Below are 89,460 nucleotides of genomic sequence, written 5' to 3' on the forward strand. Positions count from 1 at the left end.
AGGGTATTAAATGAAAGCAGTATTAAGTATATCAAATCTTAATACAAACGAAGATGTTATTAGCATTAAAGATGTTATAGCTCACAGTGAAGGTACTATTGCTTGTGAAGTTAATGTAAATAAGAAGGAAGTAAGTGTAGTTTACGATGATAATACTATATCTCTAGATGCAATAATAACAGCAATTGAAGAACTTGGATATAGCGTTATATAAAATATATTAAAGATAAATTATTTAGAAACCTTTTAAATTTTTAATTGATATGTTAAAATGGACTAGGAATAAATTCATAATATTAGGAGGTGCTAATTATGGCATTTAAGATTGAAGATTCATGTATAAACTGTGGTGCATGTGCTGCAGAATGCCCAGTTGATGCTATAAGTCAAGGAGATACTCAATTCGTTATTGATGAGGATGTTTGCATAGATTGTGGAAACTGTGCAAATGTTTGTCCAGTAGGAGCTCCTGTACAAGCATAATTTTACATAAGGAACCACTAATTTAGTGGTTCCTTATTATTTTCTTTCAATAATATTACTGTTGGAGTACTACTTAATGGAAGCTCGTTAGTATATATGGTATTAGTATTATAATAAATGATGTTATCTAGAGAAGATAAAAATTTTAATGGACCATCTAAATAAAAATATTCTGAAGATGTTTTAAATGACATTGGAATTATATATTTTGGCTTTAGTGATTCAATAAGCTTAGCTGCTAAATCTCCATCTAAACAAAAATGACCTCCAATTGGAATAAATAAAAAATCCAAATGATTTAACTTGCTTATTAACTCATCATTTAATAAATGTCCTAATGAACCTAAGTGACAAAGTTTAACTCCATCAATTTCTAAAAGGTATATAATATTTTCACCTCTTCTAAATCCAGAAAAGTTATCCCTATAACTATTAAAAGCCTTAATAATAAAGTACTCATTTTCAAAGTATGTAGTATCATTAATAATAATATTATTATTAATAAGACAATCATTAATAAATTCATTGTTATGTGAGTGACTAAGAGTAATTATATCTGCTTTTAAATCATATTTTTGTATATAGGGATATATTTGCATTGGATCTATTAAAACCTTTTTCCCTAATAAGTTTTTAATTAAAAAACAAGAATGGCCAATCCACTTAATTTCCATATTAATCACCTCATTTATAGTTTAAACAAAAGGAATTTTATAATTCTTATTGTATGAAAATTTAATATTGGACATATTAAGACTTATAATATATAATGAAAGTCAAAGAAGGTCTAATTTAAAAAATAAGTTTAAGAAGGTGAAATTATGGCAAGAATTTCAGATACAATAGAAAATTTTATAAAAGATATGTTAAATGAAGAAAGAGAAAGACAAGTTTTAATTCAGAGAAACGAGTTAGCAGATAAATTTTCCTGTGCGCCATCGCAAATTAATTATGTATTAACAACAAGATTCACATATGAAAAAGGATATATAATTGAAAGTAAAAGAGGTGGCGGTGGATATATAGTTATAAGAAAAATAACATACGATGATAAAGCTGAAAGATTAAATTTAATTAATAATTCCATAGGTGAAAGCATAACTTATGGAAATGCTTTATCTATTTTAGAACATTTAAATGATACTAAAGTAATTTCAAATAAGGAGTTTGAAATTATTAAGATAACTTTAAATGATAGAACTTTAGCATCTGTTGAAAATAAAAATAAATTAAGAGCAGATATGTTAAAGGGAATATTAGCAGTTGTATTATCTTAAAGTATGTTATATATCTATAGTTTATCTGTGTGGTGTAATTTAGCAATAGGGTATGGAGGTATTTATGGTTTTCGGTAAATTTACAGAAAGAGCACAAATAGTACTTGTAGAAGCTCAAAAAGAATCACAGTATTTTAAGCATGGGTATATAGGAACGGAGCATATTCTTTTAGGAATATTAAAAGAATGTGGTTTTGCTAATAGAGTTTTATATATTAGTGGAATTACTGTAGATAAGGTAAGGAATCTTATAGAAGACTACTTAGGCTTTGGTGATGTAGATGTTTCTATAGGAGAAATGCTATTAAATCCTAGAACTAAAAGAGTATTTGATGATAGTTTAGCTAAGGCGATGATGTATAATCATAATTATATAAATCCAGAGCATATTTTATTGGCTTTACTAGATGATGTTGAAAGTATAGCTTATACTATAATTTCAAATTTAAAAGTAGATTTAAAAGGAATAAAAACTGAAATTATTAATTATATCAATAAAAATGATATAAATGATGCAAAGCAGTTAGAAGATAAAAAGAAAAATCCAAATAAAACTCCAATGCTTAATCAATATGGTAAAGATTTAACTACTTTAGCTAAAGAGGGAAGACTTGACCCATTCATAGGAAGAGAAAGAGAAAGTAAAAGAATACTAGAAATATTGTGTAGAAGAAACAAGAATAATCCATGTCTTATAGGAGAACCTGGAGTTGGTAAAACTGCAGTTGTAGAAGGATTAGCGCAAATGATAGTTGAGGGAAGAGTTCCAGATATCTTAAAGGATAAATATATAATATCTTTAGATTTAACAGCTATGATAGCAGGAGCTAAATATAGAGGAGAATTTGAAAATAGATTAAAAAAGGTTATGGATGAAATAATAAGTTCTCAAAACGTAATAATATTTATAGATGAGATTCACACAATAGTTGGAGCTGGTGGAGCAGAGGGGGCTATTGATGCCTCTAATATATTAAAGCCGGCATTGGCTAGAGGTGAAATAAAATGTATTGGAGCAACTACTATTGATGAATATAGAAAGTATATTGAAAAGGATTCAGCTTTAGAAAGAAGATTTCAACCTGTAATTGTAGATGAACCTTCAAAGGAAGAAACTCTTGAAATACTTAAGGGGCTTAGAGAAAAATATGAACTTCACCATATGGTAAAAATAGAAGATGAGGCTTTAGAAGCTGCTATAGAGTTATCAGACAGATATATATGTGATAGGTTTATGCCTGATAAGGCAATTGATTTAATAGATGAGGCATCAGCAAAAGTTAGAATTGAAAATCTAAGTTCACCTCCAGAAATAGGAGATTTAAAAAGGAATTTAGAAATGCTATCAAAAGATAAAGAAACTGCAATTAAAAGTCAAAGCTTTGAGAAAGCAGCTTATTTAAGAAATGAAGAAATAGAGATTAAAAATAAGTTAAATATATTAACTGTTAATTATAATACTTTAGAGTTTAGTAATATTGTAAGTAGAACTGAGATAGCAAAAGTAGTTTCAGTTTGGGCTAAGATACCAGTTGAAAAATTAACAGAAGAAGAATCAGAAAGGCTTTTAAGACTTGAAGAGGTTATTCAGGAAAGAGTTGTTGGGCAGAAGGAAGCTGTAACAGCAATATCTAAAGCTGTAAGAAGAGCTAGGGTTGGACTAAAAGATCCTAATAGACCAATAGGGTCATTTATATTTTGTGGACCAACAGGAGTTGGAAAAACAGAACTTTCCAATACTTTAGCTGAAGTTATGTTTGGAGATAGAAAAAGCTTAATAAGAATTGATATGTCAGAATATATGGAAAAGCATTCAGTATCAAGGCTTATAGGAGCTCCTCCAGGATATGTTGGATATGAAGAAGGGGGCCAATTAACAGAGGCTGTAAGGCGTAGCCCTTATTCTGTAATATTATTAGATGAAATAGAAAAGGCTCATCCTGATGTATTTAATATACTACTTCAAATAATGGAAGATGGTAAACTTACAGATAGTAAGGGAAGAACAGTAAATTTCAAAAATACCATAATAATAATGACTTCTAATGTAGGTGCCCATGACATAAAAAAACAGAATTCAGTTGGATTTATAAATCAAAGAAATATAGAAAATACTGAATTTGAAAATATGAAAAAAATGATTATGGAAGAAGTGAAAAAACAATTTAAACCAGAGTTTTTAAACAGAATAGATGAAGTTATCGTATTTCGCAAGCTAGTTGATAACGATATCTTAAAAATTGTTAATCTTATGTTAAATAGTACTATAAATAAATTGAAGGAAAGAAAAATAATAATTAATTTAAATGAAGATAGTAAAAAGTTTTTAGTAAATAAGGGTGTAGATATAAATTATGGGGCAAGACCTTTAAGAAGAATAATAGCTAAAGAGTTAGAAGACAAATTAAGTGAAGAAATGCTTAAGGGTTGTATTAAAGGTGGAGATAATTTAGAAATTTATTGTGATGGTGATGAACTTTGTATTAAGCATATATCATAATATATGGAGCTGTGGTAGCAGCTCCTTAATTTTATATTATTTACTTTACATTGTAAGATAGTATCTTTGTTTAATATTTATAATATATCATTAATATTTTTGTATAAAAATGGATAAGTATATTCAATTAATAAAAATTATTATATAAAATAGTTGCATTTTTAAAATCAGAAGCATATAATTAATACAAAGAATATACCCCTAGGGGGTAGGAGGAGATATGATGGGCAAAGAAGTAAAACATAAAGAATTGATAATAATCGGCGGGGGCCCTGCTGGCTTAACTGCTGCTATATATGCAACGAGAGCGAAATTAGACATGCTTTTATTAGAAGATCAGATATTAGGTGGTCAAGTAAGAAATAGTTATACGATTGAAAATTATCCTGGATTTAAACAAGTTTCAGGAACTGAACTTGCAGATTTAATGCAACAACAAGCAGAAGAACTTGGAGCTGAAATAGATGAATTTGACATGATAGAGAGAGTTGATTTTAGTGGAGATGAAAAAATTATCGAAACTAATAATTATATATATAAAACAGATTCAGTAATAATAGCAACAGGAGCAACTCCAAGAAAATTACCACTTCCAAATGAAGAAAAATTTTCAGGAAAGGGTATACATTATTGTGCAGTATGTGATGGAGCAATGTATGATGGCAAAATAATAGGAGTAGTTGGTGGAGGGAACTCTGCTTTAGAAGAGGCTTTATTTTTAACTAAATTTGCTACTAAGGTATATATGATAAGAAGATATGATTATTTTAAAGGTGAAAAAGCTACTGTTGAAGAAGTTATGAATCACCCTAAGATAGAAGTATTATTTAATGAAGATCTAATCAATGTGGAAGGTGAAAACTTCGTACAAAAGGCAATTATAAAAAATACAAAGGATGGTTCAGAAAAGGAAATAGATATTGATGCAGTATTTGGATTTATTGGAACTGAACCAAAAACAGAATATTTTAATGATTATATTGAATTAACACAAGGTGGATATATAAAGACTGATGAATGTATGCGAACAAATGTTAAGGGTGTATTTGCTGCTGGAGATGTAAGAGAAAAAGAATATAGACAAATTACAACAGCAGTTGCTGATGGAACAATAGCAGCATTAGAGGCGGAAAAAGTAATAGTTGAAAAAAAGAAAAATAGGAAATAATAATAGCATTATAATACAGTAAGGAGAGATAATATGATAAAAATATATTCAACATCATGGTGCCCAGCGTGTATTAAGGCAAAAAAATTCTTCGATATGAAGGGCTGGGAGTATAAAGAAATTAATGTAGCTGATAAACACGAAGATAGAGAAGAAGTCTTTAAAGTTTCAGGGCAAAGAACTGTTCCTGTAATAGATATAGACGGAGAAATTATAGTAGGGTTTGATAAAAATAAAATAGAATTGGCAAAGAAATAAGAGGGGGGATAAAATGTTTAGTTGTATAAGAGGAGAAGAGTTAACTTTTAAGAATTTAGTGAATGGTGAATGGGTAACTAGCAATAGCAATAAATATATAGAGATATATTCACCTATTGGAAATTGTTTAGTAGGTAAGGTTCCTGCAATGACAAAGGAAGAGGTAGACTTTGCAATAAAGAATGCAAAAGAAACACAGATATCTTGGAAAAATGTACCTGTAAATAAAAGGGCTGAAATATTATATAAGGCAGCAGATTTACTAATTGAAAAATCAGATGAAATGTCAGATATAATGATGAGGGAAATTGGAAAAGATAAAAAGTCATGTGAGTCAGAAATATTAAGATCAGCAGATTATGTTAGATTTACAGCAGATACAGCTAAGAATCTATCAGGAGAGAGTATTCCAGGAGATAGCTTCCCAGGATTTAAGAAAAATAAGATTTCTCTAGTAACTAGAGAACCGTTAGGAGTGGTTTTAGCTATTTCTCCATTTAATTATCCAGTAAACTTAGCATCTTCAAAGATTGCACCAGCTTTAATTGCTGGTAATTCAGTAGTATTAAAACCTGCTACTCAAGGAAGTTTATGTGGATTATATTTAGCAAAGATATTTGAGCAAGCAGGAGTTCCTGCAGGTGTATTAAATACTGTTACTGGAAGAGGTAGTGAAATAGGGGATTATATAGTAACTCATCCTTCTATTGACTTTATAAACTTTACTGGAAGTACAGAAGTAGGTACAAGAATCTCAAAAATAACTAGTATGGTACCATTGCTAATGGAACTTGGAGGAAAAGATGCTGCTATTGTATTAAAGGATGCAGACTTAGATTTAGCAGCTTCTAATATTGTTTCAGGAGCATATTCTTATTCCGGACAAAGATGCACAGCTGTTAAAAGAATATTAGTTGTAGAAGAAGTAGCAGATAAGTTAGTTGAGAAAGTTAAAGAAAAAGTTGAAAAATTAAAGGTTGGAAATCCTCTAGATGGAGCTGAAGTTGTTCCTTTAATAGATAATAAGGCAGCAGATTTTGTTTGGGAACTTATTGATGATGCCAGAGAAAAAGGTGCTCATTTATTGGTTGGTGGAAAGAGAGAAGAAAACTTAATTTATCCAACATTATTTGATAATGTAACAACAGATATGAGATTAGCTTGGGAAGAACCATTTGGTCCAGTTCTACCTATAATTAGAGTTAAAGATAAGGATGAAGCAATTGAAATTGCAAATAAATCTGAATATGGATTACAATCATCAGTATTTACTGAAAATATTAATGAAGCATTTTATGTTGCAGATAAATTAGAAGTTGGTACAGTTCAAGTTAATAATAAAACTGAAAGAGGACCAGACCATTTCCCATTCTTAGGTGTTAAGGCATCTGGAATTGGAACTCAAGGTATAAAGTATTCAATAGAAGCTATGTCAAGACCAAAGGCTACTGTTATTAATATAGGTAGATAGATTGGTGTTTTAAAAATATAATTGAATAATTAATATGGAGCTGCTTCAACAGCTCCATTAAATTTATAAAAAAAGAAGTAGTCAAATTATAACTACTTCTTTTTAACTATATAATAATAGATTAAATTTTAGATATTTATGTTTTAAATATTATTTATTTAATGCTTTATCTATAGCATTTTTATCAAAACCAACTATAACAGTACCATCTATATCTAAAACAGGAACTCCCATTTGTTTTGATTTATTTATCATTTCATCTCTAGCATTCATATCTTCTTGTACATTAAATTCTTCAAATGCTACACCTACTGATTTTAAGTAATTTTTTGCTTTTACGCACCATGGACAAGCGTTTGTACTATAAACTTTAACCATTTGTAATCCTCCTTTTAATTATCAATAGATAATTAATATTATATAATATTAATTCTACATTATTTTATAAGTAATTTCAATATTTAAAGTATATTTTATTAAAAATAAAGAATGTGGTAGTATATAATATAAATACAAATTATTTAATAAAATTTTGATTGTCTAAATTAGAATTAATAATCATGTTATCTAAAGAAGTATCTTGAGAATTAAAAAACAATTCTTTAGATAAATTTTTGGTTTTATCTTCACGTATTATATTTTTTGAAGGTAAATTAGAAAAATAATTTCTATTAAGCATTATATCATCTCCTTTTATAATTATGAAATTATTTTTCCAAAAAAATTATTATTTATAACACTTTAAGAAATTAACGAACTGGTCTAGACATCTATAACGATTTTTAATATAATATTTTTAGGAGGATTAACAATGATAGATAAAAGTAGCCCAATTCCTGTATATTACCAATTGAAGAATGATTTAATCTCAAAGATTTCAGAAGGAGTGTGGAAGCCTGGGGATTGTATATCAAGTGAAAGAGAACTTTGTGATATATACGGGGTTAGTAGAATGACCATTAGACAGGCTATTGGTGAACTTGTACAAGAAGGAATACTTCTCAGAATTAAAGGAAAAGGAACTTTTGTATGTGAGCAAACATTTAAGCAAAAGGATATGATGAGCTTTACTGAAATAGTAAAACAAATGGGGAAAAAATTAAGATCTGAAATAGTTGAATTTGAGAAAGTCTCAACCCCAGAAGATTTAACTGATATCTTTTTGTTAGATGAATTATATAAGATAACTAGAAAGCGTATAGTTGATGATGAATGTGTTGCAATAGAAAAAGTTTATATACCTGTAGATTACTGTGGGTACATAGATGAAGAAATGCTAAAGGGATCTTTATTTAAAATTTTAGAGAGTTTTGGTTATAAGGTAGATTATTCACAATCCTCAATGGTTTCAGTTATTATGGATAATGAATTAAAAGAAGCATTCAATGTTAATCAACAAGTGCCTATGCTAAAGATTATTAGTAAAACTTATGATTCAAATAATAAGTTGATATTTTTAGAAGAGGCTATATATAGATCAGATAAATTTATTTTAGAAGTTAATATATCACGAAGAGAGGGGAAGATACGATGAAGGTTATAGTAACAAAGAATTATGATGAGTTAAGTAAGGTAGCTGCAAATGAAATGGCAATGGTAGTGAAAAATAATCCAAAAGCTATATTAGGATTAGCAACAGGTGGATCACCAATTGGTATGTATAAGGAATTAATTAGAATGAATAAAGAGGGGGAAATTGATTTCTCTAAGGTAACTACTGTTAACCTAGATGAATATGTTGGATTAAGTGGAGATCATCCTCAAAGTTACAGATACTTTATGAATGAAAATTTATTTAATCATATAAACATAGATAAGAAAAATACTTATGTTCCAAATGGATTAGCAAAAAATATTGAAGAAGAGTGTAAGAACTATGATAATAAAATAGAGAATTTAGGTGGTACAGATGTTCAGTTATTAGGAATTGGTAACAATGGACATATAGCCTTTAATGAACCAGATGAAGATTTAGTATCAGGAACACATTTAACTAATTTAACACAAGATACAATACAAGCAAATGCTAGATTTTTTGATTCAATAGATGAAGTTCCAAAGACAGCATTAACAATGGGGCTTGGTGGAATAATGAAATCTAAAAAAATAATAGTTATAGCAAGTGGAGAATCTAAAGCAGAGGCAGTAAAAGCTATGGTAAATGGAAAAATAAGTACAAAAATGCCAGCATCTATGTTACAAATGCATAGAGATGTTGTAGTTATAGTTGATGAAGCTGCTGCTAAATTATTATAAAATCAAAATAAGGTTTAATTTTTTAAAAGAATTGCAATAATGTAAATATTGTAGTTCTTTTTTTACATATTAAGTTATATAAAAATTGGTTTTTATATTTTCTTGTGATATAGTATTTATAGTAATTTAATAAGGATTTTTATAATAAAATAAATAGAATTGGTAGGTAAATTATATGGCAAAGATTAAATCCATATTTGTGTGTCAAGAATGTGGATATGAGTCCCCTAAATGGCTAGGGAAATGTCCAGATTGTAATAAATGGAATACTTTGGTTGAAGAAATTAAAGAAACACATAAAGAAGTAAAAGCTAAAGTAAATAATATTAGAGTAATAGAAAATATGCCAAAGAGTATAAGAGATATAAAGTCAGGAGAAAAGGAAAGATATGATACTGGCTTAAAGGAGCTAAATAGAGTTTTAGGTGGTGGGTTAGTAAGAGGTTCTTTAACATTAATATCAGGTGACCCTGGTATAGGGAAATCAACACTTCTTCTACAAACTGCAGATTCTATTTCTAAAAATTATGGGAAGGTTTTATATGTTTCTGGAGAGGAATCTGAAGAACAAATCAAAATTAGAGGGGATAGGTTAGGGGTCAATGCAGAAGCTCTTTATATATTATCTGAAACTAATTTAGACCTAATAGAAGCATATATTAATGAAATAAAACCTGTATTTGTAATTATAGACTCTATTCAAACTGTATATAAGGAATCTATTACATCAGCACCAGGAAGTGTATCTCAAGTTAAAGAATGTTCTAATGCTATTATGAGAATAGGAAAAAATCAAGGGATACCTTTATTTATAGTTGCTCATGTAACAAAACAAGGGGAGTTAGCAGGGCCAAGAGTCTTAGAACACATGGTTGATACTGTTTTATATTTCGAAGGTGAACGTACAGAAGAATTTAGGGTTCTTAGAACTATGAAAAACCGTTTTGGTACTACTAGTGAGATTGGTGTTTTTGAAATGGCTGAAGAAGGGTTAAAGGAAATATATGATCCTTCGAGAATATTTCTAGAGGATACTAATTTTAATCAAGAGGGTTCTGTAGTAATAGGGATTATGGAAGGAACCAGGCCTATATTAGTTGAAATGCAAGCTTTAGTTAGTGAAAGTAATACCCATTTAGCTAGTAGAACTGCAGTAGGTATAGATAACCAAAGGCTAAGGCTTATACTAGCAGTATTAGAGAAAAAGTTAAGAGTACCTTTTTATAAATATGATGTTTATGTAAATGTAGTTGGAGGACTTACCTTAGATGGAACTACAGGAGATTTAGGGTTAGCATTAGCACTATTATCTAGTGTGAAAAATGCAGGATTAAAACTTAAGAGAACTGTTATAATCGGAGAAGTGGGATTAACAGGAGAAATTAGGCCTATAGCTTCTTGCGAAAGATTAATTAAAGAAGCTGAAAAAATGGGATTTGAAAATGCAATTATTCCTGAGAGAAATAGGGATAAAGTAAATAGTAGTAATATAAATATAATAGGTGTAAGTAATTTAAGAGAGGCTATAAATAAGATATTCTAACGGATTGGGTGAGTGTATGAGGATAAAAGATGACGAAGAAATAAAAGGTATATTAAAGCTTATGAGTCCAGGAACAGCATTAAGAGAAGGTTTAGAAAATATCTTAAGAGCTAAGACAGGTGGTCTTATAGTTATAGGTGATAACGAAGAAGTTATGAATATAGTAGATGGTGGATTTAATATAAATTCAGAGTATTCACCAGCTTATGTTTATGAATTAGCAAAAATGGATGGTGCTATTGTATTAAGTAGCGATTTAAAAAGAATAATTTATGCTAACACACAACTAGTTCCAGATCATACTTTAAGCACATATGAAACTGGTACTAGACATAGAACTGCAAATAGAGTTGCAAAACAAACTGGTAATATAGTAATAGCAATCTCTCAAAGGAGAAATATTATTACCATATATAAGAATGATTTAAAATATGTACTTCAAGAAAGCAGTGTAATTTTAGCTAGAGCAAATCAAGCGATACAGACATTAGAAAAATACGTAAATGTTCTAGAGAGAGTAATAAATAATCTTAATTTATTAGAGTATCAAGATTTGACTACTATCTTTGATGTAGTTACAGCTATTCAAAGAACTGAAATGGTTATGAGAGTAGTAGAAGAAATAAAAAGATATATAGTGGAACTTGGAAATGAAGGAAGATTAATATTAATGCAATTAAGTGAGCTTATAAGATTTATTGAAAGAGATGGAATATTGTTAATAAGAGATTATTGCAAAGAAGGTATGGATTATAATGAAATATATAGAGATATTCAAAGGCTTACCGCAGAAGAATTGGTAGATTTAGATTTGATAGCAAAACTATTAGGGTATCCTTCACTTTCATTAACTGATACATTAATTTCACCAAAGGGATATAGAATACTATTTAAGGTTCCTAGGGTACCTGTTTCGGTAATAGAAAATCTTGTAAAGCATTTTAAAGAGCTTAAATTTGTTATTGCAGCGGATACTAATGCCTTAGATCAAGTAGAAGGTATTGGAGAAGCAAGAGCTAAGGCCATAAGAAGTGGCCTTAAGAGAATAAAAGAACAGATATACTTAAAAAATGAGATTTAGTATTTTTATGTATAAAAGTGAAATAAATAGATAATAATAAAAAAGCAGGAGGTAACCTGCTTTAAACTTATCTAAATGTAAACTTTCCTAATAGATTTATTTTATTTTCTTCTTTTAAGAATATGTCGTATAAATTTAAATCTAAACAATTGCATAAGGAAGTAAGGTAAAATATATTATTTCCTATTTCGGTCTCTATAGTGTCGCGACAATTATTGCAAAGAGTTCCTTGAATTTCATTACTCAAAGAATGATTTAAACTATTTTCATCATTAAAAGTAGTCTGCTTTTTAGCCGAAATTTCAATACAACCGCAATTAGTTACTGATTTAACTAATGCCCTATTAATTCTAGCATTTGATTCATTTAACTTGGTCATTATGTCAAGTATGCTTCTATGACGTAATAAAGATTCATCAACATCATTCTGAAAATTATCAAAAATTATATCTTTCATATGCATCAACTCCTTAAGGTTTACGGCTGTTGTTTATGATTTTTATAGTGTCGAAAGGAATAGTAATTAACTTAAACTTATAATAAATTAATTACATAATTATTTATAGGGGGTATTTTAAATTAATAAGATTTTAATAAATATTCATTTTGGATAATACCTTTATATGGTATAATTAATAAAAAATAAAAAAATTAGGAGGTGAAAAAATGTTAAAAAAGATTATAAGGGTTATATTTACCATAATAGGCCTAATAAGTGGTTATATATTAAGTGGAATCTTATTAAATATAAAGCTTATAGGAGATCTATCTTTTTTATCGAAAACTACTGCAATTATATCTTTTCGTGTTATTTTAACTTTATTAATTGGAATTATTCTTTATTTTATTTCTCCGAGTATATATGACTCTATTTTGAAATTTATTGAATATATAGAAAGAAATATTCAAAGATTCACAGCAAGTGAAATTATATATGGAATATTTGGAGCAACCATATCTTTAATAATAACATCATTAATAGGATTACCTTTAAATAGAATAGATTTATTTGGATTAGGACCAATACTATTTGTGTTAGTAAACCTAATATTTGCAATAATATTTGCTAACATTTTTATAGAAAAAAGGGACGATATATCTAATGTTCTTGCTAATTTAAGAAAGAATAGTATTAAGGACAAGAAATCTAAGATAATAGTTAAGAATAATCCTAAGGTATTAGACACATCAGTAATAATAGATGGAAGAATTTTCGATATATGTCAAACTGGTTTTATAGAAGGACCATTAGTTATACCGAACTTTGTTTTAGATGAGTTAAGACATATATCAGATTCAGCAGATTCTCTAAAAAGAAATAGAGGGAGAAGAGGGCTTGATATATTAAATAAGATTCAAAAGGAATTAGATATCGAAACCCAAATTTGGGAAGGTGATTTTCCGGAAATTCAAGAAGTAGATAGTAAGCTATTAAAACTTGCTCAATTATTAAAGGGAAAAGTAATAACTAATGATTTTAATTTAAATAAGGTAGCTGAGTTTCAGGGAGTTCCAGTACTTAACATAAATGAACTTGCTAATGCAATTAAGCCAATAGTTCTTCCAGGAGAAGAAATGAAGGTAGTAGTAGTTAAAGATGGGAAAGAAGCAACTCAAGGTATTGGATATCTAGATGATGGAACTATGATAGTTGTAGAAGGTGGAAGAAGGCATATGGGTGATCAAATTATAGTTATAGTAACATCTGTACTACAAACTGCTGCTGGAAGAATGATATTTGCAAAACCAAAAGATGAATAAGTAGGTGTTTAAATGATTAGTGCTATAATTTTGGCTGGTGGAAAAGGTACGAGAATGGGTGCTAACATTAGCAAACAATATATAAAACTTAAGGGGAAACCAATTTTATATTACACAATAAAAAGGTTTTCTGAGTCTAAAGATATAGATAAGATTATTTTAGTACTACCGAAGGATGAAATAGATTATTGTAAAGAAAAAGTACTAGATAAGTATTCGTTACATGTGGATTTAATAGTTGAAGGTGGAAAAGAGAGACAAGATTCTGTTATGAATGCCCTAAACGAGCTTATTGATGAGGAAATAGTATTAATTCATGATGGAGCAAGACCCTTTGTTTCACAAAGAATTATAGATGAAGGTATAAAATATGCAAGGCTTTATGGTGCATCAGCCCCTGGAGTTATGCCAAAGGATACCATAAAGATAAAGGGGGACAATAACTTTGCTCTCTCTACTCCAGATAGAAATACATTGGTAGCTATTCAAACGCCACAAGTATTTAAATTTCGCATAATCAAGGAATGTCATAAAAAAGTTAAAGAAGAAGACATTAAAGTTACTGATGATACTATGGTAGTTGAAACATATGGTAATAAGGTTTACTTATATGAAGGTGATTATACTAATATTAAGGTAACAACTCCAGAAGATTTAATATTAGCTGAAAAGCTTATATAATTATGGAATTTAGTATGTTGACATAATTTTTACAAGAATATATAATTAATTAAGCTATAATTAAATAGGTTTTAAAGCAGTGAAGAAGAATAGTAGAATCCGCTTTTTCAGAGAGAAAATTCATGGGCTGTAAGATTTTCAATAGGATTTGAACCAGCTTTGGAGTATAGGTAAAAACTATCGGTTTAATATCGTTAAAATTATTAGAGCACAAATTTAGGTGGTACCGCGATATAAGTTCGCCCTAATTAATTAGGGCGAGCTTTTTTATTTAAAAATTTAGTTGATAAAAAATGATTTTTAAATTTACTTTTATATTTATATAAATGGATAGATACTATATAAGATAATTTATTAGAAATATTACCTAAATATTTATCTACGTAATATTGTCTTGAATATAATGATAAAAATACAGGAGGAATCAAAGATGAAAATGTCTAATATGTTAATATCAACATTAAGAGAGGTTCCAGCTGAAGCGGAAATTAATAGTCATAAATTGATGCTAAGGGCTGGGATGATAAGAAAGATGGCATCAGGAATATATAACTACATGCCACTAGGATTAAGAGTTCTAAAAAAGGTAGAAGATATAATTAGAGATGAAATGAATAATGCAGGGGCTCAAGAATTCTTAGCTTCAGCAGTTTTACCAGCAGAACTTTGGCAGGAATCTGGAAGATGGGATGTTTATGGAGAAGAAATGTTTAGACTTAAAGATAGAAATAATAGAGATTTCTGTTTAGGACCAACTCATGAAGAAGTATTTACAGATATAGCTAGAAATGAAATTAAGTCTTACAAGCAACTACCAGTAAATCTTTATCAAATACAAACTAAATACAGAGATGAAAGAAGACCAAGATTTGGAGTTATGAGATCTAGGGAATTTATAATGAAGGATGCTTATAGTTTTGATAAAGATCAAGAAGGATTAGATATTTCTTATAACAAAATGAGAGAAGCATATATTAAAATATTTAATAGATGTGAACTAGAGGCTAAACCAGTTGAGGCTGATTCAGGAGCAATTGGGGGTTCAAATTCAGCTGAATTTATGGTTAAATCAGAAGTAGGGGAAGATGATGTAGTTTTCTGTACATCTTGTGATTATGCAGCTAATATAGAAAAAGCTCCATCAACTGTAGAAAAAGCACAATCAGAAGAATTAAAAGACTTAGTTAAAACTGAGACGCCAAATATTAAGACAATTGAAGAATTAGTTAAATTCTTTAATACAACAGAAAAGAAATTTGCAAAAACTCTAATATTTAACGGAGATGATAAAATAGTTGCAGTTATGGTAAGAGGAGATAGAGAGGTTAATGAAGTTAAGGTAACAAATGCCTTAGGTGGAGTAGTTAATTTAAATATGGCAACACCTGAAGAAGTATTTAAAGCAACTAATGCACAAGTTGGTTTTGCAGGACCTATAGGTATAAAGGTAGATACTTTATTAGTTGATGAAGAAGTTGCTAATATGTATAATTTCATAGTTGGAGCAAATGAAACAGGATATCATATTGAAAATGTTAATTATGGTAGGGACTTTGAAGGCTTAGTGGGCGATTATAGAAATATAACTGAAGGTGAAAGTTGTCCAGTTTGTGGTGGAAAAGTAACCATATCAAGAGGAACAGAAGTAGGTCATATTTTTAAGCTTGGAACTAAATATTCAGAATCTATGAATGCTACTTTTATAGACGAAAATGGTAAAGAAAAACCATTTATAATGGGATGTTATGGAATAGGTGTAACTAGAACTATGGCATCAATAATAGAACAACATAATGATGAAAATGGTATAATTTGGCCTTTAGCTGTAGCACCATATCATGTTAATGTAATACCAGTTAACATAAAAGATGAAGAACAAATGAAGATTGCTAATAAGATTTACGAAGAATTAAAAGAAATAGGTATTGATGTAGTTTTAGATGACAGAAATGAAAGAGCAGGAGTTAAATTCAAGGATTCTGACCTAATGGGAATACCAATGAGGGTTACAGTAGGAAAGAAAATCTCAGAGGGAGAAGTTGAATTTAAACTTAGAACATCTGATATGGAAAATGTTAAAATTGAAGATGTAATAGTAAGGGTAAAAGAAGAGTTTAAAAAAAATAAATTATCTATTAGATAAGGAGGTAACTAAATGAAAATTTATAATAGCTTAACGAGAAGAAAAGAGGAATTTGTATCAATTACTCCAGGAGAAGTTAAGATGTATGTTTGTGGACCTACTGTTTATAATTATTTTCATATAGGTAATGGTAGAACTTTTATAGTTTTTGATACTATAAGAAGATATCTTGAATACAAAGGATATAAAGTTAATTATATTCAAAACTTTACAGATATAGATGACAAAATGATTAAAAAAGCTAATGAAGAAGGAACTACAGTAGCTTGTGTTGGAGACAAATATATAGATGAATATTATAAAGATGCAGATGGGTTAAATATAAAAAGAGCTTCTACTAATCCAAGAGCTACTGAATATATAAAAGATATTATAGAATTTATAGAGGGGCTTATAGATAAAGGATATGCTTATGAAGTAGATGGAGATGTTTATTTTAGAACTAAGCAGTTTAATGGATATGGAAAGCTTATAAAGCAAAACTTAGAAGATCTTCAATCTGGAGCTAGAATAAATATAGATGAAAGAAAAGATGATCCTATGGATTTTGCGTTATGGAAGGCTCAAAAACCAGGTGAACCTGCTTGGGTAAGTCCTTGGGGATTAGGAAGACCAGGATGGCATATAGAATGTTCATGCATGGCAAAAAAATTACTTGGAGAGACAATAGATATTCATGCAGGAGGTATGGATTTAGCATTCCCACATCATGAAAATGAAATAGCTCAAAGTGAAGCTTTAACAGGTAAGCCTTTCGCTAATTACTGGATGCATTCAGCTTATTTAAATGTTAATAATCAAAAAATGTCTAAGTCTTTAAATAATTTTTTAACAGCAAGAGATGCTCTTGAAAAATATGATTCAGATGTAATTAGATTCTTAATGTTATCTGCACATTATAGAGTACAATTAAATTTTAGTGATGATTTATTAGAATCTGCAAAAGCTTCAGTAGAAAGATTATATAATACTGTAGCAAATCTTGAAAATTTAATTGATGAAGTTAAGAAAGAAAAGATTGATAGTGAAGAAGAAAACTACTTAAAATCTTTAGATGTATATAGACAAAGATATATAGATAAGATGGATGATGATTTTAATACAGCTGATGCGATTACAGCTATATTTGACCTAATTAAGGATATAAATACTAATATATCTATAGAATCATCTAAAGAACTTTGTGAAAAAGCTTTAGCTTTAATTAGAGAACTTGGAAATCCATTGGGAATACTTCAAAAATCAACTAAGGGAAGCTTAGAAGAAGAGGTGGAAAAGTTGATTGAAGAAAGACAACAAGCTAGAAAAAATAGAAATTTTGCTCTAGCTGATAAAATAAGAGATGATTTAAAAGCAAGAAATATAATTTTAGAAGATACACCTCAAGGTGTTAGATGGAAAAAAATAAATTAATATAAGGGCTGCATTTTGCAGCCTTTATTTAAAGGAGAGAAGTATGTTAGAGGATTTAAGAATTAGAGAATTTAGTAAGGAAGAGGCTAGGCGATTAAATCCTTTACAATTAGCACTCATAGGGGATGGAGTATTTGAAATGTATATAAGAAATTTTATACTTTCAAATAATACAGAACTCTCTGCCCATAAGATGCATGTAAAAGCTATTGGATATGTAAAGGCAAAGAGTCAGTCTACGATAATGCATAATATAGAAAATGATTTAACAGAAGATGAAATGTATATTTACAAAAGAGGTAGAAATGCTAAATCTGCTACCGTTCCTAAGAATGCAAATGTAATAGATTATAGAAATGCAACAGGATTTGAAGCTTTACTAGGTTTCTTATACTTGACAGGAAATAAGGAAAGACTATTTAATATATTGGAGAAGTCTACTGAAATATAGTTAACATAAGATAAGAAAAGTATATAATATAGATAAGGAGTGATTATTATGACTAAAGGAACAAGAGAAGCTAGAATGAGAGCTAGAATAGAAAGAGAAATGTTAGAAAATAATCAAAAACCCCCTAAAAAACAATTTTTCAAAGGAAGTAGAAAAATAGTAGGGGATAGAGAAAATGAAATAAATCAAGTTGAAACTAGAGAAGATTTAATTATTGGCAGAAATGCTGTTATGGAAGTAGTAAAGAGTGATAGAACTATAGAAGCAATATATATTTCTAATACACATATGGAAGGATCTATAAAAGCTATAATTAATATAGCTAGAGATAAAGGGTTAGTATTAAAAGAGGTAGATAGAAAGAAACTTGACTTAATGAGTGGAAGTACTAATCACCAAGGTGTAATAGCTCAAGTAACTCCATATAAGTATTGTGAAATTGCTGATATTCTTAATTTAGCAAAGAAAAGAGGTCAAGAGCCATTTGTAGTTATATTGGATGAAATTGAAGATCCTCATAACTTAGGCTCTATAATAAGAACAGCTGAATTATGTGGTGTACATGGAATTATTATACCTAAGAGAAGAAATGTTGGTATTACATCTACAGTTTATAAATGCTCTGTAGGAGCTATAGAACATATGAAGATTGCAAAGGTAACAAATATAAATGCAGCTATAGATGAATTGAAAAAGGCTGGCCTATGGATATATGGAGCGGATATTGCTGGAGATGAGTATAGTTATGAAGTTAACTTCAATGGTCCATGTGCAATGGTTATTGGAAGTGAAGGAAGAGGTATATCTAAGCTTACCTTGAAAAAGTGTGATAAATTAGTTAAAATTCCTATGGTGGGAAAAATAAATTCTTTAAATGCTTCAGTTGCAGGTGGTATAATGATGTATGAAATATTAAAAGGAAGGCTAGTAAAATAGATTAGCCTAAAGAGGTACCATGTGAAGATAATGTTTATTGATGGGTATAATGTTATAAATAGCTGGCCAAATTTAAAGATTCAAAAAGATTATAGTTTTGATGGAGCCAGACAAACTTTAATAGATAGTTTACATAATTATTCAGTTTATGAAGGATGTAAAATCATAATAGTTTTTGATGCCCATAATGTAAATAGAAGCATTGAAAAGAAGGAAGATATAAATAATAATGTGAGTATAGTTTTTACCAAGGATGGTGAAACAGCTGACTCTTATATAGAAAGAGAAGTTCATAATTTAGGAAGAAGATTTGAAGTTTATGTTGTTACTTCAGATTGGCTTGAGCAACAAACTATTTTTCAAAGGGGAGCTGTAAGAATTTCTTCTATTGAGTTTTATAATGAAGTACTCGATACAGAGAATAGAATTAAAAGCAAAGCACTAAAAAACACTAATTTATCAAACAGAAATAATTTACTTGATAATGTAGATGATGATATATTAAGGAAATTGGAATCTATTAGACGAAGTAAATAGTAAATTTATAATATGGGAATTTATAATATGGGAATTTATAGGCAATAAAAGGGGTGGTATATAGTGGAGAGCGCTAGAAGTGAAGAAAGATTGTTTGTTGAATTTGATGATAAACTAGATGAAGAAGTAGTTTATGAGGCCAAAAAAGGTGACTGTAGAGCTCAAGAATACTTAATTTCAAAATATGAAAACTTTGTGAAAGCTAAAGCAAAATCATATTTTCTTATTGGCGCTGATAAAGAAGATATTTATCAAGAAGGTATGATAGGATTGTATAAGGCTATAAGAGATTTTAAGGCTGATAAACTGACCAGTTTTAAAGCTTTTGCAGAGATTTGTGTTACAAGACAAATAATAACGGCTATAAAGACTGCCACTAGACAGAAGCATATACCCCTCAACACATATATATCTTTAAATAAGCCTATATATGAAGAAGATTCTGATAGAACATTAATTGATGTTTTATCGGAACTAAAGATAACTGATCCAGAGGAACTTATTATAGGAAAAGAGCAAATAAAGCATATTGAGGGAGAGATGGCAAAGGTTCTTTCTGATCTTGAGATGGAAGTTCTCCAATCTTATTTAGATGGGAAATCATACCAAGAGATAGCTTGCGATTTAGATAGGCAGGCTAAGTCTATAGACAATGCCCTTCAGAGAGTAAAGAGAAAGTTAGAAAAATGTCTTTATTATGAAAAATAAGTATCTAAATTTTTATTGACAAATTTTTTGAATAATAGTAAAATTTATAATTGGTATATTAAAATGAAAACCAAAATTAAGATGGAAATGCTCACGTAGCTCAGTAGGCAGAGCGTCGCCTTGGTAAGGCGGAGGTCGTCGGTTCAAGCCCGATCGTGAGCTCCAATATAGTTGAGCGCTCACTAATTGTGATTATTGTCATTAAGTTGCTTTGATCTTTGTAGTGGGCTCAATATATTAACCAAAAAGCTAGAAAACGCTAGGCAAAGTTTATTACAAAGATTAAAGGAGGATTTTACAATGGCAAAGCAAAAATTCGAAAGAAGTAAACCACACGTAAACATTGGAACAATCGGTCACGTTGACCACGGTAAGACAACTTTAACAGCTGCAATCACAACAGTTTTAGCAAACAGAGGATTAGCAGAATCATTTAAATATGATGAAATTGATAAGGCTCCAGAAGAAAAAGAAAGAGGAATCACAATTAACACAGCTCACGTTGAATATCAAACAGACAACAGACACTATGCTCACGTTGACTGTCCAGGACACGCTGACTATGTTAAGAACATGATCACAGGAGCTGCTCAAATGGATGGAGCTATCTTAGTTGTTTCAGCTGCAGATGGTCCAATGCCACAAACAAGAGAACACATCCTACTAGCATCAAGAGTTGGAGTTGACTACATAGTAGTATTCTTAAACAAAGCTGATATGGTAGATGATGAAGAATTATTAGAATTAGTTGAAATGGAAGTTAGAGAATTATTATCAGAATACAACTTCCCAGGAGATGACATTCCAGTAATTAAGGGTTCAGCTTTACAAGCATTAGAAAACCCAACAGATGAAAAAGCTATAGCACCAATCTTAGAATTAATGGATGCTGTAGATAGCTACATCCCAACTCCAGAAAGAGCAACAGATAAGCCATTCTTAATGCCAGTAGAAGATGTATTCACAATCACTGGTAGAGGAACAGTTGCTACAGGAAGAGTTGAAAGAGGAGTTCTTCATGTAGGAGACGAAGTAGAAATCGTTGGATTAGCAGAAGAAAGCAGAAAAGTAGTAGTAACAGGAATAGAAATGTTCAGAAAGTTACTAGACGAAGCGCAAGCTGGAGATAACGTTGGAGTTCTTTTAAGAGGAGTTCAAAGAACTGAAATTGAAAGAGGTCAAGTATTAGCAAAAACTGGATCAGTTAAGCCACACAACAAGTTCGTAGGTCAAGTATACGTACTTAAAAAAGAAGAAGGTGGAAGACACACTCCATTCTTTGATGGATACAGACCACAATTCTACTTCAGAACAACAGACGTTACTGGTTCAATCAAATTACCAGAAGGAATGGAAATGGTTATGCCAGGAGACCACATCGATATGAACGTTGAATTAATCACTAGAGTTGCTATGGACGAAGGATTAAGATTCGCTATCAGAGAAGGTGGAAGAACTGTAGGTTCAGGAGTTGTTACTAGCATAATTGAATAAGTAATAGGCAAGGTAAGTATTACATAGGGCTGGGTTTCATTACCGAGTCCTTTGTAAGGCTGATATATTGACATAATACCTGTTTTGTGATAATGTGTTTAAGTAATTAACGAAAACAAATTAACATAAAGTAGTAGATTTTTATATTATTTACGGTAAACTGGAGGTGCAGACTGTGAGAGTAAAGGTAACTTTAGCATGCACAGAGTGTAAGCAAAGAAATTACAATTCAATGAAAAACAAAAAGAACAACCCAGACAGATTAGAAATGCATAAATACTGCAAGTTCTGTAAAAAACATACACTTCATAAAGAAACTAAGTAATTAGCTGATATAGTGTTGACATATACTCACAATGATTAAGGATGTGAAGTAATGGCTGTTAAGGAAAATGTAAATTTAACTAAGAAATCACCTAAAAAAGGTGGAATATTTAAATTTTTTAGAGAGGTTAAGGCAGAAGTTAAAAGAATAACTTGGCCTTCTAAAAATGAAACTAAAAAAGCGTTAATTGCAGTTGGCGTAGTTGTGCTAATATATGTAGTATTAGTAGGCGGGTTAGATTATATTTTTCAAAACCTCTTTGAGTGGATTTTCAAATTTAAATAAAAGGAGGTTTAGGCGATATAGCCTATAAGAAAATATGAGCGAAAGAGCAAGATGGTATGTTGTACACACATACTCAGGCTACGAAAACAAAGTTAAGGCGAATCTTGAAAAGACCATTGAAAATAGAAATCTTCAAAACTTATTACAAGACATTCAAGTGCCTATGGAAGAAGTTGTAGAAGAAAAAGATGGCAAACAAAAGATTTCACTAAAGAAGAAGTTTCCTGGATATGTGTTAGTAAAAATGCTAATGACTGATGAGTCATGGTATGTTGTTAGAAACACAAGGGGTGTAACAGGTTTTGTTGGCCCAGCTTCTAAACCGGTACCCTTAACCGATGAGGAAATTGAGTCTATGGGTGTAAAAGAAGCACCAGTAGAAATAGATTTAGAAGTAGGGGAAAGTGTAAGAGTTATCTCAGGGCCACTAAGAGAATTCGTGGCTACAATTCAAGAGATAAATCTTGAAAAACGCAAGGTTAAAGCGTTAATTGATATGTTTGGCAGAGAGACTCTAGCTGAACTAGATTTTACACAAGTTGAAAAATTAGTTTAATATAAGCTAATGTTTTAGTAAAGTGGGAGGACAAAAGTCCGTATTACCACAGTATAGGAGGAATATTAACATGGCTAAGAAAGTAACAGGGATGATTAAACTTCAACTTCCTGCAGGTAAGGCAACACCAGCACCACCAGTAGGACCAGCATTAGGTCAACATGGTGTTAATATTATGGGATTCTGTAAGGAGTTTAATGCAAAGACTGCTAATCAAGCTGGATTAATAATACCAGTAGTAATAACAGTTTACCAAGATAGATCTTTTAGTTTTATACTAAAAACTCCACCAGCAGCAGTTCTTATAAAGAAGGAATTAGGAATCGAAAGTGGTTCAGGTGTTCCAAACAGAACTAAGGTTGGTAAATTAACAAAGGATCAAATAAGAAAAATTGCTGAGTTAAAAATGCCTGACTTAAATGCAGCAAACATCGAAACTGCTATGAGCATGATCGAAGGTACTGCAAGAAGTATGGGAGTAACTGTTGAAGAGTAATTCGTAAAAAAGTGGGAGGTAAAAACCGTTAACACCACAAAGGAGGCAAATTATGGGAAAGAATTATATTGAAAGTGCAAAATTAATAGATAAGAGTGCATTATACACTCCATCTGAAGCTTTAGATTTAGCTGTAAAGACTGCTAAAGCAAAGTTTGATGAAACTATAGAATTACATGTTAGATTAGGGGTAGATCCTAGACACGCAGATCAACAAGTTAGAGGAGCTGTTGTTCTTCCAAACGGAACAGGTAGAACTGTAAGAGTTTTAGTATTCGCTAAGGGTGAAAAGGCTAAAGAAGCTCAAGAAGCAGGAGCTGATTTCGTTGGAGCTGAAGAACTAGTTCAAAAGATCCAAAGTGAAAACTGGTTTGACTACGATGTAGTTGTAGCTACACCAGATATGATGGGTGTTGTTGGTAGAATCGGTAGAGTTTTAGGACCTAAAGGATTAATGCCAAATCCAAAATCAGGTACAGTAACATTTGATGTTGCTAAAGCAATAGCTGAAATCAAAGCTGGTAAAGTAGAATATAGAGTTGATAAAACTGCTATAGTTCACTGCCCAATCGGAAAGAAATCTTTTGGAGTTGAAAAACTACAACAAAACTTCCATGCTTTAATGGACGCTTTAATAAAAGCTAAACCAGCAGCTGCTAAGGGACAATACGTTAAATCAGTATCAGTTTCAAGCACTATGGGACCTGGAGCAAAAGTTAACCCAACAAAAGTTTTAGATTAGTATTGACAATTAAAAGATTATTTAATATAATCTTAACTGTTGAAAAAAAGAATACTAATTCCAAAGACAGTAGGTGCCGAAAGGTTTAAATGATTGCCTACCGAGGAATGCCAAGGTAAGTAATTATTATTGGTCTTCCTATGTCTATGGGAAGGCCTTTCTTAATATAAAATTGCAGTTAAAAACTGTGAGGAGGTGGACACACAGTAATGAATAAGAATAGACAAATTAAAGAAGCTAAGGTAGCTGAAATAAAAGAAAAGTTAGAAAAAGCTCAAGGAGTTGTTCTAGCAAACTATCAAGGTTTAACAGTTGAAGAAGACACAGCTTTAAGAAAAAACTTAAGAGAAGCAGGTGTTGAATACAAGGTTTATAAAAATAACCTAGTAATATTAGCTGCTAACGAATTAGGAATTCAAGGTCTTGATGAATACTTAGAAGGACCAGTTTCTATAGCATTTGGTTATGAAGATGCAACTGCTCCAGCAAGAGTATTACATACATTTGCTAAGGATCACAAGAAATTAGAATTAAAAGCTGGTATGGTAGATGGTACTATATACAACAAAGAAGAAGTTGAAAAACTTGCTACAATACCATCAAAGGAAGTTCTTATCGCAAAACTTCTTGGAAGCTTCAAAGCTCCATTATCAAACCTTGCATATTTATTAAATGCAATTAAAGAAAAAAAAGAATCAGAATCAGCTGAATAATAACTGATAAAAATTTGGAGGTGCAATTAAAATGACAAGAGAAGATATAATTCAAGCTATAAAAGAAATGACTGTTTTAGAATTAAACGAGCTAGTTACAGCTTGTGAAGAAGAATTTGGTGTAAGCGCAGCTGCTCCAGTAGCAGTAGCAGGTGCTGTTGCAGGTGGTGCTGCAGCTGCAGAAGAAAAGACTGAATTTGATGTAGTATTAGCTAACGCTGGTGCTCAAAAGATCAAAGTAATAAAAGTAGTTAGAGAATTAACTGGATTAGGATTAAAGGAAGCTAAGGAAATAGTTGACGGAGCTCCTAAGACAATTAAAGAAGGCGTTTCAAAAGAAGAAGCTGAAGACATGAAAGCTAAGTTAGCTGAAGTTGGAGCTGAAGTAGAAGTTAAGTAATTAACTTTAGAAATTAAAAAAAAGGTGCTATAATGGCACCTTTTTAATTGCTTAAATAAAGCTATATAAAATATCATATTCCTGGGATACTTTATATAGTTTTATTAATTTAATAAGTTTTATAAAAAATTATAGATTACATAAGTTATTATATAAAATAATTGACATTAAAAGCATAATGTGATAGTATCAATAAATGTACTATTCATTATGGGTACGTATATATTCATATGAAAAAAGTGTATAATAGCTTATAAGCTGGTTATACTAATTAGTGATGTTGTCCGAAAACATAAAGTCCTTAGGGAAAGTGTGTTTTTGGTTATTTTAGTTTTATACAAGGGGTGAAAATTCATGGTACATCCTGTCCAAGTCGGAAAAAGAACTAGAATGAGTTTTGGCAAAGTTAAAGATGTAACAGAAATGCCAAATCTTATTGAGGTACAATTAGATTCATATCAGTGGTTTTTAAAGGAAGGTCTTCATGAAGTATTTGATGACATAAATCCAATCACAAACTTCACAGGTAATCTTGTTCTGGAATTTGTTGATTATAAACTTGATATGGATAACATTAAGTATTCAGTGGAAGAGTGTAAAGAGAGAGATTCAACTTATGCTGCACCACTAAAGGTTTCTGTAAGGTTACAAAATAATGAAACCGGAGAAATCAAAGAACAAGAAGTATTTATGGGTGACTTCCCATTAATGACTGAACAAGGAACTTTCATCATCAATGGTGCTGAGAGAGTAATTGTAAGCCAATTAGTAAGGTCACCAGGAGTTTATTACAGTTTTAACGTTGATAAAACTGGTAAAAAATTATATTCTTCTACTGTGATTCCAAATAGAGGAGCATGGTTAGAATATGAAACAGATTCAAATGATATTATCTATGTAAGAATAGATAAAACAAGAAAGCTTCCTATATCTATATTAGCTAGAGCTATGGGATTTGGAAGTGATGCAGAGCTTTTAGACTACTTTGGAGAAGACGAAAGATTTAAAGCTACAATAGAAAAAGATAATACTAAGACTAAGGAAGAAGCCCTATTAGAAATATATAAAAGACTAAGACCGGGTGAGCCACCTACAGTCGATAGTGCTATATCTCTTATAGATTCATTATTCTTTGATGCAAAGAGATATGATTTATCTAGAGTTGGTAGATATAAATTTAATAAAAAATTAGCATTAAATTTAAGATTAGTTAACCAAATTGCTGCAGTAGATATAGTTAATCCTCTAACAGGAGAAATTATAGTAGAACAAGGCAAGAAAATAGGTAGGTCTTCTGCTGAAGAAATACAAAATGTTGGTATAAATTCAGTTGATATTTTAGTTGAAGATAAAGTTGTTAGAGTAATTGGTAATAACTTTGTTGATATAAAGAATTTTGTATCTTTTGATATAAAAGACTTGAATATTAAAGAAGCTGTTCACTATCCAACACTAAAAGAAATTTTAGATAACTATGATGATGAAGAAACAATTAAAGAGGAAATTAAGAAAAACATAAATAGACTTATTCCTAAACATATTGTTAAAGATGATATATTTGCAACTATAAGCTACGAATTAGGATTACCTTATGGAGTAGGATATGTTGATGATATAGATCATTTAGGCAATAGAAGATTAAGATCAGTTGGAGAGTTATTACAAAATCAATTTAGAATTGGTTTATCAAGAATGGAAAGAGTAGTTAAGGAAAGAATGACTATTCAAGACCAAGAATCTATAACTCCACAAATGTTAATTAATATTAGACCAGTTGCAGCTTCTATCAAAGAATTCTTTGGTAGTTCACAATTATCACAATTCATGGATCAAACAAATCCACTTTCAGAATTAACTCATAAGAGAAGATTATCAGCTTTAGGACCTGGAGGGCTTTCAAGAGAAAGAGCAGGTTTTGAAGTAAGAGACGTTCACCATTCACATTATGGTAGAATGTGTCCGATTGAAACTCCTGAAGGACCAAATATAGGTCTTATTAACTCTTTAGCAACTTATGCAAAGGTTAATGAATATGGATTTATTGAAACACCATATAGAGTTGTTGATAAAGAAAAAGGAATAGTAACAGATGAAATAAGATATTTCACAGCTGATGAAGAAGATCTATATCTTGTAGCTCAAGCAAAAGAGCCAATTGGAGAAGATAGAAAGTTTGTTGATAGTAGAGTTACTGTTAGAAGCAAACATGATATATTAGTTGTTAATGCTGACGAAGTTGATTTAATAGATGTATCTCCAAGACAAATTGTATCAGTAGCTACAGCTATGATACCATTCCTTGAAAATGATGATGCTTCAAGAGCACTGATGGGATCAAACATGCAACGTCAAGCAGTTCCACTATTAAAGCCACAAGCACCAATAGTTGGTACAGGAATAGAATTTAAAGCAGCAGTAGACTCTGGAGTACTTCCAAAAGCTAAAAATGCTGGAAAAGTTGTTTACGTAAGTTCTAATGAAATAAGAATTAGAAGAGATGTAGATGGTGGATTAGATACTTATAAACTTCTTAAATTTAAGAGAAGTAACCAAGGTACATGTATAAACCAAAGACCTTTAGTTGATAAGGGTGAAATAGTGTTTAAGAATCAAGTATTAGCTGATGGTCCATCAACTGATTTAGGTGAGATAGCTTTAGGTAAGAATATAAGAATGGGATTCATTACTTGGGAAGGGTATAACTACGAAGATGCTATGCTTATTTCTGAGGAATTAGTTAGAGAAGATGTATTTACTTCAATCCATATTGAAGAATATGAATGTGAAGCTAGAGATACTAAACTAGGACCAGAAGAAATAACTAGAGATATTCCTAATGTAAGTGAAGATGCATTAAAAGATATAGATGATAGAGGTATAATAAGAATAGGTGCTGAAGTTAGATCGGGAGATATTCTTGTTGGTAAGGTTACACCTAAGGGAGAAACTGAATTAACTGCTGAAGAAAGACTTCTAAGAGCGATATTCGGTGAAAAAGCTAGAGAAGTAAGAGATACTTCTTTAAGAGTTCCTCATGGAGAAGCTGGTATCATCGTTGATGTAAAAGTATTTACAAGGGAAAATGGTGATGAATTAAATCCAGGAGTTAATGAGCTAGTAAGATGTTATATAGCTCAAAAGAGAAAAATATCTGTTGGAGATAAAATGGCTGGACGTCATGGTAACAAAGGGGTTATATCTAGAGTTCTTCCAGAAGAAGATATGCCGTTCTTACCAGATGGAAGACCATTACAAATATGCTTAAATCCATTAGGGGTTCCATCTCGTATGAATATCGGTCAGGTACTAGAAGTTCATTTAGGATGGGCAGCAAGTCAATTAGGATGGCATATAGCTACTCCTGTTTTTGATGGAGCAACTGAAAAAGATATTGAAGAATGCTTAGAGAAAGCAGGATATAATGCAAATGGAAAAACTGTTTTATATGATGGTAGAACAGGAGAGGCTTTCGATAACGAAGTAACTGTTGGTATAATGTATATCTTAAAACTAGCTCACTTAGTTGATGATAAGATACACGCAAGATCAACAGGACCATACTCATTAGTAACTCAACAACCTCTTGGTGGTAAGGCACAATTCGGTGGTCAAAGATTCGGTGAAATGGAAGTTTGGGCATTAGAAGCATATGGTGCAGCACATACACTACAAGAAATATTAACTGTTAAATCAGATGATGTTGTAGGTAGAGTTAAAACTTACGAAGCTATAGTTAAGGGTGAAAATATTCCAGAACCAGGAGTTCCGGAATCATTCAAGGTTCTTATAAAAGAACTTCAAGCTTTATGTTTAGATGTTAAAGTTTTAAATGGAGATAACCAAGAAGTAAAACTTAAAGAGTTTTCTGAAGAAGATATGGAAGATTTAGAAGTTAACATTGAAGGAACAGAAGATGTTGTTTCTGATGATGTGAATATAGATGATAGTTATACAATGTTAGAGGAAGAAGTTGAGGAAGAAGTAGAGTTTGATAACTTTGCATTAGAAGGCTTCCATGAAGAAGACTTAGAACTTGATGATTTTGTAAATGATGAACACTAATTTTGAAGGGAGGATGTACCCTTGTTTGAATTAAATAATTTTGATGCTATACAAATAGGTTTAGCTTCACCAGATCAAATAAGAGAATGGTCAAGAGGTGAGGTTAAAAAACCTGAAACAATAAACTATAGAACCTTAAAACCAGAAAGAGATGGGCTATTCTGTGAAAGAATTTTTGGACCTATCAAAGACTGGGAATGTCATTGTGGTAAGTACAAGAGAGTGAGATATAAGGGCATAGTTTGTGATAGATGTGGAGTAGAGGTTACTAAAGCTAAAGTAAGAAGAGAAAGAATGGGGCATATTGAACTGGCTGCCCCAGTTTCTCACATTTGGTACTTCAAAGGAATTCCATCAAGAATGGGATTACTTTTAGATATGTCACCAAGAGCTTTAGAAAAAATATTATACTTTGCTTCATATGTTGTAATAGATCCTAAAGAAACACCATTATTAAAGAAGCAACTTCTTAATGAAAAAGAATATAGAGAAGCTGCTGATAAATATGGTGAAGAAAGCTTTATAGCTGGTATGGGAGCTGAAGCAGTTCAAGAATTACTTGGAGAAATCGACTTAGAGTCACAATCAAGAGATCTTAAAGAAGAATTAAAAGTAAGCACTGGACAAAAGAAAGTTAGAATAATAAGAAGACTAGAAGTTGTTGAATCTTTTAGAAAATCAGGAAATGATCCAAGATGGATGGTTATTAATGTAATACCTGTAATACCACCTGATTTAAGACCAATGGTTCAATTAGATGGTGGAAGATTTGCTACTTCAGATTTAAATGACTTATATAGAAGAGTTATTAATAGAAATAACAGATTAAAGAAGTTGTTAGATTTAGGTGCACCTGATATCATTGTTAGAAATGAAAAAAGAATGCTTCAAGAAGCAGTTGATGCACTAATAGATAATGGTAGAAGGGGAAGACCTGTAACAGGTCCTGGAAATAGACCTCTTAAGTCATTATCAGATATGCTTAAAGGTAAGCAAGGTAGATTTAGACAAAACTTACTTGGTAAGAGAGTTGACTATTCTGGTAGATCAGTTATAGTTGTTGGACCAGAATTGAAGATGTACCAATGTGGGCTTCCTAAGGAAATGGCTTTAGAATTATTTAAGCCATTTGTAATGAAGAAGTTAGTTGAAGATGGTGTAGCACATAATATTAAGAGTGCAAAAAGAATGGTTGAAAGAGTAAATAATCAAGTATGGGATGTACTTGAAGAAGTTATTACTGATCATCCAGTATTATTAAACCGTGCACCTACTCTACATAGACTTGGTATTCAAGCTTTCCAACCAATTTTAGTAGAAGGTAGAGCTATAAAATTACATCCATTAGTATGTACAGCATATAATGCTGACTTTGATGGAGACCAAATGGCTGTTCACGTTCCATTATCAGTAGAAGCACAAGCAGAAGCAAGATTTTTAATGTTAGCTGCTGGTAATATAATGAAACCTTCAGATGGTAAACCAGTTTGTGTGCCTACACAGGATATGGTTTTAGGTTCTTACTATCTAACTATGGATAAGTCTGGAGCTAAAGGTGAAGGAAAAGTATTTGCTTCTAAAGATGAAGCTATAATGGCTTATGAAGTAGGAGAAATAGGAATACATGCTGAAATAAAAGTAAGAATGTCTAAAGAAGTAAATGGAGAGATAAGATCAGGAATTATTACTACAACTGTAGGTAAAATAATATTCAATGAATCTATTCCTCAAGATTTAGGATTTGTAAATAGAGACAATAAAGATGACGAGTTCAATTTAGAAGTTGATTTCTTAATAACTAAAAAGTCACTAGGAAAAATAATAGATAAATGCTATACTGTTCATGGTCCTACAAATACTTCTATAATGTTAGATAAGATAAAAGCTTTAGGATATCATTATTCATCAATTGGAGCTGTAACAGTAGCAGCATCTGATATGATAGTACCTGAAGCAAAATATACACTTTTAAAAGAAGCTGATGAAACAGTTGAAAAAATTGAAAAGATGTATAAGAGAGGTTTCATATCAGAAGAAGAAAGATATGAAAGAGTTATAGAAAAATGGACTAAGACAACTGAAGATGTAGCTGATGCACTTATGGATAGTTTGGATAAATTTAATCCTATATTCATGATGGCTGATTCTGGAGCCAGAGGTTCTAAATCTCAAATTAAGCAATTAGCTGGTATGAGAGGACTTATGGCGAGTCCAACTGGTAAGATTATAGAATTACCAATCAGAGCTTCATTTAGAGAAGGACTTGAAGTATTAGAATACTTTATTTCTACACACGGAGCTAGAAAGGGTAATGCCGATACAGCTCTTAAGACAGCTGACTCAGGATACTTAACAAGAAGACTTGTTGACGTATCACAAGATGTTATCGTAAGAGAAATAGATTGTGGTACAACAGAAGGTATTTATGTTTCAGAAATTAAAGAAGGTAATGAGGCAATAGAAGGATTAGCTGAAAGACTTTATGGTAGATATACAGCAGAACCAATAATAAATCCAGAATCTGGAGAGGTTATGGTGGAAGCTGATCAATATATGGACTTAGCTACTGCTGAAAAAGTTGCAGCTACTGGAATTAAAAAAGTTAAAATTAGATCTGTATTTACATGTAAATGTAAGGTTGGAGTATGTTCTAAATGTTATGGTATGAACATGGCAACAGCACAAAAGATAAATATAGGAGAAGCAGTAGGAATTATTGCAGCTCAATCAATCGGGGAACCTGGTACTCAGCTTACAATGAGAACATTCCATACAGGGGGAGTTGTTGGAGCAGATATCACACAAGGTCTTCCAAGAGTTGAAGAGTTGTTTGAAGCTAGAAAACCAAAAGGATTAGCAATAGTAACTGAAATTTCAGGTACAGTAAGAGTTGAAGAAACAAAGAAGAAGAGAACTGTATTTGTAACATCTGAAGATGGTGAAGAAAGAAGTTATGAAATTCCATTTGGATCAAGATTAAAAGTATCAGATGATGATATTATCGAAGCTGGTGATGAAATTACTGAAGGTTCAGTAAATCCTCATGATATTGCAGCTATTAAAGGTATAGATGGTGCAAGAAAATATCTATTGTCAGAAGTACAAAAAGTTTATAGATTACAAGGTGTTGACATAAATGATAAGCACTTAGAAGTAGTTGTTAGACAAATGACAAGAAAAGTTAAGGTGTTAGATTCAGGTGATACTGATCTACTACCTGGAACTATGATAGATATGTTCGACTTTGAAGAAGAAAATGCTAGAGTAAGAGAGTTTGGTGGAGAAGAAGCTAAAGGAGAACAGGCTTTACTTGGTATAACTAAAGCAGCTTTAGCTACAGATAGTTTCCTATCTGCAGCTTCATTCCAAGAAACTACTAGAGTTCTTACTGAAGCAGCTATCAAAGGAAAGATAGACCCATTAGTAGGATTGAAAGAAAATGTTATTATTGGTAAGTTAATACCAGCTGGTACTGGAATGATGAGATACAGAAACTTAAAGCTAGATGTTGAGGACGTTCCAGTAAATAATGAAGTTTTAGATTCAATTGAATAAAGGGATTCAATTTTATTGACATGTGTATACTTAAATGATAAAATACGAATTGTGTGATTTTTAAGATACACATCAATATAATTGTCTGCATGATGTCATGGAGGCAAAGTTAATAGCTCTGCCTCTATGATATTTTATATAATTAATATTCTAATTACATAAAATATTGCAAATAATTATTAAAAAATGTTAATTATATATATTTTTTTAAAATTTTTTTTGTGAAAATATATATTAAAATTGTTATTATTACAAATGGAAATATTACTTTTGTTTTAATAATTTATAACAATGCTTTTATCTTAAATATTAGATATAGAGATAAAAAAATTTCAGGAGGTGAAAAAATGCCAACTATTAGCCAATTAGTAAGAAAAGGCAGAAAAACTGTTATCAACAAGTCAACAGCACCAGCACTTAATGAGTGTCCACAAAGAAGAGGGGTTTGTACAGTTGTTAAAACAACTACTCCTAAGAAGCCTAACTCAGCTTTAAGAAAAATCGCAAGAGTAAGACTTACAAATGGATTCGAAGTAACTGCATACATTGGTGGTGTAGGACACAACTTACAAGAACATAGCGTTGTTCTTATAAGAGGTGGTAGAGTTAAGGACCTTCCTGGTGTTAGATACCATATCGTAAGAGGAGCACTTGATTGTGCTGGAGTAGCTAACAGAATGCAAGGAAGATCAAAGTACGGTGCTAAAAAGCCGAAGGCAAAAAAGTAGTTTAAACTATAAGCTACACTAGTGCTTGTCTTCAGCATTTACATAGATTTATAAATTAAGTTTATATAGATGAAGAGGCGAAGCACTTTACGGCAATATTTTATTGCAGAGTACCAATGAACTTAAATTTATTATGTTAAGGAGGGAAGAAAAGTGCCAAGAAAAGGACATATCGCAAAAAGAGATGTATTACCAGATCCAATATATAATTCAAAAGTTGTTACAAAGTTAATAAACAACGTTATGGAAGACGGTAAAAAAGGAGTAGCGCAAAGAATATGCTACGATGCGTTTGAAATAATGGCGCAAAAAACAGGCAAAGATGCTTTAGAAGTATTTGAAGAAGCTATGAACAACGTAATGCCTTTATTAGAAGTAAAAGCTAGAAGAATAGGTGGTGCTAACTACCAAGTTCCAATAGAAGTTAGAGCTGAAAGAAGACAGACTTTAGGAATTAGATGGCTTTTAGATGCTTCAAGAAAAAGAGGCGAAAAGGTAATGGCTCAAAGATTAGCTGGAGAATTAATGGATGCAGCTAATAATACTGGAGCAGCTGTTAAGAAGAGAGAAGATACTCATAAGATGGCTGAAGCAAATAAGGCATTTGCTCATTACAGATACTAATAAACAAACTGTTTTGGCTCTTTGCCAAAACAGTTTTGTCGAATTTAAAATTACTCGTTGAGAGGAGGACTATAGATGGCAAGAAAATATCCATTAGACAAATTCCGTAACTTTGGTATAATGGCTCACATAGATGCTGGTAAAACAACAACAACTGAGCGTATACTATTCTATACAGGAAGAAGTCATAAGATAGGGGAAGTTCACGAAGGTGCAGCTACAATGGACTGGATGGTTCAAGAGCAAGAAAGAGGTATAACAATTACTTCTGCTGCAACTACTTGTTCATGGAAAGATCATGAACTAAATATAATAGATACTCCAGGTCACGTAGACTTCACAGTAGAAGTTGAAAGATCACTAAGAGTACTAGATGGAGCTGTTACAGTTCTAGATGCAAAGAGTGGTGTTGAACCACAAACTGAAACTGTTTGGAGACAGGCAGACAAATATGGTGTACCAAGAATGATATATGTTAATAAGATGGATGCTACAGGAGCAGACTTCTTTAGATGTATAAACACTGTAAGAGATAGATTAAAGGCTAACGCAGTTCCAATACAAATTCCAATTGGTTCAGAAGATCAATTTAAAGGAATGGTAGACTTAATAACAAATAAAGCTATTATGTTCTATGATGATTTAGGAAAAGACGTTAGAGAAGAAGAAATTCCAGCAGATTTAGCTGATCAAGCTGAAGAGTACAGAATGGCTATGATTGAAGCTATAGCTGAAACAGATGAAGAATTAATGGAAAAGTATCTTGAAGGAGAAGAATTAACTAAAGATGAGTTAATGACTGCTTTAAGAAAAGCTACTATAGCTAATGAAATAGTTCCATGTATTTGTGGATCATCTTATAAAAATAAAGGTGTTCAACAAATGATTGATGGAGTTGTTGCATTCTTACCATCACCATTAGATATTCCAGCTGTTAAGGGAACTACTTTAGAAGGCGAAGAAGACACAAGAGAAGCTTCAGATGATGCTCCAATGTCAGCTTTAGCATTCAAAATAGCTACTGACCCATTTGTTGGAAAGCTTGCTTTCACAAGAATTTATTCAGGAATTATGCAAAGCGGAACATATGTATTAAATTCAACTAAAGGCAAGAAAGAAAGAATTGGAAGACTTGTTAAGATGCATGCTAACCACAGAGAAGAGGTTGAAGCATTAGAAGCAGGTGAATTAGGAGCAATTATAGGATTAAAGAATACTACAACAGGGGATACTCTTTGTGTAGAAAATGCTCCAATAATATTAGAATCAATGGAATTCCCAGAACCAGTTATATCTGTAGCTATAGAGCCAAAGACAAAAGCTGGTCAAGAAAAGATGGGATTAGCACTTGCTAAATTAGCAGAAGAAGATCCAACATTCAGAACTCATACAGATCAAGAAACAGGCCAAACAATTATAGAAGGTATGGGAGAACTTCACTTAGAAATCATAGTTGATAGATTAACTAGAGAGTTTAAAGTTGAATGTAACGTTGGAGCTCCTCAAGTTGCTTACAAGGAAACAATCAGAAAAGCTGTTAAGGCTGAAGCTAAATATGCTAAGCAATCAGGTGGTAAAGGACAATACGGTCACTGCGTTATTGAAATGGAACCAACTGAAGGAGAATACACTTTTGAAAATGCTATCGTTGGAGGAGCTATTCCAAAAGAATATATTCCAGCTATAGACAATGGTATCCAAGAAGCAGCTAAGAATGGTATAATAGCTGGATATGAAACTATTAACTTTAAAGTTAAATTAGTTCATGGATCATACCACGAAGTTGACTCATCTGAAATGGCATTCAAGATTGCAGGATCTATGGCATTTAAAAATGCTATGACAAAAGCAGATCCAGTATTACTTGAACCAGTAGAAAAGGTTGAAGTTACAGTTCCAGAAGAATATATGGGAGATGTAATGGGTGATCTTAACTCAAGAAGAGGAAGAATTGAAGGTATGGAAGCTATAAACGGAGCTCAAATAATAAGAGCATTCGTTCCACTTTCAGAAATGTTTGGATATGCAACTACTTTAAGATCAAGAACTCAAGGTAGAGGAACTTATTCAATGGTATTTGACCACTTTGAAGAAGTGCCAAAGAGCATTCAAGAAAAAATTAAAAGTGAAAGAAACTAATTCACGTTAGTTATAAATTTCAGTAATGTTGCTCATAATTAATTTATGAGTAGCATTACTACATGAAAATTCGTATAAGTATAGAAAAATAGGATTAAATTAGATATAATAACTAAGAAGGTTATAATAATTTGATTTCTATAAAAGGAGGATTTTACAATGGCAAAGCAAAAATTCGAAAGAAGTAAACCACACGTAAACATTGGAACAATCGGTCACGTTGACCACGGTAAGACAACTTTAACAGCTGCAATCACAACAGTTTTAGCAAACAGAGGATTAGCAGAATCATTTAAATATGATGAAATTGATAAGGCTCCAGAAGAAAAAGAAAGAGGAATCACAATTAACACAGCTCACGTTGAATATCAAACAGACAACAGACACTATGCTCACGTTGACTGTCCAGGACACGCTGACTATGTTAAGAACATGATCACAGGAGCTGCTCAAATGGATGGAGCTATCTTAGTTGTTTCAGCTGCAGATGGTCCAATGCCACAAACAAGAGAACACATCCTACTAGCATCAAGAGTTGGAGTTGACTACATAGTAGTATTCTTAAACAAAGCTGATATGGTAGATGATGAAGAATTATTAGAATTAGTTGAAATGGAAGTTAGAGAATTATTATCAGAATACAACTTCCCAGGAGATGACATTCCAGTAATTAAGGGTTCAGCTTTACAAGCATTAGAAAACCCAACAGATGAAAAAGCTATAGCACCAATCTTAGAATTAATGGATGCTGTAGATAGCTACATCCCAACTCCAGAAAGAGCAACAGATAAGCCATTCTTAATGCCAGTAGAAGATGTATTCACAATCACTGGTAGAGGAACAGTTGCTACAGGAAGAGTTGAAAGAGGAGTTCTTCATGTAGGAGACGAAGTAGAAATCGTTGGATTAGCAGAAGAAAGCAGAAAAGTAGTAGTAACAGGAATAGAAATGTTCAGAAAGTTACTAGACGAAGCGCAAGCTGGAGATAACGTTGGAGTTCTTTTAAGAGGAGTTCAAAGAACTGAAATTGAAAGAGGTCAAGTATTAGCAAAAACTGGATCAGTTAAGCCACACAACAAGTTCGTAGGTCAAGTATACGTACTTAAAAAAGAAGAAGGTGGAAGACACACTCCATTCTTTGATGGATACAGACCACAATTCTACTTCAGAACAACAGACGTTACTGGTTCAATCAAATTACCAGAAGGAATGGAAATGGTTATGCCAGGAGACCACATCGATATGAACGTTGAATTAATCACTAGAGTTGCTATGGACGAAGGATTAAGATTCGCTATCAGAGAAGGTGGAAGAACTGTAGGTTCAGGAGTTGTTACTAGCATAATTGAATAGTAACTACTATAAATAATAAATAAAAATTAATAATTAAATTGTGATCACATTTAGAGAGTAAGGGGACGCCTTTACTCTCTTTTTATTTTTTCATAAATATAAAATTTATGAAAAAATAAAAAAATATTTAGTATATGTAAATGATTAATATAATTAGAATAGTTAAAAATAAAAATATGGTGAAAAATTACACTAAAAAATATATTGATAAAAAAAAGAATAGCATATAAAATATATTTGCTGAAGAAATTATAGATAATAAAATAGTAAAATGATGTTTTAATATTTAAGAAAAATGATAAAAAAACTCTTGAAAAGCCTATGTAAACATAGTATAATGTAGGAGTTGTATAGCGAACAGCGATGAGTCAGGAGGTTGCCGGACTTCCGGGTTAATTCCTGATGAGTATGTTAGGATCTAGAATCCAACGACAGGGGTTTTGTAATGCCATGTGTAAAAGTGTGAAACACGTGGAACAGTTTATAGAACAACCGCTGTTGTGCGTTAGAAGTAAAGCGTACATGAAAAGGAGGGAAACCAAGATGTCAAAACAAAAAATAAGAATCAGATTAAAGGCTTTTGATCACAATATTTTAGATCAATCAGCTGAGAAGATTGTTGAAACAGCTAAATCAACAGGAGCAAAGGTTGCAGGTCCAGTGCCACTACCAACTGAAAAAGATGTTGTTACTATATTAAGAGCTGTTCACAAATATAAAGATTCAAGAGAGCAATTCGAAATCAGAACACACAAGAGATTAATTGATATAGTTAATCCATCACCAAAGACAGTTGATGCGTTAATGAGATTAAACTTACCAGCTGGCGTTGATATCGAAATTAAGCTATAATTAATATTTATTAAATAAACAGTTTGAACTATTATGATTGTGTAACAATCCGCTAATATGTTTAGGAGGTGTAAATACATGAAAAAAGCTATATTAGGAAAGAAAATTGGGATGACTCAAATCTTTGATGCTAACGGAAAAGTTGTTCCTGTAACTGTAGTAGAAGCTGGCCCATGTGTTGTTGTTCAAAAGAAAACTATCGAGAAAGATGGTTATGAAGCAATACAAGTTGGTTTTGGCGATGTAAGAGAAAAATTAGTTAACAAGCCAAAGAAGGGACACTATGCTAAAGCAGGAGTTTCATTAAAGAGAAGATTAAAGGAATTAAGATTAGAAGATTGTTCAGCTTATGAAGTTGGTCAAGAAATAAAGGCTGATTTATTTGAAGTTGGAGAAAAGGTTGATGTATCAGGAGTTTCTAAAGGTAAGGGATTCCAAGGTGTTATCAAGAGATGGAATGCTAATAGAGGACCAATGAGTCACGGTTCTAAGTTCCACAGAGCAGTAGGTTCTATGGGGGCTTCATCAGATCCATCAAGAACTTTCAAGAACAAGCACATGCCAGGACATATGGGTGCTGTAAATACAACAGTATTAAACTTAGAAGTAGTTAAGGTTATAGCTGAAAAGAACTTAATACTAATTAAGGGTGGTATCCCAGGACCTAACAAAGGTACAGTAGTAATAAGAAATGCAGTTAAAGCTTAATTTCTGTAGAAAGGAGGAAACAGAATGCCTACAGTAGGATTATTTAATCAAGAAGGAAAACAAGTTGGAGATATCCAATTAAATAATAATGTGTTCGGAGTTGAAGTTAATACAGATGCTATTCATCAAGTAGTAGTTGCTTTATTAGCTAACAAGAGACAAGGAACTCAATCAGCTAAAACAAGAGCTGAGGTTAGAGGAGGCGGAATCAAGCCTTGGAGACAAAAAGGAACTGGTAGAGCAAGACAAGGTTCTATTAGATCACCTCAATGGATAAAAGGTGGTATTGTTTTTGCACCAAAACCAAGAGATTATAGAGTTTCAGTTCCAAAGAGCATGAGAAGAGTAGCTATGAAATCTGCTTTAAGTAGCAAGGTTCAAGAAAACCAAATGGTAGTACTTGAAACATTATCATTTGAAGCTCCAAAGACTAAGAATATGGTTGAAGTTTTAAAAGCTTTTGATGCTAAGAAAACTTTAATAGTAACTGGAGAATCTAACGAAGTACTTTACAAATCAGCTAGAAATATAGCTGACGTACAAATTATGCCAGTTAACAACATCAATGTTTATGATTTATTAAAATTTGAGAAATTAATCATAACTAAGGATGCTGTATCAAAAATTGAGGAGGTGTACGCATAATGACAAGCTATGATATTATAAGAAAGCCTGTTATCACTGAAAAAAGTATGACTGCTATGGCAGAGAAGAAGTACACTTTCATAGTTCAAATAAATGCTAACAAAGTTCAAATCAAAAAGGCTGTAGAAGAAATCTTCGGCGTTAAGGTTGATAAGGTTCAGACTTTAAGAACTATGGGAAAAACAAAGAGAATGGGCGTACATGTAGGAAAAAGAGCAGACTTCAAGAAAGCGATTGTTACTTTAACTGAAGACAGTAAGAATATAGAATTCTTTGAAGGAATGCAATAACGCGAATAAAGCGTATTATTGGTATTTAAATACCAGAGAAGCTTAAAGTAAGGAGGGAATTTACATGGCAGTTAAAAAGTTTAGACCAACTACCCCATCAAGAAGACAAATGACAATGGCTACTTTTGAAGAAGTTACAACAAGTACTCCTGAGAAGTCACTTCTTGTTTCATTAAACAAAACTGGTGGTAGAAATGCTCAAGGTAAAATAACTGTTAGACACCACGGTGGTGGAGCTAAGAGAAAATATAGAATAGTAGATTTCAAAAGAAATAAGGATGGTATTCCAGCAAAGGTTGCTACAATAGAATACGATCCAAACAGAACAGCATACATTGCGTTAGTTGTATATGCTGATGGTGAAAAGAGATATATAATTGCTCCAGTTGGATTAAAAGTTGGAGACGTTGTAGTTTCAGGAGCAGATGCTGATATAAAAGTTGGTAACGCTCTTCCATTAAAGAACATACCAGTAGGTACATTTGTACACAACATAGAATTACAAATTGGCAAAGGTGGCCAAATGGTAAGATCAGCTGGTACTTCAGCTCAATTAATGGCTAAAGAAGGTAACTATGCTACATTAAGATTACCTTCAGGAGAAATGAGATATGTTAGAATCGAATGTAGAGCTACAATCGGAACTGTTTCAAATACTACTAACGATATAATCAATATCGGTAAAGCTGGTAGAAAGAGACATATGGGATGGAGACCTACAGTTAGAGGTTCTGTAATGAACCCTTGCGATCACCCTCACGGTGGTGGTGAAGGTAGATCACCTATAGGTAGACCAAGTCCAGTTACTCCATGGGGTAAACCAGCACTTGGATACAAGACTAGAAAGAATAAGAAGTATTCTGACAAATTCATAATAAAGAGAAGAAACGATAAGTAGTATGAAGAGAAATTAATATTCTCTTCATGGCTTGTCAGCCTAGAGATTATGAAGGGAGGCAAATTATAGTGAGTAGATCAACAAAAAAAGGACCTTTTGTACATGAAGGACTTATAAAGAAAATCGAAGAAATGAATGCAAGTGGAGATAAGAAGGTTGTTAAAACTTGGTCAAGAAGTTCAACAATATTCCCACAAATGATTGGTCATACAATTGCTGTTCACGATGGAAGAAAGCATGTTCCAGTTTTCATTAGTGAAGACATGGTTGGACATAAGCTTGGTGAGTTCGCATTAACAAGAACTTACAGAGGACACGATTATGATGAAAAAGCAGCAAGAAAAAGAAAGTAATCCCGGAAAGGAGGAACATAAATGGAAGCTAGAGCTATAGCTAAATATGTTAGAATGTCTCCAACAAAAGTAGGAGTAGTTCTTGATTTAATAAGAGGAAAAAATATTCAAGAGGCTTTCGCTATTTTACAATATACTCCAAAAGATGCAGCTGTTGTTATAAACAAGGTTTTAAAATCAGCTGTTGCTAATGCAGAAAATAATCATGAAATGGATGTAGAAAGATTATATGTAGCAGAAGCATTCGTTGGTGCAGGTCCAACACTTAAGAGATTCAGACCAATGGATCACGGTAAAGCATTTAGAATAAACAAGAGAACAAGTAACATTACACTTGTAGTTAGAGAAAGAGCTTAAAAAGAAGGAGGGAAATCAAGTGGGTCAAAAAGTACATCCTCACGGACTTAGAGTAGGAGTTATCAAAGATTGGGATGCTAAGTGGTATGCTTCAAAGAAGAATTTCGCTGACAATCTAATTGAAGATAACAAAATAAGAGAATTCGTAAAGAAGGAACTTTTCTCAGCTGGTATTTCAAAAATTGAAATTGAGAGAGCTGCAAAGAGAGTTAAGTTAAATATATATACTGCTAAACCAGGTGTTATTATAGGAAAAGGTGGAGCAGGAATTGAAGCTTTAAAAGCTAAATTAGCTAAAATAGTTGATAATAAGAACTTATTAATCAATATAGTTGAAGTTAAAAATTCTGAAGCTGATGCTCAATTAATGGCAGAAAATATAGCTGCTCAATTAGAAAAAAGAGTATCATTTAGAAGAGCTATGAAGCAAAGCATTCAAAGAGCTATGAAACTTGGAGCAAAAGGTGTTAAAACTGCTTGTTCAGGTAGATTAGGTGGAGCTGAAATAGCAAGAACTGAACAATATCATGAAGGAACAATTCCACTACAAACTTTAAGAGCAGACATTGATTATGGTTTTGCAGAAGCTGATACAACTTATGGAAAGATCGGCGTAAAAGTTTGGGTTTATAATGGAGAAGTTCTTCCAACTAAAAAAGTTGAAAAGAAGGAAGAAGTTAACGCATAAGAAAGGAGGAATTAGTCATGTTAATGCCTAAAAGAGTTAAGCATCGTAAGGTACAACGTGGTAGAATGAAGGGAAAAGCTACAAGAGGTAATTTCCTTGCATATGGAGATTTTGGTATTCAAGCAACAAGTTGTGGTTGGATAACAAGTAATCAAATTGAATCTGCCAGAATTGCTATAAACAGATATATAAGAAGAGGAGGAAAACTTTGGATAAAGATTTTCCCAGATAAGCCAGTAACTGAAAAGCCAGCTGAAACAAGAATGGGTTCAGGTAAGGGTTCTCCAGAATACTGGGTAGCAGTAGTTAAACCTGGTAGAGTTTTATTCGAATTATCAGGAGTTAATGAAGAAGTTGCAAGAGAAGCTATGAGACTTGCATCACACAAACTTCCTGTAAAGTGTAAGTTCGTTACAAGAAGAGATTTTGAGGAAATGGGTGGTGAAGAATAATGAAGGCTAGAGAATTAAAAGAATTAAGAGCAAATAATCCTCAAGATTTAAAGGTTAAGTTAAATGACCTTAAGGCTGAGTTATTCAACTTAAGATTCCAATTAGCTACAGGTCAATTAGAAAACCCTATGAGAATAAGAGAAGTAAAGAAATCTATAGCCCAAATCAAAACCATCATTAGAGAAGAAGAGATCAGGGCTTTCGAGCAGTAAATCTGAAAGGAGGTAACTCTTAATGGAAAGAGGATTAAGAAAGAAAAGAATAGGTAGAGTTGTTTCAGATAAAATGGATAAAACAATAGTTGTTGCTGTTGAAACTAAGGTTAGACACCCATTATATGGTAAGACAGTTAATAGAACAACTAAGTTTAAAGCTCATGATGAAAACAATGAAGCTAAAATTAATGATAGAGTTTTAATTATGGAAACTAGACCATTATCTAAGGATAAGAGATGGAGACTTGTTGAAATAGTTGAAAAAGCTAAATAGGCTTTAAGTCTGAAAGGAGGGTAATTCAATGATACAACAACAAACCTTACTAAAAGTAGCAGATAACTCAGGTGCAAAGGAAATAATGTGCATAAGAGTTTTAGGCGGATCAAAGAGAAAGTTCGGTAACATTGGAGATGTAATAGTTGCTAGCGTTAAAAGTGCAACACCAGGCGGAGTTGTTAAAAAGGGAGACGTTGTAAAAGCTGTTATAGTTAGATCAGTTAGAGGATTAAGAAGAGCTGATGGTTCATACATTAAGTTTGATGAAAATGCAGCTGTTATTATAAAGGATGATAAGCAACCAAGAGGAACTCGTATCTTCGGACCAGTTGCTAGGGAGCTAAGAGATAACGAATTTAACAAGATTTTATCATTAGCACCTGAAGTTCTATAATGGAGGAGGTGTCTTATTTGAAGGTACATGTTAGAAAAAACGACACAGTTGTAGTTGTTTCTGGTAAAGATAAAGGAAAAACTGGTGAAGTTTTAAAGGTATATCCTAAGACAGGTAAAGTTATTGTTCAAGGAGTTAATATAGTTAAAAAGCACCAAAAGCCAAGCAGAGCAAATATGCAAGGTGGAATAGTTGAAAGAGAAGGAGCTATATATAGCTCAAAAGTTATGTTATACTGCACAAAGTGCAAAAATGCTACAAGAATTAGTAACAGAATATTAGAAGATGGTACTAAAGTTAGAGTATGTAAGAAGTGCGGAGAAACATTCTAGAATCTGAAAGGAGGTACTAAATTATGACAACAAGACTTCAAGAGAAGTATCAAAAAGAAGTAATTCCAGCTATGATTGAAAAGTTCGGATATAAAAATATAATGGAAGTTCCAAAGCTTGAGAAGATAGTTATCAACATGGGTGTCGGAGAAGCTAAGGATAATCAAAAAATATTAGAAGCAGCAGTTAATGATTTAAGCATTATTGCAGGTCAAAAGCCAATCTTAACAAGAGCAAAGAAATCAGTTGCTAACTTTAAGATAAGAGAAAATATGGCTTTAGGATGTAAAGTTACATTAAGAAAAGCAAAAATGTATGAATTTGCTGATAAGCTAATGACTATTGCTTTACCAAGAGTTAGAGACTTCAGAGGAGTTTCAAGCAAAGCTTTTGATGGTAGAGGAAATTACTCATTAGGAGTTAAAGAACAATTAATATTCCCAGAAATTGAATACGATAAAATCGATAAGGTTAGAGGAATGGATATTATCTTCGTAACAACAGCTAACACTGACGAAGAAGCAAGAGAATTATTAAGATTCCTTGGTATGCCATTTGCTCAATAATAAGGAGGGGAAACCGTGGCACGTAAGGCTATTATTGAAAAGTGGAAAAAAGAACCTAAATATAAAACAAGAGCTTATACAAGATGCAGAATATGTGGAAGACCACATTCAGTATTAAAGAAGTTTGGTATATGCCGTATATGTTTTAGAGAACTTGCTTACAAGGGTCAAATCCCTGGTTGTAAGAAAGCAAGTTGGTAAAAAACTGATGTAGTGAAAGGAGGCACATTAAATGGTTATGACAGATCCTATCGCAGATTTGCTAACTCGTATAAGAAACGCAAATTCTGTTAAACATGAAGTAGTAGAAATACCTTCATCAAACGTGAAGAAGGCTATTGCAAATATATTATTACAAGAGGGATATATAAAAGAATTAGAGGAATACAACGATGGAGTTGTTCCAATGTTAAGAGTATCTCTTAAGTATGGTGCAGATAAAGAAAGAGTTATAACTGGTATAAAGAGAATTTCTAAACCAGGATTAAGAGTTTACTGCAAGAAAGATGAAATTCCAAAGGTGTTAAGTGGACTAGGAATAGCTATAATATCAACATCAGCTGGTTTATTAGTTGATAGAGAAGCTAGAAAAGCTGGATTAGGCGGAGAAGTAGTTTGCTACGTTTGGTAATTCCAAATTAGAAAGTAACTAGATTAACATATATAAGAACAAGTAAAACAGGAGGTGCGATTATGTCAAGAGTAGGTAGATTGCCTATAACTATACCTGCAGGCGTAACTGTAGCTGTTTCAGCAGATAACGTTGTTTCAGTTAAGGGTCCAAAGGGCGAACTTGTTAAAGCTATGAACAAAGACATGAATATAGCAGTTGAAAATAACCAAGTTGTTGTTACTAGACCTAGCGATCAAAAAGAGCACAGAGCTCTTCACGGATTAACTAGAGCATTAATCAACAACATGATAATCGGAGTTGAAAAAGGATTTGAAAAGAGCTTAGAATTAATCGGTGTTGGTTACAGAGCTCAATTACAAGGAAAGAAACTTGTAATGAACTTAGGATATTCACATCCAGTTGAAATAGAACCAATCGAAGGTGTTACTTTCGAAACTCCAGCTGCAACAAAAGTTGTTGTTAAAGGAATAGACAAGGAAAAGGTTGGAGCTGCTGCGGCTGATATAAGATCATGGAGAAAACCTGAACCATATAAGGGTAAAGGAATCAAATATGATAACGAAGTAATCAGACGTAAAGAAGGTAAAACTGGTAAGAAATAATAGAAAGGAGTGAAACCTTTATGTTTAAGAAGGTAGACAGAAAAGCTAGTAGAGAAAGACGTCACCTAAGAGTACGTAAGAAAATTTCTGGTACTCCTGAAAGACCAAGACTTTCAGTATATAGAAGTGAAAAAAATATATATGCTCAAATTATAGATGATGTTAATTCAGTAACATTAGTTTCAGCTTCAAGCTTAGATAAAGCAGTTGATGTTAAAGTAGGCGGAAATAAGGAAGCAGCTAAATTAGTTGGTGAATTAATAGCTAAAAAAGCTTTAGAAAAGGGAATCTCAGAAGTAGTATTCGACAGAGGTGGATACGTATATCACGGAAGAATCCAATCTTTAGCTGAAGCTGCTAGAGAAGCAGGCTTAAAATTCTAATAAACGAGGAGGGAAATACATGAGAATCGATCCTAGCACACTAGACCTTAAGGAAAAGGTTGTTAATATAAACAGAGTAACTAAGGTTGTTAAGGGTGGTAGAAACTTCAGATTCAGCGCTTTAGTAGTTGTTGGTGACGAAAACGGACACGTAGGCGTTGGAATGGGTAAGTCAATAGAAATCCCAGAAGCAATTAAAAAAGGAATAGAAGATGCTAAGAAACACTTAGTAAGTGTTTCTATAGTTGGAACAACTGTTCCTCATCAAATATATGGAAAATTCGGAACTGGTAAAGTTCTTATAATGCCAGCTAAAGAAGGTACAGGAGTTATCGCTGGAGGTCCAGCTAGATCTGTATTAGAATTAGCAGGATTAAAGGATGTTAGAGCTAAGTCATTAGGTTCAAACAATCCAAAAAACATGGTAAATGCTACAATTAACGGTTTAGCAAACTTAAGAACAGCTGAAGATATAGCTAAATTAAGAGGCAAAACTGTTGAAGAAATTTTAGGTTAGGAGGGAAAAGCAATGGCAAAAATTAAAGTTACTCTTGTAAAGAGTTTAATTGGAAGAAAAAAAGACCATATTGCTACTGCACATGCCCTTGGACTAAAAAAGATTGGTAAGACAGTAGAACATGAAGAAACTCCTCAAATCAGAGGAATGATTAATAAAGTTGACTATCTACTAAAAGTAGAAGAAGTTTAGTTAGAGGAGGTGCATTGAGTAATGAAGCTTCATGAATTAAAACCAGCAGCTGGAAGTAAGAAGGCTCCTAAAAGAGTTGGTAGAGGTACTGGTTCAGGATTAGGTAGAAATGCTGGAAAAGGTGAAAAGGGCCAAAAGGCTAGATCAGGTGGTGGAGTTAGACCAGGATTTGAAGGTGGTCAAATGCCATTATATAGAAGACTTCCTAAGAGAGGTTTCACAAATATATTTGCTAAGCAATATGTAAGCATTAATGTTGATAGATTAAATATATTTGAAAATGGAACTGAAATAACACCAGAAGTTTTACTTGAAAGAAGAGTTATAAGTAAGGTAAAAGACGGCGTTAAGATTTTAGGTAATGGGACATTAGAGAAGAGCCTAACTGTAAAAGGATGTAAATTCTCAAAATCAGCGGCTGAAAAGATAGAGTCAGCTGGAGGAAAAGTTGAGGTGATTTAGTATGCTATCAACCCTACGTAATGCCTGGAAGGTTCCCGAGTTAAAAAAGAGATTTTTATGGACTATATTTTTAATTGCAATTTTCAGGATAGGAACACATATTCCTGTTCCTGGAATGCGCACAGACGTTTTAAAAAGTTTAGCAAGTAGCGGAACTATATTTGGGTTCTATGATCTAATATCAGGAGGAGCATTTAGACAATTTAGTATACTTGCGCTAAGTGTAACACCATATATTAATGCTTCCATAATAGTTCAATTATTGACTATAGCAATTCCTTCATTAGAACAACTTTCAAAAGAAGGTGAAGATGGAAGAAAAAAAATACAAAAGATTACAAGAATTTTATCTATAGCTATTGGATTTATTCTTGCTTTTGGTACTTACAGCATGGTTGCATCTAGAGGAGCTACAATGTCAATGGCATGGTATGAAGTTATTGTTGTATTAATAGCTTTAGTAGCAGGATCAACATTCTGTATGTGGCTAGGAGATCAAATTACTGCTAAAGGATTTGGTAATGGAATATCCATACTAATATTCGTAAATATAGTTTCACAGTTACCTACAACTTTAATGTCATTATTTACATTAAAGGATCAAGGAAATATATCTATAATAGGTATTTTATTATTTGTTGCTGCTGCAATATTGTTATTAGGTGTTGTAATATTCTTCTCATTAGCAGAAAGAAGAATACCAGTCCAATATGCTGGTAAAGCTGTTGGATCTAAGATGATGAGGGGCCAAAGCACTCACATTCCATTAAGCATAATAGGATCTGCTGTTATAGCAATAATATTTGCTATGTCAGTTATGATGTTCCCTAAGACAATTGCAGAATTTTTCCCAGGTCATGATTGGGCTGTATGGATAACAAGTAGTAATTATAGTATATTTAATGAAAAAACATGGATGTATCCAGTATTTTATTCTATATTAACTATATTCTTTACATGGTTCTATACACAAATTACATTTAAACCTGATGAAATGGCAGAGAATCTGCATAAATCAGCAGGATTTGTACCAGGAATAAGACCAGGAGAAGCAACAGAAAAGTATTTTGAAAAAGTACTTACAAAAGTATCTTTAATTGGAGGAGTATTTGCAGCTTTATTAGCAATACTACCAATATTAATTTCAAATTCACAATTACAAGGAATTCAATTTGGTGGAACATCATTATTAATTATGGTTGGTGTTGGACTTGATTTCTCAAGACAATTAGATTCACAGTTAGTAATGAGACATTATCAAGGATTCTTAAAATAGATTAATAATGGAGATGATGCCCGTGAAGATAGTATTATTAGGTCCTCCTGGAGCAGGTAAGGGAACACAGGCAAAATCAATTAGTAATAGATACTCAATACCGCATATTTCTACCGGTGATATATTTAGAAAAAATATTTCTGAAAATACTCCTTTAGGAATAGAAGCTAAAAAGCACATCGATAAAGGACAGTTAGTACCAGATGATCTTACTATTAATATGGTAAAGGATAGGTTACAACAAAATGACTGCAAAGAAGGATACTTATTAGATGGCTTTCCAAGGACAGTTTATCAAGCAGAAGCACTTCAAGAATTCCTTTCAAATAGAAATGAATGTCTTGATACAGCTTTACTGATTGAAGTACCTACTGGATTTATTTTAGAAAGAATGACTGGTAGAAGAGTATGTCCATCATGTGGAGCTAGCTATCATATAAAATTTAATCCACCAAAGATAGCAGGGAAATGTGATGTTTGTGGAAGTGATATAATCCAAAGAAAAGATGACACAGAGGAAACTGTGTCTGAAAGACTTGATGTGTATGAGAGACAAACACAACCACTGATTGATTTTTATAAAGAAAGAAACTTACTTTCAATTGTAGATGGAACAAAAGCTATTAATGAAGTATTTGAAGGGATCTGTAATATCTTAGGGAGTGTTGAATAATGATTATCATTAAAAACAACAAAGAGATTGATCTGATGAGATCAGCAGGCAAGATAGTAGCAGAAACATTACTACTTATTGAGGAAAAAGTAAGACCAGGAATAACTACTGCTGAATTAGACAGTATAGCAGAAGAATTTATAACTAAGCATGGAGCAAGGCCTTCATTTAAAGGGCTATATGGTTTTCCAGCTTCACTATGTATATCTGTTAACGAGCAAGTAGTTCATGGGATCCCAGGAGGTTATGTATTAAAAGATGGAGATATAGTTAGTGTGGACTGTGGAGCCAACATAAATGGCTTTCACGGCGATGCTGCAAGGACTTTTGGTGTAGGAAATATAACTAAAGAAGCTGAAAAGTTAATTAATGTAACTAGGGAAAGTTTTTTTAAAGGAATTGAATATGCAAAAGTTGGTAACAGACTTACTGATATATCACATGAAATACAGAACTGCGTAGAAGCTGCAGGCTTTTCCGTAGTAAGAGATTTCGTAGGACACGGTATAGGTAGAGTTGTACACGAAGATCCAGATATACCTAATTATGGTCCTCCAGGAAGAGGACCAAAATTAGTAGAGGGAATGGCATTAGCTATTGAACCAATGGTTAATGCAGGAAGCTATAAAGTTAAAACATTAAGTAATGATTGGACTGTAGTAACTAGTGATGGAAGTCTATCTGCACACTACGAAAACACTATTGTAATTTTACCAGATGGACCCGAAATATTAACACTAATTTAGATAAGTGTTGCTTAGTTATAAATTCGCATGATACCAAAAGGTGGCTTGTAGATTTATGGCTAAGGTAATCATTGAGGTGAAAAGTTTGCAAAACAATGACTTAATTGGGAAGATGGTTCTTTCAAAAAGAGGAAGAGATAAAAATCATTTATATGTTGTAGTAGGACATTTAAATGATAATTATATAATTCTTAGTAATGGGAGCACTAAAACAGTTCAGATGCCTAAACAGAAGAATTTAAAGCATATAAGTGTTTTAGAGGATGTAGATGATGAGATTAAAGCATCTATCATATCAAAAGATAGAGGTACTGATTTAAAAATAAAGAGATTTCTAAAACTTAAAGGCATTGTTAAGGAGGGTTGATTACCTTATGTCAAAAGATGATGTAATAGAAATGCAAGGTACTGTACTAGAAGCATTACCAAATGCTATGTTCCAAGTGGAACTAGAAAGTGGGCATAAGATTCTAGCACATATTTCAGGAAAATTAAGAATGAACTTCATAAGAATTCTACCGGGAGATAAGGTTACAATAGAACTTTCTCCATATGATTTAACAAGAGGTAGAATAACATGGAGAGCAAAATAATAAAGTGGAAGATCCACTAAGTATTACAAGGAGGGTTAGCGATGAAAGTAAGACCATCAGTTAAGCCTATTTGCGAAAAGTGCAAGATTATAAGAAGAAAAGGAAAAGTAATGGTTATCTGTGAAAATCCTAAGCACAAGCAAAAACAAGGCTAATACAAAAAAAAGTATAGGCAAAAAAGTACAATTTTACTATGTAAATCGTATTGACTTTTGAGTTAAACTCAAATATGATTATATAGGCATTTAATTAAGCAGATAAATTTTAGGTGCGGCTGACAGTAGAGTACTACTCTACTGACCTAGGATTTAATTATATAAAAAACACATATAATTAAAGTTGTATGCATTTCAATATCAGGAGGTGTAAGTTTAATGGCAAGAATTTCAGGTGTAGACCTACCAAGAGAAAAAAGAGTTGAAATAGGTCTAACATATATATATGGTATAGGACTTTCTACTTCACATAAGATTTTAGCAGAAACAGGAGTAAATCCTGATACAAGAGTTAAAGATCTTACTGAAGATGAAGTAACTAAAATCAGAGAATACGTAAAAACTTTAACAATTGAAGGTGACTTAAGAAGAGAAGTTGCATTAAATATTAAGAGACTAGTAGAAATTGGATGTTACAGAGGTATTAGACATAGAAAAGGTCTTCCAGTTAGAGGACAAAAGACTAAGACTAATGCTAGAACTAGAAAAGGTCCAAAGAAAACTATCGCAAATAAGAAGAAGTAGTGAGGAGGGAATTCGATGGCTCAAAAAGTTAAAAAGACTAGAAGAAGAAAAGAGAGAAAGAATATTGAGCATGGTGCTGCACACATCAAATCAACTTTCAATAACTCAATAGTTACTTTAACTGATGCAGCAGGAAATGCTTTATCATGGTCAAGTGCAGGAGCTCTAGGCTTCAGAGGATCAAGAAAAAGTACTCCATTCGCAGCTCAAATGGCAGCAGAAACAGCAGCTAAAGCAGCTATGGAACATGGATTAAAAAGTATAGAAGTATATGTAAAGGGACCAGGTGCTGGTAGAGAAGCAGCAATTAGATCTTTACAAGCAGCAGGATTAGAAGTAACTCTAATTAAAGATGTTACTCCAATTCCACACAACGGATGTAGACCACCAAAGAGAAGAAGAGTCTAGTATTCATATAGGAGGTGTAATTAATGGCAAGATATACTGGAGCTACATGTAGATTATGTAGAAGAGAAGGTATGAAGTTATTCCTTAAAGGGGATAGATGTTATACAGATAAATGTGCTTTTGTTAGAAGAAGCTATGCACCAGGACAACATGGAGCAGCTAAGAAAAAATTATCTAACTACGGAGTACAATTAAGAGAAAAGCAAAAAGCTAGAAGAATATACGGAGTATTAGAAGGCCAATTCAGAACTTACTATGAAAAGGCTGAGCATATGAAAGGTATTACAGGTGAAAACTTACTTAAGTTACTAGAAATGAGACTAGATAACGTTGTTTATAGACTAGGTTATGGTGCTTCAAGAGCTGAAGCTAGACAATTAGTTACTCATGGACATTTCTTAGTAAATGGTAAGAAGGTTGATATTCCTTCATATAAAGTTTCTGCTAATGATGAAATATTAGTTTCAGAAAAGAGCAGAGGAACTGAAAAATTCAAGACATTTATTGAAAATCCAAAGACATTACCAAAATGGTTAGAAGCAAATGTTGAAAATTATTCAGGTAAAGTAATTGCTGAACCAGCAAGAGAAGATATTGACGTTCCAGTTAATGAAACTCTTATCGTTGAGTTATACAGCAAGTAATAGTTTAGTATTTGTATTGTTAAGATTTATCTTACAATACAAATATATAAGCAATTGCCCTCAGAATAATGTTGCCGTTTAAAATATAAGGAGGGTTTGTACATGTTAGAAATAGAAAAGCCAATAATTGAATGTATAGAAGCAAATGAAAATGGTACTTATGGTAAATATGTAGTTGAACCGCTAGAAAGAGGATATGGTATAACTCTTGGAAATGCTCTAAGAAGAATACTTTTATCATCACTTCCAGGTGCAGCTCCAACATCAGTAAAAATTGATGGAGTACTACATGAATTTTCAACTGTACAAGGTGTTAAAGAAGATGTTACAGAAATAATATTAAACATAAAATCTTTAGCATTAATAATGAATGGTGAAGGTCCAAAGACAATATATATAGATGCTCAAGGACCAGGAGTAGTTACAGGTGCAGATATAAAAACTGATGGAGATGTTGAAGTTGTAAGTAAAGATCTTCATATTGCTACATTAGATGATAATGGCAAGTTATATATGGAGATAACAGTTAATAGAGGAAGAGGATATGTTACTCAAAATAAAAATAAGAGTGAAGATCTTCCATTATCAGCTATTGCTGTAGATTCAATTTATACACCAGTTAAAAGAGTTAATTTCACTGTAGAAAATACAAGAGTTGGTCAAATTACTGACTACGATAAATTAACTTTAGAAATCTGGACTAATGGAACTATAAAAATAGATGAAGCTATAAGCTTATCTGCAAAAATTCTTATAGAACATTTCAAATTATTTATGTCATTAGGAGATAGTACTAATGATGTAGAAATAATGATAGAAAAAGAAGAAGACAAAAAAGAAAAAGTACTAGAAATGACTGTTGAAGAGCTAGATTTATCAGTTAGATCATATAACTGTTTAAAGAGAGCTGGAATTAATACAGTTCAAGAACTTGCTGGAAAATCAATGGATGACATGATGAAGGTAAGAAATCTAGGAAAGAAATCTTTAGAGGAAGTCGAAAGAAAGCTTAAGGAATTAGGCTTAGGATTAAGACTAAACGATGAGTAAGGAGGTAAATCCATATGGCAGGTTATCGTAAATTAGGTCGTCCTACTGACCAAAGAAGAGCTATGTTAAGAAGCCTTGTTACAAGCTTTTTAAAGCATGGTAAAATAGAAACAACTGAAACAAGAGCAAAAGAAACTAGAAAGTTAGCTGAAAAGATGATCACTTTAGCAAAAAGAGGTGACCTTCACGCTAGAAGACAAGTTTTAGCTTTTGTTCATGAAGAAGAAGTAGTTCAAAACCTATTTGACAATGTTGCTCCAAAGTATGCTGAAAGAAACGGTGGATACACTAGAATGTATAAAAAAGGCCCAAGAAGAGGGGACGGAGCTGAAGTTGTTATACTTGAATTAGTATAATATATAGGGGATTAAGTGATATGACTTAGTCCCCATTTTTGTATATAAAAAATTAAATATTATATAAGAACTTAAAAATTATAATAAAGTAATTGTAATTGGAAAAATGTATATTATAATATTCTTATGTTAATGTATATACACTTATTAAGGTTTTATATAATACTTAAAGAAAATTAGCTAATATAAGGAGGGGATATATTATGAAAGAAGCAATGATTAAATGCAATGATGTATCTTTTAAATATAGAGTGCATGAAGGAGAAGAGGAAAGGTATGCTGTTAATGGTGTAAACTTTCAAGTGGATAAAGGCGAATTTTTAGTAATACTAGGTCATAATGGATCTGGTAAATCAACTATTGCTAAGCATATGAATGCTCTTTTAGTGCCCTCTGAAGGAACTGTAATAGTAGATGGATTAAATACGTTAGATTCCAATAACATATGGGAAATTAGATCTAAGGCAGGAATGGTTTTTCAAAACCCTGATAATCAATTAGTAGCAACGATAGTTGAAGAGGATGTTGCTTTTGGACCAGAAAATCTTGGAGTACCTCCAGAAGAAATTAGAAAAAGAGTAGATGAAAGCTTAAAAAAAGTTGGAATGTATGAGTATAGAAGACATGCACCACATTTACTATCTGGCGGTCAAAAACAAAGAATTGCTATAGCAGGAATTTTAGCTATGAAACCAGAATGTATAATATTTGACGAGCCAACTGCTATGTTGGATCCATCAGGAAGAAAAGAAGTCTTAAAAAATATAAAAGAAATAAATAAAAATTATGGAATAACTATAGTTCTTATAACACATTACATGGATGAAGCAGCAGAGGCAGATAGAGTTATTGTTATGGATGATGGTAAAATAATTCTAGAAGGAAAACCTAGAGAAGTATTTTCTAACGTGAAAAAAATGAAGGAAATAGGTCTAGATGTTCCTCAAGTTACAGAATTATGTTATGAATTACAGAATAATGGTATAAATATAGATACAAATATTTTAAATGTAGATGAGATGGTGAATGCGATATGTCAATTAAAATAGAGAATTTAGTACATGTCTATATGCCGAAATCCCCTTTTGAAAAAGTGGCTTTAGATAATGTAAATATAGAAATAAATGATAATGAATTTGTTGCACTTATAGGGCATACAGGTTCTGGAAAATCCACGTTAATTCAACATATGAATGGATTACTTAAACCAGCTTCAGGAAGAATAATTGTTGATGGAGAAGATATAACAAAAGAAGGATTTAAGCTTACTGATATAAGGAAAAAAGTAGGGTTGGTTTTTCAATATCCAGAATATCAATTATTTGAAGAGACTATAGAGAAGGATATTGAGTATGGACCAAGGAATTTAGGTCTTGAACAAGAAGAGATTACTAGAAGAGTAAAAAATGCCATGAAAATGGTTGGATTAGATTATGACATATATAGAAATAAATCTCCCTTTGATTTAAGTGGAGGTCAAAAAAGAAGAGTAGCTATAGCAGGTGTCATTGCTATGGAACCAAAAATTCTTATATTAGATGAACCTACTGCAGGATTAGATCCAAAGGGAAGAGATGATATTTTAGAGCAAATAAAGAAATTACATACTGAATATAAGATGACTATTATATTAGTTAGTCATAGTATGGAGGATGTAGGAAGACTAGCGCAAAGAATAATAGTTATGAATAATGGAAATGTTGCTTTAGAAGGTACACCAGCTCAAGTATTTAAAGAGATTGATACATTAGAAAATATAGGGCTTGCAGTGCCACAAGTAACTTATCTTATGAGAGCTCTTAAGGAAAAGGGATTTAATGTATCAGATGAAGTCTATACAATTAACCAAGGAAAAGAAGAGTTACTTAGAATTTTAAAGAAAGATAAAAATTAGGGTGATAAAAAATGATAAAAGATATAACTATAGGTCAATATATACCAGGCGAAACCTTTGTTCATAAATTAGATCCTAGAACTAAAATAATATTATCTATTTTATTTATTGTCTCTCTTTTTGTAGTAGACAAATTTGTTGGATATATACTAATTGTAGGATTTTTAGCTTTAACAGTTTATATTGCTAAATTGCCTCCTAAGTATCTATATAAGGGATTAAAGCCTGTATTTTTTCTTATAATTTTTACTGCTGTTTTAAATATATTTATGATTAAAGGAACAGCAAATTCATTAATATTTGAGTTCGGATTTGTAAAAATATATACTGAAGGTCTTAGGACTGCTGGATTTATGGCGTTGAGACTTATATTCCTAATAATGGGAACATCAGTATTAACATTAACAACATCTCCAATTGAATTAACAGATGGTATAGAAAGATTACTTAGACCAATTGGAAAAGAGATGGCACATGAGCTTGCAATGATGATGACTATAGCATTGAGATTTATTCCTACTTTAATGGATGAAACAGATAAAATAATGATGGCACAAAAAGCAAGAGGTGCTGATTTTGAAAGTGGTGGATTAATTCAAAAAGCAAAGAGTTTAATACCACTATTAGTTCCTTTATTTATAAGTTCTTTTAGAAGAGCAGATGAACTAGCAATGGCTATGGAATCTAGGGCATATAGAGGTGGAGCTGGCAGAACAAGAATGAAGGAATTAAAATTCTCAAATAGAGATGCTATAGCATTTTCAGTATTTTCAATATTAATAATAGGAAGTTTTTTAGTAAGATTTGCTTTATAGTAATTAATAAAGGTGATTTAATATGAGAAATATTAGGCTAACTATAGAATATGACGGAAGTAATTATTTAGGCTGGCAAAGGCAGAAAAGTGGTAGTACTATACAAAATACATTAGAAGAAGCTATAAGAAGTCTTACTAATGAAGAAATAGAAGTTATAGGAAGTTCTAGAACAGATGCTGGTGTTCATGCTAAGGGCTTTGTGGCTAATTTTAAAACAAATAGTAGAATACCAGCGGACAAATATAGAGAAGCTATTAATCATAAGTTACCTGATGATATTGTAATACTAAAATCAGAAGAAGTAGAGGAAGAATTTCACTCACGATATAATTCTAAGGGGAAGACATATTCCTATTCTATATTAAATAGAGAGGTACCTCCAGCTATAGGCAGAAATTATTTATATCATGTAAAGCGTAAATTAGATTTAGAAGCTATGAAGGAAGCTTGTAAGTATTTTATAGGAACACATGATTTTGCAGCATTTAAAAGTAGTGGTAGTTCAGTTAAGACAACTATAAGAACAATTTATGAATTAAATATAGAAGAAAATAATGATATAATTAAAATTTATGTAACAGGTGATGGTTTCTTATACAATATGGTTAGAATAATAGTAGGAACACTAATTATGGTTGGCTTTAATAAGATTATGCCAAATGAAATAGAAAATATAATAGCGCATAAGGATAGAGAAAAAGCTGGAATATGCGTACCTTCATCTGGATTGATATTAGAAAAAGTTTATTATTAAAATTTATCAAATTAATTGAAATTATAAAATAAAATATATTGACACACCCGTGTGCGTGTATTATAATAAGTTTGTTTGTTAGAATTATTTATGTATATAAGATCCACTAGCCCCGGGTCTTGACATAAAAGCAGTACTTAAAAAGTAAAGCACAAATGTAAGTTCAGGGAGGGAAAAACATGAAATCATACATCGCTAAGGCGCAAGAAGTTGAAAGAAAATGGTATGTTGTTGATGCTGCTGGTAAGCCACTAGGAAGAGTTGCTAGCCAAGTTGCTTCAATTTTAAGAGGAAAAAATAAGCCAACATTTACACCAAATGTTGACTGCGGAGATTTCGTTATCGTAATCAATGCTGAAAAAGTTGTTTTAACTGGTAAGAAGTTAGATCAAAAATTAATGAGAAAGCATAGCTTATATCCAGGTGGATTAAAGGAAACTCCATATAGAGAAGTATTAGCTAAGAAGCCTGAATTCGCTTTCGAAGAAGCTGTAAGAAGAATGCTTCCATCAGGTGTTTTAGGAAGAAAAATGCTTAAGAAGCTAAAAGTATACAGAGGTGCAGAGCACGGACATGATGCTCAAAAACCAGAAGTACTTGAATTAAAGTACTAATACATGCTCGGGAGGAGGAATAAAAAATGGCAAAAGTTCAATACATGGGAACTGGAAGAAGAAAAAAATCAATAGCAAGAGTTAGACTTGTACCTGGAAATGGTAAAGTTTTAATAAATAACAGAGAGATCGAAAACTATTTTGGATTAGAAACTTTAAGAATGATCGTTAATCAACCATTAGTTTTAACTGCAACTAAGGACAGATTCGACGTTTTAGTTAACGTTCATGGTGGTGGATTCACAGGTCAAGCTGGAGCAATAAGACATGGAATTACTAGAGCTTTAATCAAAGCTGACGAAAACTTAAAGCCAGAATTAAAGAAGGCTGGATTCGTTACTAGAGACCCAAGAATGAAAGAAAGAAAGAAATACGGTCTTAAGAAAGCTAGAAGAGCTCCTCAATTCTCAAAGAGATAATATTTGGAAGCTTACAAATCCCACAAACTTTATGTTTGTGGGATTTATTTGATTATTTATAAATTTATAAATAATCAAATAAATTTTCAAGTAGAAAATGTATTTAGATCATAATAATATTTATAAATTAAAGATATCGTAAGCTTTAAGTTTATGGTATTTTTTTTATATTTTTATTAATTATTATGACATTATTATAACTATAAGTTATAATAATATTATGAAAAGTACTAATTTATGGTATTATTTAGATAATATTAGTACATTTAGTGTTTCAAGTAATTTTATAATGTATAATACAAATAAATATTTTCTAAAGTATCAATAAGTATTATACAAATAAAATATATATAAATTATTTTTAAACTATAGTTATTATACATAAGTAATAATTTTTTTAATATAATTTTAAAGTAAGGAGGACTAATAAAATGAATGAGTATGTAATTAGTTGTTGCTCTACTGCAGATCTTACAGAGGAACATTTTAATAAAAGAAATATAGAATATATCTGCTTTCATTTTGAGATTGATGGAAAGGAATATGTAGATGATCTTGGAAAATCAATATCATTTGATGAGTTTTATAAATCAATGGAAAATGGGGCAGATACAAAAACATCTCAGGTTAATGCCCAAGAGTTTGAAGAATACTTTGAGAAATTCTTAAGAGAAGGAAAGGATATACTTCATGTAAGTTTATCTTCAGGTCTTTCAGGGGTAATAAATTCAGCTATGGTAGCAAAAACTATACTAGAAGAAAAATATCCAGATAGAAAAATTTATATTGTAGACTCATTAGGGGCCTCATCAGGCTATGGACTAATAATGGATAAGCTAGCAGATTTAAGAGACGAAGGGATGAGTATAGACGAAGTTTATCAATGGATTGAGGAACATAAGTTAGAAATGAATCATTGGTTTTTCTCTACGGACTTAACTTTTTATATAAAGGGTGGAAGAGTTTCAAAGACATCTGGATTTATTGGAGGCTTACTTGGAATTTGTCCACTATTAGATATGAATGATAAAGGGAAATTGATTCCAAGGTATAAGATTAGATCAAAGAATAAAGTTATTAAAGCAATAGTAGATAAAATGGAAGAGGATGCAAAAGATAAACTAGATTATTCTGATAAATGTTATATTTCTCATTCTTATTGTTATGAAGATGCAAAAGAAGTAGCAAAGTTAGTTGAAGGACGTTTTCCTAAATTAAAAGGTAAAGTAGAAATAAATAATGTAGGAACTACTATAGGAAGTCATACTGGACCAGGTACAGTAGCTTTATTCTTCTGGGGAAAACAAAGAAAAGAATAAATTATAAAATAACTACTTAAAGAATAACTTTAAGTAGTTTATTTTTATTAATTTGTAAAATAATAAAGTAATAAGAAATTTGCATATTCAAAGGATTGTAATATTAAATTCATGTTAAAAATATACGTATTTACTTAACAAATGTATAAAAATAAGGTAAACTAAATTTGTTATAATTATGTTGAAAAGGAGAATAATTTTGGATTCATTAATGATAATTATTAAGTTACTTGGTGGTCTAGGGCTATTTATTTACGGAATGAAAATTATGGGCGATGGTCTTGAAAATGCCGCTGGGGATGGATTGAAGTCAATTCTTGAAAAAGTTACAAAAAATCCAATAGTTGCAGTATTTGTTGGAGCAATTGTTACAGCAGTAATTCAAAGTAGTAGTGCTACAACAGTAATGGTAGTAGGATTTGTTAATGCTGGACTTATGAATTTAGCTCAAGCAGCTGGAATAATTATGGGAGCAAATATAGGTACTACAATTACAGCACAACTTGTTGCCTTTAAATTAGATGATATAGCTCCTTTATTTGTATTTGTAGGAGCAGCAATAATTATGTTTGCTAAGAAAAAGCAAAAAAGAGATATTGGTAATATTATTTTGGGATTTGGTATATTATTTGTTGGTATGGGTCAAATGAGCGGAGCAATGAAGCCATTAACAGAATTACCTTTATTTAAAGAAATAATAAGTACAGTAGGAGGACAGTGGTATTTAGGAATAATTGCAGGAGCAATAATAACAGCAGTACTTCAAAGCTCTTCTGCTACAACAGGTATATTAGTAGCTCTAGCAACGGCAGGTGCAATAGATATTAGAGCAGCCTTACCAATAGTATTTGGTTGCAATATCGGAACATGTATAACAGCTATGTTAGCATCTGTAGGAACAAGTAAAACGGCACATAAAGCAGCAATACTTCATTTAATTTTCAATTTAGGTGGGACAATATTGTTTATTCCAGTATTAATAAGTGGAATTTTAGGTGAGGCAGTTACTATTATTAGTCCTAATGATGTAAGTAGGCAAATTGCTAATGCACATACGGTATTTAATTTAGTAAATACTGCAGTTATGTTACCACTTACAGGTATATTAATTAAAGCTGTTAATTTAATTATTCCTGGAGATGATGAAGATGAAAAACAAGGACCTAAGTACATAGACGATAGGTTATTGGAAACACCAGTAATTGCAGCAGGTCAAGTAGCTAAGGAAACTTTAAGAATGGCAAATAAAGCTAAGAAAGGTTTAACTTTAGCTATAGAAGCATTTGAAAAGAATGATGAGAAATTAATTCAAAAAGTTTATGATAATGAAGCAATAATCAATTCACTAAATGAAGCCATTACAACTTATTTAGTTAAACTATCTAAACGTGAACTATCTGATAAAGAATCAAAGATAGTTGCAGCTACTTTTCATGTAATTAATGATATTGAAAGAATAGGAGACCACGCTGAAAATATAGCTGAATTAACACTACAAAAGATAAATAAAAAGCTAGAGTATAGCAATCAAGCTATGGAACAAATAAAAAGAATGTATGAAAAGACAGCAGAGTCTCTACAAGCAGCTATTGATAGTTATGCACATAATGATGTAAATAAAGCAAAAAGCGTTAGTGAAATAGAATCAGAAGTAGATAGGTTACAAAAAAAATATAGAGATCTTCATGTAAAAAGACTTTATGATGGGATTTGTAATGCATATGCAGGTACAATCTTTTTAGATTTAGTAAGTAATTTAGAACGAATTAGTGACCACTCCATGAATATAGCTGAAAGTGTTATAGAGAATAATTAAAACTATAAAAAGATATTATTTAATTATAATATTATTTTATAATTAAATAGTATCTTTTAATTTTATTAAGATATAGTAATAATATTTTGTAGTTATAAGTAAAAAATCAAACAATGGACATAATATTTTTATAACAAATAAAATATGGAGGAAAACAAATGAAGAAATTAAAATTAGCTTCTATATTAATAATATTATTTACTGTTGTTTTTACTTCTATAAAGGTATTAGCTATAGAACAAGAAAAAATTATATTAATTGATCCAGGACATGGAGGATTCGATGGAGGAGCTAAATCAAAAAGTGGTGTTATAGAAAAAGACATAAATTTAGAAATATCATTAAAGCTTAAGGAAGCTTTAGAATCCAAGGGATATAAGGTTTATTTAACAAGAGAAAATGATGAAGCTCTTGGAAATAATGGTTCCACTATAAGAGAGAAGAAAAGAGAAGATTTAAAAAAGAGAAGAGATATGAAGAAAGAGATAAATTGTGATGCTTTTATATCTATTCATCAAAATATGTTTCCACAAGAGAAATGTTATGGTGCGCAAGTGTGGCATGGGTCTAATGAAATAAGTAAAAAGTTAGCAAATAGTATTCAAGAGTCTGTAAAGGAAAGTGTAAAGGATAATAATAAAAGGGTGTCAAAGCCTGCAGGAGATTCTTATCTAATATTAAGAGATGATTATAAGGGAGCTTCCGTTTTAGTAGAATGTGGTTTTTTATCAAATGGTGAAGAAGAAAAAAAGTTACAAACAGAAGAGCATCAAAATGCTTTGGTTGAAGGAATTTCTTTGGGAATAGAAAGATATTTTGAAGAAATAAATAAGAACTAAAAAATTTCCGAGGAAATATAGCAAAAAATACTGTCAAAAGTGAATATTTCATAAAAGTTTAAATTAATAAGGAAATATAGAGCTTTCACAATAGCTACATATCTCCTTATTCTATTTTATATGCTAAAATATTATTTTTTTTATAATATAATGTTTAAATATGATAAAATATTTATGATTATATATGAAAAGGAAGATGAGAATGAGAGAAATACATATTAATAAAATACAAGAAGCTGTTCAAAATTTATGTATTGATGCTAATTATAATTTATCAAAGGATGTTATTGATTCATTAGATAAATCAAAAACACAAGAAACTTGGAATCTAGCAGAAGATATATTAGATAAAATAATAATGAATGCAGAGATAGCAAGAAGAGAGAAAATGCCAATTTGTCAAGATACAGGAATGGCATGTGTATTTATTGAAATAGGACAAGATGTACATGTTATAGGAGGTAATCTTGAAGATGCTATCAATGAAGGTGTAAGAAGAGGCTATGATAAGGGGTATTTAAGAAAATCAGTTGTTAAAGACCCTATTAATAGGGTGAATACAAAGGATAATACACCAGCAATAATTTATTATGATATAGTACCAGGGGAGAAACTAAAAATAACAGTAGCACCAAAAGGCTTTGGGTCTGAAAATATGAGCCAAATAAAAATGCTTAAACCTTCAGATGGAATAGAAGGCGTAAAGGATTTTATTATAAAAGTAGTAAAAGAAGCAGGACCTAATCCATGTCCACCAATGATAGTTGGTGTAGGAATAGGTGGAACTTTCGAGAAGGCAGCATATTTATCTAAGAAGGCCTTAATAAGACCAATAGATAGTAGGAATAAAAATGAATTTTATGCTGATTTAGAAGATGAGTTATTAATAAAGATGAATGAGCTTGGAATTGGGCCACAAGGCTTTGGTGGAAAGACTACAGCTCTTGGAGTTAATATAGAAACATTTCCTACACATATTGCAGGGTTACCAGTTGCAGTTAATATTAGTTGTCACGCCACTAGACATAAAGAAGTAATTTTATAAGGAGATAGAATTTATGGAAGTTAGTATAAGAACACCATTAACTTATGAAAAGATAAAGAATTTAAGAGCAGGAGATAGAATATTATTATCAGGTACTATATATACAGCTAGAGATGCTGCACATAAAAGATTAATAGAACTATTAGATAAAAATTTAGATTTACCTATAAATATTAACAATGAAACAATATATTATGTAGGGCCATCTCCAGCAAAAGAAGGGCAAGTAATAGGATCAGCAGGACCAACTACAAGTTACAGAATGGATTCTTATTCCCCAAGGCTTTTAGACTTAGGTTTAAAAGGAATGATAGGAAAAGGAGCAAGAAACCAAGAAGTTATAGATTCTATAATAAAAAATAAAGCTATTTACTTAGGGGCAATTGGAGGAGCAGCAGCTCTAATATCAAAGAGTATAACTAAATCAGAAATAATAGCTTATGAGGATTTAGGTGCTGAGGCAATAAGAAAAATGGAGATTAAAGATATGCCATTAATAGTAATTATAGATACAGAAGGAAATAACCTATATAAGCAGGGCCAAGATCAATACCTTAAGACAGTAATTAAAGAATGAAATAGAAATGAAAAAATGAAAAAATTAAGGTATGAAAGCGACTTGTAAAAAATTTACCTAGAAAGCAATGTGTAAGTCGACTTTGACTAAAGTAACCTACAAACTAATATATAGGCATTATATTTCATAATTCTGAAGCATGAAGAATTATTTCCTTTAGTCATTAAGAATCTAAATTTAAATATCATAATAAAAACTAGAGATATATTAATGCGAAAGTCGACTTGGAGCGAAGCGAGGTCGAGCTGAGCATAATATATCTCTAGTTTAGTTATATAGTTAAATTTTGTAGAAGCCTTTTCCATTGACTTCTGAAACATCTATTATAGTTATAAATGCTTTAGGGTCTATTCTTAAGATTTTACTTTTTAAATGAACCATTTGAGAAGAAGTAACCGCTATGTATAGCATTTTTTTCAATTCATGAGTATACTCGCCTTCTGCAATAAGAGAAGTGACACCTCTATTCATATCTTTAATAACATATTGAATTATATCTTCTTCTTTTTCAGTTAATATTAATAAAAGTTTTTTACTATTAAAACCATTAATAACTCTATCAACTAAAGTTCCTTGCACAAACATGGAAATTAAAGTATATAAGGCTTTAGGAAGTCCAAATATCAGGGCACCTATAAAGACTATAACGCAATTAATCCCAAAGCTAAGTTTACCAATCTCAAAATTAGAATATTTTTTTCTAAGCACCATTGTAATTATATCTGTTCCACCTGTTGAACCATTTCTAGAGAATACAAGACCGTATCCTAGTCCACATAAAACACCACCATAAATACAATAAAGCAATAAATCATCTACTTTTACTAAATGTGATAATGGCTTAGTTATCATTAAAGAAATTGATAAAGATACCATACCAACAGCAGAATATAAAGTGAACTTTTTATTTAAAGTTTTATAGCTAAGAAAGAATAATGGTATGTTAATAAAAAATACAGTTATACCAGAAGGTATATTATATAAGTATTCAAGAATTAGTGCTACACCAGTTGCACCTCCACTTAGCAATTGAGCGTTAACTAAGAATAAGTTAACTCCAAGAGAAGCTATAATACATCCCATAAAAATAAGAATAAAGTCTAAAATCATGTGTTTATTAATTGAAATACTACGAAACATTTGAAACTCCTTAAAATTATAAGTAATATACACAAACTGATTATATATTAAATAACTCAATATGTTAATATAATTTATTTTACCATTTTAATAAAAATGTAATTTTTATAATTAGTAAAATGTAAGAATATAAGATATTATAATTATAAGATAGAAAAAATCAAGGGGTGTTTTATAACATGTTTAATGTATTAGTAGTAGATGACGAAAAAGAAATTAGAGATGCCATTGACATATATTTAAGAGGAGAAGGAATGAAGGTTTTTAAAGCACAAGATGGTGTAGAAGGCTTAGAAATCCTCGATAGAGAAAAAATACATTTAATTGTACTTGATATAATGATGCCAAAAATGGATGGAATAAAGACTTGTTTAAAAATTAGAGAAAAAAGAAACTTGCCAATAATTATGTTATCAGCTAAAGGGGAAGATAGTGATAAGATATTAGGTCTTAATGTTGGTGCAGATGACTACATAGCAAAACCATTTAATCATTTAGAACTAGTTGCAAGAGTTAAATCACAGCTAAGAAGATATCAAAAGCCATTAGAATTAGAAGGTGAAAGTCCTGATATAATAGAAGTTAAAGATTTAGTAATCAATAATAAAGAAAAGACAATTTACTTAAGAGGAGAAGAAGTAAAAGTTACAGCAACTGAATTTAAAATACTTCAACTTTTAGCTTCAAATTTAGGTGAAGTTTTTTCAATTAAAGAAATATATGAAAAAGTATGGGAAGAACCATTTTATAGAAGTGAAAATACTGTAACTGTTCATATAAGAAGAATAAGAGAGAAAATAGAATTAAATACAAAGGACCCGGAATATATAAAAGTAGTGTGGGGAGTTGGATATAAAATTGAAAGAGAAAATTAAGCACTATATAACTGGTGTATGGGGAGTAGAACTTTTAATTCTTGGAATAACAATAGTATTACTAATTACAGGATATTACCAAGCCTTTAGTGATTCAGCAGAAAAGTTAAATACAAATACTTTTGATGCCCTATTTAATAAAGATAAATATATTCAGTCAATTATATATTATGAAAGTAGAGGAATTTCAAAATATATATATGCAAATTCAAGGGATTTAGAGGATATAAGTGCAATAAAATATGAAAATGAGCATTTATCAGGAGATCCTTATTATAATGATAATATATTTTATGTTTTAATTAACAAAGAAACTGGTGAGTTTACAACAAATGATTTAAACTTATTTAATTCTGTAAACCAAGACGATAACAATGCTCCATTATTAGAGGATACAATAAATACATATTTGAAAGAATGGGGATTATCATCTGTTAGATTAGACAATAAAGATAAGTATAATTACTATGTAATGAATATGACAGATAAAACAAACTTAAAGTATATAGATAAATATATAGAGATATATTATAGTAATCCTGATTCCTATGATTATATTATAAGGACTGAGGCTTTAACAGCCAAAATAATGATAGTTGCAACTATTCTCACTATAATTCTATTAATAAAGGTAATATTTAACTTAATATTTAACAGAAATAATATTCATTTAGAGATAATGGTGTTAAAAAGATTAATTTTTGTATTAAAGTACGGATATAGATATAGGGTTACAAGAAATAAGATATTAATATCCTTTGGTGGAGCTATTGGGGTAATTTTAGTTTATCTTTATTTAATTGCGGGTATAAGAAGCCAAAACTTACTTGTAACATTTTTAACAAAATATCCATTTAAGGGTACGTTAATATTAGTATTAATTCCGTTAGTATGCGTTTTATATTCTTTAAAAAAGAGTTTAGATATCACTATTATTAATGATGGGTTAAAGAAAATAAATTCTGGAGATTTAGAGTATACTCTTGGTAATACTGGTGAAAGAGAAATAAGAGAATTAGTTGAAAATATAAACAAAATAAAAGAGGGATATAAAATAGCTTTAAATGAGCAAGTTAGAAATGAAAAGCTAAAAACAGAGTTAATATCTAACGTTTCACATGATCTAAAAACTCCATTAACCTCAATTATTAATTATGTAAATATATTAAATGAATCTAATATAACAGAAGAAGAAAGAAAAGACTATTTAATGATATTAGATAGAAGTTCCAAAAGATTGAAAAGTCTAATTGATGATTTATTTGAAGCTTCAAAATTAAATAGTGGAAAGATGAAAATAGAAAAACGATCTTTAGATATAGTATCATTAGTTTATCAAGGCATTGGTGAATACTCAAATCTTTATGAAGAAAAGAATATAGAATTTAAAGTTAATTCAAATGAAGAAGAGATTATATTAGATTTAGATGGTAAGTTAATGTCTAGAGTATTTGAAAACTTAATAGTTAATGCTTTAAAATATTCATTAAGTGATACTAGAGTATATGTAGATATTGTTTCTAAGGAAAATTCTGTAGAAATTTCCTTTAAGAATATTTCTAACTATGAATTAGATTTTAATACAGAAGATATTTTTGAAAGATTTACAAGAGCAGATAAGTCTAGAAATTCTTCAATAGAGGGTTCAGGAATGGGACTTGCAATTACAAAGAGTATTGTAGAGCTTCATAATGGAACTATAAAAATCGAAGTAGAAGGCGATATGTTTAAAATATACCTTACTATACCCAAGTAATATTATGCTATAATATAAGAAATTAATATTAATAATTAAGGAGTGATAGTATGGCAGTTTTATTTGTAGAGTATCCAAAATGTACTACATGTAGAAGAGCTAAAAAGTATTTAGAAGAAAATAATATTGAATTTATAGATAGGCATATAGCAGAAGAAAATCCTACAAAAGATGAATTAAAAGATTGGTTTAAGAAAAGTGGATTAAAAATAAATAAGTTTTTTAATACATCTGGTGTTCTTTATAGAGAAATGCAATTAAAAGATAAAGTTAAGACTTTACCTGAAGATGAGCTTTTAGATACATTAGCTACTAATGGTATGTTAGTTAAAAGACCAATAGTTGTTAAAGATGATAAAGTGTTAGTAGGTTTTAAAGAAGAAGAATGGAATGAAGTATTTAAGTAACAATTATTTTAAAAACTTAAGTTTTTAAAAATAATTAATATTATTTGACAGTTGCTGAAAAAGGGAGATATTAAAAGAGATATCTCCTTTTTCTATTTTATCATTAGAATCTGAACTTTTACAACTATATAAAAGATAACTATAATGTATCTATATGTTGTATATTTATCTAAACAGTTTTTAAATATATACTATATATAGTGGAAGGGGAAAGTCATGGATTTATTAAATATTTGCAGTGATGCTTTAATCGGGATAAATAAAATGGATGGAATATATACAGAAGAAAAGCTTTTAGGAGCTTTAAATCATATAATAAGACCTAACATGAGTGAAGATGAAATAAGAGATTCTATTATACAAGTATCATTAGAATTAACTACGGATATAGAACCGGATTGGCAAAAAATTTCAGAAAAGCTTTATGTATATAAACTATATGATGAGGTAAGAAAGAATAGAAACCTAAGTAAAGATGTTGAGCTATATAGTAATTTATATGATTTTATTGAGAAGTTAACTAATAAGGGTTTGTATGGGAAGTATATATTAGAAAACTATACTAAAGATGATATTTTAGAATTAGAAAAGGAAATTAAACCAGAAAGAGATTTTCTATTTACTTACAGTGGTATTAATCTTTTAGCAAAAAGATATTTAATTCAAGATTATGATAGAAGTAAATTAGAATTACCACAACAAATGTTTATGGGAATAGCTATGCATCTTGCTATACCAGAGAAAAAAGAAAATAGGGTAGCTTGGGCTAAAAGATTTTATGATGTCTTAAGTTCATTAAAGGCTACTATGGCCACACCAACTATGTCAAATGCAAGAAAGCCATTTTATCAATTAAGTTCTTGTTTTATAGATACAGTAGAGGATAGTTTAAAGGGAATATATAAATCACTAGATAACTTTGCAGAAGTATCAAAGTTTGGTGGTGGAATGGGAATATACATAGGAAAGGTTAGAGCCTTAGAATCACCTATAAGAGGTTTTAAAGGAGCTTCAGGTGGAGTAATTCCTTGGATTAAATTATTCAATGATACTGCAATTGCAGTTGACCAATTAGGAGTAAGAAATGGGTCAGTTGCTATATGGTTAGATGCATGGCATAAAGATTTACCAGAATTTTTACAATTAAGAACAAATAATGGTGATGATAGAAAGAAAGCACATGATATTTTCCCAGGTCTTTGTTATCCAGATTTGTTCTGGAAATTAGCAGAAACAGATATAGATGCTAATTGGTATATGATGTGCCCACACGAAATTAGATTAGCTAAAGGATATTCTTTAGAAGATTTTTATGGAGAAGAGTGGGAGAAAAAATATTATGAATGTGTTGAAGATGAAAATATAAGCAAAAGAGTTATGAGCGTTAAGGATATAGTAAGATTAATAATAAAAAGTGCAGCAGAAACGGGAACGCCATTTGCCTTTTATAGAGATACAGTAAATAAGATGAATCCTAATAAACATATGGGAATGATTTATTCATCAAATCTATGTACTGAAATTATGCAAAATATGAGCCCTATGGATATACAAAGTTCAGAAATTATAGATGAAAACGGAGATAAAATTATAATAGAGAAAACTAAGGCTGGGGATTTCGTAGTTTGTAACTTATCTTCAGTAGTTTTAGGAAATGTAGAAGTGAAAGATGATGAAGAACTTGGATATGTTGTAGAAACTCAAATAAGAGCTATGGATAATGTAATAGACTTAAATTATTATTCAGTTCCTTTTGCAGAAGTCACTAATAAAAAGTATAGAGCAATAGGACTTGGAACAAGTGGATATCATCATATGCTGGCTAATAATTTAATTCATTGGACAGCTGATGAACATAAAGAATTTGCAGATGATGTATATGAAAGAATAAATTATCATGCTATAAAGGCTAGTATGACCATTGCTAAAGAAAAAGGAAGATATTCTTGTTTTGAAGGTTCAGATTGGCAAACTGGAGAGTATTTTAATCTTAGAGGTTATAAATCAGAAAGATGGAATGAACTTAGAGAAGAAGTATCAAAGTATGGTCTTAGAAATGGATACTTAATAGCAGTAGCTCCAAATGGTTCAACAGCAACTATTGCAGGAACCTCAGAAGGAATAGACCCAGTAATGGCTAGATTCTGGCTTGAAGAAAAAAAGGGAAGTATAATACCAAAAACAGCACCAAATCTAAATGAAGAAAATTATTGGTACTATAATTCTGCTTATAATATAGATCAAAAGTGGTGTGTTCAAATTAATGGAATAAGACAAAGACATATAGATCAAGGTCAGTCCTTTAATTTATATATAACTACCAATTATACTATGAGACAAATTATGAATTTATATATAGAAGCTTGCAAAGTAGGAGTAAAATCAATTTATTACGTAAGATCAAAATCATTAACTGTCAGTGATTGTGAAAGTTGTTCAGCATAATTAATTAGAGAATAAAACATTTTGGAGGAAGAGTATGTTTGTTAATAAGAAACCTCTTTTTAATGAATTCGGTGATATAGAGACATCAAAAAAGAGAGTGATAAATGGAAATACAACTAATTTAAATGACTTTAATAATATGAAATATAAATGGGTTTCAGAGTGGTATAGGCAAGCAATGAATAACTTCTGGATTCCAGAAGAAATAAATCTATCTCAGGATTTAAAAGATTATAATAAACTTACAAAGGAAGAAAGAACAGCTTATGATAAAATTCTTTCGTTCTTAATATTCTTAGACTCAATACAAACAGCAAATTTATCAAATATAAATAGTTATATAACAGCTAGTGAAGTAAATCTATGTTTAACAATTCAAGCATTCCAAGAAGCTCTTCACTCCCAAAGTTATAGCTATATGCTAGACACTATTTGTTCACCTGAAAAGAGAAATGAAATACTATATCAGTGGAAGGACGATAAAATTCTATTAGATAGAAATAAGTTTATAGGAGAACTTTATAATAACTTTTTAAATAATCCTACAGAAAGAAACTTAGTTAAAACATTAATGGCAAACTATATATTAGAAGGAATTTACTTCTATTCAGGATTTATGTTTTTCTATAATCTTGAAAGAAATGGAAAAATGCCGGGATCAGCTCAAGAAATAAGATATATAAATAGAGATGAAAACACTCATTTATGGTTATTTAGAAACATAATAAAAGAACTTCAACTAGAAGAACCAGAAATATTTACAGAAGAATTAAAAGAAGAATTAAAAGAAATGATGAAGATAGCAGTAGAGCATGAGATTTCATGGGGACATTATGTTATTGGAGATAGCATTCAAGGAATAAATAAGAATTTAATAACAGATTATATAAAATATTTAGGAAATATAAGAATGAGAGCAATTGGATTAAAGGAAATATATGAAGACCATATAACCAATCCAGCAGCTTGGGTAGATATATTAGCAGATGCTAATTCTGTAAAAACTGATTTCTTTGAAGCAAAATCAACAGCTTATGCAAAAGCTGGAGCTTTAATAGATGACTTATAAGAATAATGGGGATTTTTATAGATTTAATTAATTAAAATTAAACTTTAAGCAAAAATATAATTAGAAATAATAAAAAAAGGGGGCTTTTCAAAGTTTATTTATATAAAGAGATAGCCTCTTTTTGTTATATATAAAATTGAAATAAATGTAAAAAGAGTTTTTTTAGAAATATATTTATATAAAAAATATTTAAATAAAATATATAAATTAAATGAATTAAAGATAGAAAATAATAAAAATTGTGTGTATTTTTATTAACATAAATCAAAAATATGTTATAATACATTATAGTTGTAATTAATTAAATAAATAGATTAGTACAATCTATAAATTAAATATAATATTTGAATTTATAGCTATTATTTAAGGAGGAATCTCAAGAATGAAAAAAGGTATAGCTGCGTCTAAGGGATATGCAATAGGAAAAGTATTTTTACAATTACACGAAGAAATAGTAATAACAGATGCAAAAGTTTCAGATGTAGAAGCTGAAAAAGAAGTTCTAAAAAAAGCTTTAGAGCAAGCGAAAGTTCAATTAACTGCAATAAGAGATAAAGCTTTAAAGGAAATAGGAGAACATGAGGCTCAAGTTTTTGAAGCGCACCTAACTTTATTAGATGATCCAGAATTTACAGGCGGAATGTTAGCAGAAATTGAAGCAAGTCAAGTAAATTCTATGAAAGCAGTTGAAAATGTTACCAATACATTTGTAATGATTTTCGATTCAATGGAAGATGAATATATGAAAGAAAGAGCTGCTGATATAAAGGATGTTTCTAAGAGAATAATCTCTAATCTAGCAGGAAAAGGTGGAGATGCTTTTGCAATAACTGAAGCTAATACAGTAGTTGTAGCTCATGATTTAACTCCATCAGATACAGCTCAATTAGATAGAAGTAAGGTAGTTGGTTTCTTAACTGACATTGGAGGAAGAACTTCTCACTCAGCTATTATGGCTAGAACATTAGAAATTCCTGCAATAGTTGGATTAAAGGATATTACTACTTCAGTTAAAAACGGAGATATGGTTATAGTTGATGGTATCGAAGGTATATGTATAATAAATCCAGAACAATCAGTTATAGATGAATATACTGCAAAGAGAGATAAATTCTTAGCAGAACAAGAAGAATTAAAGAAATTAATAAGTGTTAAAACAGTTACTAAATCAGGAAGAAGAGTTGAAGTTTGTGGAAATATCGGATCACCTGCAGATGCTGAAGCAGTAGTTGCTAATGGTGGAGACGGTGTTGGATTATTTAGAACTGAATTCTTATACATGGATAGAGATTCAGCTCCAACAGAAGAAGAGCAATTCGAAGCTTACAAGAAGGTTCTTGAAATAATGGATGGAAAGCAAGTTGTAATAAGAACACTAGATATCGGTGGAGATAAGACACTTCCATACTTACCATTACCACAAGAAATGAATCCGTTCTTAGGTTATAGAGCAATTAGATTATGTTTAGATAGAAAAGATATATTCAAGGTTCAAATAAGAGCATTACTTAGAGCTTCTGTATATGGAAACTTAGCAGTTATGTTCCCAATGATTTCAGGCTTAGAAGAGTTCCAAGCTGCTAAAGAATTTGTTGATGAATGTAAGGCTGAATTAAAGGCAGAAGGAAAAGAATACTCAGAAAAGATTCAATGGGGTATAATGGTAGAAATACCTGCAGCAGCTGTTTATGCAGATGAATTAGCTAAGCACGTAGATTTCTTCTCAATAGGAACTAACGACTTAATTCAATATACATTAGCTGCAGACAGAATGAGTGAAAAGGTATCATACCTTTACAATCCAATGCACCCAGCTGTATTAAGACTAATAAAAATGACTATAGATGGAGCTCACAAGCATGGAAAGTGGGTTGGAATGTGTGGAGAAATGGCAGGAGACGAAACTGCAATTCCAACATTAGTTGAATATGGTTTAGATGAATTCTCAATGAGTGCTACATCAATATTAACAGCTAAGAAAATAATATTAGAACAAGAATAATTAAATTTATGAAAAGTCGCATACTATAAATGCGGCTTTTTATTTTTGAGCAAAAAAGTATATAATTATATTAAATTAGGTGGTGAAGTAGTGAAAAAAATAATAGAAATGTTTATTGCATTTTTTAAAATAGGTGCCTTTACCTTTGGCGGAGGCTACGCTATGATTCCTCTAATAGAGGAAGAAGTAGTTAATAATAAAAAATGGATAGAAAAAGATGAATTTATGGATATATTAGTAGTTTCTCAAAGCCTACCTGGAGCCTTAGCTATAAATTGTTCAATATTTTTAGGATATAAGATATCAGGATTAATAGGTGCAGTTATGGCACTTCTAGCAGTAATTTTACCTTCATTTTCAATAATTTTATTAATAGCAGCCTTCTTTATGCAATTTAGGGATAATTATTATGTTAATGCAGCCTTTATGGGAATAAATGCAGCAGTTCCATTACTAGTATTAGTTGGAGCTATAAGTTTAAGTAAGGGGTTAGAAAAAAATATAAGGACCGGATTAACTATTATTATTGCATTAATAGCATTAGTATTCTTCGACGTTCATCCAATTATAGTAATAATAATATCTGCAATATATGGAGTAATATTCTTAAGAAAGAAGGTGAAATAGTTGGATTTGTTAATAAGACTATTTGTAGCCTTTCTTAAAATAGGAACCTTTAGTTTTGGTGGTGGTTATGCCATGTTACCATTTATTCAAAGAGAAATAGTGAATAAAAATAATTGGATTGATGTAAATGAGTTTATGGACATTATTGGTATATCTCAAATGACTCCAGGACCTATTGCTATAAACTCTGCGACCTTTGTTGGATATGATGTTTCAGGCGTATTAGGTAGTATAATGGCCACCTTAGGAGTTGTTTTTACCTCCTTTATTTTAGTTTCAATAATAAGTAAAATGTTAGAAAAATTTAAAGAGTCTTCAGTAATAAAAGCAGCATTGCTTGGTATGAGACCAGTATTAATAGCTTTAATAATTAAGGCATTCATAGATTTAGCAAAGGAATCCTATGTGGATTTAAAGAGTTTAATAATAGCTTCGATAATAGGAGTAGTATTATTAAGTAAAAAAATTCATCCAATTTTAGTTATAGTTATTTCAGCAATAATTGGATTAGTATTTTATATTTAAATTTTATATAAGTTTTCAGTAACGGCAAAAGTTTTACTAGAGAAAACATTAAATAAATCAAATATTAATCATCTAGATGATGATATTATTTTCCTCTTAGCTTCATCATATGAAGCTAATGGAAGTAAAACTAAAGCTACTGAAAACTATGATAAATACATATTAAATTACAATGAAGGTAGCTATATTCAAGAAGCCTACTATAGGGCAGCTTTACTATATAAAGATATTAATATAAATAAAAGCAAGGAATATGCTAATAAAATTATAATAAATTATCCGAACTCTATATATAATAATAATTATGTGAAAGAAATAATGAAATTATAGGAGGACTAAATGATAAAAGTAATAAAAAATATAAAAGTATATGCTCCAGAATATTTAGGAGAAAAAGATTTAGTAATATCATCAAATAAGATTGAAGGAATATATGATAATTTAGATATTCCAGAAAATTTTATAGATATAGAAGTTATAGATGGTAAAAATAAATTACTTTTCCCAGGATTTATAGATAATCACGTACATATAAATGGTGCAGGTGGAGAAGGTGGATTTAAAATGCGAACTCCAGAAATAATGCTAACTGATTTAACAATGGCAGGTATCACAACTGTTGTTGGATGTATAGGAACAGATGGTGTTTGCAGAGATATGGCAAGTCTGTTAGCAAAAGCTAAAGCTTTAGAAGAAGAAGGTATAACAACTTATTGTTATACAGGCTCTTATGATATTCCTGTGAAGACACTAACTGGATCTATTAAAAAAGATATTATGCTAATAGATAAGATAATAGGAATTGGAGAAATAGCTATATCAGACACTAGAAGTTCTCAAGCCACATATGATGAATTAATTCAAGCAATAGCACAATCTAGAGTTGGAGGCTTATTATCTGGAAAATCAGGTATAGCAAATATTCATTTAGGAGATGGAACAAGGAAATTAGGATATTTATTTAGATTAGCTGATGAAACAGAACTTCCTATAACACAAATTCTACCAACCCATATAAATAGAAATGGAGATTTATTCAAATCTGGTGAAGAATATATTAATAAAGGTGGATATATAGATTTCACTACAAGCACTCCAGTAGATCAATTAGCACCTGGAGAACTAAGAGCAAGTGAAGCCCTAAGTATTTTAATAAGAAATAACTCTAATGTTAAAAATGTTACTTTTTCATCAGATGGAAATGGGAGTATGCCAATATTTGATGATAAGGGAAAGTTAATAAAAATAGGAATTTGTTCTGTTTCAAGCCTTTATGAAGAAGTAAAAGAGTGTATAAAAACTTATAAAATACCAATAGAAGATGCTCTTAAAGTTATAACTTCAAATGTTTCTAAGGTACTAAAATTATATAATAAAGGATCTATAGAATGTGGAAAAGATGCTGACTTAGTATTAGTAAATGAAGATACTTTAGAAATAGATACTGTTATAGCTATGGGAAAAATAATGGTTAAGAATGGAGAAGCTATTATAAAAGGAACTTTTGAAGCGTAAATTTTTGAAGATTAAACAAGGAATGAGCTGCCAATGTGACAGCTCATTTAATTTATTTAGTAATTTGTATTAAAAAACAAATGTTGCCCAATAGTTTTAGAATCTTTTTTTTCAACACCCTTCATCCACGAACAAGTAGCTATAGCAGGATTGTAGAAAAATAAAGCTTCATTAGTTGGGTCATTTCCTTCAATAGCATCATAAACAGCATTATAGCATTCTTCAGTTGGAGTAACATTAATTTCACCATTTACTACACAAGAAAATGCTTGAGGTTGAAGTACAACTTCTTTAATGCTATTAGGAAAACCAGAACTCAATACTCTATTTAAAATAACCGACGCAACTGCGATTTTACCTTCATAAGGCTCACCTTTACTTTCAGCATAGACTATTTTTGCCATTAAGTCTAAATCTTCTTTTGTTAAATAAATTAATTTGTCATTGTGGCTAAAAACTTGAATAGCTCCTTCCTTAGGTTTATTTATTAATGTTAGATTTAATTCTTCATTTAAGTTATTCTTCCTCATTTCTGTAGTATTGCAATAAGCTAATACTTTGATGTTCGCTGAAAATAAAAGAGCTATTAATAAAATAGATGTTTTTCTTAAATATTTCATAAATAACCTCCTTTTGGATAATCAATAATCCAAAAATTATTATAACCAAAAGAAATAATTTAATACTAAAATTTTATTAATTTATTTTCATATACACTATAAGCAGATAAAGCGTCAGTTCTTTTAGAATTAGAATTTTTATATTTACTTTCAATTTCATTGGATACTTCTTTTATATTTTTTGCTGTCTTTTCATATATAACAGCTTCTTTAATAGACAATAGGTAAGCAGAATAGGAATTTAAATACTCATTAAAAGATTCATAAATATCCATGCAACCTTCAGGAATAGAGATAAAGTTAATGCTTTCTTTCAAGTTATTATAGATATCTTCTTTTTTATATATGTCATCTATAATTACTTTTAAATCTCGTTTATCTTCTCTAACTTTATTTATCGCTATAGATAAATCTTCATTTAGGTAAGAAATATCATTTTTATATCCTTGAAGTGTATTTATAAAATCTCTTGTTTGGGTATTCTTAAACTCAGAATCTCTATTAATTTTAATTAAAGTGTTTATATAACTACTAAAATTATTAAAATACTTCATAGTTTCCTGAGAAAAATCAACATATATTTTGTTAGGTCTCAAATTAGAATAACTAACTAAGCAATCTTCTTTTAATGTATTAAATTTATTTAAGTCATCAATACTTCTTATATTCTCTGGATTAGATAATGTTGAAAGGCTGAAATCAAATAATGAAATTGTAGAGTTTATAGCAGTAGTTAAATTAAATTTAGTTAGAGATATATCTTTAGAAACTTCTTCTACTTCAGAAATAGACTTAAGAACCTTATTTAAATTTTCAATTCCTGAAGATAATATGTCTTTGGAAATAGAGGTATCTATAGTAAGATTCTTTATTCCATGAGAAAGAGTTAAATTAATTTCATTTAATTCTTTAGAAGAGTTTTTTAGATATCTTTTTATTTTATTTTCTTTTGAGTTATAGTTAATAAAAAATATAGAAGCTGATATTATAAAAAATAATGTAAAAGAAATTATTAAAATATTTTTATGTTCCTTAAAATATGTTAATGGATTTTTATTCATAAGCTTAACACCTCACATCTCTATTTACATAAATTTATATTATAGAAAATATTAAAATATTATTAAATATCTTAAAAAAACTAAGTATTATACTAAGATTTTATTAATTGGTGTATAATTATATTATATAAAAAGTTGGAGGGGACCCTTTGATGCAAGAAATCATTACATTTTTAGATAATACGCTGAAAAATATATCAGTATCATCAATTTTAGATATTATAGTAGTTGCATATATCTTTTATAAGGGGTATTCATTAATTAAAGAAACTAGAGCGGAACAACTTTTAAAAGGTATTATTTTAATGATTATACTTATACCCATAAGTTACTTATTAAAGTTAGAAATGCTTAACTTTATTTTAAATAAGACTCTTACTATAGGTTTATTATCAGTAGTTATTATATTTCAACCTGAAATAAGAAGAGGCTTAGAACACATAGGAAGAAGTGCCTTTGAAGAACTTCATAAAATGCAAGATGAAGAAACGAGAAATATAACTGTTAATGAGATAGTTAATGCAGTAGAAAATTTATCTGAAAGCAAAACAGGAGCCTTAATTGTAGTTGAACAACTAACTAGACTGGGAGATATATCAAATACAGGTACCATTTTAGATGCTAAGGTTACATCTAATTTACTTGAAAATATCTTTGTAGTTAATACACCATTACATGATGGAGCAACTATAATAAGAGATGATAGAATATTATCTTCAGGTTGTGTCTTACCTTTAACCAATAATAATACAATAAACAAAAAACTTGGAACAAGGCATAGAGCTGGAATAGGGTTATCAGAAATCTCTGACTCAATAGTTATAATAGTATCAGAAGAAACAGGAATTATATCTTTAGCTATTAATGGTAGATTAACAAGAAATTATGATAAAGAAAAACTAAGAATTATTTTACTTAAGATGCTAGAGCATAGCGAAAAGAAAAGAGTTAAATCAGTTGGGGAGAAGGTGAAGGCATGGATAAGAAGGAAAAAAATAAATTCGTAGTACCTATTATATGCCTTTTATTATCAATAGGATTGTGGGTTTATGTTACTAATGTTGAAAATAAAATAAGAACCACTGAAATAACTAAAATACCAGTTGAATTATTGAATTTAGATGCTTTAAGCTCATCTAAATTAGCTTTGACACCAAATCAGGAATTTTATGTTACTTTGAAAATAGAGGGTAATACAAATGATATTAATAAAATAAAGAAAAGCGATTTTAAGCTTCAAGTAGATTTAAGTGAATATGCTTGGAAAAAGGGAGAAAATAAAGTGCCAGTATCAATAGTAGATTATCCTATTACTATTAGTATTAGAAATACAAACACTTTAAGTATTTCTATAAAAATTGAAGATATGGTTGAAAAAACTATGCCTGTTACATCCAATATTAACATTACACCTAAGGTAGGATACTTTGCTTCAACACCAGTTATAGATCCTGTGGAAGTTAATGTATCTGGAGCAGAATCTGTTGTTAATAGTGTTTCAAAGCTAGTGGTAACAGATAATAAAGAAGATGTTCATGAAGATATTGTTGGAGACTATGATATTAAGGCAGTTGATGAAAAGGGAATAGAAGTACTTGGAGTTAATCTTTCTAGTAAAACTGCTAGGATAGCAATAAAGGTTAGTAAAGGAAAATCAGTTAATGTAAAGATACCAACTACTGGACAGCTACCAAGTGGGCTTAAACTTAAATCCATAGATAGCAGTAGAAAAACAGTTGAGATTTTAGGACCTAAGGAGATTTTAGATACAATAAATGAAGTATCAACTAATCCAATAGATTTATCAACTATAACAGGAAATGAAGATATTAATCTTAACTTAATATTACCAGAGGGAATAAATGTTGCTCAAGGAGAAGAACTATTAACAGCAAGAGTTAATGTTGTTTCTATGGTAACAAAAGACTTTTCTATTAAGTTAAATATAACAGGAGCTACGGAGGAAATAAATGTAATTCCTAATAAGGAAAATATTAAAGTAACTATAAAGGGATATCAAGACGAAATAGAAAATGTAACAGAAGATAATATAGTAGCAAATGTAGATATAAGTACTTATAAAGCTGAAGGAACATTTAATGTAATTCCAAAAGTTACATTAAATAATTTAAATGGAAGTTTCTCAATAGAATCAACAGAAAGTGTAACACTTACTGTATCCAAAGAAATAGCTCAAAGTTCTCAAAGTAATGAAAGTAGCACTGGAAATTAAAAATATAATTATAATTATAATTATAAAATTCCTAACTAAATTTTAGTATTAAGTTTAGTTAGGAAATTTTTATTTTAAATAATTGTGAGAGTAATATATGGCATATTTTTTTTTGTGAATGTATGTTAAAATAAGAAATTGTATAATAATAAAATATCTTTATAAGTAATGTAATACTTAGAGAGGAGAAGATAAAATGGCAATAAGAATAAACAATATAGCCTTAAGTATAGATGAAGATAAAAGTTTATTAATTAATAAGATTTCAAAGAAATTAAGAATTCCTAAGGAAGAAATAAAAAATTATAAGATAATAAAAGAAAGCTTAGATGCTAGAAAGAAAAATGATATTAAATACGTATATTGTGTAGAGGTTGAGTATGTTAATGAAGAAAGGTTAATTAAGAAGCTTAAAGATAAAGATGTAAAATTAGAAGTTCCAAAATACAATGCTGAAATTGAATTTGGAGAAAAAGTCCTTAAAACTAGACCGATAGTTGTTGGATTTGGGCCAGCAGGAATATTTGCAGCTCTTTTATTAGCAGAAAAGGGATATAAACCAATAGTTATAGAGCGTGGAGAAGATGTGGATAGAAGAACAGAGACTGTTGATAACTTTTGGAAAACAGGAAAGTTAAATACAGAATCAAATGTTCAATTTGGTGAAGGTGGAGCTGGAGCTTTTTCTGATGGTAAGTTAACTACTAGGATAAAAGATAATAGATGTGATTATGTATTAAGGGAATTAGTTAAAGCAGGAGCCCCAGAAGAAATAACTTATATTGCAAAACCACATGTAGGAACTGATCTTTTAAAGGGAGTAGTAAAAAATATAAGAGAAAAAATTAAATCTTTAGGAGGAGAAGTTTTATTTTCTACTAAATTAGAAGAAATAATAGTAGAAGATGGGAAAATAAAATCTATTATAGCAAATGGAAATGAAATGCCTTGTGAAAATTTAATTTTAGCTATAGGACATAGTTCAAGAGATACATATGAGATGTTAGATAAAGTTGGAGTATTTATGGAACCTAAGGCATTTGCTATAGGAGTAAGAATAGAACATCCACAAGAGGTAATAAATAAAAGTCAATATGGAGAAATGTATAAGAATCCAAAGCTTAAGGCTGCTGAATATAGATTAACATATCAAAGTGAAAAATTAAAAAGAGCAGTATATTCATTCTGTATGTGTCCTGGGGGAGTTGTAGTAGCTGCTGCTTCAGAAAATGAAAGATTAGTATCAAATGGAATGAGTTATCATGCTAGAGATTTAGATAACGCTAATTCAGCTTTAGTAGTTACAGTATCACCAGAAGATTTTGAAGGAACATCTCCTTTAAGAGGAATGGAATTCCAAAGACATTATGAAAGTTTAGCATATAAGCTAGGTGGAGGAAACTATAAAGCACCAGTACAATTGTTAGGGGATTTTATGGAAGATAGAATTAGTACAAAACTTGGAAGTGTTACGCCAAGTTATACAGCAGGATATGTTTTTGAAGATTTAAGAAAATGTCTTCCACCATATGTAATAGAAGCTTTAAAAGAAGCAGTTGTAGACTTTGATAAGAAAATTAAGGGATATGGAGATTATGACTCAATTTTAACAGGCATAGAAACTAGAACTTCAGCACCAGTTAGAATAAATAGGGATGAAAACTTACAGAGTATATCTATACAAGGATTATTTCCTGCAGGTGAAGGAGCTGGATTTGCTGGAGGGATAATATCAGCAGCTGTTGATGGAATTAAAGTTGCAGAGAAAATTATAAATAAATATAGACCAATAAAATAAATAATAGAGAAAATTCTGAAAATTAGTAATTTCAGAATTTTTTTTGTTAGAATATAAAGTAAGGGAAAAATATGCAAAGTCATGATAAAAAATTAACAATAATATCTGAATTAGTATGGGGAGTAAAAATCAACTAAAAGTATATGAGGTGTAAATATGAGTAAAAATTTTGATGATCTATTGCTAAGGGCTAATGAGATTTCTAATAAAAAGGTTGCTGTTGCAGTTGCCCAAGATGAACCTGTATTAGAAGCAATTAAGTTAGCTAAAGAAAAAGGTATTGCTGATGCAATATTAGTAGGGGATATGAAGGCAATTAAAAAAATTGCAGATAAGATAAATATGGATTTATCAGATTATGAAATAGTAAATGAACCAAATGTAAAAAAAGCATCATTAGAAGCTGTTAGATTAGTTTCAACAGGCAAAGCAGATATGGTTATGAAGGGGTTAGTAGATACTGCTACATTTTTAAGAAGTGTGCTTAATAAGGAAGTTGGATTAAGAACAGGAAAACTTATGTCACATGTTGCAGTATTTGAAGTAGAAGGACTGGATAGATTAATCCTATTAACAGATGCAGCCTTTAATACTTATCCAGATATTAAAGGAAAGATTCAAATTCTAAATAATGCAGTAGATGTAGCACATGCATGTGGAATAAAAATTCCAAAGGTAGCAGCTGTATGTGCTGTTGAAGTTGTAAATCCAGATATGCAAGCCACTATTGATGCTGCTTTATTAGCTAAGATGAATGATAGGGGACAAATTAAGGACTGCATAGTAGATGGACCTTTAGCACTTGATAACGCTCTTTCAGTAGATGCAGCAGAACATAAAGGAATAACAGGTAAAGTAGCAGGAAAAGCAGACATAATATTACTTCCAAATATAGAAACAGCAAATGTTATGTATAAGACTTTAACTTACACAGCTAAAACAAGAAATGGTGGACTTTTAGTAGGAACATCAGCACCAGTTATATTAACTTCAAGAGCTGATAACTTTGAAACAAAGGTAAATTCAATTGCATTAGCTGCATTAGTTGCTGAAGAGATAAAGTAAATAATATTGGGGGAGATTATATGTCAAAGAATTTATTAATTATTAATCCAGGATCAACATCTACAAAAATTGGAGTTTTCCAAGATGAAAAAGAATTGTTTCAAGAAACATTAAGACATTCTTCAGATGAAATAGCAAAATACGAAACTATATTTGATCAGATGGACTTTAGAAAAGATATAATATTAAATATACTTAAAGAAAAAAATTTTGATTTAAATTCTTTATCAGCTGTAGTAGGAAGAGGTGGAATGCTAAAACCTATGGCAAGTGGAACCTATAAGGTTAATGATAAAATGCTTGAAGATTTAAAAATAGGTGTACAAGGGCAACATGCTTCGAATTTAGGTGGAATGTTAGCAAATAAAATAGCTGAAGAATTAAATATACCTTCTTTTATTGTTGATCCAGTAGTTGTGGATGAACTTGATAATGTAGCTAGAGTGTCAGGAGTGCCAGAATTACCAAGATTAAGTAAATTTCATGCTTTAAATCAAAAGGCTGTTGCAAAAAGGTATGCAAAAGAGAATAAAGCAAAATATGAAGATTTAAATTTAATTGTAGTCCATATGGGTGGAGGAGTTTCTGTTGGAGCACATAAAGATGGAAAAGTTATAGATGTTAATAATGCTCTAGATGGAGAAGGGCCATTTTCACCAGAAAGAGCAGGTACTGTTCCTGCCGGACAATTAATTAGAATGTGCTATAGTGGAGAATTTACTGAAAAAGAAATTTACACTAAAATAGTAGGAAAAGGTGGCTATGTAGCATATTTAAATACAAATGATGCAAGAGATGTATTAAAGCTTATGGAGGCAGGTGATAAGAATGCTGAATTATATTTTAATGCATTTATATATCAAGTTTCAAAATCAATAGGAGAAATGTCAGCCGTTTTAAAAGGAAAGGTTGATAGAATTATTCTTACAGGTGGAATAGCATATTCAGAAAAGGTTGAAGAAGAAATAAAAAAGAGAATTGGATGGATATCTGAAATTACAGTTTATCCAGGAGAAGATGAATTATTAGCTTTAGCTCAGGGGGCTCTTAGAGTTTTAAATGGGGAAGAAGAAGTTAAAGAATATATTTAATAGTAAATAGTAAATAGTAAATAGTGAATAAGTAATAGGTAATAGGTAATAGGTAATAGTGAGTAGTGAATAGTGAAATGATGAAGGTGAAAAATCATTATGGATTTTTAAATAAAGGGACAGTAGTTAGTTTTGTGTAAAAACAAAGCTAACTACTGTTTTTTTGTATGAACAGTTGGAGGTTTTGGAATAATATACTATATAAATTTAGGAGGAAAAGTTATGCCAAAGAATATTGATACCAACTTTGATTACAATGCTGAAGTGAAAAAATGTAAAACTATTGATGATGTTATGGGGAAAAATGGACTTATCCAAAAGCTTGTTAAAGATGTTCTTGAAAACATACTTGAAGGAGAAATGGAAGAGCATTTAGGAAGAAATAAATATGAAAGAAAGGAAGTTTCAGATGAACCAAAAAAGAACTATAGAAATGGATATAGTACGAAAAATTTAAGAAGCTCCTTTGGGGACGTTGATTTAGATGTACCCCGTGATAGGAATTCAGAATTTGAACCACAAATTATAAAAAAATATGAAACTGTATGTACAGAATTGGATAAAAAAATTATATCTTTATATGCAAAAGGAATGACTACATCTGATATTCAAGCTGAAATTTATGATTTATATGGAATAACAATATCACCATCAATGGTATCTAAAATAACAGACAAAGTGCTTGCTAGCGCCGCCGAATGGCAAAATAGAGCTCTTGATAAAATATATCCAATAGTTTATTTAGATGCAATGTATTTTAAAGTTAGAAGTAATGGAAAGATAGTAAATAAAGCTGTATATATCTGTTTAGGCTATACAATGGAAGGATTAAAAGATATTTTAGGTATTTGGGTAGATGAAGCTGAAGGTGCAAAATTTTGGTTAGGCATTTGTAATGATTTAAAAAACAGAGGTGTTAAAGAAATACTAATAGCATGTATGGATGGATTAAAAGGCCTTCCACAAGCTATTAAAACAGTATTTCCATCAGTGAATATTCAAACTTGTATTGTTCATCAAATAAGAAATTCGATCAAATACATAGCCTCAAAAGATAAAAAAGAATTTATGAAAGATTTAAAAGAAGTTTATAAAGCAAATACTGAAGAAATGGCGTTAGCGCAGCTAGATAATCTCAAAGAAAAATGGGGAGGAAAATACGGAATAGTGATTGATTCTTGGTATAATAACTGGAATAATCTATCTACTTTCTTCGAGTTCTCTCCATCTATTAGAAAAATTATTTATACAACAAATGCACTTGAAGGCTTTAATAGACAGGTACGTAAGTACACTAAAACTAGAGTTATATTTCCTACAGATGAATCTTTAAATAAATGCGTATATTTAGCAACAATGGAGATTATGGAAAAATGGATTCAACCAATACCGAACTGGGGAACTACGTTAGCGGAGCTATCAATAATTTTTGAAGACCAATTAAAAGATGAATTAGCTTAAGAGCTTGTACTTTTTATAAGTTCTATGTATACTTTTTAATTTTTTAGAAATACTAAAAAAGGTAAAACTAATTAATATTAGTATTTGAGAAAAAGAAAAAAATATTACTGGAAATGAGAATTTCCAGTAATATTAAAATAATAAAAATGATAATTACACAGAATTATCTAGAGTCTCTAAATAAATAGTATTTTGTGAGCAAAATATCCTTAGATTCTTCCCTATCACTTCTTCACTTTTCACTATTTTGCTTTGCAAAATATAATCATGGTTTCAAAATTACTTTTATGTAATTATCTCTCTTATTATCAAAAGCACTATCATTAGTTAGTTCTTTTATGTAATATCTTGTATTATCATAATCATCTAAGTTAAGGGTATCCACACTTTTATATGTTTTAGCATGATTTAATATATAATCTACACAATCTCAGACCTATATAACTTTTGTTTATAATTTTCAAATATACTCTTAATACAATAGTTTCAAAATATGAAAATATGGTAAAATTATTAAAAGGAGGGGATATTTTGATAACTTCAGAAAACATGAAAAATAGAATGAATATGATATCAGAAATGAAGAATGAAAGTACATTTCAGATTTTAGAATATGATAACTTGCAAGGTGCTATGGATTTAAATACTGCATTACAAATTAACCTAATGAAAGACTCGTCAATTAGGCTAAAACAAATTAGAATTATTTTAGATGATAGTGAAGTAAAAATAGAAGCAGGTGCCCTAAGCTATATGAAGGGTGATATTGAGATAGTAAATAAAACTGGGGGAATAATAGGACTTGGAAAGAAGTTCTTTTCTAGTAAAGTTACAGGTGAATCAATGTTTAAACCAGTATTAAGAGGAACTGGAGAAGTATTCTTAGAGCCTAGCTTTGGACATTTTACCTTAATAGAATTAGAAGATGAAGAAATTATTATTGATGATGAATTATTCTATGCTTGTGAAGAAGGAATAGAAGTTGAGCCAGTAATGCAAAAAAGTATATCTTCAATGATATTTGGAAAAGAAGGAATATATCAAACTAGGTTAAGGGGAAGTGGAATAGTAGTTTTAGAAATTCCAGTACCAGAAAAAGAAATATTTAGATGTAAGCTATTTAGAGATGTATTAAAGATAGATGGAAATTTTGCAATTTTAAGAAGCGGAAATATAGAGTTTACAGTAGAAAAATCAGGCACTACCCTTGTTGGTACTGCACTAAATGGTGAAGGTTTACTTAATGTGTATAGAGGAACAGGAGAAGTATGGTTAGTACCAACAGAATCAATTTATTCCAATTTAAAGGAAAGAGGCTTAAGGGATTTAGAAGATATAGAAAAAGAAGATATAGATGAGTGATTACTTTAGTCTAATATAGTTGTAAATTGTCAATAGTAAAGATATAATTTTATTTATGATAAGAGTTCAAAAGATAGTAATAAAAGTTAGGAGTGAATTGGTTGGGGATAGTTGAAAGTAAACTAAGAAATCCAGAGTTAGATTTGTTTTTTGAAGCAATTTTACAATTAGATAATATAGATGAATGTTATAATTTTTTTGAAGATGTTGCAACAATAAATGAAATAAAATCATTAGCACAAAGAATACATGTTGCTAAGTTACTTAAAGAAAAGAAAGTTTATACAGAGATAGCAGAGAAAACAGGAGCAAGCACAGCTACCATAAGTAGAGTTAATAAATGCTTAAATTACGGAGCTGGTGGATATGAGTTAATTTTAGACAGGTTAGAAAAAATTAAGAAATAATAAAGTTGTAATGTATAAACTATAAATATATACTATTATTATGAGAATATGTATAACCAATTGAAAAAAGTGAGGTAAAAATTATGAGTAGAATGTTTGGAACAGATGGAGTTAGAGGTATTGCTAATACAGAATTAACATCTGAAATAGCTTATGGTTTAGGTAGAGCAGGTGCTTATGTATTAACAGAAGGAACTCATAAGCCAAAGATATTAGTAGCTAAAGATACAAGAATATCAGGAGATATGCTAGAAGCAGCTTTAGTATCTGGTATATTATCAGTAGGTGCTGAAGCAGTAATACTAGGAGTTGTTCCTACTCCAGCTGTGGCTCATTTAATAAGAGAATATAATGCAGATGCAGGAATTATGATTTCAGCTTCACACAACCCAGTTGAATATAATGGAATTAAATTCTTTGATAATAAGGGATATAAATTACCAGATGAATTAGAAGACGAAATTCAAAGAGTTATAGAAAGTGGATTTGAAGGAGTTCCAAGTCCAACAGGTCATAATTTAGGAAGATCACATATTGAAATTGCTGCAATTGATGAGTATATAGATTATGCTAAATCAACTATTCCAGTTGACTTAAAAGGCTTGAGAGTTGCATTAGACTGTGCTAATGGTGCTTGCTATAATGCTGCAGTAAAAGCATTTAGAGAACTAGGTGCAGAAGTTTATGTAATAAATGATAATCCAGATGGAACTAATATAAATGAAAAATGTGGTTCTACTCATCCAGAAGAATTACAAGAATATGTTGTTAAAAAGAAGTGCGATTTAGGTTTTGCCTTTGATGGAGATGCAGATAGATGTTTAGCAGTAGATGAAAAAGGAAACCTTATTAATGGCGACTTTATACTAATGCTATGCGCAAAATACCTTAAAGATTTAGGAAAATTAAAAAATGATACTTTAGTAGTTACAGTAATGAGTAATTTAGGTTTAGATATTGCTTCTAAAAAAGAAAATATAAAAACTATAAAAACTAAAGTAGGGGATAGATATGTATTAGAAGAAATGGTGAAAGATGGATATGTTCTTGGGGGAGAACAATCAGGACACATTATATTCTTAGATTACAATACAACAGGGGATGGATTAGTTACTGCACTTCAAGTTGCAGCTATTAAAAAAAGAAGTGGAAAGAACTTAAGCGAACTTGCTGGAATAATGAAAGAACTTCCACAAGTATTAGTAAATGCAAAAGTTCCAAATGATAAGAAAAATATATATTTAGAAGATGAAGAAATAGTTAATGAAATAAAGAGGATAGAAGATACTTTAGATGGAGTAGGAAGAGTCTTAATAAGGCCTTCAGGAACAGAGCCTTTAGTAAGAGTAATGTTAGAAGGCGAAGACCAAGAAGAAATTGATAAAATGGCTCATGGCTTAGTAGATTTAATATTAAGTAAAATTTAATTTAAAGTAAGAAGTAATAGTGAATAGTTATTAAAAT

General features: G+C 30.7%; 102 protein-coding genes, 1 tRNA gene and 1 other annotated feature. Of the genes, 96 read left to right on the forward strand and 7 right to left on the reverse strand.

Features of this window, described 5'->3' with window-relative positions:
- Positions 1 to 10: 10 nt before the first annotated feature.
- Both ACQRD5_RS03705 and ACQRD5_RS03710 read left to right on the forward strand, forming a co-directional pair.
- Complete coding sequence (locus ACQRD5_RS03705; RefSeq protein WP_291631794.1) at positions 11 to 214, forward strand: heavy-metal-associated domain-containing protein; 204 nt, start codon at positions 11 to 13, stop codon at positions 212 to 214.
- Between the two features lie 98 nt (positions 215 to 312).
- A complete protein-coding gene (locus tag ACQRD5_RS03710; protein WP_291631791.1) occupies positions 313 to 483 on the forward strand; it encodes a DUF362 domain-containing protein in 171 nt (56 codons plus the stop codon).
- Between the two features lie 17 nt (positions 484 to 500).
- On the opposite strand, the gene ACQRD5_RS03715 is transcribed toward ACQRD5_RS03710, so the two are convergent.
- Entirely contained in the window at positions 501 to 1,157 is a 657-nt protein-coding gene (locus ACQRD5_RS03715) for an MBL fold metallo-hydrolase (protein WP_294362940.1), read from the reverse strand.
- Between the two features lie 147 nt (positions 1,158 to 1,304).
- Between ACQRD5_RS03715 and ACQRD5_RS03720 the strand changes: the two genes are divergently transcribed.
- The 5 genes from ACQRD5_RS03720 to ACQRD5_RS03740 all read left to right on the forward strand — a co-directional run bounded on the left by ACQRD5_RS03720 (position 1,305) and on the right by ACQRD5_RS03740 (position 7,157).
- Positions 1,305 to 1,760 (forward strand): CtsR family transcriptional regulator, encoded by a 456-nt coding sequence (locus ACQRD5_RS03720; protein ID WP_291625498.1) that lies wholly within the window; start codon positions 1,305 to 1,307, stop codon positions 1,758 to 1,760.
- Between the two features lie 64 nt (positions 1,761 to 1,824).
- Complete coding sequence (locus ACQRD5_RS03725; protein WP_291625497.1) at positions 1,825 to 4,260, forward strand: ATP-dependent Clp protease ATP-binding subunit; 2,436 nt, start codon at positions 1,825 to 1,827, stop codon at positions 4,258 to 4,260.
- Positions 4,261 to 4,483: 223 nt separating this feature from the next.
- Positions 4,484 to 5,428 carry a thioredoxin-disulfide reductase gene (gene trxB / locus ACQRD5_RS03730; RefSeq protein WP_291625499.1) on the forward strand — a complete coding sequence of 315 codons (945 nt, stop codon included), beginning with the start codon at positions 4,484 to 4,486 and terminating at the stop codon, positions 5,426 to 5,428.
- 33 nt (positions 5,429 to 5,461) lie between these two features.
- Entirely contained in the window at positions 5,462 to 5,686 is a 225-nt protein-coding gene (locus ACQRD5_RS03735; protein ID WP_291625496.1) for a glutaredoxin family protein, read from the forward strand.
- A 13-nt stretch (positions 5,687 to 5,699) separates the two neighbouring features.
- The gene (locus tag ACQRD5_RS03740; RefSeq protein WP_291625495.1) at positions 5,700 to 7,157 is read left to right on the forward strand and encodes an NADP-dependent glyceraldehyde-3-phosphate dehydrogenase; all 1,458 of its coding nucleotides are present in this window, start codon (positions 5,700 to 5,702) and stop codon (positions 7,155 to 7,157) included.
- A 150-nt stretch (positions 7,158 to 7,307) separates the two neighbouring features.
- Here the strand turns inward: ACQRD5_RS03740 and ACQRD5_RS03745 are convergent, their stop codons facing one another.
- Both ACQRD5_RS03745 and ACQRD5_RS03750 read right to left on the reverse strand, forming a co-directional pair.
- Positions 7,308 to 7,535, reverse strand: a complete 228-nt coding sequence (locus ACQRD5_RS03745; RefSeq protein WP_291625494.1) for a glutaredoxin family protein — start codon at positions 7,533 to 7,535, stop codon at positions 7,308 to 7,310.
- 139 nt (positions 7,536 to 7,674) lie between these two features.
- Positions 7,675 to 7,836: a hypothetical protein gene (locus ACQRD5_RS03750; RefSeq protein ID WP_291625493.1), complete on the reverse strand. Its 162-nt coding sequence runs from the start codon at positions 7,834 to 7,836 to the stop codon at positions 7,675 to 7,677.
- A gap of 132 nt (positions 7,837 to 7,968) precedes the next feature.
- On the opposite strand from ACQRD5_RS03750, the gene ACQRD5_RS03755 reads away from it, so the two are divergent.
- The 4 genes from ACQRD5_RS03755 to disA all read left to right on the forward strand — a co-directional run bounded on the left by ACQRD5_RS03755 (position 7,969) and on the right by disA (position 12,037).
- A complete protein-coding gene (locus tag ACQRD5_RS03755; RefSeq protein WP_291625492.1) occupies positions 7,969 to 8,691 on the forward strand; it encodes a GntR family transcriptional regulator in 723 nt (240 codons plus the stop codon).
- Entirely contained in the window at positions 8,688 to 9,413 is a 726-nt protein-coding gene (gene nagB, locus ACQRD5_RS03760; RefSeq protein ID WP_291625490.1) for a glucosamine-6-phosphate deaminase, read from the forward strand. Before ACQRD5_RS03755 ends, nagB begins: the two co-directional genes overlap by 4 nt.
- Positions 9,414 to 9,588: 175 nt before the next feature.
- Positions 9,589 to 10,956: a DNA repair protein RadA gene (radA, locus tag ACQRD5_RS03765; RefSeq protein ID WP_291625489.1), complete on the forward strand. Its 1,368-nt coding sequence runs from the start codon at positions 9,589 to 9,591 to the stop codon at positions 10,954 to 10,956.
- Between the two features lie 16 nt (positions 10,957 to 10,972).
- Positions 10,973 to 12,037, forward strand: a complete 1,065-nt coding sequence (gene disA, locus ACQRD5_RS03770) for a DNA integrity scanning diadenylate cyclase DisA (protein WP_291625487.1) — start codon at positions 10,973 to 10,975, stop codon at positions 12,035 to 12,037.
- 67 nt (positions 12,038 to 12,104) lie between these two features.
- Here the strand turns inward: disA and ACQRD5_RS03775 are convergent, their stop codons facing one another.
- Complete coding sequence (locus ACQRD5_RS03775) at positions 12,105 to 12,494, reverse strand: DUF1573 domain-containing protein (protein ID WP_291625485.1); 390 nt, start codon at positions 12,492 to 12,494, stop codon at positions 12,105 to 12,107.
- Positions 12,495 to 12,703: 209 nt separating this feature from the next.
- Between ACQRD5_RS03775 and ACQRD5_RS03780 the strand changes: the two genes are divergently transcribed.
- From ACQRD5_RS03780 to ACQRD5_RS04105, 66 genes are all read left to right on the forward strand, one after another.
- Positions 12,704 to 13,798: a PIN/TRAM domain-containing protein gene (locus tag ACQRD5_RS03780; RefSeq protein WP_291625483.1), complete on the forward strand. Its 1,095-nt coding sequence runs from the start codon at positions 12,704 to 12,706 to the stop codon at positions 13,796 to 13,798.
- Between the two features lie 12 nt (positions 13,799 to 13,810).
- On the forward strand, positions 13,811 to 14,479 hold the full coding sequence (ispD, locus tag ACQRD5_RS03785) for a 2-C-methyl-D-erythritol 4-phosphate cytidylyltransferase (RefSeq protein ID WP_291625482.1): 669 nt from the start codon (positions 13,811 to 13,813) through the stop codon (positions 14,477 to 14,479).
- Between the two features lie 430 nt (positions 14,480 to 14,909).
- Entirely contained in the window at positions 14,910 to 16,622 is a 1,713-nt protein-coding gene (locus ACQRD5_RS03790; RefSeq protein WP_291625480.1) for a proline--tRNA ligase, read from the forward strand.
- Positions 16,623 to 16,634: 12 nt separating this feature from the next.
- Positions 16,635 to 18,035 carry a cysteine--tRNA ligase gene (gene cysS / locus ACQRD5_RS03795; protein ID WP_291625478.1) on the forward strand — a complete coding sequence of 467 codons (1,401 nt, stop codon included), beginning with the start codon at positions 16,635 to 16,637 and terminating at the stop codon, positions 18,033 to 18,035.
- Positions 18,036 to 18,078: 43 nt separating this feature from the next.
- Entirely contained in the window at positions 18,079 to 18,486 is a 408-nt protein-coding gene (locus ACQRD5_RS03800; protein ID WP_291625476.1) for a Mini-ribonuclease 3, read from the forward strand.
- Positions 18,487 to 18,534: 48 nt separating this feature from the next.
- Positions 18,535 to 19,422, forward strand: coding sequence for a 23S rRNA (guanosine(2251)-2'-O)-methyltransferase RlmB (gene rlmB, locus ACQRD5_RS03805; RefSeq protein WP_291625473.1), 888 nt, complete (start codon positions 18,535 to 18,537; stop codon positions 19,420 to 19,422).
- A 21-nt stretch (positions 19,423 to 19,443) separates the two neighbouring features.
- Positions 19,444 to 19,959 (forward strand): NYN domain-containing protein, encoded by a 516-nt coding sequence (locus ACQRD5_RS03810; RefSeq protein WP_291625471.1) that lies wholly within the window; start codon positions 19,444 to 19,446, stop codon positions 19,957 to 19,959.
- A gap of 63 nt (positions 19,960 to 20,022) precedes the next feature.
- Complete coding sequence (gene sigH / locus ACQRD5_RS03815) at positions 20,023 to 20,667, forward strand: RNA polymerase sporulation sigma factor SigH (protein WP_291625469.1); 645 nt, start codon at positions 20,023 to 20,025, stop codon at positions 20,665 to 20,667.
- A gap of 89 nt (positions 20,668 to 20,756) precedes the next feature.
- Positions 20,757 to 20,832 (forward strand) — tRNA-Thr (locus tag ACQRD5_RS03820).
- 135 nt (positions 20,833 to 20,967) lie between these two features.
- Positions 20,968 to 22,161, forward strand: coding sequence for an elongation factor Tu (gene tuf, locus ACQRD5_RS03825; protein WP_291625445.1), 1,194 nt, complete (start codon positions 20,968 to 20,970; stop codon positions 22,159 to 22,161).
- Between the two features lie 175 nt (positions 22,162 to 22,336).
- Positions 22,337 to 22,486 (forward strand): 50S ribosomal protein L33, encoded by a 150-nt coding sequence (gene rpmG, locus ACQRD5_RS03830; protein ID WP_066889817.1) that lies wholly within the window; start codon positions 22,337 to 22,339, stop codon positions 22,484 to 22,486.
- A gap of 51 nt (positions 22,487 to 22,537) precedes the next feature.
- The gene (secE, locus tag ACQRD5_RS03835) at positions 22,538 to 22,771 is read left to right on the forward strand and encodes a preprotein translocase subunit SecE (protein ID WP_291625465.1); all 234 of its coding nucleotides are present in this window, start codon (positions 22,538 to 22,540) and stop codon (positions 22,769 to 22,771) included.
- 34 nt (positions 22,772 to 22,805) lie between these two features.
- Positions 22,806 to 23,327: a transcription termination/antitermination protein NusG gene (gene nusG, locus ACQRD5_RS03840; protein ID WP_291625464.1), complete on the forward strand. Its 522-nt coding sequence runs from the start codon at positions 22,806 to 22,808 to the stop codon at positions 23,325 to 23,327.
- Between the two features lie 70 nt (positions 23,328 to 23,397).
- Positions 23,398 to 23,823, forward strand: a complete 426-nt coding sequence (gene rplK, locus ACQRD5_RS03845; RefSeq protein WP_291625462.1) for a 50S ribosomal protein L11 — start codon at positions 23,398 to 23,400, stop codon at positions 23,821 to 23,823.
- A gap of 52 nt (positions 23,824 to 23,875) precedes the next feature.
- On the forward strand, positions 23,876 to 24,565 hold the full coding sequence (gene rplA, locus ACQRD5_RS03850) for a 50S ribosomal protein L1 (protein WP_008681207.1): 690 nt from the start codon (positions 23,876 to 23,878) through the stop codon (positions 24,563 to 24,565).
- 42 nt (positions 24,566 to 24,607) lie between these two features.
- Positions 24,608 to 24,737 (forward strand) — a sequence feature (ribosomal protein L10 leader region).
- A 37-nt stretch (positions 24,738 to 24,774) separates the two neighbouring features.
- Positions 24,775 to 25,278 (forward strand): 50S ribosomal protein L10, encoded by a 504-nt coding sequence (gene rplJ / locus ACQRD5_RS03855; RefSeq protein ID WP_291625460.1) that lies wholly within the window; start codon positions 24,775 to 24,777, stop codon positions 25,276 to 25,278.
- A 31-nt stretch (positions 25,279 to 25,309) separates the two neighbouring features.
- Entirely contained in the window at positions 25,310 to 25,678 is a 369-nt protein-coding gene (gene rplL, locus ACQRD5_RS03860) for a 50S ribosomal protein L7/L12 (RefSeq protein ID WP_291625457.1), read from the forward strand.
- Between the two features lie 354 nt (positions 25,679 to 26,032).
- Positions 26,033 to 29,740: a DNA-directed RNA polymerase subunit beta gene (gene rpoB / locus ACQRD5_RS03865; protein WP_291625455.1), complete on the forward strand. Its 3,708-nt coding sequence runs from the start codon at positions 26,033 to 26,035 to the stop codon at positions 29,738 to 29,740.
- A 21-nt stretch (positions 29,741 to 29,761) separates the two neighbouring features.
- Positions 29,762 to 33,295 carry a DNA-directed RNA polymerase subunit beta' gene (gene rpoC, locus ACQRD5_RS03870; protein WP_291625453.1) on the forward strand — a complete coding sequence of 1,178 codons (3,534 nt, stop codon included), beginning with the start codon at positions 29,762 to 29,764 and terminating at the stop codon, positions 33,293 to 33,295.
- 347 nt (positions 33,296 to 33,642) lie between these two features.
- Positions 33,643 to 34,023 carry a 30S ribosomal protein S12 gene (rpsL, locus tag ACQRD5_RS03875; protein ID WP_008681201.1) on the forward strand — a complete coding sequence of 127 codons (381 nt, stop codon included), beginning with the start codon at positions 33,643 to 33,645 and terminating at the stop codon, positions 34,021 to 34,023.
- Between the two features lie 153 nt (positions 34,024 to 34,176).
- Entirely contained in the window at positions 34,177 to 34,647 is a 471-nt protein-coding gene (gene rpsG, locus ACQRD5_RS03880) for a 30S ribosomal protein S7 (RefSeq protein ID WP_291625449.1), read from the forward strand.
- Positions 34,648 to 34,722: 75 nt separating this feature from the next.
- Positions 34,723 to 36,786 (forward strand): elongation factor G, encoded by a 2,064-nt coding sequence (fusA, locus tag ACQRD5_RS03885; protein ID WP_291625447.1) that lies wholly within the window; start codon positions 34,723 to 34,725, stop codon positions 36,784 to 36,786.
- 159 nt (positions 36,787 to 36,945) lie between these two features.
- The gene (tuf, locus tag ACQRD5_RS03890) at positions 36,946 to 38,139 is read left to right on the forward strand and encodes an elongation factor Tu (protein ID WP_291625445.1); all 1,194 of its coding nucleotides are present in this window, start codon (positions 36,946 to 36,948) and stop codon (positions 38,137 to 38,139) included.
- Positions 38,140 to 38,682: 543 nt separating this feature from the next.
- Positions 38,683 to 38,991, forward strand: a complete 309-nt coding sequence (gene rpsJ, locus ACQRD5_RS03895) for a 30S ribosomal protein S10 (protein ID WP_008681195.1) — start codon at positions 38,683 to 38,685, stop codon at positions 38,989 to 38,991.
- 78 nt (positions 38,992 to 39,069) lie between these two features.
- The gene (gene rplC, locus ACQRD5_RS03900; RefSeq protein WP_291625443.1) at positions 39,070 to 39,699 is read left to right on the forward strand and encodes a 50S ribosomal protein L3; all 630 of its coding nucleotides are present in this window, start codon (positions 39,070 to 39,072) and stop codon (positions 39,697 to 39,699) included.
- Positions 39,700 to 39,723: 24 nt separating this feature from the next.
- Positions 39,724 to 40,344, forward strand: a complete 621-nt coding sequence (gene rplD, locus ACQRD5_RS03905; protein ID WP_291625441.1) for a 50S ribosomal protein L4 — start codon at positions 39,724 to 39,726, stop codon at positions 40,342 to 40,344.
- Positions 40,344 to 40,634 carry a 50S ribosomal protein L23 gene (gene rplW, locus ACQRD5_RS03910; RefSeq protein WP_291625439.1) on the forward strand — a complete coding sequence of 97 codons (291 nt, stop codon included), beginning with the start codon at positions 40,344 to 40,346 and terminating at the stop codon, positions 40,632 to 40,634. Before rplD ends, rplW begins: the two co-directional genes overlap by 1 nt.
- A gap of 64 nt (positions 40,635 to 40,698) precedes the next feature.
- Complete coding sequence (gene rplB, locus ACQRD5_RS03915) at positions 40,699 to 41,532, forward strand: 50S ribosomal protein L2 (protein ID WP_291625436.1); 834 nt, start codon at positions 40,699 to 40,701, stop codon at positions 41,530 to 41,532.
- Between the two features lie 68 nt (positions 41,533 to 41,600).
- Positions 41,601 to 41,885: a 30S ribosomal protein S19 gene (gene rpsS, locus ACQRD5_RS03920; RefSeq protein WP_291625434.1), complete on the forward strand. Its 285-nt coding sequence runs from the start codon at positions 41,601 to 41,603 to the stop codon at positions 41,883 to 41,885.
- Positions 41,886 to 41,906: 21 nt separating this feature from the next.
- Positions 41,907 to 42,242 (forward strand): 50S ribosomal protein L22, encoded by a 336-nt coding sequence (rplV, locus tag ACQRD5_RS03925; RefSeq protein WP_291625432.1) that lies wholly within the window; start codon positions 41,907 to 41,909, stop codon positions 42,240 to 42,242.
- 19 nt (positions 42,243 to 42,261) lie between these two features.
- Positions 42,262 to 42,930, forward strand: coding sequence for a 30S ribosomal protein S3 (gene rpsC, locus ACQRD5_RS03930; protein WP_291625430.1), 669 nt, complete (start codon positions 42,262 to 42,264; stop codon positions 42,928 to 42,930).
- Positions 42,931 to 42,947: 17 nt separating this feature from the next.
- Positions 42,948 to 43,382 carry a 50S ribosomal protein L16 gene (gene rplP / locus ACQRD5_RS03935; protein WP_291625429.1) on the forward strand — a complete coding sequence of 145 codons (435 nt, stop codon included), beginning with the start codon at positions 42,948 to 42,950 and terminating at the stop codon, positions 43,380 to 43,382.
- On the forward strand, positions 43,382 to 43,594 hold the full coding sequence (gene rpmC, locus ACQRD5_RS03940) for a 50S ribosomal protein L29 (protein WP_008681185.1): 213 nt from the start codon (positions 43,382 to 43,384) through the stop codon (positions 43,592 to 43,594). The genes rplP and rpmC overlap by 1 nt, the downstream gene beginning before the upstream one ends.
- Positions 43,595 to 43,616: 22 nt before the next feature.
- Positions 43,617 to 43,871 carry a 30S ribosomal protein S17 gene (gene rpsQ, locus ACQRD5_RS03945; protein WP_066889849.1) on the forward strand — a complete coding sequence of 85 codons (255 nt, stop codon included), beginning with the start codon at positions 43,617 to 43,619 and terminating at the stop codon, positions 43,869 to 43,871.
- A gap of 28 nt (positions 43,872 to 43,899) precedes the next feature.
- On the forward strand, positions 43,900 to 44,268 hold the full coding sequence (gene rplN / locus ACQRD5_RS03950; protein WP_008681183.1) for a 50S ribosomal protein L14: 369 nt from the start codon (positions 43,900 to 43,902) through the stop codon (positions 44,266 to 44,268).
- A gap of 17 nt (positions 44,269 to 44,285) precedes the next feature.
- On the forward strand, positions 44,286 to 44,600 hold the full coding sequence (rplX, locus tag ACQRD5_RS03955) for a 50S ribosomal protein L24 (RefSeq protein ID WP_291625419.1): 315 nt from the start codon (positions 44,286 to 44,288) through the stop codon (positions 44,598 to 44,600).
- Between the two features lie 23 nt (positions 44,601 to 44,623).
- Positions 44,624 to 45,166 carry a 50S ribosomal protein L5 gene (gene rplE, locus ACQRD5_RS03960; RefSeq protein WP_066889853.1) on the forward strand — a complete coding sequence of 181 codons (543 nt, stop codon included), beginning with the start codon at positions 44,624 to 44,626 and terminating at the stop codon, positions 45,164 to 45,166.
- A gap of 15 nt (positions 45,167 to 45,181) precedes the next feature.
- Entirely contained in the window at positions 45,182 to 45,367 is a 186-nt protein-coding gene (locus ACQRD5_RS03965) for a type Z 30S ribosomal protein S14 (RefSeq protein ID WP_008681179.1), read from the forward strand.
- A 31-nt stretch (positions 45,368 to 45,398) separates the two neighbouring features.
- Complete coding sequence (gene rpsH / locus ACQRD5_RS03970; RefSeq protein WP_291625415.1) at positions 45,399 to 45,797, forward strand: 30S ribosomal protein S8; 399 nt, start codon at positions 45,399 to 45,401, stop codon at positions 45,795 to 45,797.
- Between the two features lie 62 nt (positions 45,798 to 45,859).
- A complete protein-coding gene (gene rplF, locus ACQRD5_RS03975) occupies positions 45,860 to 46,402 on the forward strand; it encodes a 50S ribosomal protein L6 (protein ID WP_291625413.1) in 543 nt (180 codons plus the stop codon).
- Between the two features lie 20 nt (positions 46,403 to 46,422).
- Positions 46,423 to 46,785, forward strand: a complete 363-nt coding sequence (gene rplR / locus ACQRD5_RS03980) for a 50S ribosomal protein L18 (protein WP_291625410.1) — start codon at positions 46,423 to 46,425, stop codon at positions 46,783 to 46,785.
- Between the two features lie 19 nt (positions 46,786 to 46,804).
- Positions 46,805 to 47,302 (forward strand): 30S ribosomal protein S5, encoded by a 498-nt coding sequence (gene rpsE / locus ACQRD5_RS03985; RefSeq protein ID WP_291625408.1) that lies wholly within the window; start codon positions 46,805 to 46,807, stop codon positions 47,300 to 47,302.
- A 12-nt stretch (positions 47,303 to 47,314) separates the two neighbouring features.
- A complete protein-coding gene (gene rpmD / locus ACQRD5_RS03990; protein ID WP_008681171.1) occupies positions 47,315 to 47,494 on the forward strand; it encodes a 50S ribosomal protein L30 in 180 nt (59 codons plus the stop codon).
- Between the two features lie 21 nt (positions 47,495 to 47,515).
- On the forward strand, positions 47,516 to 47,956 hold the full coding sequence (gene rplO, locus ACQRD5_RS03995; RefSeq protein WP_291625395.1) for a 50S ribosomal protein L15: 441 nt from the start codon (positions 47,516 to 47,518) through the stop codon (positions 47,954 to 47,956).
- A gap of 1 nt (position 47,957) precedes the next feature.
- Positions 47,958 to 49,232 carry a preprotein translocase subunit SecY gene (gene secY / locus ACQRD5_RS04000; RefSeq protein ID WP_291625393.1) on the forward strand — a complete coding sequence of 425 codons (1,275 nt, stop codon included), beginning with the start codon at positions 47,958 to 47,960 and terminating at the stop codon, positions 49,230 to 49,232.
- 22 nt (positions 49,233 to 49,254) lie between these two features.
- On the forward strand, positions 49,255 to 49,905 hold the full coding sequence (locus ACQRD5_RS04005) for an adenylate kinase (RefSeq protein WP_291625390.1): 651 nt from the start codon (positions 49,255 to 49,257) through the stop codon (positions 49,903 to 49,905).
- The gene (gene map, locus ACQRD5_RS04010) at positions 49,905 to 50,651 is read left to right on the forward strand and encodes a type I methionyl aminopeptidase (protein ID WP_291625388.1); all 747 of its coding nucleotides are present in this window, start codon (positions 49,905 to 49,907) and stop codon (positions 50,649 to 50,651) included. Before ACQRD5_RS04005 ends, map begins: the two co-directional genes overlap by 1 nt.
- A 55-nt stretch (positions 50,652 to 50,706) precedes the next feature.
- Positions 50,707 to 51,018 (forward strand): KOW domain-containing RNA-binding protein, encoded by a 312-nt coding sequence (locus ACQRD5_RS04015; protein WP_291625386.1) that lies wholly within the window; start codon positions 50,707 to 50,709, stop codon positions 51,016 to 51,018.
- 7 nt (positions 51,019 to 51,025) lie between these two features.
- Positions 51,026 to 51,244, forward strand: a complete 219-nt coding sequence (gene infA, locus ACQRD5_RS04020) for a translation initiation factor IF-1 (RefSeq protein WP_066889870.1) — start codon at positions 51,026 to 51,028, stop codon at positions 51,242 to 51,244.
- A gap of 41 nt (positions 51,245 to 51,285) precedes the next feature.
- Positions 51,286 to 51,399: a 50S ribosomal protein L36 gene (gene rpmJ, locus ACQRD5_RS04025; RefSeq protein WP_016205879.1), complete on the forward strand. Its 114-nt coding sequence runs from the start codon at positions 51,286 to 51,288 to the stop codon at positions 51,397 to 51,399.
- 219 nt (positions 51,400 to 51,618) lie between these two features.
- Entirely contained in the window at positions 51,619 to 51,984 is a 366-nt protein-coding gene (gene rpsM, locus ACQRD5_RS04030) for a 30S ribosomal protein S13 (RefSeq protein ID WP_291625365.1), read from the forward strand.
- A 15-nt stretch (positions 51,985 to 51,999) separates the two neighbouring features.
- Positions 52,000 to 52,392, forward strand: a complete 393-nt coding sequence (gene rpsK / locus ACQRD5_RS04035) for a 30S ribosomal protein S11 (protein WP_136006888.1) — start codon at positions 52,000 to 52,002, stop codon at positions 52,390 to 52,392.
- Between the two features lie 23 nt (positions 52,393 to 52,415).
- Positions 52,416 to 53,036: a 30S ribosomal protein S4 gene (gene rpsD / locus ACQRD5_RS04040; RefSeq protein ID WP_291625360.1), complete on the forward strand. Its 621-nt coding sequence runs from the start codon at positions 52,416 to 52,418 to the stop codon at positions 53,034 to 53,036.
- Positions 53,037 to 53,138: 102 nt separating this feature from the next.
- Entirely contained in the window at positions 53,139 to 54,086 is a 948-nt protein-coding gene (locus tag ACQRD5_RS04045) for a DNA-directed RNA polymerase subunit alpha (RefSeq protein ID WP_291625358.1), read from the forward strand.
- Positions 54,087 to 54,100: 14 nt separating this feature from the next.
- Positions 54,101 to 54,442 carry a 50S ribosomal protein L17 gene (rplQ, locus tag ACQRD5_RS04050; protein ID WP_136006894.1) on the forward strand — a complete coding sequence of 114 codons (342 nt, stop codon included), beginning with the start codon at positions 54,101 to 54,103 and terminating at the stop codon, positions 54,440 to 54,442.
- Between the two features lie 203 nt (positions 54,443 to 54,645).
- A complete protein-coding gene (locus ACQRD5_RS04055; protein WP_294167535.1) occupies positions 54,646 to 55,491 on the forward strand; it encodes an energy-coupling factor transporter ATPase in 846 nt (281 codons plus the stop codon).
- Entirely contained in the window at positions 55,476 to 56,336 is an 861-nt protein-coding gene (locus tag ACQRD5_RS04060) for an energy-coupling factor transporter ATPase (RefSeq protein ID WP_320900480.1), read from the forward strand. The genes ACQRD5_RS04055 and ACQRD5_RS04060 overlap by 16 nt, the downstream gene beginning before the upstream one ends.
- An 11-nt stretch (positions 56,337 to 56,347) precedes the next feature.
- Entirely contained in the window at positions 56,348 to 57,151 is an 804-nt protein-coding gene (locus ACQRD5_RS04065) for an energy-coupling factor transporter transmembrane component T family protein (protein ID WP_294167537.1), read from the forward strand.
- 22 nt (positions 57,152 to 57,173) lie between these two features.
- The gene (gene truA, locus ACQRD5_RS04070; protein WP_291625347.1) at positions 57,174 to 57,908 is read left to right on the forward strand and encodes a tRNA pseudouridine(38-40) synthase TruA; all 735 of its coding nucleotides are present in this window, start codon (positions 57,174 to 57,176) and stop codon (positions 57,906 to 57,908) included.
- Positions 57,909 to 58,087: 179 nt separating this feature from the next.
- Positions 58,088 to 58,522, forward strand: a complete 435-nt coding sequence (gene rplM / locus ACQRD5_RS04075) for a 50S ribosomal protein L13 (protein WP_066889886.1) — start codon at positions 58,088 to 58,090, stop codon at positions 58,520 to 58,522.
- A 26-nt stretch (positions 58,523 to 58,548) separates the two neighbouring features.
- Entirely contained in the window at positions 58,549 to 58,941 is a 393-nt protein-coding gene (rpsI, locus tag ACQRD5_RS04080) for a 30S ribosomal protein S9 (RefSeq protein WP_291625342.1), read from the forward strand.
- Between the two features lie 431 nt (positions 58,942 to 59,372).
- On the forward strand, positions 59,373 to 60,260 hold the full coding sequence (locus tag ACQRD5_RS04085; RefSeq protein WP_294167540.1) for a DegV family protein: 888 nt from the start codon (positions 59,373 to 59,375) through the stop codon (positions 60,258 to 60,260).
- Positions 60,261 to 60,459: 199 nt separating this feature from the next.
- Positions 60,460 to 62,076, forward strand: coding sequence for a Na/Pi cotransporter family protein (locus tag ACQRD5_RS04090; RefSeq protein WP_291625338.1), 1,617 nt, complete (start codon positions 60,460 to 60,462; stop codon positions 62,074 to 62,076).
- A gap of 158 nt (positions 62,077 to 62,234) precedes the next feature.
- Positions 62,235 to 62,915, forward strand: coding sequence for an N-acetylmuramoyl-L-alanine amidase CwlD (cwlD, locus tag ACQRD5_RS04095; RefSeq protein WP_291625336.1), 681 nt, complete (start codon positions 62,235 to 62,237; stop codon positions 62,913 to 62,915).
- A 202-nt stretch (positions 62,916 to 63,117) separates the two neighbouring features.
- Positions 63,118 to 63,960, forward strand: a complete 843-nt coding sequence (locus ACQRD5_RS04100) for a fumarate hydratase (RefSeq protein WP_291625334.1) — start codon at positions 63,118 to 63,120, stop codon at positions 63,958 to 63,960.
- A 13-nt stretch (positions 63,961 to 63,973) separates the two neighbouring features.
- Complete coding sequence (locus ACQRD5_RS04105; RefSeq protein WP_294166880.1) at positions 63,974 to 64,537, forward strand: Fe-S-containing hydro-lyase; 564 nt, start codon at positions 63,974 to 63,976, stop codon at positions 64,535 to 64,537.
- Between the two features lie 279 nt (positions 64,538 to 64,816).
- Here ACQRD5_RS04105 and ACQRD5_RS04110 read toward each other — a convergent pair whose 3' ends face one another.
- Positions 64,817 to 65,677 (reverse strand): YitT family protein, encoded by an 861-nt coding sequence (locus ACQRD5_RS04110; RefSeq protein WP_291625330.1) that lies wholly within the window; start codon positions 65,675 to 65,677, stop codon positions 64,817 to 64,819.
- A 179-nt stretch (positions 65,678 to 65,856) separates the two neighbouring features.
- Here ACQRD5_RS04110 and ACQRD5_RS04115 point away from each other — a divergent pair, with 179 nt between their 5' ends.
- From ACQRD5_RS04115 to iadA, 10 genes are all read left to right on the forward strand, one after another.
- Positions 65,857 to 66,552 carry a response regulator transcription factor gene (locus ACQRD5_RS04115; RefSeq protein ID WP_294363999.1) on the forward strand — a complete coding sequence of 232 codons (696 nt, stop codon included), beginning with the start codon at positions 65,857 to 65,859 and terminating at the stop codon, positions 66,550 to 66,552.
- Entirely contained in the window at positions 66,536 to 68,308 is a 1,773-nt protein-coding gene (locus ACQRD5_RS04120) for a sensor histidine kinase (RefSeq protein WP_291625327.1), read from the forward strand. Before ACQRD5_RS04115 ends, ACQRD5_RS04120 begins: the two co-directional genes overlap by 17 nt.
- 50 nt (positions 68,309 to 68,358) lie before the next feature.
- The gene (locus tag ACQRD5_RS04125; protein ID WP_427746512.1) at positions 68,359 to 68,715 is read left to right on the forward strand and encodes an arsenate reductase family protein; all 357 of its coding nucleotides are present in this window, start codon (positions 68,359 to 68,361) and stop codon (positions 68,713 to 68,715) included.
- 216 nt (positions 68,716 to 68,931) lie between these two features.
- The gene (locus tag ACQRD5_RS04130) at positions 68,932 to 71,160 is read left to right on the forward strand and encodes a ribonucleoside-diphosphate reductase subunit alpha (protein ID WP_291625325.1); all 2,229 of its coding nucleotides are present in this window, start codon (positions 68,932 to 68,934) and stop codon (positions 71,158 to 71,160) included.
- Between the two features lie 34 nt (positions 71,161 to 71,194).
- Entirely contained in the window at positions 71,195 to 72,229 is a 1,035-nt protein-coding gene (locus tag ACQRD5_RS04135) for a ribonucleotide-diphosphate reductase subunit beta (RefSeq protein ID WP_291625324.1), read from the forward strand.
- Positions 72,230 to 72,611: 382 nt separating this feature from the next.
- The gene (gene ptsP, locus ACQRD5_RS04140) at positions 72,612 to 74,231 is read left to right on the forward strand and encodes a phosphoenolpyruvate--protein phosphotransferase (RefSeq protein WP_291625323.1); all 1,620 of its coding nucleotides are present in this window, start codon (positions 72,612 to 72,614) and stop codon (positions 74,229 to 74,231) included.
- 90 nt (positions 74,232 to 74,321) lie between these two features.
- Complete coding sequence (locus tag ACQRD5_RS04145; RefSeq protein ID WP_291625321.1) at positions 74,322 to 74,858, forward strand: chromate transporter; 537 nt, start codon at positions 74,322 to 74,324, stop codon at positions 74,856 to 74,858.
- Positions 74,859 to 75,383: a chromate transporter gene (locus tag ACQRD5_RS04150; protein ID WP_291625319.1), complete on the forward strand. Its 525-nt coding sequence runs from the start codon at positions 74,859 to 74,861 to the stop codon at positions 75,381 to 75,383. It abuts the gene before it with no gap.
- Positions 75,384 to 75,569: 186 nt separating this feature from the next.
- The gene (locus ACQRD5_RS04155; protein WP_369293037.1) at positions 75,570 to 75,713 is read left to right on the forward strand and encodes a hypothetical protein; all 144 of its coding nucleotides are present in this window, start codon (positions 75,570 to 75,572) and stop codon (positions 75,711 to 75,713) included.
- A 9-nt stretch (positions 75,714 to 75,722) separates the two neighbouring features.
- Entirely contained in the window at positions 75,723 to 76,898 is a 1,176-nt protein-coding gene (gene iadA / locus ACQRD5_RS04160; RefSeq protein WP_427746513.1) for a beta-aspartyl-peptidase, read from the forward strand.
- Between the two features lie 56 nt (positions 76,899 to 76,954).
- On the opposite strand, the gene ACQRD5_RS04165 is transcribed toward iadA, so the two are convergent.
- Positions 76,955 to 77,518, reverse strand: a complete 564-nt coding sequence (locus ACQRD5_RS04165) for a cell wall hydrolase (RefSeq protein ID WP_291625315.1) — start codon at positions 77,516 to 77,518, stop codon at positions 76,955 to 76,957.
- Between the two features lie 65 nt (positions 77,519 to 77,583).
- Positions 77,584 to 78,579, reverse strand: a complete 996-nt coding sequence (locus ACQRD5_RS04170; RefSeq protein ID WP_320900749.1) for a hypothetical protein — start codon at positions 78,577 to 78,579, stop codon at positions 77,584 to 77,586.
- Positions 78,580 to 78,731: 152 nt separating this feature from the next.
- On the opposite strand from ACQRD5_RS04170, the gene cdaA reads away from it, so the two are divergent.
- From cdaA to glmM, 9 genes are all read left to right on the forward strand, one after another.
- Complete coding sequence (gene cdaA, locus ACQRD5_RS04175) at positions 78,732 to 79,586, forward strand: diadenylate cyclase CdaA (protein ID WP_291625311.1); 855 nt, start codon at positions 78,732 to 78,734, stop codon at positions 79,584 to 79,586.
- Positions 79,556 to 80,812: a CdaR family protein gene (locus ACQRD5_RS04180; protein WP_320900751.1), complete on the forward strand. Its 1,257-nt coding sequence runs from the start codon at positions 79,556 to 79,558 to the stop codon at positions 80,810 to 80,812. Before cdaA ends, ACQRD5_RS04180 begins: the two co-directional genes overlap by 31 nt.
- Before the next feature lie 196 nt (positions 80,813 to 81,008).
- Positions 81,009 to 82,610 (forward strand): NAD(P)/FAD-dependent oxidoreductase, encoded by a 1,602-nt coding sequence (locus tag ACQRD5_RS04185; RefSeq protein ID WP_291625307.1) that lies wholly within the window; start codon positions 81,009 to 81,011, stop codon positions 82,608 to 82,610.
- Positions 82,611 to 82,766: 156 nt separating this feature from the next.
- Entirely contained in the window at positions 82,767 to 83,675 is a 909-nt protein-coding gene (ptb, locus tag ACQRD5_RS04190; RefSeq protein WP_291625305.1) for a phosphate butyryltransferase, read from the forward strand.
- A 20-nt stretch (positions 83,676 to 83,695) separates the two neighbouring features.
- Complete coding sequence (buk, locus tag ACQRD5_RS04195; RefSeq protein ID WP_291625303.1) at positions 83,696 to 84,766, forward strand: butyrate kinase; 1,071 nt, start codon at positions 83,696 to 83,698, stop codon at positions 84,764 to 84,766.
- 222 nt (positions 84,767 to 84,988) lie between these two features.
- A complete protein-coding gene (locus ACQRD5_RS04200; protein WP_320900754.1) occupies positions 84,989 to 86,227 on the forward strand; it encodes an IS256 family transposase in 1,239 nt (412 codons plus the stop codon).
- Positions 86,228 to 86,758: 531 nt separating this feature from the next.
- Positions 86,759 to 87,589, forward strand: a complete 831-nt coding sequence (locus ACQRD5_RS04205) for an AIM24 family protein (protein ID WP_294166933.1) — start codon at positions 86,759 to 86,761, stop codon at positions 87,587 to 87,589.
- Between the two features lie 101 nt (positions 87,590 to 87,690).
- A complete protein-coding gene (locus ACQRD5_RS04210) occupies positions 87,691 to 87,996 on the forward strand; it encodes a YerC/YecD family TrpR-related protein (protein WP_291625298.1) in 306 nt (101 codons plus the stop codon).
- A gap of 83 nt (positions 87,997 to 88,079) precedes the next feature.
- The gene (gene glmM / locus ACQRD5_RS04215; protein WP_294364330.1) at positions 88,080 to 89,423 is read left to right on the forward strand and encodes a phosphoglucosamine mutase; all 1,344 of its coding nucleotides are present in this window, start codon (positions 88,080 to 88,082) and stop codon (positions 89,421 to 89,423) included.
- The last annotated feature ends 37 nt before the right edge of the window (positions 89,424 to 89,460 follow it).

The sequence above is a fragment of the Clostridium sp. SGI.024 genome, assembly GCF_050315195.1.
Lineage (GTDB): Bacteria > Bacillota > Clostridia > Clostridiales > Clostridiaceae > Clostridium.

What these genes read in the sequence shown, in the direction of transcription:
- rpsL (WP_008681201.1), top strand. Translation starts at nt 33,643, where the DNA reads ATGCCAACTATTAGCCAATTAGTAAGAAAAGGCAGAAAAACTGTTATC.
- cysS (WP_291625478.1), top strand. Translation starts at nt 16,635, where the DNA reads ATGAAAATTTATAATAGCTTAACGAGAAGAAAAGAGGAATTTGTATCA.
- ACQRD5_RS04185 (WP_291625307.1), top strand. Translation starts at nt 81,009, where the DNA reads ATGGCAATAAGAATAAACAATATAGCCTTAAGTATAGATGAAGATAAA.
- rplP (WP_291625429.1), top strand. Translation starts at nt 42,948, where the DNA reads ATGTTAATGCCTAAAAGAGTTAAGCATCGTAAGGTACAACGTGGTAGA.
- rpsM (WP_291625365.1), top strand. Translation starts at nt 51,619, where the DNA reads ATGGCAAGAATTTCAGGTGTAGACCTACCAAGAGAAAAAAGAGTTGAA.
- ACQRD5_RS03750 (WP_291625493.1), bottom strand. Translation starts at nt 7,836, where the DNA reads ATGCTTAATAGAAATTATTTTTCTAATTTACCTTCAAAAAATATAATA.
- rpmD (WP_008681171.1), top strand. Translation starts at nt 47,315, where the DNA reads ATGGCAAAAATTAAAGTTACTCTTGTAAAGAGTTTAATTGGAAGAAAA.
- ACQRD5_RS03800 (WP_291625476.1), top strand. Translation starts at nt 18,079, where the DNA reads ATGTTAGAGGATTTAAGAATTAGAGAATTTAGTAAGGAAGAGGCTAGG.
- ispD (WP_291625482.1), top strand. Translation starts at nt 13,811, where the DNA reads ATGATTAGTGCTATAATTTTGGCTGGTGGAAAAGGTACGAGAATGGGT.
- rplM (WP_066889886.1), top strand. Translation starts at nt 58,088, where the DNA reads ATGAAATCATACATCGCTAAGGCGCAAGAAGTTGAAAGAAAATGGTAT.
- truA (WP_291625347.1), top strand. Translation starts at nt 57,174, where the DNA reads ATGAGAAATATTAGGCTAACTATAGAATATGACGGAAGTAATTATTTA.
- ACQRD5_RS03710 (WP_291631791.1), top strand. Translation starts at nt 313, where the DNA reads ATGGCATTTAAGATTGAAGATTCATGTATAAACTGTGGTGCATGTGCT.
- map (WP_291625388.1), top strand. Translation starts at nt 49,905, where the DNA reads ATGATTATCATTAAAAACAACAAAGAGATTGATCTGATGAGATCAGCA.
- rplC (WP_291625443.1), top strand. Translation starts at nt 39,070, where the DNA reads ATGAAAAAAGCTATATTAGGAAAGAAAATTGGGATGACTCAAATCTTT.
- ACQRD5_RS04110 (WP_291625330.1), bottom strand. Translation starts at nt 65,677, where the DNA reads ATGTTTCGTAGTATTTCAATTAATAAACACATGATTTTAGACTTTATT.
- radA (WP_291625489.1), top strand. Translation starts at nt 9,589, where the DNA reads ATGGCAAAGATTAAATCCATATTTGTGTGTCAAGAATGTGGATATGAG.
- rplV (WP_291625432.1), top strand. Translation starts at nt 41,907, where the DNA reads ATGGAAGCTAGAGCTATAGCTAAATATGTTAGAATGTCTCCAACAAAA.
- rplB (WP_291625436.1), top strand. Translation starts at nt 40,699, where the DNA reads ATGGCAGTTAAAAAGTTTAGACCAACTACCCCATCAAGAAGACAAATG.
- rplD (WP_291625441.1), top strand. Translation starts at nt 39,724, where the DNA reads ATGCCTACAGTAGGATTATTTAATCAAGAAGGAAAACAAGTTGGAGAT.
- ACQRD5_RS03745 (WP_291625494.1), bottom strand. Translation starts at nt 7,535, where the DNA reads ATGGTTAAAGTTTATAGTACAAACGCTTGTCCATGGTGCGTAAAAGCA.
- ACQRD5_RS04170 (WP_320900749.1), bottom strand. Translation starts at nt 78,579, where the DNA reads ATGAATAAAAATCCATTAACATATTTTAAGGAACATAAAAATATTTTA.
- ACQRD5_RS03780 (WP_291625483.1), top strand. Translation starts at nt 12,704, where the DNA reads ATGTTAAAAAAGATTATAAGGGTTATATTTACCATAATAGGCCTAATA.
- rplR (WP_291625410.1), top strand. Translation starts at nt 46,423, where the DNA reads ATGTTTAAGAAGGTAGACAGAAAAGCTAGTAGAGAAAGACGTCACCTA.
- ACQRD5_RS04045 (WP_291625358.1), top strand. Translation starts at nt 53,139, where the DNA reads ATGTTAGAAATAGAAAAGCCAATAATTGAATGTATAGAAGCAAATGAA.
- disA (WP_291625487.1), top strand. Translation starts at nt 10,973, where the DNA reads ATGAGGATAAAAGATGACGAAGAAATAAAAGGTATATTAAAGCTTATG.
- ACQRD5_RS03715 (WP_294362940.1), bottom strand. Translation starts at nt 1,157, where the DNA reads ATGGAAATTAAGTGGATTGGCCATTCTTGTTTTTTAATTAAAAACTTA.
- tuf (WP_291625445.1), top strand. Translation starts at nt 20,968, where the DNA reads ATGGCAAAGCAAAAATTCGAAAGAAGTAAACCACACGTAAACATTGGA.
- rpsE (WP_291625408.1), top strand. Translation starts at nt 46,805, where the DNA reads ATGAGAATCGATCCTAGCACACTAGACCTTAAGGAAAAGGTTGTTAAT.
- ACQRD5_RS03705 (WP_291631794.1), top strand. Translation starts at nt 11, where the DNA reads ATGAAAGCAGTATTAAGTATATCAAATCTTAATACAAACGAAGATGTT.
- ACQRD5_RS04200 (WP_320900754.1), top strand. Translation starts at nt 84,989, where the DNA reads ATGCCAAAGAATATTGATACCAACTTTGATTACAATGCTGAAGTGAAA.
- ACQRD5_RS04180 (WP_320900751.1), top strand. Translation starts at nt 79,556, where the DNA reads ATGGATAAGAAGGAAAAAAATAAATTCGTAGTACCTATTATATGCCTT.
- ACQRD5_RS03720 (WP_291625498.1), top strand. Translation starts at nt 1,305, where the DNA reads ATGGCAAGAATTTCAGATACAATAGAAAATTTTATAAAAGATATGTTA.
- secE (WP_291625465.1), top strand. Translation starts at nt 22,538, where the DNA reads ATGGCTGTTAAGGAAAATGTAAATTTAACTAAGAAATCACCTAAAAAA.
- ACQRD5_RS03790 (WP_291625480.1), top strand. Translation starts at nt 14,910, where the DNA reads ATGAAAATGTCTAATATGTTAATATCAACATTAAGAGAGGTTCCAGCT.
- fusA (WP_291625447.1), top strand. Translation starts at nt 34,723, where the DNA reads ATGGCAAGAAAATATCCATTAGACAAATTCCGTAACTTTGGTATAATG.
- rplL (WP_291625457.1), top strand. Translation starts at nt 25,310, where the DNA reads ATGACAAGAGAAGATATAATTCAAGCTATAAAAGAAATGACTGTTTTA.
- rplK (WP_291625462.1), top strand. Translation starts at nt 23,398, where the DNA reads ATGGCTAAGAAAGTAACAGGGATGATTAAACTTCAACTTCCTGCAGGT.
- rpsJ (WP_008681195.1), top strand. Translation starts at nt 38,683, where the DNA reads ATGTCAAAACAAAAAATAAGAATCAGATTAAAGGCTTTTGATCACAAT.
- rpsK (WP_136006888.1), top strand. Translation starts at nt 52,000, where the DNA reads ATGGCTCAAAAAGTTAAAAAGACTAGAAGAAGAAAAGAGAGAAAGAAT.
- rpsD (WP_291625360.1), top strand. Translation starts at nt 52,416, where the DNA reads ATGGCAAGATATACTGGAGCTACATGTAGATTATGTAGAAGAGAAGGT.
- rpoB (WP_291625455.1), top strand. Translation starts at nt 26,033, where the DNA reads ATGGTACATCCTGTCCAAGTCGGAAAAAGAACTAGAATGAGTTTTGGC.
- rplO (WP_291625395.1), top strand. Translation starts at nt 47,516, where the DNA reads ATGAAGCTTCATGAATTAAAACCAGCAGCTGGAAGTAAGAAGGCTCCT.
- secY (WP_291625393.1), top strand. Translation starts at nt 47,958, where the DNA reads ATGCTATCAACCCTACGTAATGCCTGGAAGGTTCCCGAGTTAAAAAAG.
- ACQRD5_RS04065 (WP_294167537.1), top strand. Translation starts at nt 56,348, where the DNA reads ATGATAAAAGATATAACTATAGGTCAATATATACCAGGCGAAACCTTT.
- rplQ (WP_136006894.1), top strand. Translation starts at nt 54,101, where the DNA reads ATGGCAGGTTATCGTAAATTAGGTCGTCCTACTGACCAAAGAAGAGCT.
- rplN (WP_008681183.1), top strand. Translation starts at nt 43,900, where the DNA reads ATGATACAACAACAAACCTTACTAAAAGTAGCAGATAACTCAGGTGCA.
- ACQRD5_RS04115 (WP_294363999.1), top strand. Translation starts at nt 65,857, where the DNA reads ATGTTTAATGTATTAGTAGTAGATGACGAAAAAGAAATTAGAGATGCC.
- tuf (WP_291625445.1), top strand. Translation starts at nt 36,946, where the DNA reads ATGGCAAAGCAAAAATTCGAAAGAAGTAAACCACACGTAAACATTGGA.
- ACQRD5_RS04085 (WP_294167540.1), top strand. Translation starts at nt 59,373, where the DNA reads ATGAATGAGTATGTAATTAGTTGTTGCTCTACTGCAGATCTTACAGAG.
- glmM (WP_294364330.1), top strand. Translation starts at nt 88,080, where the DNA reads ATGAGTAGAATGTTTGGAACAGATGGAGTTAGAGGTATTGCTAATACA.
- ACQRD5_RS03755 (WP_291625492.1), top strand. Translation starts at nt 7,969, where the DNA reads ATGATAGATAAAAGTAGCCCAATTCCTGTATATTACCAATTGAAGAAT.
- rplF (WP_291625413.1), top strand. Translation starts at nt 45,860, where the DNA reads ATGTCAAGAGTAGGTAGATTGCCTATAACTATACCTGCAGGCGTAACT.
- rpsI (WP_291625342.1), top strand. Translation starts at nt 58,549, where the DNA reads ATGGCAAAAGTTCAATACATGGGAACTGGAAGAAGAAAAAAATCAATA.
- nagB (WP_291625490.1), top strand. Translation starts at nt 8,688, where the DNA reads ATGAAGGTTATAGTAACAAAGAATTATGATGAGTTAAGTAAGGTAGCT.
- ACQRD5_RS03740 (WP_291625495.1), top strand. Translation starts at nt 5,700, where the DNA reads ATGTTTAGTTGTATAAGAGGAGAAGAGTTAACTTTTAAGAATTTAGTG.
- iadA (WP_427746513.1), top strand. Translation starts at nt 75,723, where the DNA reads ATGATAAAAGTAATAAAAAATATAAAAGTATATGCTCCAGAATATTTA.
- rplA (WP_008681207.1), top strand. Translation starts at nt 23,876, where the DNA reads ATGGGAAAGAATTATATTGAAAGTGCAAAATTAATAGATAAGAGTGCA.
- ACQRD5_RS04055 (WP_294167535.1), top strand. Translation starts at nt 54,646, where the DNA reads ATGAAAGAAGCAATGATTAAATGCAATGATGTATCTTTTAAATATAGA.
- ACQRD5_RS04130 (WP_291625325.1), top strand. Translation starts at nt 68,932, where the DNA reads ATGGATTTATTAAATATTTGCAGTGATGCTTTAATCGGGATAAATAAA.
- rpmC (WP_008681185.1), top strand. Translation starts at nt 43,382, where the DNA reads ATGAAGGCTAGAGAATTAAAAGAATTAAGAGCAAATAATCCTCAAGAT.
- ACQRD5_RS04060 (WP_320900480.1), top strand. Translation starts at nt 55,476, where the DNA reads ATGTCAATTAAAATAGAGAATTTAGTACATGTCTATATGCCGAAATCC.
- ptb (WP_291625305.1), top strand. Translation starts at nt 82,767, where the DNA reads ATGAGTAAAAATTTTGATGATCTATTGCTAAGGGCTAATGAGATTTCT.
- cdaA (WP_291625311.1), top strand. Translation starts at nt 78,732, where the DNA reads ATGCAAGAAATCATTACATTTTTAGATAATACGCTGAAAAATATATCA.
- buk (WP_291625303.1), top strand. Translation starts at nt 83,696, where the DNA reads ATGTCAAAGAATTTATTAATTATTAATCCAGGATCAACATCTACAAAA.
- cwlD (WP_291625336.1), top strand. Translation starts at nt 62,235, where the DNA reads ATGAAGAAATTAAAATTAGCTTCTATATTAATAATATTATTTACTGTT.
- rpsQ (WP_066889849.1), top strand. Translation starts at nt 43,617, where the DNA reads ATGGAAAGAGGATTAAGAAAGAAAAGAATAGGTAGAGTTGTTTCAGAT.
- trxB (WP_291625499.1), top strand. Translation starts at nt 4,484, where the DNA reads ATGGGCAAAGAAGTAAAACATAAAGAATTGATAATAATCGGCGGGGGC.
- ACQRD5_RS04105 (WP_294166880.1), top strand. Translation starts at nt 63,974, where the DNA reads ATGGAAGTTAGTATAAGAACACCATTAACTTATGAAAAGATAAAGAAT.
- infA (WP_066889870.1), top strand. Translation starts at nt 51,026, where the DNA reads ATGTCAAAAGATGATGTAATAGAAATGCAAGGTACTGTACTAGAAGCA.
- rplE (WP_066889853.1), top strand. Translation starts at nt 44,624, where the DNA reads ATGACAACAAGACTTCAAGAGAAGTATCAAAAAGAAGTAATTCCAGCT.
- ACQRD5_RS04015 (WP_291625386.1), top strand. Translation starts at nt 50,707, where the DNA reads ATGGCTAAGGTAATCATTGAGGTGAAAAGTTTGCAAAACAATGACTTA.
- ACQRD5_RS03725 (WP_291625497.1), top strand. Translation starts at nt 1,825, where the DNA reads ATGGTTTTCGGTAAATTTACAGAAAGAGCACAAATAGTACTTGTAGAA.
- ACQRD5_RS03775 (WP_291625485.1), bottom strand. Translation starts at nt 12,494, where the DNA reads ATGAAAGATATAATTTTTGATAATTTTCAGAATGATGTTGATGAATCT.
- ACQRD5_RS04100 (WP_291625334.1), top strand. Translation starts at nt 63,118, where the DNA reads ATGAGAGAAATACATATTAATAAAATACAAGAAGCTGTTCAAAATTTA.
- rpmJ (WP_016205879.1), top strand. Translation starts at nt 51,286, where the DNA reads ATGAAAGTAAGACCATCAGTTAAGCCTATTTGCGAAAAGTGCAAGATT.
- rplW (WP_291625439.1), top strand. Translation starts at nt 40,344, where the DNA reads ATGACAAGCTATGATATTATAAGAAAGCCTGTTATCACTGAAAAAAGT.
- rlmB (WP_291625473.1), top strand. Translation starts at nt 18,535, where the DNA reads ATGACTAAAGGAACAAGAGAAGCTAGAATGAGAGCTAGAATAGAAAGA.
- nusG (WP_291625464.1), top strand. Translation starts at nt 22,806, where the DNA reads ATGAGCGAAAGAGCAAGATGGTATGTTGTACACACATACTCAGGCTAC.
- ACQRD5_RS04135 (WP_291625324.1), top strand. Translation starts at nt 71,195, where the DNA reads ATGTTTGTTAATAAGAAACCTCTTTTTAATGAATTCGGTGATATAGAG.
- ptsP (WP_291625323.1), top strand. Translation starts at nt 72,612, where the DNA reads ATGAAAAAAGGTATAGCTGCGTCTAAGGGATATGCAATAGGAAAAGTA.
- ACQRD5_RS04165 (WP_291625315.1), bottom strand. Translation starts at nt 77,518, where the DNA reads ATGAAATATTTAAGAAAAACATCTATTTTATTAATAGCTCTTTTATTT.
- ACQRD5_RS04125 (WP_427746512.1), top strand. Translation starts at nt 68,359, where the DNA reads ATGGCAGTTTTATTTGTAGAGTATCCAAAATGTACTACATGTAGAAGA.
- rplJ (WP_291625460.1), top strand. Translation starts at nt 24,775, where the DNA reads ATGAATAAGAATAGACAAATTAAAGAAGCTAAGGTAGCTGAAATAAAA.
- ACQRD5_RS03735 (WP_291625496.1), top strand. Translation starts at nt 5,462, where the DNA reads ATGATAAAAATATATTCAACATCATGGTGCCCAGCGTGTATTAAGGCA.
- rpsH (WP_291625415.1), top strand. Translation starts at nt 45,399, where the DNA reads ATGGTTATGACAGATCCTATCGCAGATTTGCTAACTCGTATAAGAAAC.